Raw genomic sequence first — 111,324 nt, 5'->3', positions numbered from 1 at the left:
TGTCGCCGGCCAGCGGATCGACCAGGACAGCGGTGTCGTCATCCTCTCCCGGCAAGGCCAACTGCACCAGGCAGAGCTTGGAATAATAGGTCCGTTCACGCAGGAATTCGGTGTCGACCGTGACATAGGGCTGCTGGTGGGCCAGCGCGCAGAAATCGGCCAGCTCTTGGGTGGTGGTCAGGGTTTTCATATGGTGGAACGTTTTCCGGTCTTGCTGTGATCTGTGAAGTGGGTCGCTGGTGCCGTGAAAGACCGTCAGGCAGCCGCTTCACCCCATCGTCTTACGGCAAAGGAAAGCATTTGCAAACCATGCGGACGGCGCGGATGTCAGTTGAGCATGACCCGGCGGCGGTCTCCGGCCGCGAAGCGCCGCAGCACCGCAGGATAGAGCCGATGTTCTTCCCGAAGCACGCGCGCGGCGAGCGTTTCCGGCGTGTCACCGGCCACGACCGGCACCCGCGCCTGCCCGAGGATTGGCCCGTCATCGAGATCCGCGGTCACCTCGTGGACGGTGCAGCCATGCACGGTGTCGCCCGCAGCAAGCGCGCGTTCATGGGTGTGCAAGCCCTTGTACTTGGGCAGCAGTGACGGATGGATGTTGAGGGCGCGGCCGGCCCAATGGTCTACGAACCCGGCCGTCAGGATGCGCATGAACCCCGCGAAACAGATGATGTCGGGCTTGGCGTCGAGCAGCGGCTTCATGAGCTCCGCCTCGAAGGCGGGGCGGTCGCCCGCAAAGGGGCGGTGATCGACCACGGCGGTCGGCACGCCGCGTGCCGCGGCTTTTTCCAAGCCGCCAGCGCTCGCAATATTGGACAACACGAGGCACGGCCGCGCCGGATGGTCTCCCGTCATGCTGTCGAGCAGCGCCACCATGTTGGAGCCGCTGCCGGAAATCAGGATCGCGACGCGCTTTTCGCTCACGCCAGGCTGCCCGTATAGGTGACGCCGGGCCGATCAGTCACGGTGCCGATCCGATGCACGGTCTCGCCCGCCTGCGTCAGGGTCTCGCTCACCACATTGGCCATGTCGGGATCGCAAACGAGGATCATGCCGATGCCGCAGTTGAAGGTCTTGAGCATTTCGGCTTCGGTCATCTCGCCGACCTCGGACATCCAGCCGAACACGTCCGGCATGTCCCATGCGGCGAGGTCGATCGTCGCGCCCATGCCGTCGGGCAGCACACGCGGCAGGTTTTCAGTCAGTCCACCGCCAGTGATATGGGCCAGTGCATGCACGCCGCCCGCTCGGATCGCGGCCAGAGCCGGGCGCACGTAGAGCCGGGTCGGGGTCAACAGCGCGTCGCCCAGCGTCCCGCCGCTGAACGGGCTGTTGTCTTCCCAGGACAGGCCCGAGATCTCGACCAGCTTGCGTACAAGGGAATACCCGTTGGAATGCACGCCATCGCTGGCCAGCCCCAGCAGCACGTCGCCTGCCGCCACGCCGTCAGGCAGTGCCGCGCCGCGCTCCATCGCGCCGACGGCGAAGCCCGCCAGATCGAAATCACCCGCCGGATACATACCCGGCATTTCGGCGGTCTCGCCCCCGATCAGCGCGCAGCCCGAAGCTTCGCAGCCGGTGGCGATGCCTTCGATGATCTGCGCCGCCGCCTCGGTGTCGAGCTTGCCGGTAGCGAAATAATCGAGGAAGAACAGCGGCTCGGCCCCCTGGCAGACCAGATCGTTGACGCACATGGCGACGAGGTCGATCCCCACCCGATCGACACGTCCGGTGTCAATGGCGATGCGCAGCTTGGTGCCGACCCCATCCGTCGCGGCGACCAGAACCGGGTCGTCAAATCCCGCTGCCTTGAGATCGAACAGCGCTCCGAAGCCGCCGAGACCGCTCATCACTCCGGGCCGCGCGGTGCGTTTCGCGGCGGGTTTGATACGGTCCACCAGCGCGTTTCCCGCGTCGATGTCCACGCCGGCGTCGGCATAGGTGATTCCGGTCTTTCCCGTCGTCATGGCCATATCCCCTGAACTGATGCGCGCGGGGTAGAGCATTGCGCAGGCGCTTGCAACAGCCGGCACGGCATGGGCCATCTTGACGCGCCCGTCCACCGTGCTAGGCAGTCGGCAGGCGGGCCTGTAGCTCAATTGGTTAGAGCAGAGCGCTCATAACGCTTTGGTTGGGGGTTCGAGTCCCTCCGGGCCTACCATCCTCTCTTCGCGAAAGAGACGCCCCCGCGGTTACACATCCAAGGGAGACCGCCCCCGAGTTGCGCGACACAACCCGCACGACACAACCAGGGATTGTCCCACCCCATTCCACCGCCCGGTAAGGATGCCGTTCGCCTGATCACAAATCGATCAAAATTGTGTATATACAACAGCTTGCCGATCGGTTTTATTGAGTGTTAATCGAAGTTTCGATCCGTGTTACCATCTTCACGAGTGTTGTTCCGCATCGTTAGCGGAAAACGCGAACAACCTGGGAGGGTAGCATGAAGACTGTAACGATTGTCGGGGCTGGCGTCGCCGGAATGAGCGCGGCCCTTCGTTTGCTCGAACGCGGTTTCCACGTCACGCTGTATGAACAGGACGAATTCGTCGGCGGAATGCTGCATTCCTACTGGGACGAGGTGACCCGGACCCGGCGGGAACACTCCTATCACATGTTCCCGAACTTCTATTTCAACTTTTGGACCATCGCCGAGCAGATCGGAATCAAGAACAATTTCACGCCACGCGAAGCCTTCCGTTTCCTGCGCGGAGACGAGTTGGACCGCCTGCCCGCGATGTTCAATCCAAGCGGGCCACAGGATTTCCTGCGCAACATGGATTCCGAGGCCGCGCCGGCGCCGGACCTGTTCATCTACATGTACTCGATGATCGACATGCTGGCCGAGCCTGAACACCAGCACGACTTGCTGGACAAGTATTCTGTCAACGGGTTCCTGCACTCGCGCCCTTACATGACCCGAACCGCCGCCGACCTGCATCAGACCTTGTGGGAAACCGTCTGGGCGATCTCGTCCTATCAAGCTTCGGCAAAGAGCTATCGGACCTTCGTGAAGTACACCAACCGCTATTCGGTACCCGAGTTCTTCCTGCTGGCGGGAAACAAGTGGGAATACCTGATGGAGCCTTGGCTGAAAACGCTGGAAAGTTTCAACGAGCCCGGCAAGGAGAAGCGTTTCGAGCTGATGCCCCTGCATCGGTTGAGCAAGGTTCTGCCTAATGAAAAACGCACGAAGATCGCAAAGCTCGAATTCGACATCGTGAACCGGTCGCCCTCGGTGAACGACAGCTGGAAGACCACCGATACGAAAGAGGTGGACGTGTCGCATGACTCCGTCATCCTCGCCGTGACTCCCGGCGCCATCAAGCGGCTGCTCACGGACGAGTTCTATGACGCGGCACCGCATCTGGGCGAGGTGCAGTATCTCGAGGCCGAGCCGATGGGCGCGCTGCAGCTCTACCTGAACTGCCATATCGCCAAACTGCCCAAGGACGTGACCGATTTCGAGGGCGCCAAATACTATATGACGTTCCTCGACTACACCCAGCTGTGGCGCGACATCAGGCACGATACCCCCGCGGGTCAGAAGCCGAACACGTTCCTCTACGTGACCTGTTCGGATGTCGTGTCACTGCTGTCCGTGCCGGCAGAAAAACGCCATCCGAAGGGACACAAGCACGAATATGAACTGATCCTCGACCTCGATCATCCGACCACGGCGATTGAATACGTGCTGCGCGAGGTGATGCAGCACCTGCCGGTCGAACTCAAGGACATCGATCTGCGCAAGACGGCATTCGACATGAACACGGGCGAGGAACTATTCGCCAACATGGTCGGCAGCTGGGAGCGCCGACCAGATACCGAGACGCCGCTGGAAAATCTCTGGATGGCGGGCACTTACGTCAAGAACCTCATGGACGTTTCGACCATTGAGGGGGCCGTTATCTCGGGTCTGAACGCGGCCGAGGCGATCCGCGCGCGCCGTGCGCCGCGCGCGGAACCGATCGCGGTGCTGGAGCCGGAATCCTTTCCGCCGGAACTGTTCCAGGCCCTCAAGCTGGCCTGGGCGCCATTGGCCGCCAGCGCCAAGCTGTGGTCTGAGGCGAACACAACGATGGGCAGATACGGCAGCGGCTGGGAAGAGATGCAGCGCAAGTTCATCAAGGCCGCCGTAAAGGCACTGCAACCCTTCATGGGGCGCAAGCCCAACCCGCCGCAGTACCTCGGCCCGATCAACTGGACCAACTCGGTTCGGAACCTGCCCAAGGGACATCCGCTGGCGACCGGACCGATCTACTGGAACTACGACGACAAGGGATTTCGCAAGCACAAGGGCGACGGCAAGAAAGTGTATGGGGAGAAGAGCTGACGCGCCCTTCGGCGCGACGGCAACGGATAGACCCGGAGGGGAAGCCGGGGGAAAGACATGGGAAGAGCTATGGGAATATCGACCTGGCTGGCCGAGATCGGTTTGCCGCAATACGCGGAGAGTTTCGAAAGCCAACAGATAACGCCGGACCTCCTGAACGACCTCGACCACGAGGCGCTCAAACAGCTTGGGGTGGAAATCCTGGGCCACCGCCTGATGATCCTGCGGGCGATCAAGGAGGCCGCGCCCGAGCGCGAACAGGTCGCGCGACCGCGACGCGGCGCCACCGAATGGGAGGCCGAACGGCGGCAACTGACGATCCTGTTCTGCGACATGGTCGGCTCGACGCGGATATCCTCTCAACTCGACCCCGAGGAGTTCCGCGACCTCATCCGGCTCTACCACGAAACGGTATCCGACGCCGCGACCCGCGCCGGCGGCCACGTGGCGCAGTTCCTCGGCGACGGCTCGATGGTCTATTTCGGCTATCCGACGGCGCAGGAAGACGCGACGGAACGCGCGGTCAACATGGGTCTGGCGTTGATCGAGGCCCTGTCGCAGCTCAAGTCGCCGCAGGGCCTGCGCTTGCAGACACGGATCGGCATTGCCACTGGGCTGGTCGTCGTCGGCGACCTTGTCGGGCGTGGACTGTATGAAGGCGCGGTGGTTTCGGGCGATGCGCCGAACCTGGCCGCGCGTCTGCAGGCAGTGGCGGAACCCGATCAGATCGTGGTCGGTGAACGCACGCACCGGCTGCTGGGGCGCAGCTTCGACAGCGAGCCTCTGAAGCCGCTCGAACTCAAGGGCATACCCGGTCTCACGAGAGCCTGGCGGATCATCGGCCCGGCCCAGAGCGGCAATCGCTTCGAGGCGCGCAACACCCAGCAGATCACCCCGCTGGTCGGGCGCGACGTCGAAATCGGCCTGCTGATGGAGGGTTGGGCGCGCGCCAAGGCCGGCAAGGGCAACGTCATCATGCTGCGCGGCGAGGCCGGTCTGGGCAAGAGCCGGCTGCTGCGGGAACTGAAACAACGCTCAGGGATGGAAGGGCCATCGCTGGTGCAGTTGCATTGTTCGCCCTATTTTTCCAACACGGCGCTGCACCCGATCATTCGGGCGCTGGAATACGGCGCGGGGTTCGACCGCGAGGATTCGCCGGACACGAAGATCGACAAGATTCTCGGCTATTTCGGGCTGACCGAAAGCCAGGCCAAAGACCAGGGCGCGCTGATCGCGGGGCTCATGGGACTACCGACCGACCGCTTCCCGCCGCTGACGATCTCGGTCGGCCTGCAACGTGAACGCCTGTTCGATGCGATGCTCTCGCTGATCCTGCGGGCGGCGAAGGAAAGCCCGGTCATGCTGTTCTTCGAGGATTTGCATTGGGCCGACCCAACGACGCTGCAACTGTTGCATCGGATGACCGACGTGGTGGCCGAGGGGCGCGTGCTGGTGGTCGGCACCTTCCGGCCAGGGCTCGAGCCACCTTGGGGCGAATCCGAACGCGTCACGCTCTGCGATATCGAGAGGTTGGACCCGCGCGAGGTGCAGACGCTGATTTCCCATCTCGCCCCCGACCTGACGCTGAGCGAGGACGTGCGCGCGGCACTTGCGGCACGGGCGGATGGCATCCCTTTCTTTGCGGAAGAACTGACCAAGTCGCTGGTGCAGATGGATCACCAGACCATCACGGCGGTTCCGGCCTCGCTGCGCGACACGCTGATGGCTCGGCTCGACGAGTTGAGCGGTCCACGCCAGGTGGCGCAGATCGCCTCGGTGATCGGGCGGGAATTCGACCTCGAACTGCTGCTGGAGGTGTCGCGCAGAACACCCGAGGCGGTGGTGGCGGCGCTGCATGACCTGGCAGATGCCGACCTGATCTTTGCCGCCAAGGAGGCCGACACCTGGGTGTTCCGCCACGCGCTGATCCGCGACGCCGCCTATGAGTCATTGTTGAACCGAAGCCGTCAGGACATGCATCTGCGCATCGCCCGCGCCATCGAGGAGAGCTTTCCCGATCGGCTGAAGACCGCTCCGGAATTCGTCGCGCGCCACTATGCCGAAGCCGGCGCTCCGGCGGAGGCAGCCCGCTACTGGCTCGCCGCCGGGCAAGCCGCCCGCCAGCGCGGGGTCACCAGCGAGGCGCACGCCCATGTGCGCGCCGGGCTGGACCAGGTCGCGCGTATGGCAGAGACGGAAGACCGCGAGACGCTGGAACTGCAACTGCACGTGGCTCACGGCGCGGTGCTGAGCGGGATCAAGGGCCATGCCTCCCCCGAGGTCGGCGCCGCCTTCGCCCGGGCGCGCGCCCTGGATCCGTCCGGCACCAGCAAGGATTTCCAGATCGCCTTTCACAACGGATACGGTGCGCATCTTGCGATGCGCGGCGAAGTGTCGGCGGGTCATGTGGAACTGTCGCGTATCGCCGAGATCGCAGGCGACGATCCGCGACTTCTCGTCTCGGCCGGATCGGCCCTGTCCTGGTCGCACTACAGCTGCGGCAACTATGCCGAGTCGCGCCACTGGGCCGAACGGGCCGAGGAGCATTTCGCCAGCGGCGCGTGGGATTCGTCCGCGCCGCGTCACACCACGGGCGACCCGTTGGTGATCGCGCGATGCTGGCATGCCGCATCGCTCTGGGCGACCGGCCATTCCGAACGGGCGACGCTGATGGCGCAATCGGCGCTGGATCATGCCGAAACGCTGAATGACCCCTATTCGCAGATCTACGCCCAGGTGAACGGCATCTGCCGCCTCGCGGCCTTGCAGGGACGGTCCGACGCGGTGTTGCAGGTGGCGACCGACGCGGTCAGCTATGCCAAGCGGATGGGGTATGATTTCGCGGCCGGTTTCAGCCTGTTCTGGCAGGCCGAGGCGCTGGCGGCGACCGGCGAACTGGAGAAAGCGTTGCACATCGTCGGCGCGTCGCTCGATGTTTGTCGGGCGATGTCCTTCCGCCTGCACGAGCCGCATTTCCGCGGGATGCAGGCGATCATGCTGGCGAGAAAGGGCGACACCGACGCCGCGCTTGCGGTACTGGACGGCGTCGAAGATTTGGTCGCGACCTCGGGCGAAATCTCGCTGGCCGCCGATGTGCGCATCGCGCGCGCACGGGTCTGCGAGATGGCAGGCGACGGCGAGTCCGCCCTGTCAGCCTGGCGCGATGCGTTGGAATGGGGCGGCAAGCTCAAGGCCGTCGCCTGGCAGCTTCGCGCCGCGACGGGCCTTGCGGATCTGCTGGGCCGGCAAGGCGATCCCGAGACGGGCCGCACGCTGCTGAAGCCGCTGATCGAAGCCCTACCCGAAGGCCGCGACGATCCCGACCCGGTGCGAGCCGCGCGCTTGCTGAAACATCTGCAGCAAACCGAACGCCAGACCGCCAAGGCCTGAGCGGCCCTGGTCAGACCTTGTTGCCCAGCAATCGCGTGCGGTCGACCAGCGCCAGCAATGGCGCAGGATCGTCCGCGTTCTTGATCGCTTCATCGCGCGCCTGGTCGGCAAGGATGTCCAGTTCGGCCTCGGCCTCGGGCAACACGGCGCGGAAGGCCGCGGCCAACGCCGCATAGTTCGACGCGTCCGGTTTGCGAAACATCTCGCGCACGTCCTTGTCGAGAGTCGCGATGGCAGCCGGCAGGGTCAGGATCCCGTCGCGGATATCCTCGTCGCCACCACCCTCTCCGAGCGCATCGGTGCCACGCACGTCGGATACGTCGTCACAGGCGTGATAGAGCATCCCCAGATAGCGGCCATAGAGCCTGAGCGCCTCGCTGCGATCCGCGAGACAGGCTGCGACCTCGAACATCGAGCCGGTGTCCTCCTGCGCCAGCTTGCGCCAATCCGACACGCCAAGCGGCTGGCAGCGCAGCCGCCATTGCGCACATTCCGCCGCCCCAAGACGAGTCATCAATTCCGACAAGAGCCGCACCGCCTGCGCGTCGTCGGCCATCATGCGATAGGCTTCGGCGGTCATGTAGCCCGACGTCATCAGCGCGTTGAGCTGTCCAAACCTCGCGTGCATCGTCGCCTTGCCCCGACGCGTGTCGGACCGGTCGAGAATATCGTCAACCACCAGCGTCATGTTGTGAAACAGTTCCAGCGCGACCGCCGATCGGATCACCCGATCACTGACCTCGCCGGTCTGCGCGCGGGCGCAGCTGAACATGGTCAGCGGACGGAAATACTTGGAGCCTGCCAGGAACTGCCAGCCAAGCGCCTCGCTCATCTCGGGATCGGTGCCTTCGAGCCAGTCGGCAATGGCCTGGCGCAAGCGCTCGGTTTCGACCTCGAACCCGAGTTCCGGGATCACCCAGTCGGCCCGCCCTGCCCCATGATCGTTGTTCATCGCTTGGTCCGGACGTTGCGTTTGGGGTCCGGGTCGGATCCACCTGCCTGAAGCGCGCGCAACTCGCGCTCGATCTTGAGCAACTGGATACGCAGGGTTTCGGCCTCGGTCAGGGAAGCATCGGCCACCTGGGTCAGGAAATCGCGGGCCTTGTCGATCAGTTCGATCTGGCGGCGTGTCTCGTCCGGGGTGGCGTCGGCCGGCGGTTCGCGCACAAGGCTCGTCAGGCCCGCAAGGTCCATTCCGCGATCGGCCATCAACGCGCTGACCTGCTGGCCATACCGAAGACCGCTGGTCAGCCAGGCCGCCTGCGCACGCGCCAGAAGCAGCATGATCTCTCGGTTCGATCCGGGGGGCGGTTCGGATTCGTCGCGATGCCGCGGCAGTGCGTCGATCCAGGCCTGCACGGTATCGACATAGAGCGCCACGAGTTCATTCATGTCGCCGATTTCGCCGAAGCCCGGCTTTTTCGCGCTCATCGTCTGCCCCCGTCTTCACCCATCAAACAGTTTACGACCAATTGCCCGAGACGCAATGCTCACGGTCGTTCAACGGAATTCTGCCCGAGAATTCGCGGTTGAATCGGCACTGTTGGCGGCATGCATGTGCCCGTCACGTCCGCGAGCTGTGGCCGCGGCGATCAATCGGGCATTTGCCCGTGCGCCTCATAGTCGCGCCGCGACACGACGAATGTGTGGATCGCGAATACGACTGCCGAGCTGCGCGGCAAGCGCAGGATGGTCTGGCGTTCGCTGCGCAAAAACTCGGCCGCGCCGGATGTCTGGCGCGGGCGGGGATCGGAAACGCTGCGCGGCTGGTGCAGCGTCGGGTCGACATACCAGAGCGCGTTGAACCGCCAGAGAGGCTGGCCCACACGCACCCCATCAAACAGGCGCTGCACCCGCCTGGCCATGCCCTGGTCGTAGCTGTCGACCGGATCGTGGATCGTGGTGAGCGGGCGCATGAATTTCTCGCGTAGCGTCCAGCTCGCCGGAAAGCACAGGACCGCGCCGGTCAGGACATGTTCGTCGCCCTGCTTCTGGAGGATGCAGAAATCCTCCTGTGCGAGGCGCCCGAGTGTGTCCATCGGATCGGTCCGGTCCAGCGCCACCGTCACGCCATCGGGCCGGGTCACGTGATCGCCTGCGCCGGGAAAGGCCTGGGCCACCACCAGGTCAAGCAGTTCCAGCGCCGCCGTCCGTGCGGCAGGATCGAGAGCCAGCACCTCCTCTCGCCGAGCCGCCAGAAGCCGCTCGCGCTCGGCCATCTGTGCCGCGAAGGCCTCGTCCCGCAGCAGCCAGTCGGCCATGTCGAGCGGCCGGATCCCCGGCAGCGGACGCGCCGCGGCGACGTCGTAGGGCAGCTCTTGCTGCAGGATTTCACGCATCTTCAACGCTCCCAAAAAACGACACCGGCCCGGTCGCATTCCGGACGGACGCCCTGCCCCACCCGTCGCAGCATGACTGTCGAGGAGGCCTGCCCATGAACACCCATTACCGCGACAGGCGCAAGATCGACCCGACGCAAGGCGACATACTGGCCGACGGAACTCCAAACGATCAGGACCGCATCGAGATCGGGCCGACACAATTGGCGCTGGCGGAGTGGGCGGCAGCGGGGCTGACCTTGCCAAACCTGCCGCGGATGCGGACGTACCGCTGGCAAAGGCTGACCCAGCATATCGTCGCACGCGGCTATGGCGGTCTGTTGATGTTCGACCCGCTCAACATCCGCTATGCCACCGACAGCACCAACATGCAGTTGTGGAACACGCATAACCCGTTCCGCGCCGTGCTGCTCTGCGCGGATGGGTATATGGTGATCTGGGACTACAAGAATTCACCGTTCCTGAGCACGTTCAACCCGCTGGTGCGCGAGCAGCGATCGGGCGCATCGATGTTCTATTTCTCCTGCGGGGACAGGGGAGAGGACAGCAGCGCGGCCTTTGCCGCCGAAGTGGCCGACGTGCTGTACGACCATGCCGGCGACAACAAGCGGCTGGCGGTGGACAAGATCATGCTGAGCGGGGCGCGGGCGCTGGAGGCACAGGGACTTGTTCTCATGGAGGGTGAGGAAGTCACCGAGAAGGCGCGCGCCGTGAAGGGACCGGACGAGATCCTGGCGATGCGCTGCGCCAACCATGCCTGTGAAACCTCCGTGCGTGCGATGGAAGACTTCGCCCGCGCCAATGTGGGCGATGGGCACACTTGCGAAGACGACATCTGGGCCGTGTTGCATGCCGAAAACATCAAGCGCGGCGGAGAATGGATCGAAACCCGCCTGCTGGCGTCGGGACCACGCACCAACCCATGGTTCCAGGAATGCGGACCGCGGGTAGTGAACAAGAACGAGATCGTCGCCTTCGACACCGACCTGATCGGCTCCTACGGCATCTGCATCGACATCTCGCGCACCTGGTGGATCGGCGACCATGCGCCCCGTCCGGACATGGTCTACGCGATGCAGCACGCCCATGAGCACATCATGACCAACATGGACATGTTGAAACCCGGTGTGACCATCCCCGAGTTGACCGCCAATTGCCATCGGCTGGACAACAGGTTCCAGGCACAGAAATATGGTTGCCTGATGCACGGGGTCGGCCTTTGTGACGAATGGCCCCTGGTGGCCTATCCCGACAAGGCAGTTCCGGGCGCCTTCGACTATGCGCTCGCACCCGGCATGGTGCTTTGTGTTGAAGCCGCTGTGGGAGAGGTCGGCGGAGATTTCACGATCAAGCTCGAAGACCAGGTGCTGATCACCGAGGACGGCTACGAGAACCTGACGCGCTATCCGTTCGACGCAGCTTTGATGGGTGGCAGGTCATAGCGGCAAAAAAGGGGCGCACCCTCGAGGATGCGCCCTTGCTGACTTGGCGACTTTCAGAACAGGAAGTCCCCGCTGTCCAGATCGGCGATCAGAAGACCTTCGAGTGTGATGTTCAGGCCGGCGCCATCGCTGATACAGGTCTGCTCGATCGATCCGTCGGTGAAGTCCGTCATGTGGTTTGCAACCAGATCGGCGAAACTGGTGATCGAGAAGACCTTGTCGAGTCTGATTTTCTCACGAGTGTTCGCAGCGTTGATTTCCTCGATCACGGTGCCCCCGGGGCGCTGCGCGAAATGACCGGGTCATTTACAATGGAAACGCTGGCGTCATACCCAAGCGTGCGAACTTGAAGATCAAGGGATAGCCAGGGACAAGTTTGTTCGCGCCCCGTGTTCGAGAACGCGATCGATGGATCACGAGTCCGGCGTCGCAATCGAGACAAGCTGACCTCCATTTTCCCCGGCATCCGTCCTACTGACTCTCCGGCAGCGATTGCGCGATCGCGTATCTCAACGAACCCTGGACACCCTCACCCCTGCGTGAACCGACGATCAATCCCCTTGGCAATCCTCGCGCACCCCCTCAGGTTCGGAACATCACAGGAGGATCGAATGCCCACCGAACGTATAACCTTTGCCGGCCATGACGGGTCGACGCTGGCCGCGCGGCTTGACCTGCCCGAAGGGCCGCACCTGGCCACGGCGCTGTTCGCTCATTGCTTCACCTGCTCCAAGGACATTCCGGCGGCACGGCGGATCGCGGCGCGACTGGCGGGCATGGGGATCGCGGTCTTGCGGTTCGACTTCACCGGGCTGGGGCATTCCGAGGGGGAATTCGCGAACACTTCCTTCACGTCCAACGTCGACGACCTGCTGGCAGCCTGCCGGTATCTGAGCGGCCGCGACATGACGCCATCCCTGCTGATCGGGCATTCGCTGGGCGGGGCCGCGGTGCTGAAAGCGGCCGGAGAGATCGACGGGCTTGCGGCCGTCGTCACGATCGGCGCACCGTTCGACCCCGGCCATGTCACGCAGAATTTCGCCGGTGCGCTCGACACGATCCGGCGCGAAGGGTCGGCCGAGGTCGAACTTGGCGGGCGGCCGTTCACCATCGGGCGCGACTTCGTCGAGGACGTGTCGGCGAGCGAACTGGCGCCGGTGCTCGCACGGCTCAGGGCGGCGCTTCTGGTCATGCACGCGCCGTTAGACGACGTTGTCGGTATCGACAACGCCAGCCAGATCTTCCTTGCAGCGAAACACCCAAAGAGTTTCGTGACCCTGGACGATGCAGACCACCTGATAAGCCGTGCGCGCGATGCGGAATACGCCGCCGACGTGATCGCGGCGTGGCTGACGCGCTATGTCGACCTGACACCGCCTGCTCCGCCACCGGGCGCACCGGAAGGAATCGTGCGCGTGCGCGAAGCCGATCCCGACGGGTTCCTGCAGGATGTTCAGTCAGGCCCCGACCACCACATCTATGCGGATGAACCAACCTCCTATGGCGGCACGAACCGCGGACTCACCCCTTATGGACTGCTGGCAGCCGGGCTTGGCGCCTGCACGTCGATGACGATCCGCATGTATGCGCGGCGTAAGAAGTGGCCGCTGAAAGGTGTCAGCGTCGATATCTCCCATGCCAAGGTGCATGCAGAGGATGCCGATGCGGGCCAGCCCTCGCGGATCGATCGGTTCGAACGGGTTGTGAGCCTGACCGGCGACCTCGACCAAGAGCAGCGCGCCAGGCTGATGGAGATCGCCGACAAGTGTCCTGTGCACCGCACGCTGGAACAAGGCGCAGAGGTCGTGACACGCCTGAAGGACGAGTGAGCGCCTGTCCGCTACCGGAACCGTCCGCCACCGCCGGCCGGCCGGTGGATCGGTGGGCGCGCCACGGGCGGGCGGGTCACCGGTGGGCGGGCCGTGGGTGGTCGGAAGCCCGGCGGCACCGTGCCGATCGGGGGCGTCACCCCGACAGGCGGGCGCGCGGGCGGGACCGGTCGGTTTGGCGGCGGGCGATAGTAGGGCGGCCTTGGCCCCCCGTAATAGTAATCGTTCCAGAGCATGGAATCGTAGTAGACGCCGACGCCGCCGCTGACCCCAACCCCGTCCGGATCGCAAGCGGCCAAGCCAAGGCTCGAAAGGCCGAGCGCCAGTGCAAGAATGGAGCGTTTGATGCGCGTGCCGATCATGCTCACCTCCCCGCCCTGAAAGAGGCGAACATCCGGTTCACATCCGCAAGGCTGGCCTGGTCGAGTCCGGCCTCCATCACGACGACCGCCACGGCCATGCGGTTGGCGGGCAGATCAATGGCCACCGCGGTGAAATGGACCGTCTTGCCGTCGCGCCGCCCCTTGCCGGTGAGCGTGCGCGCGTCGCGACCAGCGATGGTCTTGCGGGTCAAATCTTCGACCACCGCATCCTTGACCAGGAACGGGCCGATTTCGGAAAGGTATTTCTGCACGCCTGCGAAATCGCGCACGCCGAAGGGCGAGACGAGCCCGACCCAGAGGCGCGGGTCGGTCTGCGGCTGAAGTCCGATCACCCGGCTGACGAACCTGCTTTCACCGGTCTCGGGATCGGCCAGGTCACGGGGTCCACCCACATGGACGGTCCAGAAATCCGGCACCGAGAGGGAGAACAGGGCCTTGCCGTTGTCGGTGTAGGTCAGCGGCGTGTCGGCCTGCGCCACGGGCGCCAGCAGGAGGGCCGCCGTCGCAAGGGCGCTCTTCAGGGATAGGCGCGAGTGTGGCATCGAGTCTCCGTTCACGTTTGCACGGAACTCTGCCCCGAGCGCGCGGGCTTGTCCACAGGACAGGCACTCCAAACGAAACGGGCCCGGAGGATGCCTCCGGGCCCGCATGTTCGGTTCAGAAAGCTTCGGCTCAGCCGCGCGCGGTTCCCACAAGGCGCCACAGCGCCGGCAGCAGAAGGGCTGCAAGCGTCAGCTTGATGGCGTCACCCAAAAGGAAAGGCGTCAGACCCCACTGCAAAATCGGCTTGTCCCAGCCATAGAGCTGGCCCAGCCAGGCGAGGCCCGGCAGGTAGATCAGCGCGTTGCCGATCAGCAGCGCCAGGGCCATCTTGCCGAATGAGCGGTCCCAGCCGCGGGCCGCGAGCGCACCGAGCGCGACGGTCGCCAGCACGTAGCCCAAAAGGTAGCCGCCCGTGCCGCCCATCATGTAGCTGAGTCCCGCCGCCTCGGACGAGGAGCCGGCGAAGACGTCGAAGCCGACGGCACCGACCAGCATGTAGCCGAGGATCGTAACGAAGCCGAGCCGCGCGCCATAAGCGGCCCCGATCGACAGTACGGCGAAGGTTCCCATGGTGATCGGCACCGGCCACATCGGCACCCGGATCTTGGCGGCCACCGCCAGAACGACGATCCCGGCCAGCACCAGGACCAGTTGCTTCAGGCGCAATGCGGCGCCGGATTGCGGGCCGATCGCCTCGGTCAGAACACGATTGGGAAGCGCGATTGTCATGGGCAATGCTCCTGTTGTCTTGCCGGTTTGAACGGGTTGATGCCGCAGACGCTGCGTTGCCGCAACAATTTTCTGCATTCGCAGCCTGGCGCGGGACGCCCCCGCACTTGATCGATATCAACACGCGGGGCGTGCGGGCGTGGCATGCTGATCGTCAGTTGCATTGTGCAACCTTACCGTAAGGGGAGTCCCCATGGGCCTGATCTCGAAACTGTCCCGCAGCACGGACCTGGTGAACGGCATGGCCGACAGGCTGGGCACTGATCTCGGCGCGATGCTGGCCGTGGATCCCGAGCTCGAAGCGCCGCGGCTGCGCCGCATGGTGCTGCGCTGTTCGACGTGCACGGACCAGGATGCCTGCACGCGATTGCAGTCTGCCAACGGCATGCTGAGCGAAGCGCCGGACTATTGCCGCAACAAGACCGTTCTGGACGCCGCACGCGGCGATCAGCCCTCCACGCGGCTGTAAGTGCTGCGCGATACGTAGTCTTTTCGTGGTCCACACACGCGCCAGGTAACCGAAAAACTTGGCCAGTTGCTAAAGTCGTAGTGCCCGTCATACCGATCGGGATCACACACGTGCGATGTCTCTCCGCCATCAGGCGGTACCGTGTGAAAGAACCGGCCATCGGAAAAGCTGACCGTCAGATCGGGATGCCAAGTATAGCGTTGGCGAGCCGAAACAGTCGCCTGCCCCTTGAGGCGCATCACACCTGTTTCCTCGTAGGCGAGATCAGCACCGTGCTGAGTCCAGACCGCCCGCCCCTCGAATCGCGCCGCCATCCCGTCCGCATGGCGGATCACGCGCTCGATCCGCCATGTGCCACGAAAATCGTCCAGCTGACGCATCTCTTTAGTCTTGCGGTCAATCGGAGTCATCTACCACCTCGCGCCTTGTGGCGCGTGATCGGTCAGTTTAAGACGCGGCGCAACCCCATCCCGCTCAGAACAAGGTGCCGCACCCGATGATCCCCCGCTATTCCCGCCCCGACATGGTCGCCATCTGGTCGCCGGAAACCAAGTTCCGCATCTGGTACGAGATCGAAGCCCATGCGTGTGACGCGATGGCGGATCTGGGCGTGATCCCGCGCGAAAACGCCGCTGCGGTGTGGAAGGCGAAAGACGTGGAATTCGACGTTGCCCGCATCGACGAGATCGAGGCCGTTACCAAGCACGACGTGATCGCATTCCTGACCCATCTGGCCGAGATCATCGGCAACGACGAGGCGCGCTTCGTCCACCAGGGCATGACCAGCTCGGACGTGCTCGACACCACGTTCAACGTGCAACTGGTTCGCGCCGCCGACATCCTGATCGAGGACATGAAGGGCTTGCTGGCAGCGCTCAAACGGCGCGCACTGGAGCACAAGGACACGGTGCGGATCGGGCGAAGCCACGGCATCCATGCAGAACCGACGACGATGGGCCTGACCTTCGCGCGGTTCTACGCGGAAATGGACCGCAACCTGAACCGGCTGAAGAAGGCCCGGATGGAGATCGCGACCGGTGCGATTTCGGGAGCGGTTGGTACCTTCGCCAATATCGAACCGGCAGTCGAAGAGCATGTCTGCGCGCAACTAGGGCTGGAACCCGAACCGATCAGCACGCAGGTGATCCCGCGCGACCGCCACGCGGCCTTCTTCGCGGCCCTCGGCGTGGTGGCCAGCAGCATCGAGAACGTCGCCATCGAAATCCGCCACATGCAGCGCACCGAGGTGCTCGAGGCCGAAGAGTTTTTCAGCGCCGGGCAGAAGGGCAGCAGCGCGATGCCCCACAAGCGCAACCCGGTCCTGACCGAGAACCTGACGGGCTTGGCTCGGCTGGTGCGTATGGCGGTGGTGCCGGCGATGGAGAACGTGGCCCTCTGGCACGAACGCGACATCAGCCACTCCAGCGTCGAGCGCAATATCGGACCGGACGCCACGATCACGCTCGATTTCGCATTGGCGCGGCTGACCCAGGTCATCGACAAGCTGGTGATCTACCCCGACAACATGCTGGCCAACATGAACAAGTTCCGAGGACTGGTGATGAGCCAGCGCGTTCTGCTGGCGCTCACCCAGGCCGGGGTCAGCCGCGAGGATGCCTATCGGCTGGTGCAGCGCAACGCCATGAAGGTCTGGGAAGAAGGCAAGGATTTCAAGACCGAGCTTCTGGGTGATACCGACGTTCTGGCGGCGTTGTCGCCCGAGGAAATCGAGGAAAAGTTCGATCTGGGCTATCACACCAAGCATGTGGACACGATCTTCAAGCGCGTTTTCGGCGACTGATACCTGCGCATCAACGTCGCGAGGTGCGCTCAAAACCTGACCGTTCACGCAAACGCTATCCAGCAGGTCCGGCGTTCACAGGCGCGGCGCTTTGATCGAATCCCGTTTCGGACTATGGTTCTCTGCACACTGGATCAGGAGGCACGACCATGACGTTCAAGACACTGACCTGCGCCGCCGCGCTTGCACTGCTCCCGGCAATGTCCTTTGCCTATTGCGCCGGCAAGGAGCACCAGGCGCAATCCTGCGCGCCGGGCTCGGTATGGGATTCGGTTTCGGAATCCTGCGTCGAACAGGCCAGCAGCTAAACCTGTCACCCCGCTCACGCGGTACGGTGATCCGGCGAGAGCCGGATCGCCTTTTCTTATTGGTTGTGCGGAATTCGTGGTGCGCGCTTGAACATGGCGCGGGAACTATTCGCGCGGCGGCACAGATCATTGGACAAGTTGGCGCTTACAGAACTGCGCTGAAGGACAACCCAAAGCAATAGACTTCAGCCTTTGTTTACGGCTGTCGGCCTAGATTGCCCCAAAGCCCGGCTCCGGGCCGGCAGTCAAGGTCACAGAGATGCAGGATAAGGCTTCGCTTCCACAATTGCCGATGGCTCAATCGAGCCGTGCGCCGCAGATTGGCGGCACGGTGGCTCCGCGCGCGCTGAACAGCCGTGCAAAGGCCGCCATCGTCGTGCGGCTGCTCCTGAGCGAGGGCGCGGATCTGCCCATCGAGGACCTGCCCGACGACCTGCAGGCCAAGCTGATTCAGCAGATGGGCAGCATGGGGCTCGTCGACCGTCATACTCTGGCCTCGGTGGTCGAGGAGTTCGCGGGCGCACTTGACGGCGTCGGACTGGCGTTTCCAAAAGGCCTGGCAGAGGCGCTGGCGCAAATGGATGGCAAGATCAGCCCCCAAACCGCCGCGCGGCTGCGTAAGGAGGCAGGCGTCCGGCAGGCGGGCGATCCCTGGTCGCGGCTCAAGGCGTTGCCGGTGTCCGATCTGGCCGCGATGGCGCAGGCAGAAAGCATCGAGGTCGCCGCCGTTCTCCTCTCCAAGCTCGACACCGCCAAAGCGGCGGCACTTCTGGGCGAGTTGCCGGGACAGCTGGCCCGCAAAATCACCTATGCGGTTTCGCGCACCGGCAAGGTGACCCCCGACGCGGTCGACCGTATCGGGCTGTCACTGGCCAGCCAGCTGGATCACAAGCCGATCCTTGCCTTTGACGAGGGTCCCGAGGCACGTGTCGGGGCGATCCTGAACCAGTCGGCGGCAGCGACGCGCAACGACATGCTGACAGGTCTCGACGAAACCGATGCGAGTTTCGCGACGATGGTCCGCAAGTCGATCTTTACCTTCGCACATATCCCTGCGCGGGTTCAGTCGCGCGACGTGCCAAAGATCATCCGTGCCGTGGAACCCGCGACGTTGCTCACGGCACTGGCCGCCGCGACCGACGAGGAGACAGCACCGGTGGCGGAGTTCCTCCTGAGCAACATGTCCACCCGCATGGCGGACAACTTGCGCGAGGAGATCACCGAAAAGGGAACAGTGAAGCCGCGAGATGGCGAGGCCGCGATGACCGAGGTGGTCGCGGCGATCCGCGCCCAGGAACAGGCCGGAGAACTGGAGTTGATCGTGCCCGAGGATGCGGACGGCGACGAATGACCTGCTAGGTCGACGAGAGGCTGATTGGACCGGGCGGCGTATGAACCAAGGCTCCTTTGGCAACAGTAGATCTGAACGGATGACAAGATACACAGCGTAGGCCGGTGAAATCGAGGTTGCAGTCCGCTCCTATGGTGAACTGCGGATCAAGATCATCGGACCGGACCAAACTCGGCCAAAGATAGAAACGACAACTTCCGCGTAACTCGGCATGGACGCGTCGCATGTGACAGTTGATAGCGTCAAGTTCAGTTCAAAAGGCATTGTCGCAGGACATGCCTCCACACGCAGCGAAGTCCGTTTCAAAGAGACTGCGTATCAGCCGGAGAAAGCACGGCGTCCGACACGCGAAACTCTTCACAAGTGAACTGTCGGCGATGGACAGTCACAGACAGCGCGCCTATCACCGTGGCATGCCAACGATTTCCAATCACCTGGGGCGATTTGTGGTGACCCCGACCGGTCGCCTCTGATGAGCGATATCGCAGTCGCCACCACAAGGACTCGCGCGATCCTGCTGATGATCACGGCGATCCTCTGTTTCACCCTCATGGATGCCACTGCCAAGGCGTTGTCTCCGCGTATCGGTGTCCTGCCGACGATCTGGGCGCGCTACGCAGGGCAGATGTTGCTGGTTCTTGTCCTGATCGCACCGCGCCTGCACAGCGTTGTCCGGACCGATCACCCAGGCCTTCAGTTCATGCGCTCCATACTTCTCATGAGCGCGACCGCCTTTTTCTTCACCGGGATCAGCCTGATCCCGCTGACAGAGGCCGCTGCGCTGATGGCACTCAACCCAGTCCTGATCACGCTCGGAGCGGCACTGTTCCTCGGCGAACCGATGGGACCGCGCCGGATCGGCGGTATCGCCGTCGCCTTGATCGGCGCGATGATCATCATTCGCCCGGGCAGCGCGGTCTTCTCGCCCGCGGCCCTGTTTCCATTGGCCGCCGCGGGCTGCTACTCTGCCTATTCGCTGCTGACGCGGCGCCTGGGGTCGGGCGAGGATGTCTGGACGTCGCTCTTTTACACCGGACTTGTCGGCACCGTCCTTCTGACCATGGCTGTGCCATTCGCCTGGCAGACACCCGACGCGGTGGCCTGGGGCATGATCGGCCTGATCACGGTATTCGGAACCTTCGGCCAACTCGCCCTGATCCGCGCTTTCAGCCTGGGCGAGGCCAGCATGCTGGCCCCGTATTCCTACACCGGGTTGGTTTTCGCCGCGCTCTGGGGCGCGCTGTTCTTTGCCGAACTGCCCGATTTCTGGACCGTTGTGGGCGCTCTTGTGATCGCAGGTGCCGGTCTGTATGTCTGGCACCGCGAAACCTATCGCCGCTGAAAGCTTGTGAATGCCGGCAGACTTCTCCGACCTCTCCCGTCTCGAGCGCGCGAAGTATTTCACCGCCAACCTGTTCCTGCGCGCGCTGATCGGCCTGATCGGGGTCATCCCGTATCGCTGGCGTATCCCGACCATGGGGTGGCTCGTGTCGCGGGTCTTCGGCCCCTTGGCCGGTTTCGATCGGCGGGTGCGTGAAAACCTGCAGCTGACCTGCCCGGATCTCCCCGAGGAGGAGGTAAAGCGCCTGTGCCGGGCCGTCGCGGACAATGCCGGGCGCACGGTGATCGAACTCTATGCAGGGCAGGATTTCATCGACCGCGCGCAAGCCGCCGCAATCAGCGGTCCTGGCTTGGCAGCGCTGGAGCAAGCCCGTGCCGAAGGCAAGCCGGTCTTGCTGATGACCGGACATTTCGGAAACTACGATGCCGCACGCGCCAAGCTGATCTCGCTTGGCCACAAGATGGGCGCTCTGTATCGTCGGATGGCCAACCCCTATTTCAACGCGCATTACGTGCGCACGATTTCAGCGATCGGCACCCCGATGTTCGAACAGGGCCGGCGCGGTATGGTCGAGATGGTGCGCCATCTCAAGAAGGGCGGCATCATCGCGATCGTCGGCGACCTGCATGTGCAGGAGGGTGTGCCGCTCAGCTTCTTCGGTCAGCCTGCGATCACCTCGACGGTGCCCGCCGAACTTGCCGTCAAGCAGAAGGCCGTGCTGATCCCGGTCTATGCAATCCGCAAGCCCAACGGTCTGGATTTCGAGATCGTCATGCACGAGCCGATCCCGCATGGCGACCCGGTCGCGATGACGCAGCAGATCAACGACGGGCTCGAGGCACTGGTGCGCTCGCATATGGACCAGTGGTTCTGGATCCACCGGCGCTGGAAAAGCTGAAGTCAGTCGACCCGCGCCGCTGCCACGATCACGCCGGGGCCCGGGTATTGCACCAGCACCGCGGCCGGTCGCGGGCCCTCGATCTCCGCGGTCAGGGTCAGAGGCGCTGCGCCGTCCCAATGGCCGAGCACCTGCCAACTATCGACCACATTTACATAGTCCAGAGTGTGGCCCGCGTTCTCGCCACGAGTGATCTCGACCGAGCGAGAGGCGACGTAGCGCACCAGCAGGACCGTCATGTCAGGCTTCACCGGTGTCAGCGCTTCGGCGAGAACCGACAATCGTGTGCCGTCGCGCTCTGCGCTCAAAGCCACCGCGGGCGGTTGCGCCTTGTATCGCGCGATGATTTCGGACAGCGGCAAGGCATGGGCCCCGACGACATCCGCTTCGCCGTTGACGATCATCTGTGGCGTGTAGATCATGTCTCGCCTGCCCTTATGGGCATAGCGACGCTGGCGCTCCGCATGCTCCGGCAAGGCAAAGGAATCCGCCCAGCCGATATAGTCCCAATAGTCCACATGCAAGGCAAGCGCGAGCACGTCGTCGCGCTGTGCAAGCTCCGACAACAGCTTGTCGGCAGGGGGGCAGGACGAACAGCCCTGAGAGGTGAACAACTCAACGACAACCGGTGTCGTCTGCCCCGCGACGGCATGGCCCATCATTGTGCAGAGCGCGAACGATGCGGCGGCGAGAAACTTCATGGAGGCTGGTATCCCTTGGTGCTTTCCCCGTCTAGACCCGGTGCCGGGAGAATGCCAATCAAGGATTGTTGAAGCCGGTTTCGCTCAATCCAGGGCGGGGATGCGGCGTCCTCTGCAATCCGGCATACAATGGTATACAAAATCGTCGCACCCCGCCGATCTCTATTGATATCACAGTGCGCCTGATGCAGACAGCGGCCAGCGAATTCCCAATTTCCACGACTCTTCAGAGGGAGGCCAAAGATGCCCATCACCGTTGGACAGGACACAGCCAAGACACGCAAAAGCCTGAGCGTGAACGGCGAGACCGTCTCCTACTATTCCATCCCCGCCGCGACCGAGGCTGGCCTCGGCGATTTCTCGAAGCTGCCGGCCGCGCTGAAGGTCGTGCTCGAGAACATGCTGCGGTTCGAAGACGGAAAGACCGTCAGTGTCGATGACATCAAGGCCTTCGCTGAATGGGGTGCCAAGGGCGGAAAGAACCCGCGCGAAATCGCCTACCGCCCAGCCCGCGTGCTGATGCAGGACTTCACCGGCGTTCCGGCCGTGGTGGACCTTGCCGCGATGCGCGACGGGATCGTGGCGCTCGGTGGCGATCCCGAGAAGATCAACCCGCTGAACCCCGTCGATCTGGTCATCGACCACTCTGTGATGATCGACGAGTTCGGCAATCCGCGCGCTTTCCAGATGAACGTCGACCGCGAATACGAGCGCAACATGGAGCGCTACCAGTTCCTGAAATGGGGCCAAGGCGCGTTCAACAACTTCCGCGTGGTGCCGCCGGGCACCGGCATCTGCCACCAGGTCAACCTAGAATATCTTGCCCAGACGGTCTGGACCGACACCGACCAGTCCGGCGAGGAAGTCGCCTATCCCGACACGCTGGTCGGCACGGACAGCCACACCACCATGGTGAACGGCGCGGCAGTCCTTGGATGGGGCGTCGGCGGCATCGAGGCCGAGGCCGCCATGCTGGGTCAGCCGATCTCGATGCTGATCCCAGAGGTCGTCGGGTTCGAACTGACCGGCCAGATGATCGAAGGCACCACCGGAACCGACCTGGTTCTGAAGGTGGTCGAAATGCTGCGCGCCAAGGGCGTGGTCGGAAAATTCGTCGAATTCTACGGCGCGGGTCTCGACAACCTGCCGCTGGCCGACCGTGCCACCATCGCCAACATGGCGCCGGAATATGGTGCGACCTGCGGCTTCTTCCCGATCGACGCCGAAACCTTGCGCTATCTGCGCAACACGGGCCGTGACGAGGACCGGGTCGCTCTGGTCGAAGCCTACGCCAAGGAGAACGGCTTCTGGCGCGATGCGGATTATGCGCCGATCTACACCGATACGCTGCATCTCGACATGGGCACCATTGTGCCGGCGATCTCGGGGCCGAAACGCCCGCAGGACTATACGACGCTGGACAAGGCCGCCTCGGCCTTCCTCGACGTTGTCAGCGAGTACCGCGGCATTGACACCCACGCCGAGGCCGCCGACATGGCCGCCGAGGGCCCTGCTCCGGTCTTGGCCCGCGACCCGCGCAAATCGATCAAGGTCAAGGGCGAGGATTACGAGTTGCGCGACGGCTCGGTCGTGATCGCCTCGATCACATCCTGCACCAACACGTCCAACCCCTATGTCATGATCGGCGCCGGCCTTGTCGCGCGCAAGGCGCATGCGCTGGGTCTGACCCGCAAGCCCTGGGTCAAGACCTCGCTGGCGCCGGGCAGCCAGGTGGTGTCGGCCTATCTCGAGGCCGCGGGACTGCAGGACGATCTGGACGCGATCGGCTTCAATCTGGTCGGTTATGGCTGCACCACCTGCATCGGCAACTCGGGCCCGATCCAGAAGGAGCTTTCCGAAGCCATCGCAGAGGGTGACCTTGTTGCGACATCGGTCCTGTCGGGCAACCGCAACTTCGAAGGCCGCATCAGTCCGGACGTGCGTGCGAACTACCTCGCCAGCCCGCCGCTGGTCGTGGCCTATGCGCTGGCCGGCGACATGAACGTGGACCTGGTGAACGACCCGCTGGGTCAGGACAAGGACGGCAACGACGTCTACCTCAAGGACATCTGGCCGACCTCCGCCGAAATCTCCGAGTTGGTCGAAAAGACCGTCACGCGCGAAGCGTTCCAGACCAAATACGCGGATGTCTTCAAGGGCGACGAGAAATGGCAGTCGGTCGAAACCACCGACAGCCAGACCTATGACTGGCCGCCGACATCGACTTATGTTCAGAACCCGCCCTACTTCCAGGGCATGGACAAGGAACCCGGCACGATCACCAATATCGAGGGTGCCAAGATCCTGGCGGTTCTGGGCGACATGATCACGACCGACCACATCAGCCCCGCCGGTTCGTTCAAGGATACCACACCTGCGGGTCAGTATCTGATCGACCGCCAGGTGCCGGTGCGCGAGTTCAACTCCTATGGCAGCCGGCGTGGCAACCACGAGGTGATGATGCGCGGCACTTTCGCCAACATCCGCATCAAGAACGAGATGCTGGACGGGGTTGAAGGCGGCTATACCAAGGGGCCCGACGGTCAGCAGACCTCGATCTTCGACGCGGCCATGGCCTATCAGGAGGCCGGCACACCGCTGGTGATCTTTGGCGGTGAACAGTATGGCGCGGGCTCCTCGCGCGACTGGGCGGCCAAGGGCACGGCGCTTCTGGGCGTCAAGGCGGTGATCGCCGAGAGCTTCGAGCGCATCCACCGCTCCAACCTGGTCGGCATGGGCGTCATCCCCTTCGAGTTCACCGGCGGCGATACCCGCAAGTCGCTGGGGTTGAGCGGCGATGAAACCGTATCGATCCACGGGCTCGACACGATCCAGCCGCTGCAGGAAGTGCCCTGCACGATCACCATGGCGGATGGCAGCGAGAAGACCATCACGCTCAAGTGTCGGATCGATACCGCGATCGAGATCGAGTACATCGAACATGGCGGCGTGCTGCACTACGTGCTGCGCAACCTCGCCAAGGCGGCTTGACACGATTCTCCACCGGCGGCCCAGGTCGCCGGTGGACCATCTCCTTCAAAACGGGAATGCGACAATCCCGTTGAGAACCTCGTCAGAAATTCACCTCGGTTTGAATTGACCAATTTCCATCGCACGTACAGCGACAGATGCACGCCCGTCCAATTGGTTCCCAAAAGAAACAATAAGTTCAGAAAGTTACCGCAAGGTAACGCATCAAACCCTCTTCGTTTGATTCAAATAGCGTGTTAATCGCGCGTCGCATATTCCGTGCAATCAAAGGGTACAGCTATGTTCAAGACCACTCTGGCCGCGACGGCGTTCGCGGTCCTCCCGCTTGTCGCCGTCGCGGCGACCGTGACCGACAGCCTTCTGCCGTCGAGCGACTATACCGAAGTCGCCGTTGCCGAGATCCGTGGTGGAAACTCGCAATTGAACGGCGACCGCGAACTCGGCATCAACGCACCGGGCGGCGCGCCCGTGGCTCAAGGTCAATTCGACATTCAAGATGGCGTCCAGTACGCCTTTTCGATCGCCTATAGTGCGGCGACCACGACCCTTGAGCTTGATTTCGGCGGCACGTCGATCTCGTCGAGCGATTTCGACCTGTCTGCGGCCGATACGCTGCTCGTAGGCGGCCGGTTCGCGAACGACAGCAGCAACGTTCAGAAGAACGGTACGCTGTCGCTGTCCGGTCTGACCCTGGGAGGGGAATCGCTACCTGATCTGAATGCCGGCAACACCTCCGGCTATGACGGCTACACGGTCACCGGTTTTGATTTCGGCTCCGACTTCACCTTGAGCGGTTTCGCCATCTTTGACTATGCTGCCGGCGGAAACGGGACGCAGGTCGCATCGAACCTGGCAACCCAGTTCAAGTTCGTCGACGGCCCCGCTCCCGTTCCACTGCCCGCAGCAGGCATCCTGCTGCTCGGCGCGCTTGGTGGTCTGGGCCTAGTCAAGCGTCGCTGCAAGGTCGCCTGACCGTTTTACACATATGAGAAAAGAAAGGCCCCGCAAAGCGGGGCCTTTCTTTGCGTTCAGGGCATATGGCTTCAATCGCCGCGGGCGGCCTCGATGGCGGGTCGCAGTGTCTGGTCCATCACCCTTTGGGTCACGGGACCGGCGACGCGCAGCAGGATCACACCCTCCCCGTCGACGACATAGGTTTCCGGCACACCGTAAACGCCCCAATCCAGCGCCATCCGGCCTTCGGGATCGGCACCCAGCGCCGCATAGGGATTGCCGAGTTCCTCGAGGAATCCGATCGCCTTTTCCGGATCATCCTTGTAGTTGACACCGTAGATCGTGACCCCTTCTTCGCGGAGCAGGTCGAGGTTGGGGTGTTCGACGCGGCAGGGCGCGCACCAACTGGCCCAGTAGTTCACAAGCTTGACCTCGCCGTCACGAAGGCTTGCGTCGTCAAACATCGGCTTGCCGCCCAAATCGGTCAGCACCACGGCGGGCGCCTGTTCACCGGCGCGGGCCGACGGCAAAGCTTCGGGGTCATCGCGAAACATGCCCACGGCAGCCAGTCCGACGAAAGCCGCGAAGACCAGCGGCGGCGCGACCATGAGCGGAGAAATCCTAGCCATCCGAGGAGAGTCTCCGTTCGATGCGTGCCATCTCTGCGCGGACTCGCCGCCCGCGCCAGATGCTCAGCGCGACAAGCACAACGAGCAACGCCAGAGAGGCGGCATAGGCGGAGAGCACGGCATCGGCGTATTTCCCGAGATCCGGCATCATGCCCCTACCCTTTCCCGTGCCAGCAGCGCCTTGATGCGGCGTGCGCGAATTTCCGTGCCGGTGCGGTAGAGAACCAAAGCGACGAACAACAGGACGAACCCCGCAATGCAGACCAGCAGCGGCACCCAGAACACATCGGCGACGTTCTCTTCCTTGTCCAGCGACAACGAGGCTCCCTGATGCAGGCCCTGGTTCCAGAAATTCACCGCATAGCGCGACAGGATCGCAAAAACCGAACCGACGAGGCACAGCACAGAGGTGAGGTCGGCGGCGGTGTCCGGGTTCTCGATCGCTTCCCACAGGGCGATATAGCCGAGATAGAACAGGAACAGGATCAGGAAGGAGGTCAGGCGCGGATCCCAGGCCCACCAGGTGCCCCACATCGGCTGTCCCCAGATCGCCCCGGTGACGAGCGCGATTAGGGTCATGGCGACGCCCACGGGCGCCGCGGCGCGGGCCGCAAGGGCGCTGACATGGTGGCGCCGCACGATCCAGATCAACGAAGCGACAAGCATCATGAACCAGGCGTTGATCGCCATCAGCGCCGAGGGGACGTGCAGGTAGATGATCTTGACCGTCGATCCCTGGCGGAAATCGTCCGGGGTAAAGAAGAATCCCCAGATCAGACCGACCACCAGGCACAGGCCCGAGGTGATCCAGAAGAAGGGCAGAACTCGTTCCGACGTTTGCAGGAACTTCTTGGGATTGGCGTAGGCCCAAAGGCTGTTGCGGTTCACTGAGGTTGTCATGCGCAGTATCTAGTCCGAGTCGGGTGCGTTCTCAATTGACAAAGATCAACGCAAATTGACGCGCAACACCGCTGCGCTGGCGAAGGGCAAAAGAGCGACGACACCGGCGGTGATCCCGCCCAGCATAAGGAGCGGGGTTGACGTCTCCATCCCGATGGCGCCCCGCCGGGCGACTTCGGCACCGAAGATCAGCGTCGGCACATAAAGCGGCAAGACCAGAAGCGACAGCAACAGCCCGCCCCGCTTGAGGCCCACGGTCAGCGCCGCCCCGAAAGTGCCGATCACGGACAGCGCCGGCGTGCCGACAAGGAGCGACACGACCAGCCAGATGAACCCCGCCTGCGGCAGGTTGAGCAGCACGCCGAGGACAGGCGCGGCGAGCACGAGAGGCAGACCGGTGGTGATCCAATGCGCCAGCGCCTTGATCGTGACGACAGCCTCCAGCGGCAGCGGTGCCGTGGCGAGCAGGTCGAGCGAGCCGTCCTCCCAGTCGAGCGCGAGAAGGCGGTCTAGAGACAATAGGCAGGCGAGCAACGCCCCGAGCCAAAGCACTCCCGGTGCGATCACCGCCAGCAGCGAGCTTTGCGGTCCGACACTGAAGGGCACGAGAACGGTCACGATCAGGAAGAAGGCAAGGCCCAATCCGAATCCGCCTCCGGCCCGGAAGGCGAGTTTCAGGTCGCGGGACAGAAGCGCGATCACAGGAAATCTCCGTCGAAATCCTCGACCGGCCGCGGGGCGGCACGAAACGGTCCGACGTCCAGCACATCGGCCTCAAGACCAAGGTCGATATGGGTCGCGATCAGGGCCGAGCCGCCGCGCGCCAGATGGGCCCGTACCGCGTCTGCGAACATGGCGACGGCCGAGACATCGAGCGAGACGGTCGGCTCGTCCAGCATCCAGATCGGCCGCCCGGTGACCAGAAGGCGCGACAGGCCCAGCCGGCGCTTCTGCCCGGCCGACAACGCGCCCGCGGCACGATCGGACAGTTCGTTCAAGGCGAAAGCGTCAAGCGCCCGGGCGATGTCCTGGGTGCCGAACACGTTGGCCCAGAACGACAGGTTCTCGGTCACGGTCAGGGTTGGTTTCAGTCCGTCGGAATGGCCGGCGTAGGCGATCCTGTCCTCGGCGCCCTCGATATGACCGGAGAGCGGCGGTTGCAGGCCCGCCAGCGTGCGCAGCAGCGTTGTCTTGCCGATGCCGTTGGGGCCGCGTACGACCAGCGCCTGCCCCGGCTCGAGCGAGAAGCCAAGGTTTTGCAGCACCGGCACGCCACCACGGGCGATCGACAAGTCAGCGACAGTCAGAGTCATGCGATGCGCATAACCGATTGCGGCACCGCGAAAAAGATCAAACCGGCAGCAATGCGAGCGCGACCCGCCGTCCCTCGGAGAGGAGCACGTTGTAGGTGCGGCAAGCCGAGGGCGAATTCATCACCTCGACCCCGACGCCCGCGTTCTCGAGCGCACCGCGCAGGCTGCTGGGAATGTGCGCGATCTCCGCCCCGGTCCCGACGAAAATCACGTCGACCTGCCCCGCCAGCGCCATCAACGGCGCCGCGTCGGTGACACCGTCCCAAGGGCCGGTTCCATTCGGACCGGTGATCAGCGCCCCCTCATGAACGGTCCCGCCGATGCGGAAGAATCCCGGTCCATAGCCCTCGACCGGGTTTGCGTCGGTATAGGTGACTTCGTTCAGGCGCATGATCGCTCCTTGTTCAATCCCACGGCGGCAGCCCGGCAAGGGCCGATGCCGCGACAATAGCATATGCGACGGCGCGATACAGCCCGGCCCTGGCCGGATCGAACAGCCGCGCACCAAGCAGGTTACCCAGCACGTTCGGCACCGCCAGGATCAGTCCCAGTACGATCGGCGAGAGCGACAGTTCGCCGCGCAAGCCGATCACCATGAGCAGCAGGAAATCGAACAGGAAAAGGTAGAGAAGTACATTGGCCCGCACCACCTGCACCGGCAGCGTGCTGGCCATGTAGAACAGGATGACCGGCGGCCCCGGAACGCCGACGAGTCCGCCAAGGAACCCGGCCGCGCATCCGATTGCGTAGACCATCGGTGGGCGCAGCGCACCCTGATACCGCAGCCCCAGCGCGAGGCAGGCCACAAGCGTCAGAGAGACCGTCGAGAGCGCATAGCGGTAGATGTCAGGAGAGACCGCGGCAAGTGTCGCAAGTCCGAGCGGCAGCAGGCAGAGAGTCGCCACGAGCAGGCGCGCGAGGTCGCCGCGATTGGCGTCCCGCGCCGCGCGCCGGACGATGGGCAAAGGTCCGAACACATCCATGACCACCAGCGTCACGATGGCCCAAAGCGGAGAGATCACCTGCGCTGCAACCGGCAGGTAGACCATCGCGGTTCCGAAGCCCGAGAACCCCCGCACCGTTCCCGCGAGGAAGGCCGCTGCGATCAACCAGCCCAGCCCCGGCAATGCCAGGACTTGGGCCAGCGTGTCAGGCATCTATGTTGGCGAACTGGTTTCCGGTGGTGTTGTCGGGCTTGGACCAATCGCGTTTCACGCCGAGATACAGCAGGATGGTCGAGGCCACGAAAACCGAGGAATAGGTGCCGACGATCACGCCCCAGATCATCGCGAAGACGAACCCTCGGATCACGTCGCCGCCGAGAACGAACAGCGAGATCAGCGCCAACAGCGTCGTGACCGAGGTCATGATCGTGCGCGACAAGGTCTCGTTGATCGAGATGTTCAGCACTTCGGCCAAGGGTTTCTTCTTGTATTTCCGCAGGTTCTCGCGTACCCGGTCGAACACGACGACGGTGTCGTTCAGCGAATAGCCGACAATGGTCAGAAGCGCCGCGATGATGGCGAGGTCGAACTTGATCTGCAGCTCCGAAAAGATGCCGATGGTCAGGATCACATCGTGCACCAGCGCGGCCACCGCGCCGAGCGCGAATTGCCACTCGAACCTGAGCCAGATATAGATCAGGACCGCGCCGATCGCGAGAGAGACGGCGATGATGGCCGTCTGGATCAACTCGCCCGACACCTTCGGGCCGACGGACTCCACTGAAAGGAACTGGATGTCGGGCGCCGCGATCTTGAGCGCCTCCTCGACGGCAGCAATTGTTTCGGGCGTCACGGATTCCGCGTCGTCCTGGGCCTGGATGCGAACCATGGCGACGTGCTGGTCCTCGTCGAATGTCGGGTCAAAAACTTCGCTGATGATCACATCGCCGAGGCCCAGTTCGGACAGGACGGTGCGATACTCGGCGACCTCGACCGGCATCGTGCTTTCGGTACGGATCGTCGTGCCGCCGCGAAAATCGATGCCGTAGTTCAGGCCTTGAATCAGGAAGGACGTGAAGGCCACCACCACCATCAGCGCCGAGATGCCCAGCCAGATGCGCCAGTGCTTGAAGAAGTCGAATGAGGTCTCCTGGGGAACCAGTTTCAGTCTCATGTCACACCTCGATCGTTTTCGGACGGCGACGTTCGAACCACATGACAATCATCAGGCGGGTCACGAAGATCGCGGTGAAGACCGAGGTCAGGATGCCCAGCCCCAGCGTGATGGCAAAGCCGCGCACCGGACCCGAGCCCATCGCGAACAGGATCACCGCCGTAATGAAGGTGGTGATGTTGGCGTCCAGGATCGCGCTGAGCGCCTTTTCATAGCCCAGTTCGATGGCCCGCGCCGGACCGCGCGACGTCTTCAGTTCTTCGCGGATCCGCTCAAAGACCAGCACGTTTGCGTCAACCGCCATACCGACAGTCAGCACGATCCCGGCGATGCCCGGCAAGGTCAGCGTTGCCCCGATCAGGGACAGGAGACCGAAAATCAGCGCGATGTTCAGGATCAGAGCGACATTGGCAAAAAGTCCGAACAGGCCATAGCTCAGCGCCATGAAGACCAGCACACCGGCAAAGGCGATCACGGTTGCGACCTTGCCGGCATCGATGCTGTCCTGGCCCAGTTCGGGACCGATGGTGCGCTCTTCGAGGAATTCGAGCCCAGCGGGCAAGGCCCCTGCCCGCAGCAGCACCGCGAGATTGGTGCTCTCCTCGACGGTGAAATTGCCGGTGATGATACCCGAGCCGCCCGGAATGTGGCTCTGGATCACCGGCGCGCTGATCACCTCGTCGTCCAGAACAATGGCAAAGGGGCTGCCGATGTTCTCGGCCGTGTAGTCGCCGAACTTGCGCGCGCCCGACGTGTTGAAGCGGAAATTCACTGCCGGGCGACCGTTCTGGTCATAAGCGGGTTGCGCATCGACCAGTTCCTCGCCGGTCACCACCGGAGCGGCTTCAAGCGTGTAGTAAACGCCCTGCTCGTCGAGCGCGGGCACGATCTTGTTGCCGACGCCCGGGTTCGCCTCCGGATCGCTGCCCCGCGAAACCACGGGGTTGAAGGTCAGTTGCGCGGTGGTGCCGATGATTTCCTTCAGCTCGGTGGCGCTGCCGATGCCGGGCACCTGGATCAGGATGCGGTCGGTGCCCTGCCGCTGTATCGTCGGCTCGCGGGTGCCGACCTCGTCGATGCGGCGGCGGATGATCTCGAGTGACTGGCGTACCGTACGGTCGTCGCTGGCGAGCTTCTCGGCTTCCGACAGGGTCACGATCAGGGTGTCACCCTCGCCGCGCACGTCGATATCTGTGCCACCGACTCCGGTCAGGGTCTGGATCGGGCGGGCCAGTTCACGCACCACTTCGAGCGCGCGCTGCATGCCTTCGGGCTGGCTGATCTTGACACGAATCTCTTGCGGATCAGAGGGTTGCAGACGGATCGTTCCAACGGTCGCACGTTCGGGGCGCAGCGCGTCGCGGATTTCGGGCCACATCGCCTGCATCCGGCTGGCATAGACGTCCGCGACTTGCACCTCGGCCAGAAGATGCGCGCCGCCGCGCAGATCGAGACCAAGGTTGACCAGCGCCGACGGCATCCACTCGGGCCATCCGGAGAGCTGCTGTTCCAGTTCCGGTGTCGCGCCGGACATCTCGATGGCGGCGGCGGCATCGTTGTGCCGCTCCACCTGCGTGTAGAACGCGTTGGGCAGCGCCAACCAGACACCGGCCGCGCAGGTCAGCCAGATCAGAACGCGTTTCCAGGGGTCGATTTGCAGCATTTTCCTGCCTTTCGAACGGCTTGAAAGGCAGAGTTAATTCGCCGGTTCGGTCTTGCTCATGACGTTCGCGATGGTCGACTTGACCACCCGCACCTTGACGCCTTCGGCCAGTTCGACCTCGACCTCGTTGTCGTCCTTGACCTTCACGACCTTGCCGATCAGTCCGCCTTGCGTCACCACCTGGTCACCGCGGCGCAGCGCCGCGACCATCGCCTGATGCTCCTTGAGCTTTTTCTGCTGCGGACGGATCAGCAGGAAATACATGATCGCGAAGATCAGGATCAGCGGGAGAAACTGGGCGAAAGCGCCACCATCCATGAGATGTTCCTTTTGGTTGACTGGCGGACCCCGGCCCGCGATTTTGGCGGAACCTATGCGCAGAGCGGGGGCTTTGCAAGGCGGCGCGAGCAGCAAAACCGCGTATGCAGAGCATGCATATTGCGTGCATACCGCGTACATACGCACTTGCAGCTCCATGCGGTGGCTCCGGAGCCGGGTGCGGGTCTTGGCAGCACCGCGAATGGGCGTCATTCTCGGGCCGTCGGAGGACGACACGGGGGCGCATGTCTTGAAGCGAAACAGATCCGATCTGATGGACTGGCTGGGGCTGCGGTCGCCGGGCGAGTTGCGTCGTGTGTCCTGGCTCGGTCCCCTGGTGTCGATCCTCTTCGGGGTCGCCGTCACGGTGTTGCTGGTGGTGGTCGTGGTCGAATTCTTCGCCGCATCGATGAGCGACGATCCGGACGCGACGGCGCTGCGCAACGCGGGGCTGGTGCTTGCGGCGGTGCTGGGCGTGCCGTTCCTGATCTGGCGCACGCTGGTGGCGCAGAAACAGGCCGACGTGGCGGAGCAGGCGCTGTTCAACGACAAGCTGAAGGCGGCTGCCGACGACCTGCATGCGCGGCGCGAGATCCGGCGCAAGAAGAAGTTGGGCGATGCCGAGGAACTGGGGTTCATCGAAGACGATATCGTGCGACGGGTCACGGCCATCGACCGGCTGGAGGCGCTTGCGCAGGAACGCCCGGACGAAGCGCCTCGGATCGCCCGGTTGCTCTGCGTGTATCTGCGTCACCTGTCGGCCGGGATCTATCCCGGTCACGAGGAGCATCCCCGCGCCGACATGAGGGCGGCAGCTCGGTCCATCGGGCAAATGCAACTGATCGACGGAGTGGACCCGGAGGCGGTGAAAATCGACCTGAAAGGGGCGAACCTCGTCGGGTGCGATCTGTCGCATCTGAGTTTCCGCGGCGCGGACCTGAATGCCGCCCGCGCCGATACCGCGACGCTCGACCAGACCGATCTGAGCGGCGCAATCCTGTTCAAGACAGGGTTGCGGGGCGCATTCATGATCGGCACGCGTTTGACCGGGGCAACCTATTTCGATACCGCCAAGCTGAAAGGCGCAGCCCTGCGCGAATTCCACGACGACATGCCGCCGATCAGCGAGGCACAGGCGAGCGAGGCGTTCTTCGATCAGACGGTGACGGTCCCAAAGTCTCTGCGGCCCAAGCAGAGCCTGCTGGAGGGGCGCAGTTTTGTCACCGAATGGCGGGCCTTCCAGAAACGGATCGGCTTTGATCCCGAGAACCAGAAGACTTGGTGAAAGCCATGTCCGGCACTGTGGCACGCTCCCCTACCCTTGCGGTTGCACATGAGGCATAACGCGCCAAACCGACTCGGATATCAAGGACGATCCCCATGCATGACATTCGCGCCATTCGTGACAACCCGGACGCATTCGACGCGGCACTGGCGCGGCGGGGCGATGCGCCGATGGCCGCACAGGTGCTGGCGCTGGATGCCGCGCGCCGGGAACGGATCGCCGCCAGCGAGGCGGCGCAGGCCGAGCAGAACAAGGCCAGCAAGGCCGTCGGCGCGGCCAAGGCCAAGGGCGATGACGCGGAATTCGAACGTCTGCGCACGCTCGTGTCCGAGAAGAAGGCCGAGGTCGCCGCGATGCAGGCGGAGGCCAAGGATCTGGACGCGAAGCTGATCGACATGCTGGCGCGGATCGCCAATGCGCCGGCGGAGAACGTGCCCGACGGGGCGGACGAGAACGACAATGTCGAGGTCAACCGCTGGGGCACGCCGCGCGATTTCGAGTTCAGCCCGAAAGAGCATTTCGAGATCGCCGGTGTCGCCAGCGCGATGGATTTCGAGATGGGAGCCAAGATCAGCGGCAGCCGCTTCGTGGTGCTGAAAGGGGCGGTCGCGCGCATCCACCGGGCGCTGGCGCAGTTCATGATCGACACCCACGTGGACGAGAACGGGCTGGTCGAGGTCAACCCGCCGGTGCTGGTGCGTGACGAGGCGATGTATGGCACCGACAAGCTGCCGAAATTCGGCGAGGACAGTTATCAGACCACCAATGACTGGTGGCTGGTGCCAACCTCGGAAGTGCCGCTGACCTATTCGGTGGCGGGCGAGATCCTCGACGCCGCCGACCTGCCGATCCGCCTGACCGCGCATACGCTGTGTTTCCGCAGCGAGGCGGGAAGTGCCGGCAAGGACACCTCGGGCATGTTGCGCCAGCATCAGTTCGAGAAGGTCGAGATGGTCAGCATCACCCACCCCGGCGAGAGCGACGCGGAACAGAAGCGGATGCTGCGCTGTGCCGAGGACCTGCTGGAGCGGCTGGGCGTGCCCTATCGCACGGTGATCCTCTGCACCGGCGACATGGGCTTCGGGGCGCGGCGCACCTATGACATCGAGGCCTGGCTGCCGGGGCAGAACGCCTATCGCGAAATTTCCTCGGTCAGCACGACGGGCGATTTCCAGGCCCGGCGGATGAACGCGCGCTTCCGTCCGGACGGCGGTGGCAAGCCCGAATTCGTGCACACGCTGAACGGGTCGGGACTCGCCGTGGGGCGCTGCCTGATCGCGGTGCTGGAGAACGGCCAGCAGGCGGATGGGTCGGTCACCCTGCCCGAGGTGCTGGCCCCCTACCTGGGCGGCAAGTTGACCCTGACATCAGACGGCGTGCTGTCATGAGGGGCCATCCTTCTCCGTTCATGGCGGTGGTGGTTCTGCTCGCGGCGCTGGCCTTCGTCGCATCGCCGTTTCTGGTGCCCGGTTTCGGCGGGTTCGAGCCAAACCAGTTCCCGGTGCCGCAGGACGATCCCCCCGTGCAGCCGGCGGGCTATGCCTTTGCGATCTGGGGCGTGATCTATGCCTGGTTGCTGGCCGGGGCGCTGTTCGGGCTGTTTTTGCGCGCGGACGCTGTCGACTGGCAGCCGATGCGCGGTCCGCTGGCCCTGTCGATGGGTCTGGGCGCCGCCTGGCTGCCGGTGGCGCTGATCAGCCCGCTGGGCGCGACGGTGCTGATCTGGGCGATGCTGGTCGCCGCGCTGATGGCGCTGCGCGCCGCCCCGGTGCTGGACCGCTGGTGGGGGCGCGCGCCGGTCGCGCTCTATGCCGGGTGGCTGACCGCGGCCAGTTCGGTGTCGATCGGGCTGGTGCTGGCGGGCTACGGGCTGAGCGGACAGGTGCCTGCGGCGGTGATCGCGCTGCTCATCGCGCTGGGGATCGGGCTGTTCGTGCTGCGCCGGGTGCCTGATATCGCCGAATACGCGGTTGCGCTGGTTTGGGCACTGGTGGCCGTGGTGGTGGCGAACCTGACGCAGTCGCTGACCGTGCTGGTGCTGGCCGGAGCGGCGGCGGCGATCATCGCGATCGCCGCGCTGGCACGGCGCTAGCCGGTCGCTTCGGCCTGCGCCCGCGTTGCGGACGCCTTCGGGAACGGCACCAGCCGGCCCGCATCCTCGTCCCAGAGCTTGAGGCTGAGCGCCGCCACTGCCTCGGGGAACTTGATGCGGCGCGGCGCGATGTCCTCGGGCAGGCTGTAGTGGCAGGCGCGCAGGCGGTAGGACGGAACCCGTGAATTCAGGTGGTGGATGTCGTGCAGCGTGATGCAGGCCACCGCATGATCGAACCAGGCGCCGAAATCGAGACAGGAGGCGCCCTGGATCGCGGCCAGTTGCGGGTCGAGATCGGGGCGGCGGTCCCAGTAGGTGTCTTCGAAATTGTGCTGCAGGTAGACAAGGAAGACACCGAGCATGCCGCCCATCATCGAGGCCGCGAAATAGATCAGCAGCCCGTGCCATCCGGCCAGACCAAAGATCAACCCGACCCAGGCCAGCACCGCGATATTGTGCAGCACCACCCCTTTCCAGCCGAACCGCAGCGTGTTCTTGGGCCAGCGGTAGCGGATGAAATAGGTGAAGAACGCGCCAAGAGGCACCAGAATGAAAGGATTACGGTAAAGCCTGTATTGCAGGCGCGTCCAGACCCCCGCCTCGTTCCATTCGCGCAGGGTCATGGTGTGGATCTCGCCGGTTTCGCGATGATCCAGGTTGCCGACGCCGGCATGGTGCAGGTTGTGGTTCTGCTTCATCACCTCGAAAGGAGCGAAGGTGAAGGGCGACAGCGCATGACCGGCCAGTTCGTTCTGGGTGCGGGTCTCGAACAGGGAATGGTGGCCGGTGTCATGCTGCAACACGTAGAGCCGCACCGCCGAGAACGCGTGCACGATCATCGCAGGCAGGACCAGCCACGGTTGGGACAGCGAAATCGCGAGCCAGAGCGAGGTGAAATACACCGCGAAGGTGCCGAAAAAGCTCAGGCTGGCCAGCCTGTTGTCCTTGTCGCAGAATTGTCGCGTATGATCCCGCACGTTCATCGCTATGCCTCGTCGGTGGAGTCAGGATATGCCCTGAGATAAGCCGTGATATGCCCAAGTCACTGACAAATAACACGGCGGATTTCAACTGTCGCCGCACAACCGTGCGTCATTGCGCGGCACTGCGCCGTCACGAGGCCTTTGGCGAGGCTGTTTCGACCCGCAGAGAGGCAGAGCAGCCACGAGGGCCGGCAGAAGCGACCGTCAGAACAGATCGGGCAGATGCGTGCGCAGGTTCTCGGGGCGATAGGACGGCACGCCGCGGATCCGTTCGCGAACCGTCGGCGAGATGTCCGCCTCGGCATAGAGCAGCGGACGGCGGCGCAGCAGGTCCGGGGCGAGTGAGCGGATCGCGTCGCGATCGTGCTGTTCGGCCCCGGGGCAGAGCGGATCGGGCGCGGCGTCCAGCAGCGGCCGGTCCTCGCGCAGACGCAGCCCGGCCTTCTGGGCGCCTTCCGCGATCCAGGCCAGCGTGATGGCGGTCAGCCCGCGCACGCGGCCGGTGCCCCCGACCATGGAATGATCGCCCGCGAACCAGACCTGTTGGTAGGGCCGGTCGGGCGACGTGTCGCCCCGGTTCAGCCCCGGACCGATCACCTTGCCCGAGGCATCGCGGGTGGCGTCGAGATTGCTCCAGGGCGTGACTTCGTACATCGCGCGCATCTCGTCGATCGCGACCGCGTGGCGGGCGCTCTGCACCAGGCTCGACAGTTCGGTATCATGAAAGGCGTGCCGGTGATTCCAAAGCTGCGCCACAGGCCCGAACAGCGCCACCGGCAATCCCAACGCACCGACGGTGTCCCAGATGCCCATGTAGGTGATCTTGACCAGGTCCGCCGGGCCGTCGCGGCTGTCGAGGTCCTTCTGCGAGGTCGCGAAGCGCGGCGACAACGCCGCGCGCTGCGCCATGATGTGCGGCGTGTCGGGAGCGTTCTCGGGACCGCCGAGGCGGTAGAGGCGGAAAGCCGCGTTCATCGCCTGCGGGGTCAGAACGTTGGGGAAGCCGCATTTGCGGATCATGCCCGCAAGCGAACGCGCGGTGTAGGCGCCGCGCGAGAAGCCGAAGATCATGATCTCGTCCCCCGGCGCATAGGCGCGGGCAAGCGCCGCGTAGGCCGCCTTGATCTTCTCGTTCAGCCCCCAACCGAAGGCGCCGCCCCCGATCTTGTTGAGCATCCCGCCGAAAAAGCCCGCGTTCTGCAAGGTGGTGCCGATACCGGGCAGGTAGAGCGCCAACTGGTCGGGGCCCTGGTCGACGGCCTCGGCCAGGTGACGCACATGGGTGGGTTGGGGAATCGTGGGAGAATTCCACGTCCCGTCGCAAAAGATCGCGATGCGCTTCATGATTGAAAGACCTTCCTGAAATGCCCGCAGGATAGCATGGCGCAGGAGTCCCGACAATCCGCAGAGCGCGTCAGTCCCGCCGCCCCTGCGTGTGCTTGCGCAGCTTGGAGGGACCGGATTTCTTGCGCCCCTTGTAGGGGTTGGCATCGTTCTGGCTGCGCAGGTGCAGGCGGATCGGGGTGCCGGGCATGTCGAAATCCTCGCGCAGGCCGTTCACGAGGTAGCGCGAATAGCTGGCTGGCATCTTGTCGGGGTGGCTGCACATCACGACAAAACCCGGCGGACGGGTCTTGGCCTGGGTCATGTAGCGCAGCTTGATCCGCTTGCCCTGTGGCGCCGGCGGCGGGTGCTGTTCCAGCATGCCCGACAGCCAGCGGTTCAGCGCCGCCGTGGGCACGCGGCGGTTCCAGACCGCGTGAGCGCGCATGATCGCGCCGTGCAGCCGGTCAAGCCCCCTGCCCGTCTTGGCGCTGACGGTGACCAGCGGCGCACCGCGCAATTGCGGCAGGAGCCGTTCGAAGCTTTCGCGCAGGTCGCGCAGCTTGGCCTGCTTGTCCTCTTCGATGTCCCATTTGTTGACCGCGACCACCACCGCGCGGCCTTCGCGTTCGGCCAGATCGGCGATGCGCAGATCCTGCTGTTCGAAGGGAATCGCCGCATCGAGCAGAACCACCACGACCTCGGCGAACTTGACCGCGCGCAGGCCGTCGCTGACCGAGAGTTTCTCGAGCTTTTCCTGCACCTTGGCCTTGCGGCGCATGCCGGCGGTGTCGAAGATCCGCATCGGCACCGCATCACCGTCAGGTCCGACCCAGTCGGTGGTGAGCGAAATCGCGTCGCGGGTGATGCCGGCCTCGGGGCCGGTCAGCAGCCGGTCTTCGCCGAGGATGCGGTTGATCAGGGTGGATTTGCCGGCGTTGGGGCGGCCGACCACGGCGACCTGAAGCGGCTTGTCGCGGGTCGGGACCGGAACGGCGTCGGTTTCGGCCTCGTCCTCGTCGAGGTCGACATCCACATCGGTTTCGGGCGCGTCCGACTCGGCACGGTCCGCGAATTCGTCGGCCAGCGGCATCAGTTGCGTGTAAAGGTCGTTCAGCCCCTCGTTGTGTTCCGCCGACATGCGGATCGGCTCGCCGAGGCCAAGCGCGTAGGCCTCGATCACCCCGGCGTCGGCGGCGGACCCTTCGGCCTTGTTCGCGGCAAGGATCACATGGGCGCTGCGCTTGCGCAGGATCTCGGCAAAGGTCTGGTCTGTCGGGGTGACGCCGGTGCGCGCATCGATCATGAAGAGGCAGATATCGGCCATGTCCACGGCGCGTTCCGTGAGGCGGCGCATCCTTCCCTGAAGGCTGTCATCGGTGGCCTCTTCGAGCCCTGCGGTGTCGATCACGGTGAAGCGCAGATCGCCCAGCCGCGCAGCACCCTCGCGCAGGTCGCGGGTGACGCCGGGGGTGTCGTCGACCAGCGCCAGGCGTTTGCCGACGAGCCGGTTGAACAGGGTGGATTTGCCCACGTTGGGGCGGCCCACGATGGCGAGCGTGAAGGACATGGGGTCAGCTTTCGATCTGTCAGATGCGCCCCTTAGCGCATCCGCGCGTCAACGGAAAGCGTGCAGTTCGCCGTCGCCGCCCAGCACGTAGAGCGTGCGCCCGGCCACCACGGGCAGGCTGCTGGCGCCGCCGGGCACCGGAATGCTGGCGGCAAGCGCGCCGTTTTCCGGGGCGAAGAAGCGCATCTGTCCGTCGCTTGAGGCAACGATGACGCGGCCACCGGCGAGGATCGGGCCATAATTGGCATAGGACGCACCGCGCTTGCGGGGCTTGTCCTTGATGAAATTCGGCAGGTCCACGGCCCAGATCACGCCGCCGGTCCGGGTGTCGATGCGCACCAGCTGGTTGCGGTCGGTCACCGAGAAGATGCTGTCGCCCGCGGGCCAGACCGGGCCCATCGCGCCTTCCTTGGCGGTCCAGATCCGTTCGCCGCTGGCCGCGTCGAGCGCGACGATCCGGCCGGAATGGTTGCCGGCGTAGATGCGGTTGCCGGAGGCGACCGGGCCACCGGTCACGTCGCCGATGCGCGAGATGGCGCGGCCGACGCGCTGGCCTGCGACGGTGGCGCTCCAGCGTCTGAGGCCGCCCTTGCGGAAGGTGGCGATGATGTCGCCCGATCCGAACGCGAAAACCGCCAGATCCCCGGCGATGATCGGCGACGGGGCGCCGAGCACGTTGGCGATGCTGGGCGTGGCTTCGATCTGCCAGGCGATGCGGCCGTTGTCGGTGCGAAGGGCCCAGCCGACATTGTCACCGGCGACGAGATAGACCAGCCCGCCATTGACGAGCGGCGTGCCGCTGCCGGTCGAGTCCAGCTCCTGTGTCCACCGCACGGCGCCACTGCGCGCATCCAGCGCGCTGAGCAGGCCGAAGCCGCTGGAGACATAGAGCACGCCGTTGTCATAGGCGAGTCCGCCGCCCGTGGCGTCTTTCTCGCTGTCCGCTGGCGGAGTCAGGTCGCGGCTCCAGACCACCGCACCGGCGGGGGTGACGGCGCTGACGCGCGCGCCGCTGTCGAGCGTGTAGATCAGGCCACCGGCGACGACGGGCGACGCGGTGATACGTTGCCGGCGGCTGTCACCCGCGCCGATCGACGTCGACCAGACACGCTGCGGCGTGGCGCGCAGGGCCGGATGCGCGGTGCGATAGGCCGGGGTGCCGAAGGATTGCGGCCAGCTGGCATTGGCGCTCTGCCCGGGCAGGCTGATCGCGCGGCTGCTGTTGGTCACCGTTTCGGCGGTGGGGACGGCGTCCTCGGGTGTCGGACGGATGTCTTCGCGCTGGCCGGGCAGGATCAGTTCCGGCTCGGCGCAGCCGGCGAGCGCCAGCGCGGCGGCCGTCAACAGGGCCAGCCCCTTGCGGGAGGAGTGAAACGCTGTCCTCATCATGGTCCTGCCTGTCGTTCCTCGGAGTCCGCGCCTAGCCCTGCGATCCGGGCTGCGGCTGGGGCGTTCCGCCGAGCGCCACAATCACCCGTGTGGCACGCTGTTGCAAGCCCGGGCCGACTTCGGCGTCCTGGAGTATGGCCTGAAGCTTGTCGAGCGCGGCATCGGTGTCGCCCTCGGAGATGTCGATCAGGGCCAGTTGCTCCTGCGCCAGCAGGCGCAGAGGCGCGCCCGGCTGGGCCAGCGCCTCGAACTGGACCCGGCGGTCGGCGGCGGGCAGCGTCTCGGCCTGCAGCGTCAGCGCCTTGAAGGTGGCGATCTGGCGATAGATCTCGGGCAGCTCGCCGGTGGTGGCGATCTCGTTCAACGCGGCGACCGCGTCCTCGGTCTGGCCGCTTTCGGCGCTGGTGGCCGCGGTCAGGAAGTTCACGATGGCCGCGCCGCCGGGGCTGTCGACCTCGATGTCCGTCAGGGCGTTGGCCCGTGCCGCCGCGTCGTTGGCCGCGAGCGCCGCGATGATGGAATCGCCCAGTTGCTCGGCCTCGGCGCGGGCCTGTGCCTTGCGGTACTCGTTCCAGGCCGCCCCGCCGACGATCAGGATGATCAGCGCGGCGGCGATCCAGGCGTAGCGCTTGAACAGCAGGAACAGGCGGTCGCGGCGTACCTCTTCCGTCACTTCGTCGATAAAACTGTCGGTGTCGCTCATCTGATCTGCCCCCGGTCTGGCCGTCCCCGAACCGGGTCCGGACGGCCGAATTTCCCCCTCTTATCGCGCAAGCCCCGACAAGCCAAGTGGCGCAGGCGTTGCAAATTCGCGTCGGCTTGCGCTGCACTGCAAAAAAAACTAATCTGAACCGGTTAGTTTAGCGTATTGACTGCATACATACGCCTGCATTCCGGCCCGTCCGCCCCAGGTCGTGGCCCGGCATCGGGATCCTTGGAAAGGCGCATCATGCGAATTGTTCCCCTGTTGACCGCTGTTCTGGTCACGCTCACCCTGTACGCGCTGGTGTTCGAACGCGACACCCTTTTCGCGTTCGCGCGCGGTGACGAAACCGCGGAGGCCGCGACCGAGGACGTGCAGACCGCAGGCGGCCTGGCCGATGAAGCTGCCCCGGCGATCAGGGTGGTCGTGTTGCGCAGCACGGCGCAGGAGATCGACAGCGCGGTGATTCTGCGCGGCCAGACCGCCGCGCTGCGCCAGGTCGAGGTGCGCTCGGAAACCTCCGCACGGGTGATCTCGGACCCGTTGCGCAAGGGCAGTTTCGTCGAGAAGGGCGACCTGCTGTGCAAGCTCGATCCCGGAACGCGCGAGGCGACCCTCGCCGAGGCGCGGGCGCGGCTGAGCGAAGCCAAGAGCCGCGTGCCCGAAAGCGAAGCGCGGCTGGAAGAGGCCCGCGCCCGACTGGCGGAAGCGAAGATCAACAACAACGCCGCCGACAAGCTGTCACAGGGCGGCTTTGCCAGTGAAACGCGGCTGGCCTCGACCGAAGCGGCCGTACGCTCCGCCGAAGCGGGGATCGCATCGGCCGAATCCGGACTCGAAACCGCCCGATCGGGGATCGAGGGGGCGGCGGCTGCCGTTGCCGCGGCGGAACGCGAGATCGAGCGGTTGAGCATTCATGCGCCCTTTGACGGGCTGCTGGAGAGCGACACCGCGGAACTGGGCAGCCTGATGCAGCCCGGAAGCCTCTGCGCCACGGTGATCCAGCTCGACCCGATCAAGCTGGTCGGCTACGTGCCGGAAACCGAGGTCAGCCGGGTCGAGATCGGCGCCATGGCGCGGGCCAACCTGGCGGATGGGCAGACGGTGCAAGGTGAAGTGACCTTCATCAGCCGCTCGGCCGACATGCAGACCCGGACCTTCGAAGTCGAGATCCACGTCCCGAATCCGGATCTGACGATCCGCGACGGGCAGACGGCCTCGATCATGATCTCGGCCGAAGGCACCACCGCGCATCGGCTGCCACAATCGGCGCTGACGCTGAACAACGACGGGCGGCTGGGCGTGCGCATCGTCGGCCCCGACAACGTGGTCGATTTCAGGCCGGTGCAACTGTTGCGCGATGATGTCAGCGGCGTCTGGGTCGGAGGGTTGGAGCCCGAGGCCGACGTGATCGTCGTCGGTCAGGATTTCGTGACCAGGGGCGTGACCGTCATACCCACCTATCGGGAGGCGGCGCAATGACGGGTATCGTCACTTGGGCCGCCGAGCGGGCCCGCATGGTCCTGGCCTTCATCGCGCTGTCGCTGATCATCGGCGGCTTTGCCTATGTCAGCCTGCCCAAGGAAGGCGAGCCCGACATCGAGATCCCCGCGCTGTTCGTTTCGGTGCAGTTCCCCGGCATTTCGGCCGAGGACAGCGAGAGCCTTCTGGTCAAGCCGATGGAGACCGAGCTGGCCGATCTCGACGGACTGAAGACCATGACCAGCACCGCCGCCGAAAACTACGCCGGCGTGGCGCTGGAGTTCGATTTCGGCTGGGACAAGACCGCGATCATGGCCGACGTGCGCGACGCCATGAACAAGGCACAGGCCGATTTCCCGGATGGTGCGGAACAGTATTCCATCAACGAGATCAACTTCTCGGAATTTCCCATCGTCATCGTCAACCTGACGGGCGACGTGCCCGAACGCACGATGGCCCGCATCGCCAAGGAGTTGCAGGACGATCTGGAAAGTCTTGACGCGGTTCTGGAAGCCGGGATCGCCGGCAACCGCGAAGAGATGCTGGAGGTCGTGATCGACCCGCTGCGGCTTGAGTCCTACAACCTCACCGCGCTGGAACTGATCAACGTGGTGCAGAACAACAACCAGCTGATCGCCGCCGGCGAGGTCGAGACGGAACAGGGGACGTTCAGCGTCAAGATCCCGTCGAGCTTCGACGAGCCCCGCGATGTCTACAACCTGCCGGTCAAGACCAACGGCGACCGCGTGGTGACGCTGGGCGAACTGGCGACGATCAATTTCACCTTCGAGGACCGTCGCGGCACGGCGCGTTTCAATGGCGAGCCGACCGTCGCCTTGCAGGTGGTCAAGCGCAAGGGTTTCAACCTGATCGACACCGTGGCGCTGGTCAAGGAAACGCTTGCGGCCAGCGAAGCGAAATGGCCCGAGGAACTGCAGGCCGCCGTGCTGGTCGGCACCAGCAACGACCAGAGCCGCGTGGTCGGCTCGATGGTGAGCCAGCTCGAAGGGTCAGTGCTGACCGCGGTGGCGCTGGTGATGATCGTGGTGCTCAGCGCTCTGGGCAGCCGCGCGGCGTTGCTGGTCGGCTTCGCGATCCCGACCTCGTTCCTGCTGTGCTTCATGTTCCTCGCAATCATGGGCGTCACGATTTCCAACATCGTGATGTTCGGTCTGATCCTCGCGGTGGGGATGCTGGTCGACGGCGCCATCGTGGTGGTGGAATACGCCGACAAGCGCATCAAGGAGGGCACCGGCCCGATGCACGCCTATGTCGAGGCGGCGCAGCGGATGTTCTGGCCGATCGTGAGTTCGACCGCGACGACGCTCTGCGCCTTCCTGCCGATGCTGTTCTGGCCCGGCGTGCCGGGCGAGTTCATGGGCATGCTGCCGGTCACGTTGATCTTCGTTCTGTCGGCCAGCCTGATCGTGGCGCTGGTTTACCTGCCGGTCATGGGCGGCGTCACCGGGCGGATGAGCCGGCTGTTCGGCAACGTGTCGGACACGCTGCGCGCCCGCCTGCCCTGGATCGCGCGCGCCGCGCTGGTGCCGGTCGCGCTCTACACCATGTTCCTCGGCGCGATGCAGGTGCTGAACCCGGCCTACCTGCTGCCGCAGCAAACGCCGGCGGTGGTCGGCAGCCTGTTCGGCGCGCTGGTCTTCCTGTTCGGATCCTTCGCCGCCTCAATCACGCTGGGTGCCGCCAGCCTGCGGAGAGCGCCCAAGCGGGTTCAGGCCGGCCATGCGCACACGCCGTTCGGACATGTCATCAAGTTCATCACCGGCAACCCGATCATGCCGCTGGTTGCGATCGCGGCGGTTTTCGCGGGCGTCTTCTATGTCGCGGCGGTGCTGTTCCCGGCCAATTCCCGTGGTGTCGAATTCTTCGTCGAGAGCGAGCCGGAACAGGCCACCGTGTACGTCCGCGCGCGCGGCAACCTGTCGCTGTCGGAATCCGACGAGATGGTGCGCCAGGTCGAAGAGGTGATCCAAGAGCATCCGGCGGTCATCAATGTCTTCTCCTTCGCCGGCGAAGGCGGGCTGGACACCGCCGGCCCCGGCTCGACCCAGCCGCAGGACACGGTCGGCCAGGTGCAGTTCGAGATCATTCCGTGGGAGGACCGTCCGACCACGCGGGAAAGCTGGTTCTTCGGCAAGCTCGAACGCGAGGTTACCGCGCCGGCCTATGACGGCGATTTCGTGATCGACCAGTTGAACGCCGAACTCGCCAAACTGCCCGGCTTCGAGGCCGAGATCCTGGCGCTGGAACAGGGGCCGGGACAGGGCAAGCCGATCCATCTGCGCCTGAAAGGCGACGACTGGGACGACCTGACCGAAGCGACCACCTTGGCGCGGGCGCATTTCGACGCGATGCCGGGACTGATCAAGGTCGAGGACACGCTGCCCCTGCCCGGCATCGACTGGCAGATCAACGTGGACGTCGAGAAGGCCGGCCGTTTCGGCGCCGATGTCGCCACCGTGGGCGGAATGGTGCAACTGGTCACGCGCGGCATTCTGCTCGACACGATGCGAGTGGACAGCAGCGACGAGGAAATCGAAATTCGCGTCCGCCTGCCCGAGGAAGACCGGGTTCTGTCGACGCTGGATTCAATGAAGGTACGCACCAGCGATGGTCTGGTGCCGCTGAGCAACTTTGTCACCCGCGAGCCGGTCAGCAAGCTGGCCGAGATCAACCGCGTCGACCAAGAACGCTATTACGACGTCAAGGCCGATGTCGGCGCGGCCCTGTCCAAGGTCGTGGTGAGCGAAGCGGGCAGCGACCGGACGCTGGGTATCGTGCACACGCTGGCTGACGACGTCGAAGCGAGCGGCGCGACGGTGCGGACCACGGCCGGCGAACGGGTGGAAGTGACCCATGTGGAGCCCGGCGCAACGCTAGACCAGCTGTTGAACGTGGTCGAACGCGGCGACGCGCGTCTGGTGCCGGTCAACGCGAACGAGCGCATCGCGCAGATCACCGAATGGCTGCAGACCAATCCCCTGCCCGGCAGCATCGCCTGGGAATGGACCGGGGATCAGGAGGAGCAGGAGGAATCCGGCGCCTTCCTGCAGAACGCCTTCATGGGCGCGTTGGGTTTGATGTTCATCATCCTGCTGGCGCAGTTCAACAGCTTCTACAACTCGGTCCTGGTCCTGCTGGCGGTCGTTCTCTCGACCACCGGCGTTCTGATCGGGATGATGGTGATGAACCAGCCTTTCTCGATCATCATGACCGGCACCGGCATCGTCGCGCTGGCGGGGATCGTGGTGAACAACAACATCGTGCTGATCGACACCTACCAGGATTATTCCCGCTACATGCCGCGCCTGGAGGCCATCGTGCGCACCGCCGAGGACCGTATCCGCCCGGTGCTTCTGACCACGATCACGACCATGGCGGGGCTTGCGCCGATGATGTTCGGCCTCAGCCTCGATTTCATCGGGGGCGGCTATTCGATCGACAGTCCGACTGCGCTGTGGTGGAAACAGCTGGCGACGGCGGTGGTGTTCGGGCTGGGCATCGCGACGGTCCTGACGCTGGTCGTGACCCCATCGATGCTGGCGCTGCGGGTGTGGTTCTCGACCTATGCCAGCTGGATCGGGCACCTGATCGTGCGCGTCACCGGCGGACGCGACACGCAGGTCGCGCGCGACATGCGGCTGGAGCGCGAGGCGCGCCGGGTGGAGGTCGACGAGATCATCTGGGAGACGGTGCCCGCACCCGATGCCGAAACGCCTTCGGAACCCTCACGGCCGCAGCCGGATGACGGCATCGACCCGGACGAGACGGCACGCGACCCCGACGCTCCGCAATCACCGTTGCGCGCGGCCGAATAACCGCAGGATCACGCGGCGTCCTGCGCGTCCGATTGCTGACGGTTCCAGAGGTTGGCGTAGCGCGCGCCGCGCGCCAGCAGCGCATCATGGGTGCCGCGTTCGACGATCTCGCCCTCGTGCAGCACGACGATCAGATCGGCATCGGAGATCGTGGACAAGCGATGCGCGATGGTGATCACAGTGCGCCCCTCGCCCGCCCGCGCCAGCGCGTCCTGAATCTCGTGTTCCGTATCGCTGTCGAGCGCGCTCGTCGCCTCGTCCAGCAGCAGGATCGGCGGATCCTTGAGCAGGGTTCGCGCGATGCCGACGCGCTGTTTCTCGCCGCCTGACAGTTTCAGCCCGCGCTCGCCCACGGCGGTGTCGTAGCCCTCGGGCAGGCTGGCGATGAAATCGTGGATCTGGGCGTCGCGGGCGGCCTGTTCGATCTCGTCCTGGGTGGCCCCGTCGCGGCCATAGGCGATGTTGTAGCGGATCGAGTCATTGAACAGCACCGTGTCCTGGGGCACGACGCCGATGGCCGCATGCAGGCTGTCCTGGGTCACGTCGCGCACGTCCTGACCGTCGATCCGGAGTGCCCCGCCGGTCACGTCGTAAAACCGGAAAAGCAGCCGCCCGATGGTGGACTTGCCCGAGCCGGTGGCACCGACGATGGCGACGGTCTGGCCAGCCGGCACGGTGAGGCTGATGCCCTTGAGGATCTCGCGGTTCGGGTCATAGCCGAAGCGCAGATCATCCAGTTCGATCTCGCCGCCCGAGACCTTGAGCGCAGACGCACCGGGTTTGTCGGTGATTTCGGCGGGCTGTTCGAGCAGGTCGAACATCTCGCCCATGTCGACCAGCGCCTGACGGATTTCGCGATAGACCGTGCCGAGGAAGTTCAACGGCACGGTGATCTGGATCATGTAGGCATTGACCATCACGAAATCGCCCACCGTCAGCGCGCCCGACTGCACGCCAAGCGCGGCCAAAACCATCACGCCGACCAGGCCCGCCGTGATGAAGAGCGACTGGCCGAAATTGAGGAAGGCGAGCGAGTAGGCCGTCTTGAGCGCGGCTGCCTCGTAACCCTTCATCGCCTCGTCATAGCGCGCCGCCTCGCGCTTTTCGGCGCCGAAATACTTGACCGTCTCGAAGTTCAGCAGGCTGTCGATGGCCTTCTGGTTGGCGTCCGTGTCCTGGTCGTTCATCTGGCGGCGCAGCTGCACGCGCCATTCGGTCACCTTGAAGGTGAACCAGACATAGAACCCGATGGTGACGGCCACGATCACAAGGTACCAGGCGTCGAACATCCAGGTCAGGATGATCCCCACCAGCAGCAGTTCGAGGATCAGCGGGCCAATCGAAAAGAGCAGAAAGCGCAGCAGGAAGTCGACGCCCTTGACGCCGCGCTCGATGATGCGGCTCAGCCCGCCGGTCTTGCGGGTGATGTGATAGCGCATCGAGAGGCGGTGGATATGGCCGAAGGTTTCCAGCGCCAGCCGCCGGAGGGCGCGCTGCCCGACCGGGGCGAAGATCGCGTCGCGCAGCTGCTGGAACCCCACGGTCATCAACCGCGCCATCCCATAAGCCACTGTCAGCCCGATCGCGCCGAGCGCCAGCATCGGAACACCCTCCTCGGCCAGCGCATCGACCGCGCCCTTGTAGAGGATTGGCGTCACGACCGCGATCAGCTTGGCCAGCACCAGCATCGCGAGGGCGAACACCACCCGGCGTTTCACCCATGGCTGGTCTTCCGGCCAGAGATAGGGCGCCACGCGGCGGATCGTGCGCAATCCCGAGGCGCGTGCTTCGTTCACGGTGTGCTGGTCGGTCGCTGTCATGCAGGTGTTTCCTCGTCAGAGGACACAGTTAGAGCGCGCTGCCCGGAATGGCCAGAGCCCGCCCGTCGGGGGGGCGGATCAGTCCGGCACCGTGAACACCTGGCCCGGATAGATCAGGTCCGGGTTGCGAATGTTGTCCCGGTTGGCCTGAAACAGTCGCACATAAAGAAACCCGTCGCCGTAACGCTCTTGCGAAATCGCCCAGAGCGTATCGCCGGCCTGCACGGTCACGGCGCGCACCGGTTGGGCGGCTGCTGGGCTGTCGGGATCCGGTACGGCCAGCGTTTCGGGAGCTTCGCGCTGGAACGGCGTTTCCAACCTGCCGATCACCTTGCCCGCGTCGTCGAGCTCATCGAGCCGCAGGGTGTAGACGCCCGGATCGATGCCGGTCAGGTTGCCGCTCCATCGGCCCGCCTCATCGGTTCCGAGATCCGCGATCGCGGTGTTGTCGAGATAGACGCGCACCACGGATTCGCCCCGCGCGCGCCCGCTGAGCAGCACGTCGCCAGCGGATGAATAGCTGATCGTGTCGAGCGCGATACGGGCGGCCGGTTCGGGTGTGGGGGGCTGGATCACCTCGACCCCGTCCGGGCCGGCCCGCAGCACCGCGACCTGGTTGGGCGCGGCTTCCGGGGGCGTGGCGCCGCCCGCGGTGTCGGCCGGCGGGGTCGGCTGCGGTGCGGCGACCGTCGGCGCCACGACGGGTTGCGGTGCCGCCGGGGCCGGTGCCGCTGCGGGCCGGGTGTCCGGCGTCGTCGTTTCGGTCATGTCGATCGGTACGGGGTCCGACGACCCTTCGGGGTGCCGGGGTGTCGGGGCCACGGTCGGCTGCGGGCTGTCGAGCTTGGCCGCTGTTTCTTCCCCGGTGGCTGCCGGTACCGTGGCCTCGGCGGTCGCCTGGGGCACGACCGGCGCGCTGGCCACATCCTCGGGGGTCACCGTCGGCTCGGGGTCAGACGTGGTTGCGACGCGGTCCATGGCGGTGTCCGACGGCTCGGAAGGCGCAAGGATGATGTGGTCGACCGAGACCGCTTCGCGACCATCGGCGCGCGACAGCAGCCGCACCACGCTCGGGGCGTTCAAGGGCGGCAGGGTCATCAGGTTCACGAACTTTCCGTCCGCGTCGGCCTCGACCTCGGCGTGTTCGCGGTCATCCAGCAGAATCACCACGCGGCTGCCCGGCGCGGCGGTGCCCGCGATCACCGTTTCGCCGCCCGGTTCGACCCGGACCACGTCGAAGCTGGGGCGTTGCATGTCGCTCTGCCCGGAGCGTTCGCCGGTCTGCGCGGCAACGGCCGCAGCGGTCTCGCCGGTGCCGGGCTCGGGCAGCTGCGCCACGGGGTCGACAGGGTCGGGTGACACGACGCCCGCGTCCGGCTCGGGTATGGCGACGCGCTGGTCTGACGGCGACACGGGCGGCGTTGGCGGGAACAGCAGACCGGCCAGGACAAGCGCCGCCGCAGCGGTGACAACGCCCGCCGATACGCCGAGCGCCCAGCCGTTCCGGCGCGGGCCGTTACCGTCGTTCTGCTGCGCCATGTCATCCCCCACGCGCGAGCGCGCCCCAAGGCCGGGACGCATGGTTGAGCCGGTCTTTCGATCGGGATATGACGGACCGATACCCGCCGCTGACCCGGCCTGAGAGAACGAAAGGCGACAGCTCATGACCGAAAAATCCGTCTGTGTGTATTGCGGATCACGCGCCGGGGCAATGCCCGCCTATACCGAGGACGCACGCGCGATGGGATGGGAGATCGCGCGGCAAGGCTGGCGACTGGTCTATGGGGCCGGCGATATCGGGCTGATGGGCGAAGTCGCGCGCGCGGCACAGAGCGCGAACGGAGACACGTTCGGCGTGATCCCGCGCCACCTGGTCGACCGGGAAGTCGGAAAGACCGACCTGACCCGCTACATCGTCACCGAGACCATGCACGAGCGCAAGAAGGTGATGATCATGAACGCCGACGCGGTGGTGGTGTTGCCGGGCGGCGCAGGCTCTCTGGACGAGCTGTTCGAGGCGCTGACCTGGCGGCAGCTGGGTTTGCACGACAAGCCGATCATCGTGCTCAACACGGGCGGCTTCTGGGAGCCCCTGCGTGCCCTGATCGACCACGTGATCGACCAGGAGTTCGCCGATCAGTCGCTCGCCGGGTTCCTGACCTGGGCCGATGACCCGACCACGGCCATGGCGGCCCTGCGCGACGCCCTGTCCTGACGCAGCGAGGCGATCGAATAGATCGCCAGCGCCACCCAGATCAGCGGAAAGGCGATCTGGTGCCATGGTGTGAAGATTTCACCAAACAGCACCACGGCGCAGAGGAATTGCAGCGTCGGGTTGATGTATTGCAGCAGTCCTACCGTGGACATGGTGACGCGCCGCGCCGCCGCGCTGAACAGGATCAACGGCAGCGCCGTGATCGGCCCCGAGGCCAGCAGCAGGGCCGTGTCGCGCGTCGACTGACCGAAGGCGCTCTGCCCCTGCAGGGCAAACCAGACCAGCACCCCCAGCGACAGCGGCGCGATCAGCAGCACCTCGGCCGTGACCGACACCATCGGGCCGATCGGCAACATCTTCTTGAGGACACCGTAGAAGCCGAAGGTGATCGCGAGGGTCAGCGATATCCACGGCACGACACCGAGTCCGAGCGTCAGGATCGTGACCGCCAGCGCGGCCAGCGCGACCGCGACCCACTGCGCGCGGCCCAGCCGTTCGGCAAACAGAACCCGGCCCAGCAGCACGGCGACCAGCGGGTAGATGTAATAGCCGAGGCTGGTTTCGGTGTTGCGGTCGATCTGGGTCGCGTAGATGAACAGGAACCAGTTGACCGACACCATCAGCGCCGCCAGCGCGATCAGCCCGATGCGTCTGGTGCCGGTCATCGCGCTACGCAGGGCATGCAGCCGCCCCTGCAGCGCCAGGAGCCCGGCAAAGAACACCAGCGACCAGAAGGTGCGATGCGCCAGAACCTCGACCGGCGGCACATGTGACAGGAACTTGTAGTAGATCGGCGACAGGCCCCAGATCACCGCGGCGCCGATCATGGCAAGGATGCCCTTGTGGGTTTCCGTCATCACGCGCCTCTCCTGCTCCGCACAGGCGTTGCACGGGTGGCGCGGGCGGTCAAGCCAGCGCCGCGACCGGCGGGGCCGAGGCCAGCATCGGGCGTCGGGTGGCGAGACTGCGCCGGGCCTCGTCCGTCTGGCCCAGTTTCAGCAGCACGTTGGCATAGGTCAGTTCCAGAAGGTCGCGCTGCGCCCGGCTGCCGCCCAACCGTTCGGTCGCCGCCATGACCGGGACGAGGTCTTGGAGCGCCTCGGCCCAGTCGCCGCGCGCGATCGCGCCCCAGGCCCGCGCTACCGGACGCACGAGATCGCCCGCGAAGCCCTGTGCCGTCTCGGCGATATGCGCCAGCCGGTCGCCCTGCCCCGCCATCGCGTGGCTGAGAGCTGCGTGCAGGTCGGCAAAGCTCTGCCCCGTTTCCGGAAAGACCCGCGTCGCGTAATCGCTGAGCGCCGCCCAGCGGGCCGGATCGACAGACACGCCAGCCAATTCGGCGCGGTAGAGGATCGCGGCGGTATCGGTCAGCACGTTGATCGGCAGGCCCTGTGACGCCGTGGGGGCCACCCCCGCGTCGATGGCGGCCCACATTTCCGCCTCGTCCCCCGCGTGGAGCGCCCAGAGCGCCTGATGCCAAGACAGATGCCCATGCAACACCGCGCGCGGGTCATAGTCCTGCATCCACGCCGCAAGATAGGCACGACCGGCAGCACTCTGCCCCGCCTCGTAATGCGCATGGGCCTTGAAATGCGCCCCGTTCGCATTGCGCGGATTGATCGCCAAGGCGCGCTCCATCAGCTGTTGCGAGGCGTCGATCTTCCCGGTCTCGCACAGCGCCAGCGCGTGCATCGACATCATCCACCAATCCTCGCCGTAATGCGGCAGCAAGGCGGATGTGTAGGCCAGCAGCTCGGCCTCGCGCCCCACTTCGCCGGAAAAGCCGATGAGCCCGAAGACGTTGGAACATAGCTGCGCCGCGAGCGCATCCCGCGGGTGGTCCTGCACATGGGCCAGCGTCGCCGCCCGCGCCTGCGCCGCCTGCCCCGACAGAAGCAACGCCAACGCATCGATGTGCTGGCGTTCGCGGACGGTAAGATATTCGGACAGGTCCTGCGCCCGGGCGATCGAGGCTTTGGCCGCCGCCATGTCCGAGGCCATCATCGACGCGCGCGCATGCGCCGCATGGGCCAGTGCGAAGTCGGGATCAGCCGCGATGGCCTGGGCGAAGGCTTCGGTCGCGCCGAATTCACCGCCCAGAAAGAGATGCAGCCCGAGGTCATAGTGGTCACGCGCCGCGGCCGAGGTGGTGGTGACTTCGTTTCCGTAGCTGTCCGTCAATGCCATGAGCCAGGCCCTCGCCGCTGTGCCGGTGCAGCCTAGCGCGGGCATCAGCGATTGTCAGCAGGGAGGCGAGACATGAAAAAGCCCGGTGCACCGGCACCGGGCTTTCGAATTTCGCTGTAACGCGCTGTGATTACATGCGGCTGGCGACGTTTTCCCAGTTCACGAGGTTGTCCAGGAAATTGGTCAGGTAGGCCGGGCGCTTGTTGCGGAAATCGATGTAGTAGGAATGCTCCCACACGTCGCAGCCCAGCAGAGCGGTCTGGCCGAAGCAGAGCGGGTTCACACCGTTTTCGGTCTTGGTGACCTTCAGGCTGCCGTCCTTGTCCTTGACGAGCCAAGCCCATCCCGAACCGAACTGGCCCGCGCCAGCGGCGGCGAAGTCTTCCTTGAACTTGTCGACGTTGCCGAAGCTTTCGGTCAAGGCCTTTTCGAGCTCGCCGGGCATGGCGGACTGGCCCGGTCCCATCATCTCCCAGAACTGGTTGTGGTTCCACAACTGGCTGATGTTGTTGAAGATGCCGCTTTGGGCCACGGCGTCGGGGTTGTAGGTGCCGGTGATGATCTCTTCCAGCGACTTGCCGTCCCACTCGGTGCCGGCAATCGCCTTGTTGCCGTTGTCCACATAGGCCTTGTGGTGCAGATCGTGGTGATATTCCAACGTTTCCTTGGACATGCCCTTGGACGCGAGCGCATCATGTGCATAAGGAAGATCGGGAAGTTCAAAAGCCATTTTGGCCCCCTGTCTGAAAGTTGAGTGTTTCGGTTCCCTCGTTACATGCGGCGGGGCCGCCTGCAGGTCAAGGGCGGACAGTAGTCCAACGCATGGAGGCGTCAAATGTTCACCCGAGCGCGAAAAATGTTCTACCGCGCCCGCGGCCACTATTCCGGGCGGCTTGGGGACGAGCCGTTTCTGCTCGATCCTTATCACAGCAAGTTCTGGCGCAAGGCCAGCGCCGGCGCCTGGGAGCCGGAAACGCTGGCGCTTCTGGACGCCCATCTGGACCGCGATCACGACTATCTGGACATCGGCGCATGGATCGGGCCGACGGTGCTGTTCGGCGCGCGCAAGGCGCGCCGTGTCTGGTGTTTCGAACCCGATCCCGAAGCCTTTCGCGCGCTGGCCTGGAACATCGAGTTGAACGGGTTGGAAAATGTCAGCGCCTTCGCCGCCGCTTTGTCGCAAGGCGTCGGGATCGCGCGCATGGCCGGGATGCGGGGCGAAAGAGGTGACAGCACCACCAGCCTGCTGAATCCGGACGGATCGGCCGGATCGGACGTTCTGACCATCGGGTTCGACGATGTCGCCCGCTCGGTGGATTTGTCGGGTGTTTCGCTGGTCAAGATCGACGTGGAAGGCGCCGAGTTCGACCTGCTGCCGACCATGACGGATTGGCTGAAACATCAGAAACCCGCGTTGCTGCTGTCGACCCATGGTCCGTTTCTGGATCCCGAGCTTCGCGCCGAGAAACTGGACGCGCTGGCCGAGTCGCTGAGCTTCTATCCGCGCTGCACGGACGAGACGGGGCGCACGATGACACGGGCCGATTTCAGCGGAAATGACGCGCAGACACGGTTTCGAAGCTACGTCTTTTCGGCCTAGCGGTCTCGCCACGCCATCTGCTTGCAGGTGCCGCTGCCCTTGGGCGGCAGCATGTCAAATCCCTTGAGATAGACCTGCATCGTCACGCGCCCGGTGTCCGGCCAGAAATTGACGCTGTAATCGGCGGACACCTTGCGGTTGGCGTTGGACAACTCGATGCCATCCACCGTCCAGTCCAGTTGCAGGGACTTCGCATCGCGACGCTTCAAATCGGCTGCGATCGGCTTGCCCACATAGGTCTTGATCGCGTTGTCAAACACCGTCGCCGTGTTGGTGGTTTCGTCATATCGCATTCCGAGATTTTCCGGAATCCAGCCGAACCGGGACTCTGCCGTGAGGGTGCAATAGAAACTTGTTTCGGCCTGCGCGGCAGTCGAAACGACGATGGCGAGGCTGGCAAAAACGTGTCGCATAGGGGCAATCTCCTCGAACAAATGACAAGGAGATTGCCGCGCATCCGGACCAAGCGCAAGCTTGGGTTGTGCGCGCGATCAGAAGGCGCCGACGGCGGAACCAGGCTGTGCCGCCACCTTGAGCAGCGCGAAGGCATAGTCCGCCACGGACCGGAAACAGATCACGGTGAACTGGTCGCTTTCCGTCATCCACAACGCAGCCGGGATCTGCGCCATCCGGGTGCGGCGGAAATCCCCCTTGCCGAAGGCTGCCGGGGACAGGTCCACCGGGCAGAGCTTTGCCATCACTTCCCGCGCGTCGGAACCGGTGACCGTCAGGACCGCGCGTGCGTCGGAGACATCCACCACCATCGCGTGTTCCCCCGCGAGCGCGGTTTCGGCCTTGGCCACGCGTTGCGCGACCTCGGCATAGGGCACGATCAGCAACAGTTCGTCTGGCGACATCCACGCGGTGGCGGTCTCTCCCGAGCCCAGCACTTCGCCCACCGCCGGCACCGCGGTTCCGGTGACGGCCTTGACCGCCTTCTTCGCCTTCGCCGCTCCAAGGTTGCCGCGCAGGGTGATCATGCCGGTCAGGCCGGCATCGGCGACATCGATTAGCCCGTGAAACTCTGCCCCGTTCAGGGCGCTGACCGGATCAGACATTCTGCTTCTCCCCTTCCTTGTCATAGAAGACCGGATCGACGATCCGCGCCTTGAAGGTCTTGTCGTCGGTGCCAAGGAATTCGAGCACCTCGCCCATCCTGTCCGGTCCGTTCAGCACGAGGCCCATGGCGATCCCCTTGCCCAGCGTTGGCGAATGGTAGGTCGAGGTCACCCGCCCCTGCGTGTTGCGCTGCCCGTTCGCGTTGCGCCCCGGCGCAACGGCATAGGCGCCATCGGGCAGGACCGATCCGTCGAGCGTTTCCAGGCCAACCAGCTTCCATCGGTTGGGGTCGGTCATGTGCGGTCGTTCCTGCGCCCGCTTGCCAAGATAGTCGTCCTTCTTCTTGCTGATCGCCCAATCAAGGCCAAGGTCCTGCGGAATGACGGTGCCGTCGGTTTCGTCGCCGATCATGATGAAACCCTTCTCGGCGCGCATGATGTGCAGCGCTTCAGTGCCGTACGGCATGACACCGAAAGTCTCTCCCGCCTGCATCAACGCCTCCCAGAAGGCCAACCCCTGCCCCGCGCGCACGGCGATTTCGAAACTGAGTTCGCCGGAGAACGAAATCCGGTAGACGCGGCAGTCGAACCCACCGATCTGCCCATCGGCCCAGGCCATGAAGGGCAGCGCCTCTGCCGACAGGTCCATGCCGCCGAGACTGTTCAGAAGCTCTCGCGCCTTGGGTCCGACAACGGCGACCTGCGCGAACTGCTCGGTCAGGTTGGCGACGTACACCTTCCAGTCCCACCACTCTGTCTGCAGCCATTCCTCCATCATCGCGTGGATACGATCGGCACCGCCCGTGGTTGTGTGGCAGAGGAACGTATCCTCGTCGATCCGCGCGACCACGCCGTCGTCGATCAGGAAACCGTTCTCGCTGCACATCAGCCCATAGCGGCAGCGACCGGGCTTCAGGGTGGACATCATGTTGGTGTAGAGCATGTCGAGGAACCGGCCCGCGTGGGGCCCCTTGACCAGTATTTTCCCGAGCGTCGAAGCATCCAGCAAACCAACGGCTTGGCGTGTGTTCTTCACCTCGCGCTCGACAGCGTCATGAACCCGTTCGCCAGCGCGCGGGAAGGCATAGGGCCGCCGCCAGTGGCCCACCGGCTCCCAATCGGCGCCTTGTTGCTCGTGCCACTCGTGCATCGGCGTCTTGCGCAGCGGTTGGAACACGTCACCGCGGGCTTCCCCGGCGATCGCCCCCATCGAGATCGGCGTATAGGGCGGACGGAAGGTGGTCGTCCCGGTCGCCGGGATCGGTTGCCCCAGCGCATCCGAGAGGATTGCCAGCCCGTTGATGTTGCTGAGCTTGCCCTGGTCCGTGGCCATGCCGAGCGTGGTGTAGCGCTTGGTGTGTTCGACGCTTTCAAAGCCTTCGCGGGCGGCCAGTTGCACGTCCGAGACCTTCACGTCGTTCTGGAAATCCAGCCAGGACTTGGCGCGCAGATGCGGTTCGGCCTCGCGCGGCATGAGCCAGACCGGCTCGAGCGGTTGCTCCTCGGTCGACTCCCCCCTTGGTGCCGCGGTCCGCTTGGGCTTGAACCCCGCGGCCTTCGCCGCCGCGCGCCCGGCTGCGGTGGCATCGGACAGGATCGCGTCGAGACCCGCATGGCCGTTCGCCGCACCTGCCGCACGCACGAAGCCCGCGCCGTCCGCACCGGTCGGCGGGCGGTCGGGATCGGGTCGGAACAGGGCCTGCTGGTCGTCCCAAAGCAGCTTGCCGCCGCAGTGGGACCAGAGGTGCACGACCGGCGACCAGCCGCCGGACATGGCCACCGCGTCGCACGCGACCTCCTCGAGCGCGCCGCCTGCACCGTCCTGGGCGCAGATCATCACCTTCGCGACGCGCTTGCCGCCCGAGACCTTGCCGATGGCGCGGCCGCAATCGATGCGGATGCCGAGCGCACGCGCCTCCTCCATCAGCGCGCCGCCCCCGCGACTGCGGGCGTCGAGGATTCGCGCAACCTCGACCCCCGCCTCCTTGAGGCAGATCGCGGTGCGATAGGCGTCGTCGTTGTTGGTGGCGACCACGATCCGCTTGCCTGCGGCAACGCCGTAGTTCACCGCATAATCGCGCATGGCAGAGGCCAGCATCACGCCGGGCACGTCATTGCCGGCGAAGGAGAGCGGACGTTCGATGGCACCGGTCGCCGTCACGATCTGGGCCGCGCGGATCCGCCAGAGCCGGTGGCGCGGCCCTTTCGCCAGCGGCAGGTGATCTGTCAGTCTTTCGTATCCGAGGACGTAGCCGTGATCATAGACGCCAGCGCCCATGGTACGGCTGCGCAAGGTCACGTTGTCCATCTGCCGGAGCTCTTCCAGCAACTGCTCGACCGCCTCTTCCGCCGGTGCACCGCCGAAGGAGCCGCCATCGACCGGCGCCCGACCGCCCCAATGGGCGGTCTGTTCCAGCACCAGCACCCGTGCGCCGCTCTGGGCCGCGGAATGGGCGGCCTGAAGGCCGGCGACGCCGCCGCCGATCACCAGCACGTCGGTGAAGGCATAGAAATGCTCGTAGGTGTCGCGATCGCGGTCCTTCGGCGCCTGCCCCAGTCCGGCGGATTGCCGGATGAAGGGTTCATACACATGCTTCCAGAAGGCGCGCGGATACATGAACATCTTGTAGTAGAAGCCCGCCGGCAGAAAGCGCGAGAGGTAGGTGTTGACCGCGCCGACATCGAACTCGAGAGAGGGCCAGTGGTTCTGGCTGCGCGCGGTGAGACCATCGAAGAGTTCGGTCGTGGTGGCGCGCTGGTTCGGCTCGAATCCCGGGCCCTCGCCCATATTCACGAGCGCATTCGGTTCCTCGGCGCCCGAGGCCACCACGCCGCGCGGGCGGTGGTACTTGAACGAGCGGCCGACCATCATCCTGTCGTTGGCCAGCAGCGCCGAAGCGAGCGTGTCGCCGGGATGACCGGCGAGTGGTGCGCCGTTGAACCGGAACCCGATGCGCTTGCTGCGGTCTATCAGGCGACCGAGGTCGGGAAGACGATGGCTCATGAAAAATCCCTCCAGTTCCAGCCCGGATGCCGGGCCGTGATCGCGTCGCATATGTCCCTAGGCGGCTCGGTCGTCTGGGCCGGATAGGTGCCGAAGACCTCGAGCGTCATGGTATCGCGTGCCGCGTGGAACCACTTGCCGCAGCCATAGGCATGGCGCCACCGCTCGAAATGCACCCCGCGCGGATTCTCTCGGGTGAAGAGGTAGCCGTGGAAGTCGTCATCCGACGATCCGGGCCCATGGCGCGTCAGATGCGCCTCGCCACCGGGCGAAAGTTCGGTTTCATCGGCTCTGACGCCACAATAGGGACAGGTGAGAATCAACATCGGGTCATCCTTCTTTCGGCGGCAGGCTGGCGACGAAAGCCAGCGCGATCTCGGTCAGTTTGCGGCGGGTGGTCGCGTCGGCGAAGCCGTCGTCGTCAAGGCGGACAAATCCGCCCATCCGCCGTGTTCCCATCTGCATCGGCGTGACCCCGTCAAGGCGCGGTGCAGTGGCTTCGTTGGGCTTGCCGGGGCGGTAAAGCGCGCCGTCCTTGCCGATGCCGCCGATCATGTTGCCGTGCAGCAGAAAGCACGGACCGCCGAACATCTTCTTTTCGGACAGCCCCGGCTCCACTCCCAGATCGGCGCGCATGGTTTCGGCCATGTCTTCGCGATAGGCCATCAGCAAAGCCCCCGAACCGGCTGGTCATGCGTTGCGCGCACGTCAAGGGCGGGCGCCACATGGCGCCCGCCCTGCAATCGGTTGATGGGTCGGTCAGCGCGCCGGCGCCGGGACGGGTGTGCTCTCTCCTGCGGATCCGGCATCGGGTGCGACTGCTGCGGGAGCCGCGGCATCACCCGGATCGATCTCAACCGAATTCGAGCCGAAGACGCCGCCGAAAAAGACCAGCGCGAGGATGAGACCCAGAGCCACGGCGGCAGCGATGATGCCGCCCCAACCGGTTCCGCGGTCCATGTTGCCGTGCAGTTCGTAGCCGCGCCGGCGTTGAAGGTCGTGATGCATATAGTCTGACATGGCAGTTCCTCCTCTTTGTATCTCAAAGATAAGGACAGCGCCCATGCCCGCACAGACCGGGGGCCTCTGCGCCCCGATTTCGCGCCAAAAGCCGCGTTTTTCTGCGCTGCGAATAGGCCAAGCCGTGCCGACCTCCCGAAAACGTGAGCATCGGGCCGGGAACCCGACGGGCGCGCGGCACCCGTTTGGACTTCAGGACTGACTTCCTGACGCATCAATGGGCCACCCCTGCCGCGACGCTTTCGTCGATGAAGCGGCCTTGCCGGAAACGGTCGAGCGAGAACGCATCGGTCAGCGGCGAGTGGCCCTTCGCCATCAGTTCCGCCATGCCCCAGCCTGATCCGGGGATTGCCTTGAAGCCGCCAGTGCCCCAGCCGCAGTTGATGAAGATGCCCTCGACCGGGGTCTTGGACAGGATCGGCGAGCGGTCACCGGTCATGTCGACGATCCCGCCCCACTGGCGCAGCATCTTGAGGCGGCTGACCATCGGGAAGGTTTCGATCAGGGCGCGCACGGTTTCCTCGATGTGATGGAAGCTGCCGCGCTGGGTGTAGTTGTTGTAGCCATCCGCGCCACCGCCGATCACCATCTCGCCCTTGTCGGACTGGCTCATGTAGCCATGGACGGTGTTGGCCATCACCACCACGTCCATGCAGGGCTTGATCGGCTCGGAGACCAGCGCCTGCAGCGCGACGGATTCGATCGGCAGGCGGAAGCCCGCCATGTCGGCCAGAACGCCGGAATGACCGGCCACGACGATGCCCAGTTTGCGGCAGTCGATCGGTCCCTTGGAGGTGTCGACACCGACGACCTTGCCACCCTCGCGCCGGATCGCGGTGACCTCGCATTTCTGGATGATGTCCATGCCCATATCCGAACAGGCCCGCGCATAGCCCCAGGCCACCGCGTCGTGGCGCGCGGTGCCGCCGCGTTCCTGCCAGAGCCCGCCCAGCACCGGGTAACGCGGCCCGGACAGGTTGATGATCGGCACCAGCTCCTTGACCTTGGCGGGGCTGATGAATTCGGTCGTCACACCCTGCAAGGCGTTGGCGTGGGCCGTGCGCTGATAGCCGCGCACCTCGTGCTGGGTCTGGGCCAGCATGATGACACCGCGCGGGCTGAACATCAGGTTGTAGTTCAGATCCTGGCTGAGTGTTTCGTAGAGCGCGCGCGATTTCTCGTAGATCGCGGCCGAAGGGTCCTGAAGATAGTTGCTGCGAATGATCGTCGTGTTGCGCCCGGTATTGCCGCCGCCCAGCCAGCCCTTTTCCAGTACAGCCACGTTGGTGATACCGAAATTCTTGCCGAGATAGTAGGCGGTGGCCAGACCGTGCCCACCTGCACCCACGATGATCACGTCATAGGAGCGCTTGGGATCCGCCGCGCGCCATGCCCGGGTCCAGCCGGTGTGATTGCGGAGGGCCTCTCGGGCGATGGCGAAGGCGGAATATCGTTTCATCATGGGCTCCGGGCGGTCAGCGGCAGTGGATTCGACGCGATGACACCATACCGCCAGCTTCTGGGCAACAGCAGCATTAAGAGGACAACCCGGCGCGGCACTTTGCACCCGGTTTGCGACATGGGTCCGGCATCAGACGGAAATGCGACCCAAAGGCGCGTGGTTGCGCCGCTTTGTCCCTTTTTTCCGGACCGCCGGACCGCTACATGACAGGTCAAAGGCAGGAGACCGCATGATATTCTGGATCACCACATCGGCGATCGCGCTCGTGATCGCGGCAACCTTGGCCCTGGTCCTGCTGCGCAGCCGCCCCGCGGCGGAACCGGCAGCGGCCTATGACCTGCGGGTCTATCGCACCCAGTTGAAGGACCTCGAAGCGGATCTCGAGCGCGGCGTGATCGCCGAAGCGGATGCCGAACGCATCCGCGCAGAGGTGTCGCGCCGAATCCTGCAGGCCGACGCGCAACTGCAGGCCGCCCGCGCGGACCGCGGCGCCTCCGGACGCGGCACGCTGGTCGCAGCGGTCCTGCTGGGCGTGGCGCTGATCGGGGGCAGCCTGATGCTTTACCGTGAACTCGGTGCGCCGGGTTATGGCGATCTGGGTCTGGCGCATCGCATCGAACTGGCCGAACAGGCACGGACCGAACGCCCGGGACAGGCCGAGGCGGAAGAGAGCCTGCCTGCCTCGGCCCCGGTTCAGGGGTTAAGCGAGGAGTATCTGGCCCTGGTCGAGCGGCTGCGCGAAACCGTCGCCAACCGTCCCGACGACATACAGGGACACATGCTGCTGGCGCGCAACGAGGCCGCCAGCGGCAATTTCACGGCCGCCTATGCCGCGCAGCGCGAGGTGATCCGCCTGAAAGGCGACAATGCCACTGCCGCCGATTACGCGGATATGGCGGACATGATGATCCTGGCCGCGGGCGGCTATGTCTCGCCCGAGGCCGAGACCGTGCTGCGGCAGGCGCTGGCGCGCGATCCGAACAACGGGCCTGCGCGCTACTACTGGGGCCTGATGATGGCGCAGACAGGCCGTCCCGACCTGTCCTTCCGGATCTGGAACGCGTTGCTGCGCGACAGTCCGCCGGACGCGCGCTGGATCGTGCCCGTACGGGCTCAGATCGAGGACATGGCCCGGCGTGCGGGCGTCGAATACACCCTGCCCCCGGTCGAGGCCACACCCGGCCCCAGCGCGGCAGACATCGCCGCCGCCGAGGAGATGAACCCCGAGGATCGACAGCAGATGATCCGCGGCATGGTTCAGGGCCTGTCAGACAGGCTGGCGACCCAGGGCGGACCGCCGGCAGATTGGGCGCGCCTGATCGGAGCCCTCGGCGTTTTGGGAGAAACGGAGCAGGCCCGCGCGATCCACGCAAACGCATTGCAAGTGTTTGACGGCAATGCCGACGCGTTGGCCGCGATCAACGACGCCGCGCGCGACGCCGGCCTTTTGCAATGATCTGCGATCCGTTCGACGTCTTCGCCGCAGCCTGCCCTCGAATGAGCGCGCTGGTCGGGCTGGACCTCGGAGACAAGACCATCGGCGTCGCGGTTTCGGACCGGCTGGGTGCGTCGGCGACGCCGGTGGAAACCATCAGGCGGCGCAAGTTCACGTTGGATGCCGAGCGAGTGTTGGCCATCGCCGCCGACCGCGAAGCCGGTGGCATCCTTCTGGGTCTGCCGCGCAACATGGACGGCAGCGAAGGGCCGCGTTGCCAGTCGACCCGTGCCTTCGCGCGCAACCTCGAACGTCTGACCGACTTGCCCATCGGGTTCTGGGACGAACGTCTCAGCACGGTGGCCGCCGAAAAGGCGCTGCTCGAGGCGGATACGACGCGGAAACGTCGCGCCGAGGTGATCGACCATGTCGCGGCGAGCTATATCCTGCAGGGGGCGCTGGACCGGATGCGCCATATCAGGGCGGAGGTCACGCGATGAGCAGCAAGGATGTCTGGAAACGCGACGAAATCGACTCGCCCTGCATCAATGTCTGCGTGGTTCACCCGGTCGAACGTATCTGCACCGGGTGCCTGCGCAGCATCGACGAGATCAGCCGCTGGTCGCGGATGACACCGGAAGAACGCGCCGAGATCACCGCTTCCCTGCCCGAGCGGGCCCCGCGTCTCGCCAAGCGGCGCGGCGGGCGAGCAGCGCGGTTGCTGCGTTGATCAGTTCGCCGCGATCCAATCGGTGATCCCGCCCGGCAGTTCCGGTCTGAAATAGGCGATCATCCGACCGTCGCGACCGGCATCCGCCCCCGCCGCCCACGGCGCGACCCCGTGTAAGCACAGACGGTGCAACAGGATCGCCTGCCCGGGTTGTGCCGCCAGTGTCACCCGGCGGCAGGTGTCAAAGACCCGTTTGCGGGCGGAAGCGTAGATGTCCGTCACGTCGACCTGTGACCAACCCTTCGGGTCATGCCCGGCGAAGGCGCGCATGAACGCCGCACGCATGATGCGATGACTGCCCTCCCATACAACCAGAGGCGCGGCGTCGGCAGATGCAAGGGTGAGCGGCAGGCCGAGGATGAAGGCATGCGGTTCCTCGACATGACGCCCCCTTGCGGCACCAGACGCCCGCACACCATCGACATGCGCCGCATCGCGTTTGACGCGATATCGGAAGGCCGCCTCGCTTTCGCCCTCACGTGGCCTTGGATAGCCCTTGTAGGTGACAGACACTTGCGCCGGGTGGAGCGGAGGAACCGGACCGATCTCCCGCGCGATGAAGTCGACCGCTTTGCCGGATAGTGGCCCTGATCCCGCGATCCGGCCCGTTGTATCGTTCGCCAAGGCATCGACACCGACGAACCAAGTCCCCTCGCAGACAAGCCAATGCGCGTGAGTAGGATCGGCAACCGCCGCGCGCGCAGGGCAACGCATGGGGTACCCATGAAAGCACCGCCGGATCACTGTCAAACACCAGAAAGCCACGGTCGCGAAACAGCGCCGGATCGCCCCACGACGGCATCGCGTCAGACCGCGGCCTGCGCCGCAGCAGCAGGTTCGATCACATCGAGGGCCGCAAGCAGCAATTCCGGTCCCGCATCGGGGCGATGGGCGCGCTCCGAGAGCATCCGTCGCCAAGCGCGCGCACCAGGCCGCCCGGCGAACAGGCCGAGCATGTGACGCGTCACCTGGTGCAGCTTGCCGCCAGCCGAGAGATGCGCCTCGATATAGGGCAGCATGTCCCTGACAGCCTGAACCGGATCGGTGTCGGGGCCTTCTCCGTGGATCAGCCGATCGGCCGCACAGAGGATATCAGCCGGTGCTTGGTAAGCCGCGCGCCCGATCATCACCCCATCCAGCCCCGCATCCAGAAAGCCTTGCGCCTGATCAAGCGAGGTGATTCCGCCGTTGATGGACAGATGCAGGTCGGGAAACGCCTCTTTCATCCTCACGACCAACTCGTAGTCGAGCGGAGGAATGTCCCGGTTTTCCTTCGGGCTGAGCCCTTGCAGCCAGGCCTTGCGCGCATGGATGATCACCCTCCGGCATCCCGCGGCGCGGATCCTTTCCAAGAACTCCGGCAGGCTGCGCTCGGGGTCCTGATCGTCAACGCCGATACGGCACTTGACCGTCACGTCCACGTCAACGGAGTCAAGCATCGCCGCCACGCAGTCGGACACGAGGTCAGGCTGCAGCATCAACACCGCGCCAAAAGTGCCCGATTGGACCCGGTCGGACGGGCAGCCCACGTTCAAATTGATCTCGTCATAGCCCCGTTCCGCCCCCAACCGCGCCGCCGCCGCCAGTTCCGACGGGTCCGACCCGCCCAATTGCAACGCCACGGGATGCTCTTCAGGATTGAACTCCAGCAAATGGACCGCACCACCCCGCACCAAGGCCGGCGCGGTTACCATTTCGGTGTAGAGCAGAGCATGACGGCTCAGCAGCCGGTGAAAATACCGGCAGTGTCTATCGGTCCAGTCCATCATAGGCGCGCAAGACATGCGCCAAGGTACGACAAAGTACGATGTTTTACCCATTCAAGACCGCATCCTCCTACTTTTCATAAACAAGCCGTCCCGCTTAGTGTTTGACGTAGCCCCTTTTTTCAGGGCCATTCGTAAGTCGAGCTTGTTCAGTTTTTGTGTGCCATCATTCGGCGGCTTGAACAATGGGCGCTGGTACGACGACAGGCGAAGGTTCCGCCCCTGTCACGGTAGCGAAACAGCGGCTCCGGGACCGGCGTTCAAAGACTACTGGCCAATTGCGAGCAGGTCTGCGGCGTTTCTTGCGCGCAGTCCGAAGACCATATCAAGGCTGACCCCATTGCAGGTCTTCGCGGACTCACCGTCCCATTGCAAAGGGATTATGACATCCGCAGGATCTTCGTTGGCAGGTTCAAACGGGGTCAGGCTTGGATAGGCGCGGATCTCTGCATCCGGTGCCGCTTTGGCCAGCCTGGTCGGCGCCCAGACGCCTCGGCATTGATACGGAATACCGCCGTCGCGGATTTGGACGATGGCAAAGTCCGAGCCGAATTGATCCCGGCAAATCGCCTCGCTGTCGATCTGCACGATGGTGCCATCGGGTTTTGCGCATGCTTGAGAATAGAAGATGTATCCATCGAGAGTCGTCTCCCGGCTGACCGTGCCTGCCGCGCCTGGGCCATATGTTGCCTTGCACCATGCATCTGAATCGCTGGTGAATTCCACCTCTCTGGCGCAAAGCGTCATGCCTTTGAGTTCTTTGTAGATTGGTACACTTTCATTGCCGAATTGCGTGCTGCAGGCGCGCTTGAAGTCCAGCACCTGCTGGCCGTTGGAGATGACGCAGGACACGTTTGGCGGTGCCCCTTGCGGCGCCGCGCCATCTTGCATCTGGTCCACACACGCCTTTTGCAAATCAGGCACTTGAGGATAATAATAATCGATCGTCAGCGCATCGATCCCGTTGCCGCGCTGCATCGGGACAGCGTCGGGCTGGATGGCTGACAACCCTTCATATTCGACCTGGACCCCGGTGATAAAGTTGCCGGCCTTTGTCAGCAGAGCGCCATCCGGATCGGTCAGGTTCATCTGGCCCTCAGGCATGGACGAGATCATTGCGCCATAAGTCGTCTGTTGCGGAGGCGGATCGCCCTCTTGAGGCGCCAAAGCTGCTACGACAGGTTTCCCTGTCTGGCAGCATGACCCGGCCGCAAAGGATTGGGGTGAGGCTGGGCTCAATACGCTGTCCGGGCCGCACAGCAATGTTGGGCCCTGACCCGCCTGCGTCTGGGCGAATTCGGCAAAGCGAAAAACTTCGGTATCTGCCCCGTCTTGCCGCGTGAACGCCCGGTTGAAGACCTCTTGACTGGCCCGCTCACGCAGCGCGGTGAAGGCGACCGGGTCGGTGCGGAACAGGTCCGAGAAAAACGGCGGCGCAAAAAGATCGGATAGCGGTCTGAGATCGGACAAGATGGGCTTTTCGCCGACGCCTGACGGCACACCCTCGTTGCAGCCGCCCCCGCCAAAGCACTTGAAATCGGTTGTCGACAGGATGTTGTTCTTACTGATCTTGTCAGCCATGTGTTGATCGTTGGCGACATTTGCACAGGCCTTGATCTTGGCTACGGCGCCCTTGTAGCCCGCGCAGACGCCGACGGCGACATTCAGCTTTTGCGAGTGTGCCGCGCGGACCTGATCCTCGGTCAGATAGTAATGCCGGTATCCGCGCGCACCATACGTGATCGCATTTGTGTAATGCGTCCCCCAATCGTTAAAGAATTTCTGGAAGAGCTTTTGGTAGATCTCGCTGGTCTCATCCTCGCGATACGCCTCGAAGAGGTCGATGACATCATCGGTGAAGCGCTCGGACATGATGACATATTGTCTGTTCATGACCAGGCTGAAATTCATGCTGGTGTAATGCGCTTCGAGCCGGATCGACTTTTTTCCGGTCATTTGCTCAAATGCCCGTTGCGTCACGACGTCAACATCGACCGATGCTGTGAACCCGGCGATATTTGCGCTGGCCTTTGCGCCGATATCCAGTTTGGTCGCCTGTTCGACATCGCGCATAGATTCTGTCGTTCTAAGCTTTTCGTTGCCGTCGAAATCATCGCGCGCGCGAAATTTCCATCCAAACGGAATGGCGTGACCGTTTTTCTGCTCAAACGCATAAGAGCCGATATCCGGCTCAACAAACAGGCGCAGCCCGCATCCCGAAGTCGCCTGCAGGTCGGTCGGGTCCAGATCCTTGAGGCGATAGCATTTCAGCAACTCGTCGAAATTGGCGCTCATCGGCAGGAAAGTGTCGTCCCAGCCCTGCGGTCTCGGCAAAGCGGTCTTGGCGTCGTAGACCTCCATCGGCACGTAGCGGACGATGCTGTCCGGATCGACCGGAAACAGATCGCCCACCGTCTTGTCGACCTCAAGCTGAAAGCACGCGGGCTTGTTGGCGCAGATATCGGTGCCATAGCGCAAGCGTGCAAGGTGCGTTCCTTTCGACGCCTCGCGCAGGTCGATGATGTCAAATTGTCCCTCTTCGCCCTCAACCGGCATGACACTGGCGAACACACTCCCGATGTCCGAGCGGAAAAACAGTTGGTGAACGCCGTCAACCTGTGCCCGGGCGATCTCGAAATATGGCTCGGAGTCGAAGGTACCGTGCGGTCGTCCATCCGCAAAGGCAACTGTAGACAGTTGCGGCTCTGTCTTGTCGCGCTCATACGCGTTTTCATCGCGCCAGACGCCTGACAGATCCTGTGACAATGCTGGAAGTGCAAAGAGCGAAAGCCACACCAGACTTAGAACAGACATACATATCGGGAGGCGCGCGCCATCGTTCGATCCGCTGTCGCGCCGGCGCAATTCCAAAGAATACTCCATATCAACCCAATCCTATGCCTATTTCGGTGGATGCTCGTTAAGTTCTTCTTTGCCCTTGTCGTTGGGGTCTTTGCCAGTCTCTGCTGGTTTGTTACCGCCATTGTGGTGCTGCTCTTGGGATTCGTTCGGATCCTGCTCAAGCCAATGTCGCCGGAGATACCGTTGGAGCTCTTCCGGAGTCCTGTTTTTTTTCGTGCCCGCCAGGCTTTGCTGGCTGATCCAACGCGCCGTCTCTTGATTGATCTCGACACTGTCACGGCTCGGCCCCGGTGGATTCGGGCTGAAGTAACGCGCGACCAGATCCTCTGCCGCAATACGCCGTCTTTCTTCTTCGCGCTTGCGCTTGTCTTCGTCAGGCCAATTCTTTGGCAGGTCAACTTCGGACAACGATCCCCGTCTGGCATGGGTGAATAGCTCCGCCGGGTTTTCCGTATCTCTGCTGAAGGGCCACCTTCCTTTCCTGAAGGGCCACCTTCTTTTCGCAACAAGCGAGCCTGCCGTTTCCCTGGGCGCAATTTCAAACCCAAGACGGTTGACGGCGACCGATGTTGCCGCATCGCTGATCATTTGCCGGCCGTTCTTTTCCTCCGTCCGGACCGAGGCAAAACCTCGCACGCTCCCGCCTTGCGTTACAAACCAATGCCGCAACCCGTCTTCTTTTTGCTCGGCGCGAAAGCCCAGCCCTTGATCGGCTGCCGCATTGCGCATGTTGCGTTCTACGTCTTCAAGGTCATGGGCGATTGCAAACGGAGAGTTCAGCTCCAACGGGATTTCCAGCGTTGCGATGCAATTGGTAACAGCTTGCAACAAAGCCCCGGATGCCCGATTTCCCTGACTCGGCAGGCTGTCGAACGGGAATACAAAGATCTTGCGGTCGCGCATGACCCGCAGGCCCCTGTCCGGTCCAACCGTAATATCGGCATTTATGCCGATTCCGTCCGTCACGAGGCTTTTGAGCGCGGCCACCAGATCATCTACCGTTCCAGCAGGCTTATCCAGCAACGGATGCGACGCAATCCCCATCGAATCGCAGATATTCTGCGCGACGCTTTGATCAATCAGGTCTTCGGAGACACGAAAGATATGCACTAGCTCCCGACCCTTCGCATCCGTCCAGACGCAGCGGTGAACCCATTCGGAGCCCGCGTCCTGCTCGATGTAGAGGTCTATCTTGGGCTGGCCGTCAATCGGCGCGCCATAGATGCCTTCGACGCCTTCGACGCCTTCGACGCCTTCGACGAAACGCGTTGGGTTTGTGAATTCGACAATCCAGTCAAAGAGCGCACGATCAGGAATATCCAAGGGCTTGGTCTCCAATCCGGGGATAACGGCATTACGGCGATACGCAAGATTTACCTCAGGTAGATTTACCTCTACCCTATGGTCAGGAAACGTAAGAAGGCAACACTCTCATGAACGTGCAGGAGTCCTTGCTGGACGGGTTAAGCAGGCAGGCAGCCAACCAGATCAAGAGCGATACGGTTCAGGCAGGGGCCGAATTGCGCAAGGCGCTGGCTGCGACGCATGGCGATCTGTCCAAGGCCTTTCAGGTGACGCGCAAGCTCAACATTCTGTTGTCCGGACTGGGCGATACGGGTCAGGACCTGTCCGGCCATGGTCCGGTTGTCGGCGAAGCGGACGCGGCCTTGAACGGCGAAGTCTTCCACGTGGACGCCTTAGGACGCACCACATCGCCAAAGATCGGCCAGTCCATCATCGACCACGCATCGCATAACAAACCGTTTGTCATTGCCGGTGCCGGCGCCCCGTTCGCCGACGTTCTGGTCTCCGCGCGCGCCTGGCATGCCTCTATGGCGACAGACGGGATGTTTGTTCACTACGTTGGGCTTGATCCTGCCCATTGGGATCCGTCTGTCGCGGTACCCTATCTGGAAAAGAACATACTCTGCACGGCGGCCCTTTTGGTATGCAGCGCTTGCGCGAATGAAGCAGGGCAAAACGCCAATATCATCGGCCATGGTTTTGGGTGTTGGATATTGAACCGGGCCCTGCGAATTTTGCCAAATGATCTGACCTACTACGCCAATGTGATGCAAATGGACCCGATCGGACCACAGGGCGCGCTAGACGAGATGATCGCTGCCAAAGCCGAAGAAACCGCCGCCATCTGTCACGTTCAATCTGCTACAGCGCGTGCTACGTTATCCGACACCTATCAATTGTCGGAAGATTACCTGAACAAGCTCCCGGTCGATGTCAGGATCGCATAGTTTTTTATCGGTCGTTGAACGGCATTATCAGGTTGTTGTAACCGACTTGCCGTTGTAGCGCGATGCGATGTTGACTCTGTCTGATCTCACCGCCTCAGTGGGTTCCGTTTCCCGCCATTGGTCATCGGCTACGCGGTTTTTGCGTACCATAGCTTTGCTCTCAGTCTTCGTGACGTTGAAGATCGGCTGGCGGCGCGGGGTATCACGGTTACTTGCGAAACGGTCCGTGATTGGATAGCGCATTTCGGTATCCAATTTGCCGCGAAGGTCCGACGAGATTTGCCACGGGCGGCCGACAAATGGCGTCTAGACGAGGTCGTAGTGCCAATCAAAGGTCGTAAGCATTGGCTTTAGCGAGCTGTCGGAAGAGTGGCTTCCGGCTGGCCTGTCGCGGAGATATCCCATGAGCCCCATGCAACAGAAGATCACCTTCAGCGCCTCGCGCGAAATCCCGTTCAACAAGCTGATGCTTAGCCAGTCGAACATGCGCCACATCAAGTGGTGTACCCCAACGCACAAAACCAAACGCCTTTTTCAACGAAAGCGGCTCAGAGTCCGCGATCGCTGCGGGCCGAACGAATGGCATGTACAAGGAAATCGATTTTTCTTTTCGAACAGAAATGTTCCCGAAGACGCGGCACGGTGGGTCCCAACACCTGTCAAAGATTGCCGCCACGATGGCCTGGTTGGCGACCAGAAAATCAGAGTCAATGTTGGCGCAAGCAGTAGCATGTTTGAGTAGGGTTCAGACCCGAATGGTAGCGCCCAAAAGTTACAACATTTTTTACAACATAACTCGATTTGCACCTGCAAAGCACTAGGAAACATAAGGAAATCGCAAACTACCTGTCCATCCATCATGGGGGCAACGGACAATCGCGCTGCCGAAGTAACAAGATGGTTGGACATTCTCGGATCTCCCATGGTCAGCGATCCGGTTCTCGCGGACCAAATGCACGCATACTGCATAGGAAACAGCGTGGTCCAGTCCCCCTCAAAGGGGAACCGGAGTACAGAAACACGTCGAGGAAAACACCCAGGAAACCAAGGTCGACTCAGACGAGGATATCATTCACCGCGTCGCGACAATCTTGATACGCTTCCAAAGGGACGCATAAAATCACTGCGACACGACACAGGTATCAACACTCGGCCCGAAGTGTGAAATCAGGTGATCTCGCGTTTTCAAACATGTGTTCGGCGTTCTTCATGTCATTTCCAAGGGCGCGCGCGCGGGCTTCGGCCGCAGGCAGACCATGGCTGAGCCAGCGCGTGACCAGCCGATCCTCAAGCTCTTCGCGGCTGACGTCGAGACGAACGGTCAGGTCGAATAGGGCGTCAAGGCTGGACCATGGCGGGGATGTCAGCAAAAGGTAGTTGCCTTCGACCAGCACGATGCGGGTGTCCTGGCCGATATGGCCCGCGCCCGGAACGGTCCGGTCCGCGTCCCGGTCGAAGGTCGGGTAGGAGACGCGGGGTGTGGTGCGCACCTCGCGCAGCAGGTCGACAAAACCTTGAGCATCAAACGTCTCGGGCGCGCCCTTTCGGTGCAAGAGCCCCAATTGCCGCAACCGGTCATTGTCGAGATGAAACCCGTCCATCGGCAACGTGGCCGCCGTTGGGCCCAGACGCGCGGCCAGATCGGCCGCGAGGGTCGATTTCCCTGAACCGGGCGGTCCCGCGATGGCGACGACGTAGCGATCCTGCCCCGCAGCGCGGGTTTTGATGAGCTCGACGAGGTCCGTTGCGGTGATCTCGGTCAAGGCGGGTTCCTATCCGGTTATTGCCGCGTGTTGGCTCAGCTTGTCACCCGCAGCGTATCTTTTCAGGGCGGTTTCGCAACCTTCGGCCCAGATCAGCTGCAGCCAAGCGGCAAATGCTTCCGAGAACTGCCGGTCGTGTGCCAGATCGCCGTAGAAGCGGTGTTGCTCCAGCCACGCGGCGGGGCGGGTTCTGGCCTCTCGCGCGGCCCTGGTCAGATCCGCCCAAAGAGGATCGTTGGGGTCGATCTCTGTAGCGTCTTCGCGGGTGCCTTCGCACATGCGCGCCCACAGGGCTTCGACAAGCGCGAGTCCCTTGACGGACCGGCCGGCGGCCAGCTGATCGCGCAGAATGGGCAGTACGAAACCGGTGTGACGGGCGGAGCCGTCAAAGGCCACGCGGCGCGTGGTGTCGACGATCCGCGGGTTGGAAAACCGGGTTTCGATCAGGTCGAGATAGGCAAGCGGGGTCATCCCCGGGACTGGATCGACCGTCGCGGTGATCTCGTCCGCCTGCACCTTGCGAAACATCGCGGCGATCTGCGGATGGGCCATGCAGGCAGAGATGGTTTCGATCCCGATCACCTCGCCGACATTGGCCAGAACCTGGTGGCCGGCGTTGAGGATACGGATCTTCATCGTCTCATAGGCATGCACATCGCCAGAGAAGGTCGCCCCGACCTCGTCCCAGTTCGGGCGTCCGGCGCAGAACGAGTCTTCGATGACCCATTGCCGATAGGCCTCGTGGGTCACGGGCGCGGCGTCGTCGATGCCGAAGTCGTGCACCAGGGCCATCTCGGTCGGGCCGGTTGCGGGTGCGATGCAGTCGACCATCGAGTTGGGGAATGTCGTGTTCCGCTCGATCCAGTCGGCCAGTTCTGGGTCGGACAGCCGGGCCAGGGAGACCACGGTCTGACGCAGGATCGCGCCATTGCCCTGCAGGTTGTCGCAGCTGAGCCCGGCAAAGGGGTCAAGGCCCGCGTCGCGCCGCCGGCGGAGTGCCGCGACCATGGCGCCAAAGGCTGTGCGCGGCGTGTCCGGGTTGGCGGCGTCGTGCCGGATGTCGGGGTGGGACGCGTCAAAGCCCTTGGTGACCGCATCGAGATAATACCCGCTTTCAGTGACGGTCAGCGAAACAATGCGAACGGCCGGATCGGCCATCGCCGCGATCAGGGGGCCGTTGCCGTCCACAATGGGAAGGTAGCCGATCATCGACCCGACGACCTCGGCAGAGGTATCTTCGTGGTCAAGTTCGATCAGCGTGGTCAGGCAGTTCTGGGCCAGGAGTTTTTCTCGCATCGCCGCATCATAGGGGCGGACGCCTGCCCCGAGGATCGCCCAGTCCTGTGCCTTGCCGGCCTGCATCAGCCGGTGCAGGTACCAGGCCTGGTGGGCGCGATGGAAATTTCCCACGCCGATATGCACGATACCCGGGGTCAAGGCCGAACGGTCATAGCGCGGGTGTTCGATGCGCAACTGACCGAGCGTTGAGTTTGACAGTTTTATCAGCTCATCCATTGTCCACCATCCACGTTGTAGGTCTGTGAGACGACGTAGTCGCTGTCTTCGCTGGCAAGGTATATCGCCATGCCGGTCAGATCATCGGCCGTTCCCATCCGTCCATACGGAACCGCCGCGCCCACTTCGGATTTCTTCTGGCCGGGTGACTTGTTCTCGTATTTCGCGAAGAAGGCATCGACGCCGTCCCAATGTTCGCCATCCACCACGCCCGGCGCGATGGCGTTGACGTTGATGCCGTAGGAAATCAGGTTCAGGCCCGCCGATTGGGTCAGGCTGATCACCGCGGCCTTGCTGGCACAATAGACCGCGACCAGAGGCTCGCCACGCCGCCCGGCCTGGCTCGCCATGTTGATGATCTTGCCCTTGATGCCGCGTTCGATCATGTGGCGCGCGACGGCCTGCATCGTGAACAGCGTGCCGGCGACATTGATGTCGAACGCGCGGTCAAAGTCGGCGCGGTCGATCTCGACAAGCGGGGCCGCGGTAAACACGGCGGCATTGTTGATTAGGATGTCGATCTGACCCAGTTGCGTCACGGTCTCGGCCACGGCGCTTTCGATGCTGGCCTGGTCGGTTACATCCATTTCGACGGCAAAGGCAGCATCGCCCAGTTCGGCGGCGGCCTTGCGGGCGCCGTCGATATCAATATCGGCGATCGCCACCCGTGCGCCTTCGGCGACATAGGCCGCCGCAAAGGCCCGTCCGATGCCGCGGGCCGCGCCGGTGATGAGGGCGGACTTGCCGGACAATCGCATCAGTCGATCCTCAGGCCCTGCGCATCGAACTTGTGCAGTTTGTCCAACTGCGGCGTCAGGTAGATCGTGTCACCGTGACGGACGGGCAGTTCACCGTCCACCCGCACGGTCATCGGATCGCATCCCGGAACGCCATGGACATGCAGGAACGTATCGGACCCCAGATGCTCGGCCACGCCGACGACGCCTTTCCAGGTGCCTTCGGTCTGGCTGACATCGGTATGCTCGGGGCGGATGCCGATTGTGGCCGCGTCGTGCTTTTCTGCCTCGGCGCCCTTGAGCAGGTTCATCGTGGGCGAGCCGATGAAGCCGGCCACGAACTCGTTGCAAGGGGTGTGATAGAGCTCGAGCGGGCTGCCGACCTGCTCGATCACCCCGGCGCGCAACACCACGATCTTGTCGGCCATGGTCATGGCTTCGACCTGGTCGTGGGTGACGTAGATCATGGTCGTGTTCAGCTTCTTGTGGAGTTCGGAAATCTCCATCCGCATCCCCACGCGCAGCGCCGCATCGAGGTTCGAAAGCGGTTCATCGAACAGGAACGCCTGAGGTTCGCGAACGATCGCGCGGCCGATCGCGACCCGCTGACGCTGCCCGCCCGACAGCTGGCCCGGGCGGCGGTCAAGGTAGTCGGTGAGGTTCAGCGCCTCCGCAGCGGCCTTGATGCGGCGGTCCTGTTCGTCTTGCGGGACGCCCGCCATCTTCATCGGAAAGGCGATGTTCTTGCGCACGGACATATGCGGATAGAGCGCGTAGGATTGAAACACCATGGCCAATCCACGCTTGGCCGGGGGCACGTTGGTGGCGTCCGAACCGTCGATCTCGATATGGCCCGAGCTGATGTCCTCGAGCCCCGCGATCAGCCGCAGGAGAGTGGACTTGCCGCAGCCCGAGGGGCCGACAAAGACCGTGAATTCGCCATCGTCGATGGTCAGGTCCAATGGCGGTATGACTTCGGTTTCGCCAAAGCTCTTGGACACCTGGTTGAGTTTGATCTGTCCCATAGGTCAGTTCCTTCCTATTTGACAGCGCCGAAGGTCAGGCCGCTGACAAGTTGTTTCTGGCTGAACCAGCCGAGGATGAGGATCGGTGCGATGGCCATGGTCGAGGCCGCACTGAGTTTGGCGTAAAAGAGGCCTTCGGGGCTGGAGTAGCTGGCGATGAAAGCCGTCAGCGGGGCCGCTTTTGCCGCGGTCAGGTTGAGCGTCCAGAAGGCCTCGTTCCAAGCCAGGATGACATTGAGCAGAAGTGTCGACGCAATGCCGGGAATGGCCATCGGAGTCAGCACATACAGCACCTCGTCCTTCAAGCTCGCACCATCCATCCGCGCCGCTTCGAGGATCTCGCCCGGGATTTCCTTGAAGTAGGTGTAGAGCATCCAGACGATGATCGGCAGGTTGATCAGCATCAGCACGATGACGAGGCCGACCTTGGTGTCCAGAATGCCCAGTTGGATGAACAACAGGTAGATCGGATAGAGCACACCCACCGCCGGAAGCATCTTGGTGCTCAGCATCCACAGCAGGATGTCCTTGGTCCGCTTTGAGGGCACGAAGGCCATCGACCAGGCAGCGGGAATCGCGATGATGATCCCGAGGATGGTCGACCCGCCCGCGATGATGACGGAATTCCACAGGAACCGGCCATAGTTCGAGCGCTCCATCACGGCCGAATAGTTCTCGAGCGTCCAGTCGAACCCCAGGAAGATGGGCGGATCTGCAATCGCCTGCGCTTCGGTCTTGAAGCTGGTCAGGATCGTCCAGAGGATCGGGAAGAAGATCAGCAGACCCACGGCCCATGCGGCGGCGGTGTTGATGATCTTGCGTTGTTGTGTGACTGCGCGTGCCATGATGCCCTCCTCACGCGTCCAGGTTCTTGCCGACGATGCGCATCAGGAAGATGGCAACGATATTGGCAAGAATGATTGCATAGACGCCGCCCGCCGAGCCGAGCCCGACGTTCTGGCTTTCCAGCACGCGCTGGTAGATCAGGTAGGTTAGCGTCTTGGTGCCGAACGCGCCGCCGGTGGTGACGAAAATCTCGGCAAAGATCGACAGCAGGAAAATCGTCTGGATCAGGATCACGACGGTGATCGCGCGGCCCAGATGTGGCAGGGTGATGTAGGCAAAGCGTTTGGTGGCCGGCGCGCCGTCCATCTCGGCAGCTTCGAGCTGTTCGCTGTCCAGCGACTGGATCGCGGTCAGCAGGATCAGGGTGGCGAAGGGCAACCATTGCCAGGACACGATCATCACGATCGAGGTCAGCGAAGCCTGGCTGAGCCATTGCACCGGTTCAGCGCCGAAGAACTCCCACAGATGCGCCAGCAAGCCATAGTTCGGATCCATGAACATGTTCTTCCACACCAGCGCCGACACGGTCGGCATGACGAAGAACGGGGCGATCACCAGGATACGAACCACGCCCTGGCCCCACATCGGCTGGTTCAGCAGGATTGCAAGAAGGATACCGAACAACACGGTGATGGCCAGAACGCCGCCAACGATGATCAGGGTGGTCATGACCGACGGCCAGAACGCGCTGGAGGTCACGAAGCGGACATAGTTTTCAAAGCCGACCCAACCAAGATCGCCACCGCGCAGCGGCAGGTATTTCTTGAACGAGAAGTAGAGCGTCATGGTCAGGGGGATGAGCATCCACCCCAGAAGCAGAACCACCGCCGGTGCCATCATCAGGCGCGCTGCGGATCGGGAGTGTTGAGTAGCCATTGGGCATACCTCCTCTGTTTACGGCCAAGCGCCGTCGCAGATGAAAGATAACATGGTAAGGCGGTGGTCTTGATGAGGGCGGCGCGAAGGCCGCCCCCGGACGTTCAGGGGACTAGCGGTAACCGGCCGCTTCCATTGCGTCGTTGGTCAGGGCCTGCGCCTTGGCCAGGGCTTCTTCGACGGTCTGCTGACCGGCATAGGCAGCCGAGAATTCTTGGCTCACCTCGGTGGCGATGCCTGCGAATTCGGGGATGGCGACGAACTGGATGCCGACATAGGGAACCGGCTCAACGGTCGGGTTCTGCGGATCGGCCGCCTTGATCGAGTCGAGCGTCATCTGTGCGAATGGCACCTTCTGATACTCGGGGTTCTCGTAAAGCGAGCTGCGCGCGCCCGGGGGAACGTTGGCCCAGCCTTCTTTTTCCGCAACCAGTTCGATGTAGTCTTTCGAAGTGGCCCATTCGATGAACTGCATGGCCGCGTCTTCCTTCTGAGTGCCGGCGGGAATCGCCAGCGCCCAGGCCCAGAGCCAGTTGGCGCGCTTCTCGACACCTTCGCTGTTCGGTGCCAGCGCGAAACCAACCTTGTCGGCCACGGTCGAGTCCTCGGGGTCGGTCACGAAGGACGCGGCAACGGTGGCGTCGATCCACATGCCGCACTTGCCCTGCTGGAACAGCGACAGGTTTTCGTTGAACCCGTTTGTGGCAAAGCCCGCCGGGCCGGACTCGTTCATCATGTCGACGTAGAAGTTGAGCGCTTCGGCCCATTCCGGCTGATCGAACTGGGCGTTCCAGTCTTCGTCGAACCAGCGGGCGCCGAACGAGTTGCCGGTCACCGTGATGAAAGCGCCGCCTTCTCCCCAACCGGCCTTGCCACGCAGGCAGATGCCGTTGATGTCGTTGTCGCGGTCCGTCATGGCCGCCGCGGCTTCCCGGATGAATTGCCAGGTCGGCGCCTTTGGCATTTCCAGCCCGGCCTTCTCCATCAGGTCGGTGCGGTACATGATCATCGAGCTTTCGCCATAGAACGGCGCAGCATACAGCGTGCCTTCGTGGCTCAGGCCACTGCGCATGGCCGGTAGCAGATCGTCGACGTCATATTCGGCGCTCAGATCGTCCAGCGGAACCAGCCAGCCATTGGCACCCCAGATCGGGGTTTCGTACATGCCGATGGTCATGATGTCGAAGGCGCCGCCCTTGGTCGAGATGTCGGTGGTCACGCGCTGCCGCAGCACGTTTTCCTCCAGCGTGACCCATTCGACTTCGTGGCCGGTCTTGGCCGTGAAGTCGTCAGTCAGACCCTGCATGCGGATCATGTCACCGTTGTTCACGGTGGCGATTGTGATGATTTCTGCGAACGCGCCGCCCGCGGTGACGAGCGACATCGCGGTCGCAGCGTAGACCGAATTTCTGAAAGACACCCAGAGTTCCTCCTCTTGATCGGGATGATGTAACAGTATTAACGAATAGCATGACGCGCAGTCAATCTATTTTTTACGCGCGTAAACTTCATGGATCATGCAAATCCGATCAAGGTCTTACGCCGACTCGCGCATCACTAGGCTGCCGTTGAAAAGGGTTTCCTCGCGCTTTTCGGGGCGTTCATCGGTGTCGATGATCCGAAAAAGCGTGCTGGCCGCACGATTCGCGATGGCTGCGTAATCCTGCGCGATCGTGGTCAGCGATGGGCAGGTAAAGCGCGAGAAAGGGTGGTCATCATGCCCGGCAATGCGCAACGTGCAGGCCGGCCCATGCCCAACCCGCTTGCCCAGCCGATAGGCGGCCGACAACATGCCGATGGCGAGACGGTCGTTGCTGCACAAAACGGTATTGGTGTTGAACGCGTTCTCGGAGATGAGCCGCCCCCCTTCGGCACTGCCGATTTCCTCGAAGTTCCAGCCCTCGCCCTCGGCCTGGAAGATATGCGGCGTGTACCCATGGCGCTGCATGCTCTCCAGATAGGCCTGCCGGCGCTTGTTCGCATTCGGGTTGGAGGGCGACTTCATTTCGAACAGGCACGGCGGCTCGCCGCTGCGGCACAAATATTCCACCATGAGATCAATGCTTTGAAAATTGTCTGTGCCAACGAATGCCTCGCAGGCCGTTTCGACATTGGCATCGAACAGGACCACCGGAATATGCTTGTTGAAACTCTCGATATCCGCCCGGTCCGAGACTCGCCCGAACGGGGCCAGCAGCACGCCCGCGGGCTTCAACGAACGAAGCGATTCCAGGTTGTCTCGTTCCTGCGCCGGGTTGCCATGTGAACTGAGAAGGATCGGAGTGTAGCCCGCCCCGATACAGGCCAACTCGACCTCGCGGCCGATCTCCGAAAAGAATGGATCGGCCAGGTTGGGAACGACGATGCCGATATTCCTGGTCTTGCGCCGGTTCTGATTCATCGCATAGACGTTCGGACGATAGTCGAATTGCGTCAGCGCAAGTTCGATTCGTTCCCGTGTCGAGCGACGCACGCTGTCCGGATCGTTGAAGTACTTGGACAGGGTCGGGCGCGAGATGCGGCTGACAGCGGCGAGCTCTTCCATATTGCGGATTTTCTTTTGCGCCATCCCACCCCATCTCTTTCCGTAAATATTACGCGAGTAAAGTTTTGTGAAGATAGGACCGCAATCGGGCAAAGATCAAGCCTTTATGAAACCGGGGGCTCGCACGTAGGTCGGCGCCCCCCTGTCAAAGGCCCGTCATGCCGACAATTTGTGCAGAAGTCCCCGGGTCGAGCCGTCCTTGCCAGCGGGATCGGCGCCCTGCACCATCGGCAACAGGCCATTGGCCAGTTCCTTGCCAAGCTCGACCCCCCATTGATCGAAGGAATTGATGCCCCAGATCACGCCTTCAACGAAAACCCGATGTTCGTAGAGCGCGATGATCTGCCCTAGCACGAAGGGTGTGAGCTTTGGATAGGCCAGCGTGATCGACGGACGGTTGCCGGGAAAGCTGCGGTGCGCGGCCTGACGCTTGCGCGCCTCTCCGCCAAAGCCGAGCTGTTCAGCGATCTGCAGCGCCTGCTTGAAGGACCGGCCGAGCATCAACGCCTCGGATTGCGCCAGGCAATTGGCCTTGAGCAGATCGTGATGCGCCTGCAGCCCCGGCTCGTGGCTTTCCGCCGCGATCAGGAATTCCGCGGGGACGACATCGGTGCCCTGGTGCAGGAGCTGGTAGAACGCATGTTGCCCGTTGGTGCCGGGCTCGCCCCAGACCACGGGACCGGCGCTGCGCTCAAGACGGCTGCCGTCCATGGCGACGCTCTTGCCGTTGCTCTCCATATCCAGCTGTTGCAGGTAGGCGGGAAGGCGCGACAGACGCTGGTCGTAGGGCAGCACGGCGCGGCTGCCATAGCCACAGATGTTGCGGTGCCAGATGCCGACCAGGGCCATCAGAACCGGAAGGTTCTGCCGAGCCTCGGCGGTCTGGAAGTGGCGATCCATGGCGTGGCCACCGGCCAGCAGCGCGCGGAAATTCTCCGGTCCAATGGCGAGCATGATTGGCAGGCCCACCGGCCCCCAAAGCGAATAGCGGCCACCAACCCAGTCGGCGAAGCCGAACACCCGCTCTTCGGCAATGCCCATCGCGGCCGTCCGATCGCGCGCGGTCGATACCGCGGCCAAGTGCGCGCCGATATCGGTGCCAATGCCCGCGCGCAGCCAATCCAGCACGGTGCCTGCATTGGTCATCGTCTCGATCGTGGTGAAGGTTTTCGAGGCCACGATAACCAGCGTCGTTTCCGGGTTCAGCCGCTTGAGAATGTCATGCGCGTGGGCCCCGTCGACATTGGACAGGAAATGAACGTTCGGCCCGTCATGATAGGGCGCCAGCGCCAGCGTCGCCATGACCGGGCCCAGATCCGACCCGCCGATCCCGATGTTGATCACATCTGTGAAAATCGCCCCGTTCTGAGCCGTGACATCGCCTGACCGAACCGCACGAGCAAACCGTTCCATCCGGTCCAGGGTTTCGGTCACCGCCGGCCGAACATCCACGCCGTCCACGACCAGCGGCGCGGTCTCGGGAGACCTCAGTGCGGTATGCAGCACGGCCCGGTTTTCGGCCATGTTGATCTTGTCACCGCGGAACATGGCATCGCGCCTGTCGGCCAGGCCAGCGCTGTCCGCGAGAGAGATCAGCAATGCCAGCGCCTCATCGTCGATATTGGTCTTTGAGATATCGAGCAGCAAATCGTCGGTTTCTGTCGAAAAACGGTCAAACCGGTCGGGGTCGTCGAAGAGAGATGCGATCCTGCGCGCCGACGTGGCGCGGTGCCGCTCTTCCAGCTCCGTCCAGATGGCGCTCATGCGGACGCCCCCAGTTTGGCCGCGTCACGGGCAAGTGTTTCAATTCCGGCCCAGTCCCGCGTCTCGATCAAGCCCTTCGGGGCGACCCAGCTGCCTCCGGCGCAGATCACGTTGGGCAGGCCGAGATAGGATCGCGCATTGTCCGGCGTTACGCCGCCCGTCGGGCAAAAGGCGATCTGCGGCAACGGCGCACCGATGGCCTTCAACGCCGGCGCACCACCCGAAGCCTCGGCGGGAAAGAACTTGAGCATGTCATAGCCGCGTACGAGAAGCCGCATCGCTTCTGTCGCGGTAGCGGCCCCCGCAAGCAGCGGCAGGTCCGCCTCTTCGCATGCGGCCAGCAGGGCGTCCGTGGCCCCGGGCGAGACGCCGAACGTGGCACCCACCTCCTTTGCGGCCCACACATCCTGGGGTGTGATGAGCGTACCCGCCCCGACATGGCCGCCGGGAACCTGTGCCATTTCCCGGATCACGTCCAGCGCGGCCGGGGTGCGCAGCGTCACCTCAAGGGCGGGCAAGCCACCGGCGACGAGCGCCTCGGCCAAAGGGCGGGCCACGGCGGCGTCCTCGACGACCAGAACCGGGACGATCGGAGCCAGGGCACAAAGCTCGCGGGTCAGCACGCTGGCGTCTTTCGGCGAAAGGGTCATGTGTCAGCCTCCAAAAATGGTTGCGCCGGACGTGGCCGGGCCAACCGTGTTGCGGAACGCAGCGAACAGCTCGCGCCCGGTACCTGCCTGCCCCGCCGACAGATCGGCAGTGGCGCTAGGGCGGGTGTCGAGATCCTCGACCAGGACGTCGAGCGTCCCGGTGGTGGCATCGACGCGGACCATGTCGCCGTCGCGCACCCGCGCGATCGGGCCACCATCCAGCGCCTCGGGCGAGACATGGATCGCGGCAGGCACCTTGCCCGACGCTCCTGACATGCGACCGTCGGTCACCAACGCCACCTTGTGTCCCCGGCCCTGCAGGATCGACAGCAGCGGCGTCAGGCTGTGCAATTCAGGCATACCATTCGCCTTTGGCCCCTGAAAGCGTACGACGACGACAGTGTCACCGGTGAATTCCCCCGCCTTGAAGGCGGCCTTGACCGCGTCCTGGTCGGAAAACACCCGGGCCGGGGCTTCGACCACGTGATGTTCCGGCGCGACGGCCGAGATTTTCATGACGGCGGCCCCCATCGAGCCGGTCATGCGCTTCAACCCTCCGGTGGACTGGAACGCATCGCTTGCCGGGCGCAGGATCTTGTCGTTCAGGCTGTCCTTGGGTCCCGGGCGCCACGATAGGCGACCATCGGTCAGGATCGGATCCTGTGTGTAGTTTTCCAACCCCTGCCCGGCCACGGTCTGCGTGTCGGGATGCAACAGACCTGACGCAAGCAACTGGCCGATCATGTAGCCAAGGCCACCTGCGGCATGGAAATGGTTCACATCCGCAAGCCCGTTCGGATAGACCCGCGCCATCAAGGGAGTCACCTCGGAAATGTCCGAGAAATCCTGCCAATCCAGGATGATGCCGCCCGCCCGCGCCATGGCAACGAGGTGGATCAGCAGATTGGTCGATCCGCCCGTCGCGTTCAGCCCGACAATCCCGTTCACGAAGGCGCGTTCATCAAGAATGGCACTGACCGGCGTATAGCTGTTTCCCAGCGCGCTGAGCGACAAGGCGCGTTTTGCTCCCTCCTGCGTCAAGGCATCGCGCAGTGCCCCATTCGGAGGCACGAAGCTGGCGCCGGGCAGGTGCAGCCCCATGAATTCCATCAACATCTGGTTGGTATTGGCGGTGCCGTAAAAAGTGCAGGTTCCCGGGCCGTGATAGGCGGCCATCTCGGCGGCCATCAACGCGTCACGCCCGACCTCTCCGGCGGCGAACTGCTGGCGCACCTTGGCCTTCTCGTCATTGGCCAATCCGCTTTCCATCGGGCCGGCGGGCAGGAACACGGCCGGCAGATGGCCGAAGGCCTGGGCCGCGATCACCAGTCCCGGCACGATCTTGTCACAAACCCCGAGGAATACGGCAGCATCAAAGACGTTGTGGCTGAGCGCCACCGAAGCCGCAAGCGCGATGACATCGCGCGAAAACAGCGACAATTCCATCCCCGCCTCGCCCTGGGTGACCCCGTCGCACATGGCCGGCACGCCGCCCGCAACCTGTGCGGTGCCGCCCACCTGGCGAGCGGCGTCACGGATCAGGTCGGGAAACCGCTCGAAGGGCTGATGCGCCGACAGCATGTCGTTGTAGGTGGTGACGATGCCGAGATTGCCCGCACTGCCGGTGGCCAGCGCGTCCTTGTCCGTGTCGCTTGCGGCATAGGCATGGGCTTGGCCGCTGCAGGACAGATGCGCGCGGGCCGGGCCCTTGATGCGCGCCGCATCCATCCGGTCGAGATAGGGTTTGCGGGTCTCTTCGCTGCGTCGGATGATGCGTTCGGTGACGCTCTGAATGGTAGGATGAACAGTCATGGGGTTGCCTTTCAAACTATTTCGCGCCAGCGGCGACCGTAGCGGTGCAACAGCATCAGCGCATCTTCCGGGCCGGAACTGCCGGCGTCATAGGCCTCGGGCGTCAGGTTGGCCTCTTCCCAGCCCGCGATGATCGGATCGGCCCAGGCCCAGGCCGCTTCGACCTCGTCCCCCCGCATGAACAGCGTCTGATCGCCGCGGATAACGTCCATGATCAGGCGTTCGTAGGCGTCCTGGGGGTCGGACTGATTGTCCAGCGCATCAGCAAAGGTCATGTCCAGCGTCACCTCGGCGAGCCGGAACCCGCCGGGGCCGGGTTCCTTGATCGTGTTGCGCAGGATGATGCCCTCGTCCGGTTGCAGCCGGATGATCAGCGCGTTGCCGCGCCGGCCTTCCATCTTGGGAAAGATCATATGCGGCGGATCGCGGAAGACCACCGCGATTTCCGAACTCCGCCCACGCAACTTCTTGCCAGTGCGCAGGTAGAACGGCGTGCCCGCCCACCGCCAGTTGCCGATATTGACCTTCATCGCCACGAAACTCTCGGTGCGGCTCTTCGGGTCACCGGCATCTTCGCGGTAGCTGCCTTCGCCGCCGCGCGCACGGTATTGCCCACGCACGATATCGGTTTGGGCGACCGGCTCCAGCGCCTCGATCACCTTGACCTTCTCGTCGCGGACCGAGTTCGGCTCGAATTTCGAGGGCGGTTCCATCGCGGTCAGGCACAAGAGCTGCATCAGATGGTTCTGCACCATGTCCCGCATCGCACCAACGTGATCGTAGTATTCGCCGCGCCCTTCGACGCCGAGGCTCTCGGCCACGGTGATCTGCACATGGTCGATATGGGTCGCATTCCAGAGCGGCTCCCACAGCGAATTGGCAAAGCGCAGCGCCATCAGGTTCTGCACCGTCTCTTTTCCAAGGTAATGGTCGATGCGATAGATCTGTCGCTCGTCGAAACTCTGGCGCAGGTCGGCGTTCAGCGCGCACGCGCTTTCCCTGTCGCGCCCAAAGGGTTTTTCCACGACGATCCGGCTGTCCGGCGTGGCAATCCCATGGGCGTGCAGGTTGGCCGCGATGGCACCGAACAGCGCGGGCGCGACAGACAGGTAGAAAGCCCGCACCACGTCGTCGCGCAGCACGTCTCGAAGCGCGCTCCATCCCGAATCGCCGGTGGCATCGGCGCGAACGTATGTGATCTTGTCCAGGAATTGAGCCAGCCGATCGGCCTGCTGCACGGACCGCGGCGCGAACTCGGCAAGGCGGCCCTGCACCTCGGCGCGGAACATGGTCTCGTCCATGTCGCTCCGCGCGACACCGATGATCCGGGCGTTGTCGGGCACCTGCCCCACCGCGTAACGGTGGAACAGTCCCGGCAGGATCTTGCGCAAGGCCAGATCACCCGTGGCGCCGAAAATCACGAGGTCGAACGGGTCGACCGGAATGACGCGCGATACCATCGGGTCAGCTCGCCAATTTCAGGGGGGCTGTGTGCATCATCGCGCCGATCTGGCGCCCGGTGTCGAGCATCCGGTTGGAAAAGCCCCATTCGTTGTCATACCAGCTGACCACCCGCACCATGCCGTCCCGTGTCACCGTGGTCTGGGCGGCAGCAAAGCACGACGAATGAGGATCGTGGTTGAAATCGATCGAAACCATCGGATCCTCCTCGTAGGACAGAATCCCGGCCAATTCCTCCCGGGCCGCTTCGGCGATGGCGGCGTTGATCGCATCACGCGTGGTGACGGTTTCCGGCACAAAGCAAAGATCCACCATCGATACGTTGGGCGTCGGAACCCGCACGGCAGAGCCCTCCAGCTTGCCCTCAAGACGCGGCAACACAAGCGAGATCGCCTTGGCCGCGCCGGTCGAGGTCGGCACCATCGACATAGACGCCGCACGCGCACGGTAGAGATCCTTGTGGTTGGTGTCATGGCTCGGCTGATCACCGGTGAAGGCATGGATGGTGGTCATGTAGCCGGTCTTGATGCCGAAAGCACGATCCAGAACCATCGCCATCGGGGCAAGGCAGTTGGTCGTGCAAGACGCGTTCGACACGATCAGATCGCCTGCGATCAGATCCGCATGGTTGACACCGAACACCACGGTTCTGTCGGCATTCTTGCCGGGGGCCGAGATCAGCACCCGTTTGGAACCGTTGCGCAAATGCCGGGCCGCCGCGTCGCGGTCGGTGAAGAGGCCGGTGCATTCGTAGGCGATATCCACGTCCCGCCACGGAAGCTCTTCCGGGTTTCGGATCGCGGTCAAGCGAATGCTGCGCGCCCCCACGCGCAGCGAGTCCTCTTCGACCGAAACCGGCAAACCGATCCGGCCATGTACGCTGTCATACTTCAGCAGGTGAGCGATGTGCTCGGCCGGAGCCAGGTCGTTGATGGCAACGATATCGATGTCATTGTCACCGCGTTCGACAAGGGCGCGCAAGACACCGCGGCCAATGCGACCGAAACCGTTGATTGCAATCTTAAGGGTCATTGTCAGGTCCTTTGCGTGATTGATGCGTTCAAGTTAGCGCTAACATAATTGGCCGAAGAAATGAATGGCCCGTACGATTTCAAAGCTCTCCGGCCCAAGGCGGGTTCGCGCCCGCACGCGAAACGGTGATCGCGGCGACGCGCGCGCCGTGCGCAAGCGTTTCGCTCAATATTTCGGGTGACAGGGCGGCCAGACCGGATTTGTGCAACTGCCCGAGCTCAGACAACTTGGCCAGCACGCCGGCATTGAAGGTGTCGCCAGCGCCGACCGTGTCGGTAATCTCGGCTTTCAGGGCGGGCACCTGCACCTCGTCGCCGCTGACAAGATACCCTGTGGCCCCTTCGCCGCCCCGCGTCAGGATCACCAGTGACGGGCCCTTGGCCAGAAGCCGATCCACCTTCTCGCGCAGCGACAACGGCTCGGGCGTGATCCAGTTGAGATCCTCATCCGATACCTTGACGATATCCGCCAGCGCGATCATCCGGTCCAGCCGTCGGCGGTAGCGGTCGATGTCCCGAATGAATGCAGGACGAATGTTCGGGTCGAGCATTACCGCACGCTCACTGGCACCATGTTCCAACAGGGCGGTATAAGCGTCCGCGCCCGGCTCGCAGGCCAGACTGATCCCACCGAAGTAGAGCGCCGTCACCTCGCCGGTCAGCGCCGGCATGTCCTCTGGCGTTACCATGCGCCCGGCGGAATTCTCGTCGAAGAATTCGTAAGTGGCATGACCATCCACCAGCCGTACGAAGGCCAGCGTCGTCGGCCGGTCAGATAGGATCACATGCGACGCGTCCACATGGCTGGATTTCAGGCCGGAAGCCAATTGCTGACCGAACATGTCGCTGGACAGGCCCGTCAGCATGCCGGTCCGCACGCCCAGCCGCCCAAGCGCGATGGCGGTGTTATAGACCGCACCGCCACAATGCGGCACGAACCCGTCCGGTCCGGCCTTGGTGGCAGTCGGGATCATGTCGATCAGGGCTTCTCCGCAACACAGGATCATCGATCAGCCTTTCAGGAACGCATCGCGATCGACGAGAAATCGGTCGGACAAGGGCAGACTGGCGGCCCCCAGAGTTTTTGCGTCATAGCCGATCACCCCCTCCGTCACGTCAGGAAACGAAATGCCCGGAACGATGAGGTCGCGTAGCGCCTTGGCCGTGCGCGCGACCAGCGCCGCCCGGACGCTCGGCGGCATCGATCCGTCGATGAGAACGGTTTCGAAATCGATGAGACAGGTCGAGGAAGCAATCGCCTGCGCCAGACCGCTCGCCGCCTGGTCGAGCCATTCGTCCAGCACCCCTTGCGGCACTTGCCAATCCCCCGATCGGTTCCAGAGCGACGATGCGTCTTCGCCCGCTTTCACCAACGCCTGTTCCAGCGTCACCAACGACGCCACCTCGACCAATTGGCACCCGTCGCCGTCTCTTGCCGTGACCAAGACAGATCCAAGGGCCGCCGCATTCCCGGTTCTGCCGGTATAGAGCGCGTTGTCCAGAACCAGACCACCACCGACGAAATAGCCGATGTAGAAATACAGGAAATCCCGAGGCTTGTTTTGATCGCCGAAAACCAGCTCGGCCCCGCAGGCCGCGGAAGCGTCGTTGCAGATGTAAACCGGGAAGTCCCAGGACTTCCCGATCTCGGCGGCGAGATCGCAGGTGCGCCAGGCGTCAAGCCTGATGCTATCCTTCTCCGTGGCGTCGGCCCAATCCCAGAGCCGGAACGGCAGGGCGACACCGAGACCTGCCACGCGGCTATGCTGTTCGTCGGGAAGCCCATCCAGAGCTTCGCGGATAGCTTCGCTGGCGAATGCCACGACGTCGTCCGGCGCAGGCACCCGATGAGTTTCCCGGCGCTGGAACTTCACATCCCCCAGAAAGTCGGTCAGCAGCAGCTCCGAGCCGCGGCGACCGATCTTGAGACCCAGAAAGAATGCCCCCTCGCTCCTGAGTCCCATCGGCACCGAAGGTTGTCCAACCTTGCCTCGCACAGGCTCGCCCTTGGTGAGAAAACCGTCCTGTTCCAGGGCGCGCATGATGACGGAAACCGTCTGTGCGGAAAGGCCGGTCACGCGGGCGATTTCAGCTTTGGACATCGGACCGGACTGGCGGATGAGCGACAGCACGAGGCGTTCGTTGTATGCGCGCATGGCGGTCTGGTTCGTTCCAAGCCCCGCTCCGCCGACAACATGGCGTTCGTCCTGGCGATCCGTGTCTGTTCGGCTTTCAACTAACATGACTGTTCTATGCGCGTCCGTAGGCAGGTTAGGCCGCAAACTCGTCGGTTCGCGTGATTCTGTCAATAAATAAATCTTCCTGATTTATTTATTGACCTATAAGTTTGCTGCTCCGTTGGCCAAGCTGCCTGAACCGTGGAAATAGCTGCCAGTTTCCAATACTCTCCACGCAGATCGGGCACCGCCATGAGACGCTGCCTTAAGAATTGCAGCGGATGGACTCGTCTGGTCAAAGGCAATCCGCCAGGGAGTTCGCGAGGTTCTTCAACAGCGACGGATAGAGCGACACGCCCTGCTCGAGGTCCGAGCCCAAAGGATCGAGAACGCCGGCGTTCGCAGAAGACCCATCCATGACTGCGGCGACGATACCGGCGGAAAACTGGGGCTCCGACAGGACGCAGGTGACATTCCGATCGGCGACGCGGGACTGGATTTCGGCGATGCGCGCCGGGCTGGGATCGACCGCATCCGAAAGCGAAATCGCGCCGGATGCCGGAAAGTCGAATGCGACCTCGAAGTATTGGTAGGCGTCGTGGAAAACGATGAAACTGCCGCCTCTCATGGGTTGCAGAACACCGTTGATCTCGGACTTCAGGTCCTCGAGTTCGGCGCGTCCGGCGGCCGCGTTTGCGAAATAGGCTCCGGCATTCTCGGGATCGGCTGCCGAAAGAGTTGCCGCGATCGTGTTCAGCCAAACCGCCCCGTTGTCGGGGGACAGCCATGCATGCGGGTCGCGATCGCTATGTGCATGATCATCGTGGTCATGATCCGCGGCATGGTCGTCGTGCTTCTTGTCCGCTTCATGATCGTCCGAATGGTCGTGATCATCATGTGCATGCGCTTCGAAAAGGGCGCCTTCGCGCATCTCAAGAACCACCGTGCCATCGGTTTCGAGCAGCTCTACGACGGTGGCCTGACTGGCCAGCGTCTCGACGGCATCGTCCAGCCAAGGCGTCAGATCGGCGCCCACCCAGAACACGACGTCCGCGTCCTGTAGTGCGGTCGCTTCGGACGGTCGCAGGCTGTATTCGTGCGGGCTTGCACCCGGAGTCACGATGAGCGCGGGCGTGCCGACACCTAGCATCACGCGCGCTACGAGCGAGTGAACAGGTGCGATATCGACGGCAACGCGCGGCCCGTCGGCGACCGCGACTCCGGCTACGAGCGAGGCTGCAAGCGACAGCGGAACGAGGTTTCTGGACATGTCCGGCTCCATGTGATCTTATAACGTTACCCACCAGATACAGGTACTGTAATAACATGACAACCGGCGATCAGACAGAAAGCGATCGGCTCCCCGATACTGTCGGGTTTGAACAGCATGATCACGCGGACTGTATCAAGACGGCGGTAGCGGCGGCAGAGTCGCACTGCGAAAGCAATGGGCTGCGCTTCACCCCGGTCCGCCGCAAGGCGCTTGAAGTCCTGCTGCAGGAACATCGCGCGCTTGGCGCCTACGAGATGCTCGACCGTCTGCGCGATGCCGGGTTTGGCTCGCAGCCGCCTGTCGCCTACCGCGCGCTGGAATTCCTCGTGGCCAATGGCTTCGCCCACAAGATCGAGCGCCTCAATGCCTTCATCGCCTGCGCCCACCCTGGAGCCACTCACTCCCCGGCATTCATGATCTGCAGGTCCTGTGCGTCCGTGGCGGAAACGCATTCCGCCCCGGCACCCGGCGACCTTGGCGATGCGGCGCGTGCGGCCGGCTTTCAGATCGAACGGACCACGGTCGAAGCCGTGGGTCTCTGCCCCGCCTGCGCGGAACAGGCCGAAGAATGAACCTCGTCTCGGTAGAAGGCATAAGCGTCGGTTACGGCCCCCATACAGTTCTGCAGAACGTATCGCTGACCGTTCAGCCCGGCGAAATCGTCACCATTGTCGGTCCCAACGGATCGGGTAAGACCACGCTGCTCCGCGCATTGATCGGCGCGGCCCGGCCGACATCCGGACGGATCATTCGCAAGCCGGGGCTGCGCATCGGATACGTGCCGCAGAAGCTGCATATCGACCCGACGCTGCCGATGACGGTGGAACGCTTCCTGCGCCTGCCCGGCGGCACGCCCCGCGCGGCCTGCCTGCCCGCGCTGGAACGCGCGGGCGTGCCGGACTTGTCCCAACGCCAGATGTCGGCCCTGTCCGGCGGACAGATGCAGCGGGTCCTGCTGGCCCGCGCCTTGATCCACGCTCCCGACCTCCTGCTTCTGGACGAGGCGACGCAGGGTCTGGATCAACCTGGCTCCGCAGCCTTCTATCGCCGGATTGAAGAGGTGCGCAAAGACACCGGGTGCGCCGTCCTGATGATCAGCCACGAATTGCACGTGGTGATGAGCGCGTCCGACAGGGTCATTTGCCTGAACGGGCATGTCTGCTGCGAAGGCACGCCCGAAATCGTCTCGGCGGCTCCGGAATACCGCGCCCTGTTCGGCACCGGCACCGGCGGTGCGCTTGCACTGTATCGCCATGACCATGACCACGCGCATGACGAGACCTGTGGGCATGACCACGCCCATTCCAAAACAGAGGCCGCCGAATGATGCTGGACGATTTCATGACCCGCGCGATGCTGGCCGGTGTCGGTGTCGCCTGTGCAGCGGCTCCTCTGGGCAGCTTCGTCGTCTGGCGGCGCATGGCCTATTTCGGAGATGCCACCGCCCACGCAGCGATCCTGGGCATAGCCCTGTCGCTCGCCCTGCAAGTGTCGATTTTCGCCGGCGCGGTAGCCGTGGCGCTGGCGATGGCCCTGACCGTCACGCTTCTGACCGGACGGGGCTATGCGATGGACACACTTCTGGGAGTTCTCGCGCATTCCGCCCTCGCCTTCGGCTTGGTCGCGGTATCATTTCTCTCGGGGATCCGGATCGACCTCATGGCCTATCTCTTTGGCGACATTCTGGCCGTGTCACGCGCGGATCTGGCGGTCATCTGGGGAGGCGCCGCCGCGGTCGTCGGGCTGATCGGCTGGCGTTGGTCCGCGCTTTTGACTTCGACTCTGAGCGAGGAAATCGCCTATGCAAGCGGTATCAATCCGCGCCGCGAACAACTTGTCCTGACGCTGGCCCTGGCGATCACCGTCGCCGTTGCCATCAAGGTGGTCGGTGTCCTGCTGATCGCCGCGATGCTGATCATTCCGGCCGCAGCGGCGCGCCCGTTGTCGCGCACGCCCGAGCAGATGGCCCTGATCGCTTCGATGATCGGCAGCGCTTCGGCTGTCGTCGGACTGCGCGCGGCCTATGCATTGGACACGCCTGCCGGCCCCTCGATCGTCTGTATCGCAGCCCTGACATTTCTTGCGACGAGCGTGCTGAAAAACCTGCAAGCATGAGCGCATGTGCCATGCGCCACGATCGGTCACAAACACGAAAGATCACGTCAATACCGGCCTAGAGACAGATGCAGTCGCAAGACGCCTGAGATCAGGAAATCTTTTTTGCTCAAATCGTTGGGGCGAACTTCGAAGGCGAAGTGTGAAGTGGCGCACCCAGTAGGATTCGAACCTACGACCTTCGCCTTCGGAGGGCGACACTCTATCCAGCTGAGCTATGGGTGCAAACTGCTTGCGCAGTGTTACTTCATTTCACTGCGGGAGGAAAGCAAAGATCGGCGGTCCCGCAAGCCACTGATCACAATCTTCAATTTACACTCACCGACGCAATCACCGAAGTCGGTTCATAGTTTCGACAAACAAGTCTGCAACCATCAGAACATGGGATGCCATAACGGGTCTATACAAGCGTCATAAATGGCTCGCAATCTCGAATTCCGGCTGTCACTGCAATTCGCCGTCAGGCGAAGAGTTCATGCGCCAGTTCGAGGGCGTCAACCAACGTATCGACTTCCTCTTTGGTGTTGTAGAGCCCGAAGGACGCACGGCAGGTTGCGGTCACGCCCAGGTGGTCCATCAGCGGACCGGCGCAATGGTGCCCTGCCCGCACGGCGACACCGCGCTTGTCGAGGATCGTCGAAATGTCATGCGCATGGGCCGCGCCTTCGAGCGTGAACGAGAAGATCGCGGCCTTGTCAGGCGTTGTGCCTTGGAGGTTGAGCCAGTTCAGCCCGGCAAGGCGCTCGCTGGTATAATCGCGCAAGCTGTCCTCGTGGGCAGCGATTTTGTCGAGTCCGAGGCCCATCATGTAGTCGAGCGCAACGCCCAGACCGATCGTCTGCACGATTCCCGGAGTGCCCGCCTCGAACATCATCGGCGGATCGTTGTAGATCACCTCGTCCTTGCCGACCTCCTTGATCATATCGCCGCCACCCATGAAGGGACGCATTTCCGCCATGCGTTCGGACTTGATATAGATCGCGCCTGAGCCGGACGGCCCATAGAGCTTGTGTCCGGTGATCGCATAGAAATCGCAGCCGATCTCGGCCACGTTCACGGGCATGTGCACCGCCGCCTGGCTGCCATCGACCAAAACGGCAACGCCCTTGGCGTGGGCGGCTTCGGTGATCGCTTTGACGTCGACCTTGGTCCCCAGAACGTTCGAAACCTGCGTAATGGCGATCAGCTTGGTCCGTGGCGTGATTGCATCGATCACCGCTTGCGGGTCGAGCGCGCCGGTCGCATCCACGTCGACCCATTTCAGCACCACCCCTTGACGTTCGCGCAGGAAGTGCCACGGCACGATATTGGCGTGGTGTTCCATCACGCTGAGAATGATCTCGTCGCCCGCCTCCATCCGCGGCATCGCCCAGCCATAGGCCACAAGGTTGATGCCCTCGGTGGTGCCCGAGTTCAGCACGATCTCGTCCTCGGACGCCGCGCCGAGAAAACGCGCGACAGTGCCGCGCACCGCCTCGTACTTGTCGGTCGCGAGGTTGGACAGGAAATGCAGGCCCCTGTGAACGTTCGAGTACTCCTGTGAATAGGCCTGCGCGACCGCATCGATCACCACCTGCGGCTTTTGCGCCGAAGCGCCGTTGTCCAGATAGGTCAGCGGCTTGCCGTTCACCTGCCGCGACAGGATCGGAAAGTCGGACCGAATGGCTTGAACGTCATACATAGGGAGAAGATCCAATGAGCGTCCCTCCGAAGAGGGAAATGAGCAGCGACAGTCCCAGCACGATGGCCAGGAGCGCGGCGATCAGTACCCCGGCCGAGCGCCCGAGCGATTTGAACTTGTGCGCCTGGTCGATGAAATGAAGAAGCATGTAGAGCCCATAGAGCGACACCGCGAAGACCAGTAGGACCGACAGGGACGGCACCGTGACCAGTAACAGCAGGACGCCCATCTGCGCCACGACGCGCAGGGCCTGCAGCCAGACGATGACGATCATCACCGACTCCAGAGTCCCCTGCCCGCCCATCGCACGCCCGGCCCAGAACAGCGCATAGATCGTCAGGACCAGTCCGCCCGCGACGAGGACGCAATAGACGAGCGGCACCGAGAACATGCCCGGCATCGGCGTCGGCGCGGGTACAAGAATGTTCGACAACGTGAAGAGCAGCGCATTCAGGACCGCGACCAGCGCAAGCGCGGTCCAGAGCGCCTCGCGCGGGATGGGAACGGACAGCAGGATCCTTGCCGCCGTTGCCGGGTCCTTGATGGACAGGAACGCCAGCTGGCGCAGATCGAGTGCGGTCATGATGCGGGTCTTTCGACTTGTCTGAGACTGGATATCCAGAACCAGCCAAAGACCACAAGCCACAAAACCCCCACGATCTGCAACTCCAACCCCGGCCCCATGAACCCCGCGACCAGACCATGCAGCAACAGCAGCGGTGTGGAGGCGAGCAGCGACCAGAACAGGGCCAGCCGCGCGCCGTACCAACTGCCCTGCCCGCCGATCGCCTTGGCGATCAGGTGCGTGAGGCCCGCCAACGCATAGAGCAGCAGCGGCGCAATGAAGATCCACGCCAGAAGCGTGCCGCCCAACATCATGTTCAGGTCCTGCCCCGTCAGATGCGCCTCGCGCGACAGCCGGGGCAGCTGCGCAAAGAACATGATGACGCAGAACGCCATGAGAAACGCCAAGGCCCGATCTTCGCGCTGACCCATCTCCAGAAGGCGTTTCATAACTCGCCCCGGACCGCGATACGTCGCGGTGATGTCGGAGGTGACCTGCATCAGCGGCGGCGCGCCAACCAGTTTTGCAGCCTTCCGACGATATCCTCGGAGAGCGTTTCGTTCTCGATCTCCTCCACCGCCTCGGCAAGAAACGCGAGCGTCAAAAGGTCGGTCGCCTCGCCCTTGGGCAGGCCACGCGAGCGCAGGTAGAACAGCGCCGTCTCGTCGATCGCCCCGCTGGTCGAGCCGTGTGAACAGGCCACGTCATCGGCATAGATCTCGAGTTCGGGCTTGGCGAGGAACTGGCTGTCGTCATCCAGCAGGAGCGACTGGCTGATCTGGTAGCCGTCGGTCTTCTGCGCGCCCTCCTTGACCAGGATCTTGCCTTGGAACACGCCGGTCGCGCCGTTGCGCAGAACCTTCTTGAACACTTGCCGGCTTTCGCAATTCACCGCGTCATGGGTGACGAATACCGTGTCGTCATGGTGGAAATTGCCGTCGCCCACGCAGGCGCCGGCAACATGAGCGACCGCATCGTCGCCGGTCAGTTCGATGACGCACTCATTGCGCGTCATCACGCCGTTCACCGTCAAGGTGAAGGATTTGAAGACCGATTCCCGGCCGAGCCGTGCGAACATATGCGTGACGGCCAACCGTTCATGGTCGCGCCCCTGCGAGCGGACGTGATGCAGCACGCCGCCATCGGCGACGTCGATCTCCATGCACTTGTTGAACCGGGCCGCGGCGGGGCCGTTCTCGAGGATCGTGGCTTCGGCACCGGGTTCGACCCGCACGACGTGATGCAGGATCGCGTCCGAGCTTTCGGACTGATGCATGTAGATCAGGCTGATCGGCTTGCTGGGCTTGCCGGTCACGTGCAGCAGCACGCCGTCTGTTGCAAAGGCGGTATTCATCGTCGCGAAAGGACGCCGAACCGGAGTCTGGCCCCGTTCTTCCAGAACACCATAAATGTCCTGCGCCCAATGGATGTCGGCGGCCGAGCTGTCTGCCAGACGCGCGATGGTCACGCCCTCCATCGACAGGTCATCTGAGGCGTCGGGATCGAACACGCCATCCACGAAGACGATCTTCAGCCGGTCGATCTCACCAAAGACCATGCCTTCTTCGTTCTCCAGCAACGCGGCATGGGGCTCGCTCGGATCGAGGAAGAGGTCGGGTTTCGTGTACTTCCAGTATTCATCGCGCCGCTGCGGCAGGCCCATCGCAGTCAACCGCGACAACGCATCGCGGCGGGCGGCCTCGGACCAACCGCCTTCGGGCAGTGTCAGGCCTGCGAGCCGCGCTTCGGTCGCGGTCTGTTTGAGTTCCGGCAATCCCATCACGCCACCTCGGAGAGAATGTCGGTATAGCCGTTGTGCTCGACTTCGAGCGCCAGCTCCGGCCCGCCCGACTTAACGATGCGTCCATCCGCCATGATATGCACAACGTCGGGTTTGATATGATCCAGAAGGCGTTGATAGTGCGTGATGACCAGGAAGCCGCGTCCTTCGCTGCGCAGGGCGTTCACGCCATCCGCCACCAGCTTCATCGCGTCGACATCCAGCCCGGAATCCGTCTCGTCGAGGATGCACATCTTCGGTTCAAGCATCGCCATCTGCAGGATCTCGTTGCGCTTCTTCTCACCGCCCGAAAAGCCCACGTTGACCGGGCGTTTCAGCATGTCCGCGTCGATCTTGAGCTCCTTGGCACGGGCCCGGATCACCTTGAGGAACTCGGCGGCGCTCATTTCCTCCTCGCCGCGGGCCTTGCGCTGCGCATTCACCGCCGTACGCAGGAAGGTCATGTTCCCGACACCGGGAATCTCGACCGGGTATTGAAAGGCCAGAAACAGGCCCGCCGCGGCGCGCTCTTCCGGCTCCATTTCCAGCAGGTCGAGACCGTCCATCACGGCGCTGCCACCCGTCACCTTGTAGCCATCCTTGCCGGACAGCACATAGGACAAGGTAGATTTTCCCGATCCGTTCGGGCCCATGATCGCATGCACCTTTCCGGGTTCGACCGTCAGGTCGACGCCTTTCAGGATCTGCTTGTCTTCTTCTTCAAGATCGACCGTCAGGTTTTTGATTTCCAGCATTTCTTACCTCATTCTTTCCTCTTGGCCGGCCATCACGGGCGCGACATGAATTTTACGATTTGCAACAGCCGGTCCGCCGGGATTGCGGCAGGTTCGACCCGAAAACGCGCCATTCGCCCCGTCATCTCGGGCACACCGATGAACCCCTCGACCTGCCGATAGCCGTTGTGCCGGGTGTAGTCGTCAAACAACAGCGTCACCGGCCGGGTGATGTTGAAAGCGGTGGCCAGGGCGCAGCCGACCCGGAAACGACCATCCACCAGCACCACGTCAGGATGCGGCAAACCCTTGCGCTTCCATATGCCGAGCGGATAATCGGCAAAACGACGCCACGCCGTGTCATCCGACGGATGTCCCCAATCCGAGGTCGCACCGATATTCGCCCAGACCAACTCGACCGAACTGCCTTGCGCCGGAGGTGTGAGGGCAAACCAGCGCCGCATTCTGCGCACCCACCGCCGGTCGCTTTCAACGCTGGTGATGTGCTTTCCGGACAGTTCCGCTGCCAAAACCGTCGACCCACCGGCGCCATATTCCAGGATGTTATCCGCGTCGCGATAACACGCCTCCAAGAGCGCAGCCTCGCGCTCGGGCATCGTCAGCGGCGGACGCTCGATATCCTGGGTCTCGGCGATCATTTCAGCTCACAACGACGGCAGTGCCAGAAACGGACACCATCAGCATACTGTCCCCGACCACCTCGTAGTCCAGATCGATGCCGACAACCGCGTTCGCTCCCAGCGTTGCCGCGCGTTCCTCGATCTCTGCCATGGCCTCGGCGCGGGCATCCCGCAGCTTCTGCTCATACGCGCCCGACCGGCCACCAACCACGTCCGTGACCGAGGCGAAGAAGTCGCGCACGATATTGGCGCCCATGATTGCTTCGCCCACCACGATACCCTTGTAGGCGGAGATGGTTTGACCTTGAATCGTGTTCGTCGTGGTCAGTATCATGGTCTCATTTCCACTTCTTTCCGTCACTGCCGCGCAGCAGAAGGCGTGACAGAACCGCCGCAACGATCCAGCCTGCAACGGCACCGCCCGCGACCCCCAGAAGCGGCGAACCGCCCGAGGTCGCGTTGATCCAGAAGATCCCGATGGTCCCGCCCAGCACTGGAAGTACGTAAGACAGGATCACCGCGATGCGTTCGGCCCGGTTCGTCAAACGATCAGCCAACGGAGCCCTCCAGCGAGATCGCGACGAGCTGTTGCGCTTCCATGGCAAATTCCATCGGCAACGCCTGCAGCACGTCCTTGCAGAACCCGTTCACGACGAGCGCGACCGCTTCTTCTTCATCCATGCCACGGCTGCGACAGTAAAACAGCTGATCGTCATCGACCTTGGACGTCGTCGCCTCGTGTTCGACCCGCGCCGAGTTGTTGCGCACCTCGATGTAGGGCACGGTATGTGCCCCGCATTTGTCGCCGATCAGCAAGCTGTCGCATTGCGTGTAGTTGCGCGCGTTCTTGGCCTTGGGATGCATCGACACGAGGCCGCGATAGGTGTTCTGTGCCAGTCCAGCGCTGATTCCCTTTGAGACGATCCGGCTCTTGGTGTTCTTGCCCAGATGGATCATCTTGGTGCCGGTGTCGGCTTGCTGGTAATTGTTGGTGATGGCGATCGAGTAGAACTCACCCTGGCTGTCGTCACCGCGCAGGATGCAGGACGGGTACTTCCAGGTCACGGCGCTGCCGGTTTCGACCTGGGTCCACATCACCTTGGCACGATCGCCACGACAATCAGCACGCTTGGTGACGAAGTTGTAGATTCCACCCTTGCCGTTCTCGTCGCCAGGGTACCAGTTCTGCACCGTCGAATACTTCACCTCGGCATCTTCTTCGACGATGATCTCGACCACGGCGGCGTGCAACTGCGCAATGTCCCGCGCTGGCGCTGTGCAGCCTTCAAGATAGGACACATAGCTGCCCTTGTCCGCGATGATCAGCGTGCGTTCGAACTGTCCGGTGTTCTCGGCGTTGATGCGGAAGTAGGTCGACAGTTCCATCGGGCAGCGCACGCCCGGCGGCACGTAGACGAAAGAGCCGTCCGAAAACACCGCGCTGTTGAGCGTGGCGTAGAAATTGTCGCTGACCGGCACGACGGAACCGAGATACTTTTTCACCAGTTCTGGATGTTCGCGGATCGCTTCGGAAATCGAACAGAAGATGACCCCTGCCCTCTTCAGTTCGGCCTGAAATGTCGTGCCGACGGACACCGAGTCAAACACCGCGTCAACGGCCACCTTGCGGCCTTCCGCGGGGATGCTCTCGGCCCCTTCGACACCGGCCAGGATCATCTGTTCCTTGAGCGGAATGCCCAGTTTTTCATAGGTCGCCAACAGCTTGGGATCGACCTCGTCCAGAGACTTCGGCTTCACCTCCATACTCTTGGGGCGGGCATAGTAGTACTGATCCTGGAAGTCGATTTCCGGATAGTCCACCATCGCCCAGGCCGGCTCTTCCTTTTGAAGCCAGCGCTCATACGCCGCCAGACGCCAATCGGTCATCCACTGCGGCTCTTCGTTCTTCTCCGAGATCAGGCGCACGATATCCGGGGTCAGCCCTTTAGGGGCGTATTCCATCTCGATATCCGTTTCCCAGCCATACTTGTAGGTCCCGCCAACTTCGCGGACGGCGTCGACGGTTTCCTGGTCGACCCCTTCCTTCACCTGTGTCTGGTCCAATGCGGCCATGTCTCTCTCCTGCGGTTACGCCGCGCGGGCGCGGTGTTTCTGTTCCTTGGACAGCCACGCCTCGGCAAAGCGCAGTACGTCCTGTTTCGTCGTGTTCAGCCCCAGAGAGACGCGGATCGCGCTCGCGGCTGTCGTGTCATCGTATCCCATGGCCTGCAACACGCGGCTGGCCCGGACCTTTCCACTGGAACAGGCAGATCCCGCGCTGATCGCGAAGCCTGCCAGATCCATCTGGACCACCTGAGTCTCCCCCTTCCACCCTGGCGTGGCCAGACACAAGGTGTTGGGCAAACGGTCCACCTGATTCCCGACAAAAATAGTATTCTTTGTTTCGGCCTCAAGAGCCTTTTCTAGAATATTTCTAAGTTCCCTCACGCGCTCCCACCGACCGGCCGCCACGTCCGCCGCCGCCGCCTGCGCCGCCGCCGCGAATCCCGCGATACCGATGACGTTCTCGGTACCGGACCTGCGTCCCATCTCCTGCCCCCCGCCGCGCAACCGGGCAACGATGTCGGTTCCGCGCCGCAGCACCAGCGCCCCGATCCCCTTGGGACCACCCAGCTTGTGCGCCGACAGCATCGCCATACGCGCGCCGCTTCCGGTGAAGGACAGGTTCAACTTGCCAAATGCCTGGGTCGCATCCATCAAGCCGAGCCCGGCAGGGATTCGCTGAACAACGCCGGTTTCCGAATTGGCGACCTGCAGGGCCGCTCTTGCCGGCTCTGCCACCGAAACGATCCCATGCGCGTCGCAGGGCAGCCGCGCCTCACACCAGGCAAGAACCGCGTCATGCTCAATCCCGCAGGCGAGAAATCCGCGTCCTTCGCTGGCCAACGCCGCGGCTTCGGTCGCGCTCGACACGAAGACGATGTCGGCATCCTCGGCCCCGAAAGCCTCGGCAATCTGCGCCCGCGCGCGCTCGATCAACGCCTTGGCAGCGCGCCCCTCCGCGTGCACACTCGAAGGGTTGCCGACCACGTCCATCGCCGCGATCATCGACTCGCGGGCCTCGCTCCGCAACGGCATGGTCGCATTGTAGTCCAGATAGACCCGGCTCATCTCGCCCGCTCCTTCATCTTCGCGCAAATACTCCGGGGGGTACGGGGGGCTGGCCCCCCGCTTGACCGGGCGCCAGACCACGGATCCACGATATACACGAAATGCTTCACTCGGCGTCGACCACGTCGAACAGGTGCGGCACCGCGGGACAGGGCGCCAATTCGTTCTCGATCACGTCAGACAGGCGCGTCTGATGCAAAAAGACGTAGACATGGGCGCTCAAGCCCTCCCACAGACGGTTGGTCAGGGATTGCGCCCGGCTTCCCGACGACCCGCCCGAGGCCCCCGCGCCCTTGCGCATGGCATCGACGGACTCATCCACCGCCGACAGGACATCGACAACCCTGATGTCGGAGGCCGCCCGCGCAAGTCGGTATCCGCCACCGGGTCCGCGCACCGAGGTTACCAGATCGGCCCGGCGCAGCTTGACGAACAGTTGTTCGAGGTAGGGCAGCGAGATGTTCTGCCGCTGCGCGATGTCGCCCAGCGTGACCAGGCCATCGTCCTTCTGAAGCGCGATGTCGGCAAGCGCGACCATTGCATAGCGGCCCTTGGTCGATAGCTTCATGATCCTGTCCTCTTCAAGGCGCCCAGTCGCGCGAAAACATTGACGTTTCGGGTGTCAATGCGTATGTGCGCATTCGACATGGCGCGCGGCGCGCATCTCGATTAGAACCGTTCTAAGGAGCCCTAGCGATTTCGTCAAGAATATCGCGGCTCCAGACTCAAAAAGACAGGATCAACCGCTCAATGCCCGAGGTCATCTTTCCCGGACCCGAAGGCCGCCTCGAAGGCCGCTATCACCCCCAGAAGGAAAAAGACGCTCCGATTGCCATCGTCCTGCATCCGCATCCGCAATTCGGCGGAACGATGAACAACAAGGTCGTCTACAACCTGCACTACGCCTTCTATAACATGGGCTTCACGGTCCTGCGGTTCAATTTCCGCGGTGTCGGTCGCAGCCAGGGCGAATACGATCAGGGGATCGGCGAATTGTCCGATGCCGCGTCGGCACTCGACTATCTTCAGTCGATGAACAACAATTCCAAGCACTGCTGGGTGGCCGGGTTCTCCTTCGGAGCGTGGATCGGCATGCAGTTGCTGATGCGCCGGCCCGAAATCACCGGGTTCATCAGCGTGTCGCCCCCGGCCAACATGTACGACTTCTCCTTCCTCGCCCCCTGCCCCTCGTCCGGACTGATCATCAACGGCACCGCCGACCGTGTCGCACCGCCCGCTGACACCGTCTCGCTTGTCAACAAGTTGCACGAGCAGAAGGGGATCACGATCACACACAAGCAGATCGAGGGCGCGGATCACTTCTTCCAGGAACCGCATATGGAGACCATGATCGGCAGCGTCAGCGACTACGTGAAACGCCGCCTGACAGAGACCTCGCGCTGAGACCGCACGATGAGCACGCTCGAAACCCTCGCCTCCAAGCTCGCGGAAGACACGATGGAGGCCATGGCCCTCACTGGCGATGATCGCCTCTACGTTCAGATCGGCGACATGCTCGCTGCCTCCTCGCAATCGCTCGAGGAAGCCTACCTGACCGAGGTGCGCGTGCGCCTGGCCGAGCGCGGGGCGCGCAAGTTTCTCGAAGCCCGGATCGCGGCTGTGGCGGGCCCAAGCTCAGACACCCCATGAGCGACAGGCTCGCTGCACAGATCGACTTCCTGCGCGAGGCCGACCGTCTGAAATCGGTCTTGCGGGCCTCACGTCTCATTCACGACGACAGGCGCGAGAACTCCGCCGAACACAGCTGGCATGTCATGCTCTATGCGTTCGTGCTGTCCGAACAGGCCGGCCCGGACGTGCAAATAGACCGGGTTCTGAAGATGCTGCTGTTGCATGACATCGTCGAGATCGACGCCGGTGACGCCCCGATTCACGGCGCAATCGACCACGCGGCGATGGCCGCCAAGGAAGAAGTCGCCGCCGATCGCCTCTTCGGCTTGCTGCCGCGTGATCAGGCCCAAGCATTCCGTGACCTTTGGGTAGAATTCGAGGCCGGCGAGACGCCTGATGCCCGCTTCGCCAAGTCGATCGACCGCTTCCAGACTCCGATCGCGAACCTTGGCAACGGCGGTGGTACCTGGACCGAATACGACGTGACGCTCGATCAGATGGACACCCGGGTCGGCGTTCCGGTTGCACGTGGCGCTCCGGGCCTGTGGTCGTGGCTGCGCCCGCAGCTGGCGGCTTTTTTCTCCGCGCGATGACCGCTTGCGCGCGGCACCGTCGATGGTGCCGCACAGCTCCTGCGACAAAACGGTATACAACGGCATACAGGGGTTTCGGAGCAACATACGTTGGGCTATACGGCCCGTGAAAACTGACCCAGGTGCGAAAGGTTCAACACATGGCAAGCCTCACTGAGACCGATATCGTATATACCACTGTCGACGAAGCACCGGAATTGGCCAGCGCCTCGCTGTTGCCCATCATCCGCTTTTTCGCCGATGCCGCGGGCATAACGGTCGATACGCGTGACATCTCTCTGGCCGGGCGCATCATCGCGGCGTTTCCCGATCATCTGACCGACGAGCAGCGCCAATCCGACGACCTTGCGGAGCTTGGCGAATGGGTCAAGACCCCGCAGGCCAACGTCATCAAGCTGCCCAACATCTCGGCCTCTGTGCCGCAGCTGGTCGCCGCGATCACCGAGCTTCAGACCAAGGGCTATGCCCTGCCCGACTATCCCGAGGTGCCCGCCAGCGACGCCGAGCGCGACGTTCGTGCGCGCTATGACGCGATCAAGGGTTCGGCGGTGAACCCGGTCCTGCGGGAAGGCAACTCGGACCGGCGCGCCGCCAAGGCCGTCAAGAACTATGCCATGGCCAACCCGCACCGCATGGGCAAGTGGAGCGCAGACAGCAAGACGCATGTCGCTTCGATGCCCGGCAACGACTTTTACGCCAACGAAACCTCTGCCTCGGTGACGGCAGCGCAGGCCGGCGGCGTCAGGATCGTGCTGACCGCGGAGGCCGGCACCGAAACCGTGCTGAAGGACGGCGTCAAGCTCGACGAGGGCACCGTGGTGGACGCGACCTTCATGTCCGCCAAAGCGCTCCGCAGCTTTCTGAAGGACGAGATCACCAGCATGGAAGCGGGTGTGCTTTTCTCACTGCACCTGAAGGCCACGATGATGAAGGTCTCCGATCCGATCATCTTCGGCCACGCCGTATCGGTCTATCTCGCGGACTTTTTCGCCAAGCACGGACCGGCGCTCGAAGCTTTGGGCGTCGATCCGAATTCCGGCATCGGCGACCTGCAAACGCGCATTTCCGGCAACGCCGAACTCGAAGCCGATCTGAAGGCGGCGATGGACGCGCAACCGCCGATGTACATGGTCAATTCCGACAAGGGCATCACCAACCTGCACGTGCCGTCCGACGTCATCATCGACGCCTCCATGCCGGCCGTCATCAAGGCCGGCGGCAAGGGCTGGGGTCCCGATGGCAACGAAGCCGACACCAAGTGCGTGATCCCCGACAATTGCTATGCGCCCGTCTATGACGAGACGATCAAGTATTTCAAGGAAACCGGTGCGCTGGACGTCGCCAGCTCGGGCACCGTCCAGAACGTCGGCCTGATGGCGCAGAAGGCCGAGGAATACGGCTCGCACCCCACCACCTTCGAAATCCCGGTGGCGGGCACCGTTCGCATGATCGCCGCCAACGGCGACGTCCTGCATGAGCACAAGGTCGACGCCGGCGACATCTGGCGGTCCTCCACCGCCAAGCAGGCGCCGATCGAGGACTGGGTCAAGCTTGCCATCGACCGGCAGGCCGCAACGGGCGCCGAAGCGATCTTCTGGCTGGACGCGAACCGCGCTCATGACGCCCAACTGATCGCGCGGGTCAAGCCGATCCTCGAGAAAGCCGGCGTGGCCGACAAGTTCCAGATCCTCGCACCGCGCGAGGCAACCCGCCGGACGTTGGAAACAATCCGCAAGGGCGAAGACTCGATCGCGATCACCGGCAACGTGCTGCGTGACTACCTGACCGACCTGTTCCCGATCCTGGAACTCGGCACCTCGGCCAAGATGCTGTCGATCGTCAAACTGATGAATGGCGGCGGCCTGTTCGAAACCGGGGCTGGCGGCTCGGCCCCCAAGCACGTGCAGCAGCTTGTCGAGGAGAATCACCTGCGCTGGGACAGCCTGGGCGAGTTCTGCGCCCTCGGTGAAAGCCTCTCGTTCCTCGCGGCGGCCAAGGGCAATGACAAGGCCGGCGTTCTGGGACGTGCCGTCGATCTGGCGACGCAGGGCGTTCTCGACCATGACCGCAGCCCGGGCCGCAAGGTCGGACAGCCGGACAACCGCGACAGCCACTACTGGTTCGCTCGCTACTGGGCCGAAGCGCTCGCAGCGCAGACCGAAGACGCCGATCTGGCAACGCGTTTCACCCCGGTGGCGCAGGCATTGGCCGAAAACGAAGCCGCAATCACGGCAGAACTGGCCGCGGCCCAGGGCAAACCGGCCGATATCGGAGGGTACTATAAGGCCGATCCGGAAAAACTGGCCGCGGTCATGCGCCCGAGCGCAACAATGAACGGCATCTTCGCCTGATGTTCCATACACGCGCCCGGATCATCGGTCCGGGCGCGACATCCCTATCGGACAAGCGAAACTCGCCGCGACGCGGGCCCGATTGGTCCTCATCGATACGTCGAACACGGCAATCCGCTTCGTGCGATTTCCGCACACGATCCTGGTGAGGGTCGTGACGACGTCCTCTGCATCACAAGCAGACGATCTCGCCTTCCGCCCCCTGTTGGCAGCCGGACTTCAGCGGCGAGTCGCCTGACATCTCACGCTCGATTCGGATCCGGTTGATCTCTTCCGCCCGCTCCGCTTGCGCGCAGGCTTGTGCTGAACCGGCCGAACACGCCGCCTGGAGCTCCGACAAGGAGAGTTGTTGCGCTCCGCAGCCCACGAGCGTCAAACTCACGAGCACAAAGCAGATCGGGGTTCTTGGCACGGGCGCCCTCCTGATGCGACGGCTTCGGTCACTCTCGATCATGGCGCAGCGACAGGACGAATGCAAAGCTGCTGTCAGACGAACTGAAATACGATGTCTGCCTCGCCCAGCACCACGCCGGAGAGCTCAACATCCACTGTCCCGATCCCGATGAAGGTGCTTCCCGCTGCGCTCGTGACTTGCAGATCGGCCGCATTCCCGGCTCGCAGACTGATCCGGATGGTGTCCGCACTGTGGTCGAAATCCGTGATCCGATCCTGGCCCGCATGGCCGTTCACGAAGATGAACGTATCGCGCCCAACGCCACCGGTCAGAACGTCGCTCCCTTCGCCCCCCTTCAGCACATCTCGTCCAGATTGCCCGTTGAGGATGTCATCGCCCTGCCCACCGCCCAGTACGTCGTTGCCGACCCCACCATTGATCCTGTCGTTGCCGGCATGACCGGCCAATCCATCCGCGTCGGAACCGCCATTCAGAACATCATCGCCATCGCCACCGCGCAGGCTGTCACGTCCTGCCCCGCCCTCGATCGCGTCGTTGCCCGCGCCGCCTCGCAAAAGGTCGTCGCCCTTACGTCCCGAGATGATGTCGTTGCCATCATGGCCGAAGATCGTGTCGTGTCCGGCGGTACCGGTCAGATCGTCCGCAACAGAGCTGCCCACCAGTTTGTTCGCGATATCAGTGCGCTCGAAAAACGCAACCTGGAGCGGGTTTTCATCCGCCACTGTTCCATCCGTATAGGTCAGCACCAGCGTTCCGTCCGCCCGTTCGGCCAGCGTGGGAAAGGACCGGCTGCCCCCCGCCCCCGCTCCAATGCTCTGGACCGGCCCCTGTCGGACACCGTCCTCTCCCAGGAACAACAAATCGATGCCGCGATGTCCGGAAGCCGGGTCGAGCGTTGCCATCGCCACCGCCACCCCGCCGTTCGACAGTGCGAGCATGTCGAACTCGCCGGCTTGCGCATCATAGGAAAAGTTGCGAACGACAGGCCTCGCGCTGTGGTCCAGCGCCGCGTGATCGGACAGGAACTCGACTCGCAGCCGGGAGCTGCCATCGGCCCGCTCCTCCATGAAACCGAGCGCGGCTCCACCGTTGTTCAGCGCGACCAATTCGAGGTTGTTCGCGTCCTTCTTGGCCGACCAATTTCCATCGACAAGAAAGCTGAGTTCATTGTGGATGCCCGCGATCCCTTTCGGTGCACCGAACTTGTCGTCAGTGAGAGTGAGCTTGATCGCATGGCCAGGCTTGTCATGCGCGGAATCGCTCACCACCACGGCCCGCAGGATATTGCCGTTCGCAAGCTGAACCATGTCGTCCGCGACGCCCGGCAGTGCGACCAGCGTGCCAGATGCGTTGTAGACATGCGCAGTCCCATTCTCGAGCAACACCGCGAACCGTTTCTCGCTGAGAGAAACGATCTCCTGCAGGATTTGCTGTTCGGAGCCTTGCTCGACAGATGAATAGGGTGTGTCCGGCCGGATATCCGTCAAAGTACTCGCGATCGGACTACCGGAGGCGTTGAAATGCCTCAGGAAGGTATCCGTGTCGGTCGTGTGCGATCCGAAACGCGAAACATTTACCCATCCGACGATGAAACTGCCATCAGGCTGTGCGGTCACTTGCGGCTTGTGCTGCAAAAAGGTCTGCGACTCGTTGACCTGGAATATCTCTCCGATCGGAATGCCGTCCGGCGACAGGATTTGCCCGAAGATCGCCCCGTCCATGTCGTCGAACGCATCGGTCGGACGATCCAGGTATTCGCACCAGACAACGACGAGGTTGCCGTTTGCCAGAACCGCGATGTCGGGATCGACCGCACCACCGTCATACCCAGCAGATTCGATCGTCACCCGCGTGCCCAAGTCCCTCAGTGCCATGTTTCATCGCCCTTGCGCCAATTTCCGAACTTCGAGGCCTGAGAATGGGTGATGTCCGTGACCATCCGGTTATCCGGCAGAAAGAAACTGCCTAAAACACAAGCCATCGCGGGCCACGTCGGCCTCTTCGCCGCGTGCCGGACTTGCCAGCGCAGTCCAAAAAGGGGATGAGCGAGGCAAATCATGACCCGGAGCCGCCATGCCCGTCCACTACGTCTATCTTGTCTTTGCCGTTCTGGCGGAAACCATCGGCACGACGGCCTTGCAGGCCAGCCAGCAATTCAGCCGGTTCTGGCCAAGCTGCCTCGTTGTCGTCTCCTACGGCATCGCCTTCTACCTGCTCGGGCTTGCCTTGCGCTTCATGCCGGTCGGCGTCGCTTACGCGATCTGGTCGGGGCTCGGAATCGTCCTGATCGCCTGTATCGGATTCCTCGCATTCGGGCAGAAGCTGGACCTGCCGGCCCTGATCGGACTGGTTCTGATCATCGCGGGCATCCTGATCATCCACCTATACTCCAGCACGGCGGGACACTGACGCAGCGGCTTGTCGAATTTCTCTGGTCTTTGCAGGCAGGCCGGGGTATGCGCGCGGCAACTCCCGCACAAAGGCTGATTTCATGGACCTGCGCAACATCGCAATTATCGCACACGTGGACCACGGCAAGACCACGCTGGTTGACGAACTGCTGAAGCAATCCGGCACGTATCGTGAAAACCAGGCGACCACCGAACGCGCGATGGACAGCAACGACCTCGAGCGCGAACGCGGTATCACCATCCTCGCCAAGGCGACCTCGGTCGAATGGAAGGGCACGCGCATCAATATCGTGGACACCCCCGGCCACGCCGATTTCGGCGGCGAGGTGGAACGCATCCTTTCGATGGTCGACGGCGTCGTTCTGCTGGTCGATGCGGCCGAAGGACCGATGCCGCAGACCAAGTTCGTGACCTCCAAGGCGCTGGCACTGGGCCTGCGGCCGATCGTGGTTCTGAACAAGGTCGACAAACCCGATGCCGAACCCGACCGGGCGCTTGACGAGTGTTTCGATCTGTTCGCCAATCTGGGCGCCGATGACGATCAACTCGACTTTCCGGCGATGTATGCATCGGGCCGTTCGGGCTGGGCCGACATGGAACTGGACGGACCGCGCAAGGATCTGGGCGCGCTCTTTGACCTGATCGTATCGCATGTTCCCGCCCCCGCACAGATCGCGCAGAAGGACGAACCGTTCCGCATGCTGGCGACGACGCTGGGCAACGATCCGTTCATCGGCCGCATCCTGACCGGACGGGTGGAAAGCGGCACGCTGAAGGCGGGCGAGACCGTCAAGGCGCTGACCCGTGATGGTGCTCTGATCGAGAATTTCCGCTGCACCAAGATTCTCGCCTTCCGCGGTCTGGGTCAACAGGCGATCGACGTGGCCGAGGCCGGCGACATCGTCTCGCTGGCCGGCATGTCGAAAGCGACCGTGGCAGACAGCATCGTCGCGCCGCAGGTGACCGAGGCCCTGCCCGCGCAGCCGATCGATCCGCCGACCATTACCGTCACCTTCGGTATCAACGACAGCCCGCTGGCCGGGCGCGACGGCAAGAAAGTGCAATCACGTGTGATCCGCGACCGGCTCATGAAAGAAGCCGAAAGCAACGTCGCGATCAAGATCAGCGATACACCGGGCGGAGAGGCCTTCGAGGTCGCGGGCCGGGGCGAATTGCAGATGGGCGTCCTGATCGAGAACATGCGTCGCGAGGGATTCGAACTGTCGATCTCGCGCCCGCAGGTGCTGTTCCGCGACGTCGACGGAGAGCGGATGGAGCCGATCGAGGAAGCCACGATCGACGTCGACGATGAATATGCCGGTGCGGTGATCGAAAAGATCACCGGTGCGCGCAAGGGCGAGTTGGTGGAGATGAAGCCGGCCGGTGCCGGAAAGACTCGGATCGTCGCCCATGTGCCCTCCCGTGGCCTGATCGGCTATCACGGCGAGTTCCTCACCGACACCCGCGGAACCGGAGTGCTGAACCGCGTGTTCCACGGCTGGGCCCCGCACAAGGGCTCGATCCCGGGCCGCCGCGCGGGCGTGCTGATCTCGATGGAGAACGGCCAGTCCGTCGCCTACGCTCTCTGGAACCTCGAAGAGCGTGGCCGCATGTTCATCGGCGCGCAAGCCGATGTCTACCAGGGCATGATCATCGGCGAGCATAGCCGCGAGAACGATCTCGAAGTGAACCCGCTCAAGGGCAAGAAGCTGACCAACGTACGGGCCAGCGGCACCGACGAAGCCGTGCGCCTGACCACGCCGATCACGATGTCGCTGGAAGAGGCGATCGCCTATATCGACGACGACGAACTCGTCGAGGTCACGCCCAATGCGATCCGTCTGCGCAAGCGTCATCTGGATCCGCACGAACGCAAGCGCGCCGCCCGCGCGGCCTCCTGAAAAAAGCGCGGCGCCGAGGCGCCGCGTTTCTATGCATAGATCCTGAGCCGCAGCGGCCTGCGTCAGTCCGTCGTTTCCACGATCAGCAACTCGCGTTCAGAGGCATCGCGGGCATGGCTGAGCGCGCGCTGATACACATCCGAATTATAGCATTCTTCCGCCGCTTCGACCGAGGGGAAGCGGGCCACCACGTTGCGCGGCCGCGCTTGCCCTTCGAGCTGAACAAAGCGACCGCCCCGCGCGACGAAGACACCGCCGTGCGCCGCGATGGCCTCTGTTGCCAGTGCCGCGTATTTGGCATAGGCGTCCTCGTCGGTCACCGTCACATGGGCAATCCAAAGCGCGCTCATCTCATCCCTCCAGAACCGATTTCACTGCCGCGATCGCGGCCTCCGCATGGGCTGTATCCGGACCACCTCCCTGCGCCATGTCGGGCCGGCCTCCGCCGCCCTTGCCACCAAGCGCGGCCACCGCGGCGCGCACCATGTCGACGGCCGAAACTCGATCGGTCAGGTCAGCGGTGACACCGGCCGCGACAGCAGCCTTGCCGCCCGCGTCGGCAATCAAGACCACCGCCCCGCTGCCGAGTTTTGCCTTGTGCTCGTCGATCAGAGCGGGCAAGTCGCGCCCGGTCACGCCGTTCAATACCTGCACGACGAGCGGAACTCCATTCACCGTCTCGGCCTCGGGCGCTGCCGCGCCACCGCCGGCCATCGCCAGCTCGCGCCGCAATTGCGCGACCTCGTTGCTCAGTGCCTTGCGCTCGTCCAGCAACGCACGCACCCGGTCCGGCACTTCGGTCGCCTGCGCCTTGAGCGCAAGCGCTACCTCGGCCAACCTATGATCCTGTTCGCTGAGATAGCGGAACGCATCCGCTCCGGTCAGCGCTTCGATCCGTCGGACACCGGCGCTGGACGCGGATTCCCCCACCGTCACGAAGACCCCGATATCTCCGGTCTGACGCACATGGGTGCCGCCGCAAAGCTCGAGCGAATAGGTCTGCCCATCCGCGCCCTTGCCCGATCCGGCCTGCATGCCCATCGACACGACCCGCACCTCATCACCATACTTCTCACC

Annotated in this window: 107 protein-coding genes, 2 tRNA genes and 1 pseudogene (2 of these 110 cut by a window edge); 35 read left to right on the top strand and 75 right to left on the bottom strand. The window is 63.5% G+C overall.

What is annotated here, in order from left to right; translation table 11 throughout:
• From rnd to purM, 3 genes are all read right to left on the bottom strand, one after another.
• A protein-coding gene (gene rnd / locus JF290_RS04170) for a ribonuclease D (RefSeq protein ID WP_199023485.1) crosses the window boundary here: on the bottom strand, positions 1 to 190 show its 5' portion. The gene continues 968 nt to the left of window position 1, outside the view; 190 of the gene's 1,158 nt are visible here — the first part of the coding sequence; it begins with the start codon at positions 188 to 190; its stop codon lies beyond the left edge, outside the window.
• 137 nt (positions 191 to 327) lie between these two features.
• A complete protein-coding gene (purN, locus tag JF290_RS04165) occupies positions 328 to 924 on the bottom strand; it encodes a phosphoribosylglycinamide formyltransferase (protein ID WP_199023484.1) in 597 nt (198 codons plus the stop codon).
• Positions 921 to 1,967 carry a phosphoribosylformylglycinamidine cyclo-ligase gene (purM, locus tag JF290_RS04160; RefSeq protein ID WP_199023483.1) on the bottom strand — a complete coding sequence of 349 codons (1,047 nt, stop codon included), beginning with the start codon at positions 1,965 to 1,967 and terminating at the stop codon, positions 921 to 923. Before purM ends, purN begins: the two co-directional genes overlap by 4 nt.
• A 117-nt stretch (positions 1,968 to 2,084) precedes the next feature.
• Between purM and JF290_RS04155 the strand changes: the two genes are divergently transcribed.
• The 3 genes from JF290_RS04155 (at position 2,085) to JF290_RS04145 (ending at position 7,726) form a co-directional block, all read left to right on the top strand.
• Positions 2,085 to 2,161 (top strand) — tRNA-Ile (locus JF290_RS04155).
• A 285-nt stretch (positions 2,162 to 2,446) separates the two neighbouring features.
• Positions 2,447 to 4,336, top strand: a complete 1,890-nt coding sequence (locus JF290_RS04150; protein ID WP_199023482.1) for an FAD-dependent oxidoreductase — start codon at positions 2,447 to 2,449, stop codon at positions 4,334 to 4,336.
• A 57-nt stretch (positions 4,337 to 4,393) separates the two neighbouring features.
• Positions 4,394 to 7,726 (top strand): adenylate/guanylate cyclase domain-containing protein, encoded by a 3,333-nt coding sequence (locus tag JF290_RS04145; protein ID WP_199023481.1) that lies wholly within the window; start codon positions 4,394 to 4,396, stop codon positions 7,724 to 7,726.
• Positions 7,727 to 7,736: 10 nt separating this feature from the next.
• Here JF290_RS04145 and JF290_RS04140 read toward each other — a convergent pair whose 3' ends face one another.
• From JF290_RS04140 to JF290_RS04130, 3 genes are all read right to left on the bottom strand, one after another.
• On the bottom strand, positions 7,737 to 8,678 hold the full coding sequence (locus tag JF290_RS04140) for a polyprenyl synthetase family protein (RefSeq protein WP_199023480.1): 942 nt from the start codon (positions 8,676 to 8,678) through the stop codon (positions 7,737 to 7,739).
• A complete protein-coding gene (locus JF290_RS04135) occupies positions 8,675 to 9,157 on the bottom strand; it encodes a hypothetical protein (RefSeq protein ID WP_199023479.1) in 483 nt (160 codons plus the stop codon). Before JF290_RS04135 ends, JF290_RS04140 begins: the two co-directional genes overlap by 4 nt.
• A 161-nt stretch (positions 9,158 to 9,318) precedes the next feature.
• Positions 9,319 to 10,065 (bottom strand): heme-dependent oxidative N-demethylase family protein, encoded by a 747-nt coding sequence (locus JF290_RS04130; protein ID WP_199023478.1) that lies wholly within the window; start codon positions 10,063 to 10,065, stop codon positions 9,319 to 9,321.
• 95 nt (positions 10,066 to 10,160) lie between these two features.
• On the opposite strand from JF290_RS04130, the gene dddP reads away from it, so the two are divergent.
• Positions 10,161 to 11,507: a dimethylsulfonioproprionate lyase DddP gene (dddP, locus tag JF290_RS04125; RefSeq protein ID WP_199023477.1), complete on the top strand. Its 1,347-nt coding sequence runs from the start codon at positions 10,161 to 10,163 to the stop codon at positions 11,505 to 11,507.
• 53 nt (positions 11,508 to 11,560) lie between these two features.
• Here dddP and JF290_RS04120 read toward each other — a convergent pair whose 3' ends face one another.
• Entirely contained in the window at positions 11,561 to 11,776 is a 216-nt protein-coding gene (locus tag JF290_RS04120; RefSeq protein ID WP_199023476.1) for a hypothetical protein, read from the bottom strand.
• A gap of 342 nt (positions 11,777 to 12,118) precedes the next feature.
• On the opposite strand from JF290_RS04120, the gene JF290_RS04115 reads away from it, so the two are divergent.
• Entirely contained in the window at positions 12,119 to 13,336 is a 1,218-nt protein-coding gene (locus tag JF290_RS04115; RefSeq protein ID WP_199023475.1) for a bifunctional alpha/beta hydrolase/OsmC family protein, read from the top strand.
• A gap of 11 nt (positions 13,337 to 13,347) precedes the next feature.
• Here the strand turns inward: JF290_RS04115 and JF290_RS04110 are convergent, their stop codons facing one another.
• The 3 genes from JF290_RS04110 to JF290_RS04100 form a co-directional block, all read right to left on the bottom strand.
• Positions 13,348 to 13,698, bottom strand: coding sequence for a hypothetical protein (locus tag JF290_RS04110; RefSeq protein ID WP_199023474.1), 351 nt, complete (start codon positions 13,696 to 13,698; stop codon positions 13,348 to 13,350).
• A gap of 2 nt (positions 13,699 to 13,700) precedes the next feature.
• Positions 13,701 to 14,261, bottom strand: coding sequence for a hypothetical protein (locus tag JF290_RS04105; protein ID WP_199023473.1), 561 nt, complete (start codon positions 14,259 to 14,261; stop codon positions 13,701 to 13,703).
• Between the two features lie 130 nt (positions 14,262 to 14,391).
• On the bottom strand, positions 14,392 to 14,991 hold the full coding sequence (locus JF290_RS04100) for a biotin transporter BioY (RefSeq protein ID WP_199023472.1): 600 nt from the start codon (positions 14,989 to 14,991) through the stop codon (positions 14,392 to 14,394).
• Positions 14,992 to 15,184: 193 nt separating this feature from the next.
• Between JF290_RS04100 and JF290_RS04095 the strand changes: the two genes are divergently transcribed.
• On the top strand, positions 15,185 to 15,460 hold the full coding sequence (locus tag JF290_RS04095; RefSeq protein ID WP_199023471.1) for a DUF6455 family protein: 276 nt from the start codon (positions 15,185 to 15,187) through the stop codon (positions 15,458 to 15,460).
• Here the strand turns inward: JF290_RS04095 and JF290_RS04090 are convergent.
• On the bottom strand, positions 15,439 to 15,870 hold the full coding sequence (locus tag JF290_RS04090) for a DUF6314 family protein (protein ID WP_233155126.1): 432 nt from the start codon (positions 15,868 to 15,870) through the stop codon (positions 15,439 to 15,441). The two genes, JF290_RS04095 and JF290_RS04090, sit on opposite strands and share 22 nt — an antisense overlap.
• An 86-nt stretch (positions 15,871 to 15,956) precedes the next feature.
• On the opposite strand from JF290_RS04090, the gene purB reads away from it, so the two are divergent.
• From purB to JF290_RS04065, 5 genes are all read left to right on the top strand, one after another.
• A complete protein-coding gene (gene purB, locus JF290_RS04085) occupies positions 15,957 to 17,261 on the top strand; it encodes an adenylosuccinate lyase (RefSeq protein WP_199023470.1) in 1,305 nt (434 codons plus the stop codon).
• Positions 17,262 to 17,410: 149 nt separating this feature from the next.
• Positions 17,411 to 17,569 carry a chitin-binding domain-containing protein gene (locus JF290_RS04080; RefSeq protein WP_199023469.1) on the top strand — a complete coding sequence of 53 codons (159 nt, stop codon included), beginning with the start codon at positions 17,411 to 17,413 and terminating at the stop codon, positions 17,567 to 17,569.
• Positions 17,570 to 17,828: 259 nt separating this feature from the next.
• Entirely contained in the window at positions 17,829 to 18,920 is a 1,092-nt protein-coding gene (locus JF290_RS04075) for a flagellar motor switch protein FliG (protein ID WP_199023468.1), read from the top strand.
• A 472-nt stretch (positions 18,921 to 19,392) separates the two neighbouring features.
• The gene (locus tag JF290_RS04070) at positions 19,393 to 20,262 is read left to right on the top strand and encodes a DMT family transporter (RefSeq protein WP_199023467.1); all 870 of its coding nucleotides are present in this window, start codon (positions 19,393 to 19,395) and stop codon (positions 20,260 to 20,262) included.
• 10 nt (positions 20,263 to 20,272) lie between these two features.
• Positions 20,273 to 21,160 carry a lysophospholipid acyltransferase family protein gene (locus JF290_RS04065; protein ID WP_199023466.1) on the top strand — a complete coding sequence of 296 codons (888 nt, stop codon included), beginning with the start codon at positions 20,273 to 20,275 and terminating at the stop codon, positions 21,158 to 21,160.
• Between the two features lie 2 nt (positions 21,161 to 21,162).
• Here JF290_RS04065 and JF290_RS04060 read toward each other — a convergent pair whose 3' ends face one another.
• Positions 21,163 to 21,861 carry a DUF1223 domain-containing protein gene (locus JF290_RS04060; protein ID WP_199023465.1) on the bottom strand — a complete coding sequence of 233 codons (699 nt, stop codon included), beginning with the start codon at positions 21,859 to 21,861 and terminating at the stop codon, positions 21,163 to 21,165.
• Positions 21,862 to 22,104: 243 nt separating this feature from the next.
• Here JF290_RS04060 and acnA point away from each other — a divergent pair, with 243 nt between their 5' ends.
• Together acnA and JF290_RS19440 are read left to right on the top strand one after the other, a co-directional pair.
• Entirely contained in the window at positions 22,105 to 24,852 is a 2,748-nt protein-coding gene (gene acnA, locus JF290_RS04055) for an aconitate hydratase AcnA (RefSeq protein ID WP_199023464.1), read from the top strand.
• Between the two features lie 279 nt (positions 24,853 to 25,131).
• Complete coding sequence (locus JF290_RS19440; protein WP_328701196.1) at positions 25,132 to 25,824, top strand: choice-of-anchor W domain-containing protein; 693 nt, start codon at positions 25,132 to 25,134, stop codon at positions 25,822 to 25,824.
• Positions 25,825 to 25,895: 71 nt separating this feature from the next.
• Here the strand turns inward: JF290_RS19440 and JF290_RS04045 are convergent, their stop codons facing one another.
• Genes JF290_RS04045 through yajC form a run of 10 tightly spaced genes read right to left on the bottom strand, consistent with a single transcriptional unit; the run spans position 25,896 to position 32,747 of the window.
• A complete protein-coding gene (locus JF290_RS04045) occupies positions 25,896 to 26,435 on the bottom strand; it encodes a DsbE family thiol:disulfide interchange protein (RefSeq protein WP_199023463.1) in 540 nt (179 codons plus the stop codon).
• Positions 26,428 to 26,586, bottom strand: coding sequence for a heme exporter protein CcmD (ccmD, locus tag JF290_RS04040; RefSeq protein WP_199023462.1), 159 nt, complete (start codon positions 26,584 to 26,586; stop codon positions 26,428 to 26,430). Before ccmD ends, JF290_RS04045 begins: the two co-directional genes overlap by 8 nt.
• Entirely contained in the window at positions 26,583 to 27,335 is a 753-nt protein-coding gene (locus JF290_RS04035; RefSeq protein ID WP_199023461.1) for a heme ABC transporter permease, read from the bottom strand. Before JF290_RS04035 ends, ccmD begins: the two co-directional genes overlap by 4 nt.
• 45 nt (positions 27,336 to 27,380) lie before the next feature.
• On the bottom strand, positions 27,381 to 28,037 hold the full coding sequence (gene ccmB / locus JF290_RS04030) for a heme exporter protein CcmB (protein ID WP_199023460.1): 657 nt from the start codon (positions 28,035 to 28,037) through the stop codon (positions 27,381 to 27,383).
• The gene (gene ccmA / locus JF290_RS04025; protein ID WP_199023459.1) at positions 28,034 to 28,648 is read right to left on the bottom strand and encodes a heme ABC exporter ATP-binding protein CcmA; all 615 of its coding nucleotides are present in this window, start codon (positions 28,646 to 28,648) and stop codon (positions 28,034 to 28,036) included. Before ccmA ends, ccmB begins: the two co-directional genes overlap by 4 nt.
• 37 nt (positions 28,649 to 28,685) lie before the next feature.
• A complete protein-coding gene (locus tag JF290_RS04020; RefSeq protein WP_199023458.1) occupies positions 28,686 to 29,039 on the bottom strand; it encodes an Mth938-like domain-containing protein in 354 nt (117 codons plus the stop codon).
• 13 nt (positions 29,040 to 29,052) lie between these two features.
• Positions 29,053 to 29,805, bottom strand: coding sequence for a sulfite exporter TauE/SafE family protein (locus tag JF290_RS04015; RefSeq protein ID WP_199023457.1), 753 nt, complete (start codon positions 29,803 to 29,805; stop codon positions 29,053 to 29,055).
• Complete coding sequence (secF, locus tag JF290_RS04010; protein WP_199023456.1) at positions 29,798 to 30,766, bottom strand: protein translocase subunit SecF; 969 nt, start codon at positions 30,764 to 30,766, stop codon at positions 29,798 to 29,800. The genes JF290_RS04015 and secF overlap by 8 nt, the downstream gene beginning before the upstream one ends.
• A gap of 1 nt (position 30,767) precedes the next feature.
• Positions 30,768 to 32,429 (bottom strand): protein translocase subunit SecD, encoded by a 1,662-nt coding sequence (gene secD, locus JF290_RS04005; protein ID WP_199023455.1) that lies wholly within the window; start codon positions 32,427 to 32,429, stop codon positions 30,768 to 30,770.
• Positions 32,430 to 32,462: 33 nt separating this feature from the next.
• Positions 32,463 to 32,747, bottom strand: a complete 285-nt coding sequence (gene yajC, locus JF290_RS04000; protein ID WP_199023454.1) for a preprotein translocase subunit YajC — start codon at positions 32,745 to 32,747, stop codon at positions 32,463 to 32,465.
• Positions 32,748 to 32,949: 202 nt separating this feature from the next.
• Here yajC and JF290_RS03995 point away from each other — a divergent pair, with 202 nt between their 5' ends.
• The 3 genes from JF290_RS03995 (at position 32,950) to JF290_RS03985 (ending at position 36,124) form a co-directional block, all read left to right on the top strand.
• Positions 32,950 to 34,032: a pentapeptide repeat-containing protein gene (locus JF290_RS03995; RefSeq protein ID WP_199023453.1), complete on the top strand. Its 1,083-nt coding sequence runs from the start codon at positions 32,950 to 32,952 to the stop codon at positions 34,030 to 34,032.
• Positions 34,033 to 34,127: 95 nt separating this feature from the next.
• The gene (serS, locus tag JF290_RS03990; RefSeq protein WP_199023452.1) at positions 34,128 to 35,420 is read left to right on the top strand and encodes a serine--tRNA ligase; all 1,293 of its coding nucleotides are present in this window, start codon (positions 34,128 to 34,130) and stop codon (positions 35,418 to 35,420) included.
• Positions 35,417 to 36,124: a hypothetical protein gene (locus JF290_RS03985; protein ID WP_233155125.1), complete on the top strand. Its 708-nt coding sequence runs from the start codon at positions 35,417 to 35,419 to the stop codon at positions 36,122 to 36,124. Before serS ends, JF290_RS03985 begins: the two co-directional genes overlap by 4 nt.
• Here JF290_RS03985 and JF290_RS03980 read toward each other — a convergent pair.
• From JF290_RS03980 to JF290_RS03960, 5 genes are all read right to left on the bottom strand, one after another.
• Positions 36,121 to 37,107 carry a fatty acid desaturase gene (locus tag JF290_RS03980; protein ID WP_199023451.1) on the bottom strand — a complete coding sequence of 329 codons (987 nt, stop codon included), beginning with the start codon at positions 37,105 to 37,107 and terminating at the stop codon, positions 36,121 to 36,123. The genes JF290_RS03985 and JF290_RS03980 overlap by 4 nt on opposite strands.
• Before the next feature lie 204 nt (positions 37,108 to 37,311).
• Positions 37,312 to 38,451, bottom strand: a complete 1,140-nt coding sequence (locus tag JF290_RS03975) for a DUF2235 domain-containing protein (RefSeq protein ID WP_199023450.1) — start codon at positions 38,449 to 38,451, stop codon at positions 37,312 to 37,314.
• Positions 38,452 to 38,521: 70 nt separating this feature from the next.
• Positions 38,522 to 40,000, bottom strand: coding sequence for a ribosome biogenesis GTPase Der (gene der, locus JF290_RS03970; protein ID WP_199023449.1), 1,479 nt, complete (start codon positions 39,998 to 40,000; stop codon positions 38,522 to 38,524).
• A 48-nt stretch (positions 40,001 to 40,048) separates the two neighbouring features.
• A complete protein-coding gene (locus JF290_RS03965; RefSeq protein ID WP_199023448.1) occupies positions 40,049 to 41,389 on the bottom strand; it encodes a PQQ-like beta-propeller repeat protein in 1,341 nt (446 codons plus the stop codon).
• A 31-nt stretch (positions 41,390 to 41,420) separates the two neighbouring features.
• A complete protein-coding gene (locus tag JF290_RS03960; RefSeq protein WP_199023447.1) occupies positions 41,421 to 42,092 on the bottom strand; it encodes a tetratricopeptide repeat protein in 672 nt (223 codons plus the stop codon).
• 246 nt (positions 42,093 to 42,338) lie between these two features.
• Between JF290_RS03960 and JF290_RS03955 the strand changes: the two genes are divergently transcribed.
• Together JF290_RS03955 and JF290_RS03950 are read left to right on the top strand one after the other, a co-directional pair.
• Positions 42,339 to 43,574 (top strand): efflux RND transporter periplasmic adaptor subunit, encoded by a 1,236-nt coding sequence (locus JF290_RS03955; RefSeq protein WP_199023446.1) that lies wholly within the window; start codon positions 42,339 to 42,341, stop codon positions 43,572 to 43,574.
• On the top strand, positions 43,571 to 47,410 hold the full coding sequence (locus JF290_RS03950; RefSeq protein WP_199023445.1) for an efflux RND transporter permease subunit: 3,840 nt from the start codon (positions 43,571 to 43,573) through the stop codon (positions 47,408 to 47,410). Before JF290_RS03955 ends, JF290_RS03950 begins: the two co-directional genes overlap by 4 nt.
• 8 nt (positions 47,411 to 47,418) lie before the next feature.
• Here the strand turns inward: JF290_RS03950 and JF290_RS03945 are convergent, their stop codons facing one another.
• Entirely contained in the window at positions 47,419 to 49,230 is a 1,812-nt protein-coding gene (locus tag JF290_RS03945; RefSeq protein WP_199023444.1) for an ABCB family ABC transporter ATP-binding protein/permease, read from the bottom strand.
• 78 nt (positions 49,231 to 49,308) lie between these two features.
• A complete protein-coding gene (locus tag JF290_RS03940) occupies positions 49,309 to 50,811 on the bottom strand; it encodes a LysM peptidoglycan-binding domain-containing protein (protein ID WP_199023443.1) in 1,503 nt (500 codons plus the stop codon).
• Positions 50,812 to 50,893: 82 nt separating this feature from the next.
• On the opposite strand from JF290_RS03940, the gene JF290_RS03935 reads away from it, so the two are divergent.
• Positions 50,894 to 51,445, top strand: a complete 552-nt coding sequence (locus JF290_RS03935; protein ID WP_199023442.1) for an LOG family protein — start codon at positions 50,894 to 50,896, stop codon at positions 51,443 to 51,445.
• On the opposite strand, the gene rarD is transcribed toward JF290_RS03935, so the two are convergent.
• The 3 genes from rarD to JF290_RS03920 all read right to left on the bottom strand — a co-directional run bounded on the left by rarD (position 51,367) and on the right by JF290_RS03920 (position 54,362).
• The gene (gene rarD, locus JF290_RS03930) at positions 51,367 to 52,302 is read right to left on the bottom strand and encodes an EamA family transporter RarD (RefSeq protein ID WP_199023441.1); all 936 of its coding nucleotides are present in this window, start codon (positions 52,300 to 52,302) and stop codon (positions 51,367 to 51,369) included. The two genes, JF290_RS03935 and rarD, sit on opposite strands and share 79 nt — an antisense overlap.
• Before the next feature lie 49 nt (positions 52,303 to 52,351).
• The gene (locus JF290_RS03925; protein ID WP_199023440.1) at positions 52,352 to 53,632 is read right to left on the bottom strand and encodes a tetratricopeptide repeat protein; all 1,281 of its coding nucleotides are present in this window, start codon (positions 53,630 to 53,632) and stop codon (positions 52,352 to 52,354) included.
• A gap of 130 nt (positions 53,633 to 53,762) precedes the next feature.
• Entirely contained in the window at positions 53,763 to 54,362 is a 600-nt protein-coding gene (locus tag JF290_RS03920; RefSeq protein ID WP_199023439.1) for a superoxide dismutase, read from the bottom strand.
• 105 nt (positions 54,363 to 54,467) lie between these two features.
• Here JF290_RS03920 and JF290_RS03915 point away from each other — a divergent pair, with 105 nt between their 5' ends.
• Complete coding sequence (locus JF290_RS03915; RefSeq protein ID WP_199023438.1) at positions 54,468 to 55,232, top strand: FkbM family methyltransferase; 765 nt, start codon at positions 54,468 to 54,470, stop codon at positions 55,230 to 55,232.
• Here JF290_RS03915 and JF290_RS03910 read toward each other — a convergent pair.
• From JF290_RS03910 to JF290_RS03880, 7 genes are all read right to left on the bottom strand, one after another.
• Entirely contained in the window at positions 55,229 to 55,645 is a 417-nt protein-coding gene (locus tag JF290_RS03910; protein WP_199023437.1) for a hypothetical protein, read from the bottom strand. The two genes, JF290_RS03915 and JF290_RS03910, sit on opposite strands and share 4 nt — an antisense overlap.
• 78 nt (positions 55,646 to 55,723) lie before the next feature.
• A complete protein-coding gene (locus tag JF290_RS03905; RefSeq protein ID WP_199023436.1) occupies positions 55,724 to 56,290 on the bottom strand; it encodes a sarcosine oxidase subunit gamma in 567 nt (188 codons plus the stop codon).
• The gene (locus JF290_RS03900; protein ID WP_199023435.1) at positions 56,283 to 59,294 is read right to left on the bottom strand and encodes a sarcosine oxidase subunit alpha family protein; all 3,012 of its coding nucleotides are present in this window, start codon (positions 59,292 to 59,294) and stop codon (positions 56,283 to 56,285) included. Before JF290_RS03900 ends, JF290_RS03905 begins: the two co-directional genes overlap by 8 nt.
• Positions 59,291 to 59,620, bottom strand: a complete 330-nt coding sequence (locus JF290_RS03895) for a sarcosine oxidase subunit delta (RefSeq protein WP_199023434.1) — start codon at positions 59,618 to 59,620, stop codon at positions 59,291 to 59,293. The genes JF290_RS03900 and JF290_RS03895 overlap by 4 nt, the downstream gene beginning before the upstream one ends.
• Positions 59,621 to 59,624: 4 nt before the next feature.
• Positions 59,625 to 59,960, bottom strand: a complete 336-nt coding sequence (locus JF290_RS03890) for a TfoX/Sxy family protein (RefSeq protein ID WP_199023433.1) — start codon at positions 59,958 to 59,960, stop codon at positions 59,625 to 59,627.
• Positions 59,961 to 60,053: 93 nt separating this feature from the next.
• A complete protein-coding gene (locus JF290_RS03885) occupies positions 60,054 to 60,314 on the bottom strand; it encodes a hypothetical protein (RefSeq protein WP_199023432.1) in 261 nt (86 codons plus the stop codon).
• 214 nt (positions 60,315 to 60,528) lie between these two features.
• Entirely contained in the window at positions 60,529 to 61,773 is a 1,245-nt protein-coding gene (locus JF290_RS03880; RefSeq protein WP_199023431.1) for a sarcosine oxidase subunit beta family protein, read from the bottom strand.
• Positions 61,774 to 62,005: 232 nt separating this feature from the next.
• Between JF290_RS03880 and ccmI the strand changes: the two genes are divergently transcribed.
• The 3 genes from ccmI to JF290_RS03865 are packed head-to-tail and all read left to right on the top strand — an operon-like array spanning position 62,006 to position 63,941.
• Complete coding sequence (ccmI, locus tag JF290_RS03875) at positions 62,006 to 63,232, top strand: c-type cytochrome biogenesis protein CcmI (RefSeq protein ID WP_199023430.1); 1,227 nt, start codon at positions 62,006 to 62,008, stop codon at positions 63,230 to 63,232.
• Positions 63,229 to 63,711: a Holliday junction resolvase RuvX gene (gene ruvX, locus JF290_RS03870; RefSeq protein ID WP_199023429.1), complete on the top strand. Its 483-nt coding sequence runs from the start codon at positions 63,229 to 63,231 to the stop codon at positions 63,709 to 63,711. The genes ccmI and ruvX overlap by 4 nt, the downstream gene beginning before the upstream one ends.
• A complete protein-coding gene (locus JF290_RS03865) occupies positions 63,708 to 63,941 on the top strand; it encodes a DUF1289 domain-containing protein (RefSeq protein ID WP_199023428.1) in 234 nt (77 codons plus the stop codon). The genes ruvX and JF290_RS03865 overlap by 4 nt, the downstream gene beginning before the upstream one ends.
• Here the strand turns inward: JF290_RS03865 and JF290_RS03860 are convergent, their stop codons facing one another.
• The 4 genes from JF290_RS03860 to JF290_RS03845 all read right to left on the bottom strand — a co-directional run bounded on the left by JF290_RS03860 (position 63,942) and on the right by JF290_RS03845 (position 69,892).
• Positions 63,942 to 64,565 carry a phytanoyl-CoA dioxygenase family protein gene (locus JF290_RS03860; RefSeq protein ID WP_328701195.1) on the bottom strand — a complete coding sequence of 208 codons (624 nt, stop codon included), beginning with the start codon at positions 64,563 to 64,565 and terminating at the stop codon, positions 63,942 to 63,944.
• A 182-nt stretch (positions 64,566 to 64,747) separates the two neighbouring features.
• Positions 64,748 to 65,761, bottom strand: coding sequence for a tRNA dihydrouridine(20/20a) synthase DusA (gene dusA, locus JF290_RS03855; protein ID WP_199023427.1), 1,014 nt, complete (start codon positions 65,759 to 65,761; stop codon positions 64,748 to 64,750).
• Between the two features lie 213 nt (positions 65,762 to 65,974).
• Positions 65,975 to 68,590: an MAC/perforin domain-containing protein gene (locus tag JF290_RS03850; protein ID WP_199023426.1), complete on the bottom strand. Its 2,616-nt coding sequence runs from the start codon at positions 68,588 to 68,590 to the stop codon at positions 65,975 to 65,977.
• Positions 68,591 to 68,608: 18 nt separating this feature from the next.
• Complete coding sequence (locus JF290_RS03845; RefSeq protein ID WP_199023425.1) at positions 68,609 to 69,892, bottom strand: hypothetical protein; 1,284 nt, start codon at positions 69,890 to 69,892, stop codon at positions 68,609 to 68,611.
• Between the two features lie 110 nt (positions 69,893 to 70,002).
• On the opposite strand from JF290_RS03845, the gene JF290_RS03840 reads away from it, so the two are divergent.
• The 3 genes and pseudogenes from JF290_RS03840 to JF290_RS03835 all read left to right on the top strand — a co-directional run bounded on the left by JF290_RS03840 (position 70,003) and on the right by JF290_RS03835 (position 71,563).
• Positions 70,003 to 70,821 (top strand): hypothetical protein, encoded by an 819-nt coding sequence (locus JF290_RS03840; protein ID WP_199023424.1) that lies wholly within the window; start codon positions 70,003 to 70,005, stop codon positions 70,819 to 70,821.
• Positions 70,822 to 70,938: 117 nt separating this feature from the next.
• A pseudogene (locus tag JF290_RS19435) lies at positions 70,939 to 71,172 on the top strand (IS6 family transposase); the annotation flags it as partial.
• A gap of 52 nt (positions 71,173 to 71,224) precedes the next feature.
• Entirely contained in the window at positions 71,225 to 71,563 is a 339-nt protein-coding gene (locus JF290_RS03835) for a hypothetical protein (protein ID WP_199023423.1), read from the top strand.
• A 400-nt stretch (positions 71,564 to 71,963) separates the two neighbouring features.
• Here the strand turns inward: JF290_RS03835 and JF290_RS03830 are convergent, their stop codons facing one another.
• The 16 genes from JF290_RS03830 to JF290_RS03755 form a co-directional block, all read right to left on the bottom strand.
• Complete coding sequence (locus tag JF290_RS03830; RefSeq protein ID WP_199023422.1) at positions 71,964 to 72,584, bottom strand: nucleoside/nucleotide kinase family protein; 621 nt, start codon at positions 72,582 to 72,584, stop codon at positions 71,964 to 71,966.
• Between the two features lie 9 nt (positions 72,585 to 72,593).
• Complete coding sequence (locus tag JF290_RS03825) at positions 72,594 to 74,099, bottom strand: mannitol dehydrogenase family protein (RefSeq protein ID WP_199023421.1); 1,506 nt, start codon at positions 74,097 to 74,099, stop codon at positions 72,594 to 72,596.
• Entirely contained in the window at positions 74,087 to 74,860 is a 774-nt protein-coding gene (locus JF290_RS03820) for an L-iditol 2-dehydrogenase (protein WP_328701199.1), read from the bottom strand. The genes JF290_RS03825 and JF290_RS03820 overlap by 13 nt, the downstream gene beginning before the upstream one ends.
• Entirely contained in the window at positions 74,857 to 75,861 is a 1,005-nt protein-coding gene (locus tag JF290_RS03815; RefSeq protein WP_199023419.1) for an ABC transporter ATP-binding protein, read from the bottom strand. Before JF290_RS03815 ends, JF290_RS03820 begins: the two co-directional genes overlap by 4 nt.
• 14 nt (positions 75,862 to 75,875) lie before the next feature.
• Positions 75,876 to 76,706 (bottom strand): carbohydrate ABC transporter permease, encoded by an 831-nt coding sequence (locus JF290_RS03810; protein WP_199023418.1) that lies wholly within the window; start codon positions 76,704 to 76,706, stop codon positions 75,876 to 75,878.
• Positions 76,707 to 76,716: 10 nt separating this feature from the next.
• Positions 76,717 to 77,583, bottom strand: a complete 867-nt coding sequence (locus JF290_RS03805) for a carbohydrate ABC transporter permease (RefSeq protein WP_199023417.1) — start codon at positions 77,581 to 77,583, stop codon at positions 76,717 to 76,719.
• 112 nt (positions 77,584 to 77,695) lie between these two features.
• Positions 77,696 to 78,967 (bottom strand): ABC transporter substrate-binding protein, encoded by a 1,272-nt coding sequence (locus JF290_RS03800; RefSeq protein ID WP_233155142.1) that lies wholly within the window; start codon positions 78,965 to 78,967, stop codon positions 77,696 to 77,698.
• Positions 78,968 to 79,120: 153 nt separating this feature from the next.
• A complete protein-coding gene (locus JF290_RS03795) occupies positions 79,121 to 80,152 on the bottom strand; it encodes a LacI family DNA-binding transcriptional regulator (RefSeq protein WP_199023415.1) in 1,032 nt (343 codons plus the stop codon).
• Between the two features lie 132 nt (positions 80,153 to 80,284).
• Positions 80,285 to 81,892 (bottom strand): glucose-6-phosphate isomerase, encoded by a 1,608-nt coding sequence (gene pgi / locus JF290_RS03790; RefSeq protein WP_199023414.1) that lies wholly within the window; start codon positions 81,890 to 81,892, stop codon positions 80,285 to 80,287.
• On the bottom strand, positions 81,889 to 82,542 hold the full coding sequence (gene eda, locus JF290_RS03785; RefSeq protein WP_199023413.1) for a bifunctional 4-hydroxy-2-oxoglutarate aldolase/2-dehydro-3-deoxy-phosphogluconate aldolase: 654 nt from the start codon (positions 82,540 to 82,542) through the stop codon (positions 81,889 to 81,891). The genes pgi and eda overlap by 4 nt, the downstream gene beginning before the upstream one ends.
• A 3-nt stretch (positions 82,543 to 82,545) precedes the next feature.
• Positions 82,546 to 84,354 (bottom strand): phosphogluconate dehydratase, encoded by a 1,809-nt coding sequence (gene edd, locus JF290_RS03780; protein WP_199023412.1) that lies wholly within the window; start codon positions 84,352 to 84,354, stop codon positions 82,546 to 82,548.
• A gap of 11 nt (positions 84,355 to 84,365) precedes the next feature.
• Complete coding sequence (gene zwf / locus JF290_RS03775) at positions 84,366 to 85,814, bottom strand: glucose-6-phosphate dehydrogenase (protein WP_199023411.1); 1,449 nt, start codon at positions 85,812 to 85,814, stop codon at positions 84,366 to 84,368.
• A gap of 4 nt (positions 85,815 to 85,818) precedes the next feature.
• The gene (gene gap, locus JF290_RS03770; protein ID WP_199023410.1) at positions 85,819 to 86,847 is read right to left on the bottom strand and encodes a type I glyceraldehyde-3-phosphate dehydrogenase; all 1,029 of its coding nucleotides are present in this window, start codon (positions 86,845 to 86,847) and stop codon (positions 85,819 to 85,821) included.
• 79 nt (positions 86,848 to 86,926) lie between these two features.
• Positions 86,927 to 87,853 (bottom strand): carbohydrate kinase family protein, encoded by a 927-nt coding sequence (locus tag JF290_RS03765; protein ID WP_199023409.1) that lies wholly within the window; start codon positions 87,851 to 87,853, stop codon positions 86,927 to 86,929.
• A gap of 3 nt (positions 87,854 to 87,856) precedes the next feature.
• Entirely contained in the window at positions 87,857 to 89,002 is a 1,146-nt protein-coding gene (locus tag JF290_RS03760) for an ROK family transcriptional regulator (protein WP_199023408.1), read from the bottom strand.
• 316 nt (positions 89,003 to 89,318) lie between these two features.
• Complete coding sequence (locus JF290_RS03755) at positions 89,319 to 90,293, bottom strand: zinc ABC transporter substrate-binding protein (protein WP_199023407.1); 975 nt, start codon at positions 90,291 to 90,293, stop codon at positions 89,319 to 89,321.
• Between the two features lie 56 nt (positions 90,294 to 90,349).
• On the opposite strand from JF290_RS03755, the gene JF290_RS03750 reads away from it, so the two are divergent.
• The 3 genes from JF290_RS03750 to JF290_RS03740 are packed head-to-tail and all read left to right on the top strand — an operon-like array spanning position 90,350 to position 92,411.
• The gene (locus tag JF290_RS03750; RefSeq protein ID WP_199023406.1) at positions 90,350 to 90,868 is read left to right on the top strand and encodes a Fur family transcriptional regulator; all 519 of its coding nucleotides are present in this window, start codon (positions 90,350 to 90,352) and stop codon (positions 90,866 to 90,868) included.
• Positions 90,865 to 91,623 carry an ATP-binding cassette domain-containing protein gene (locus tag JF290_RS03745; RefSeq protein ID WP_199023405.1) on the top strand — a complete coding sequence of 253 codons (759 nt, stop codon included), beginning with the start codon at positions 90,865 to 90,867 and terminating at the stop codon, positions 91,621 to 91,623. Before JF290_RS03750 ends, JF290_RS03745 begins: the two co-directional genes overlap by 4 nt.
• The gene (locus JF290_RS03740; protein ID WP_199023404.1) at positions 91,623 to 92,411 is read left to right on the top strand and encodes a metal ABC transporter permease; all 789 of its coding nucleotides are present in this window, start codon (positions 91,623 to 91,625) and stop codon (positions 92,409 to 92,411) included. The genes JF290_RS03745 and JF290_RS03740 overlap by 1 nt, the downstream gene beginning before the upstream one ends.
• A gap of 148 nt (positions 92,412 to 92,559) precedes the next feature.
• On the opposite strand, the gene JF290_RS03735 is transcribed toward JF290_RS03740, so the two are convergent.
• The 12 genes from JF290_RS03735 to iscR form a co-directional block, all read right to left on the bottom strand.
• Positions 92,560 to 92,636: transfer RNA gene (locus JF290_RS03735), tRNA-Arg, on the bottom strand.
• Between the two features lie 235 nt (positions 92,637 to 92,871).
• Positions 92,872 to 94,092: a cysteine desulfurase gene (locus JF290_RS03730; protein WP_199023403.1), complete on the bottom strand. Its 1,221-nt coding sequence runs from the start codon at positions 94,090 to 94,092 to the stop codon at positions 92,872 to 92,874.
• A complete protein-coding gene (locus JF290_RS03725; RefSeq protein ID WP_199023402.1) occupies positions 94,085 to 94,675 on the bottom strand; it encodes a Yip1 family protein in 591 nt (196 codons plus the stop codon). The genes JF290_RS03730 and JF290_RS03725 overlap by 8 nt, the downstream gene beginning before the upstream one ends.
• Entirely contained in the window at positions 94,672 to 95,157 is a 486-nt protein-coding gene (locus JF290_RS03720; protein ID WP_199023401.1) for a YIP1 family protein, read from the bottom strand. The genes JF290_RS03725 and JF290_RS03720 overlap by 4 nt, the downstream gene beginning before the upstream one ends.
• Positions 95,157 to 96,437 carry a Fe-S cluster assembly protein SufD gene (gene sufD, locus JF290_RS03715; protein WP_199023400.1) on the bottom strand — a complete coding sequence of 427 codons (1,281 nt, stop codon included), beginning with the start codon at positions 96,435 to 96,437 and terminating at the stop codon, positions 95,157 to 95,159. Before sufD ends, JF290_RS03720 begins: the two co-directional genes overlap by 1 nt.
• Positions 96,437 to 97,192, bottom strand: a complete 756-nt coding sequence (sufC, locus tag JF290_RS03710; RefSeq protein WP_199023399.1) for a Fe-S cluster assembly ATPase SufC — start codon at positions 97,190 to 97,192, stop codon at positions 96,437 to 96,439. The genes sufD and sufC overlap by 1 nt, the downstream gene beginning before the upstream one ends.
• Before the next feature lie 32 nt (positions 97,193 to 97,224).
• Positions 97,225 to 97,830, bottom strand: coding sequence for a hypothetical protein (locus JF290_RS03705; protein WP_199023398.1), 606 nt, complete (start codon positions 97,828 to 97,830; stop codon positions 97,225 to 97,227).
• 1 nt (position 97,831) lies between these two features.
• Positions 97,832 to 98,146 (bottom strand): heavy metal-binding domain-containing protein, encoded by a 315-nt coding sequence (locus JF290_RS03700; protein WP_199023397.1) that lies wholly within the window; start codon positions 98,144 to 98,146, stop codon positions 97,832 to 97,834.
• Between the two features lie 4 nt (positions 98,147 to 98,150).
• The gene (locus JF290_RS03695; protein ID WP_199023396.1) at positions 98,151 to 98,369 is read right to left on the bottom strand and encodes a hypothetical protein; all 219 of its coding nucleotides are present in this window, start codon (positions 98,367 to 98,369) and stop codon (positions 98,151 to 98,153) included.
• Positions 98,362 to 99,885 (bottom strand): Fe-S cluster assembly protein SufB, encoded by a 1,524-nt coding sequence (sufB, locus tag JF290_RS03690; RefSeq protein ID WP_199023395.1) that lies wholly within the window; start codon positions 99,883 to 99,885, stop codon positions 98,362 to 98,364. Before sufB ends, JF290_RS03695 begins: the two co-directional genes overlap by 8 nt.
• Positions 99,886 to 99,900: 15 nt before the next feature.
• Positions 99,901 to 100,944, bottom strand: a complete 1,044-nt coding sequence (locus JF290_RS03685; RefSeq protein ID WP_199023394.1) for a cysteine desulfurase family protein — start codon at positions 100,942 to 100,944, stop codon at positions 99,901 to 99,903.
• Between the two features lie 106 nt (positions 100,945 to 101,050).
• Positions 101,051 to 101,512 (bottom strand): Fe-S cluster assembly transcriptional regulator IscR, encoded by a 462-nt coding sequence (gene iscR, locus JF290_RS03680; protein ID WP_199023393.1) that lies wholly within the window; start codon positions 101,510 to 101,512, stop codon positions 101,051 to 101,053.
• A gap of 182 nt (positions 101,513 to 101,694) precedes the next feature.
• On the opposite strand from iscR, the gene JF290_RS03675 reads away from it, so the two are divergent.
• The 4 genes from JF290_RS03675 to JF290_RS03660 all read left to right on the top strand — a co-directional run bounded on the left by JF290_RS03675 (position 101,695) and on the right by JF290_RS03660 (position 105,520).
• A complete protein-coding gene (locus JF290_RS03675) occupies positions 101,695 to 102,348 on the top strand; it encodes an alpha/beta hydrolase (protein WP_199023392.1) in 654 nt (217 codons plus the stop codon).
• 9 nt (positions 102,349 to 102,357) lie between these two features.
• Complete coding sequence (locus JF290_RS03670; protein ID WP_199023391.1) at positions 102,358 to 102,594, top strand: hypothetical protein; 237 nt, start codon at positions 102,358 to 102,360, stop codon at positions 102,592 to 102,594.
• The gene (locus JF290_RS03665) at positions 102,591 to 103,169 is read left to right on the top strand and encodes an HD domain-containing protein (RefSeq protein WP_199023390.1); all 579 of its coding nucleotides are present in this window, start codon (positions 102,591 to 102,593) and stop codon (positions 103,167 to 103,169) included. The genes JF290_RS03670 and JF290_RS03665 overlap by 4 nt, the downstream gene beginning before the upstream one ends.
• A gap of 140 nt (positions 103,170 to 103,309) precedes the next feature.
• On the top strand, positions 103,310 to 105,520 hold the full coding sequence (locus JF290_RS03660) for an NADP-dependent isocitrate dehydrogenase (protein ID WP_199023389.1): 2,211 nt from the start codon (positions 103,310 to 103,312) through the stop codon (positions 105,518 to 105,520).
• Positions 105,521 to 105,692: 172 nt separating this feature from the next.
• Here JF290_RS03660 and JF290_RS03655 read toward each other — a convergent pair whose 3' ends face one another.
• Both JF290_RS03655 and JF290_RS19430 read right to left on the bottom strand, forming a co-directional pair.
• Positions 105,693 to 105,974, bottom strand: a complete 282-nt coding sequence (locus tag JF290_RS03655; protein WP_199023388.1) for a hypothetical protein — start codon at positions 105,972 to 105,974, stop codon at positions 105,693 to 105,695.
• Positions 105,975 to 106,006: 32 nt separating this feature from the next.
• On the bottom strand, positions 106,007 to 107,809 hold the full coding sequence (locus tag JF290_RS19430; RefSeq protein WP_233155123.1) for a calcium-binding protein: 1,803 nt from the start codon (positions 107,807 to 107,809) through the stop codon (positions 106,007 to 106,009).
• A 199-nt stretch (positions 107,810 to 108,008) separates the two neighbouring features.
• Here JF290_RS19430 and JF290_RS03645 point away from each other — a divergent pair, with 199 nt between their 5' ends.
• Complete coding sequence (locus JF290_RS03645) at positions 108,009 to 108,344, top strand: DMT family transporter (protein ID WP_199023387.1); 336 nt, start codon at positions 108,009 to 108,011, stop codon at positions 108,342 to 108,344.
• Between the two features lie 82 nt (positions 108,345 to 108,426).
• A complete protein-coding gene (gene typA / locus JF290_RS03640) occupies positions 108,427 to 110,247 on the top strand; it encodes a translational GTPase TypA (RefSeq protein ID WP_199023386.1) in 1,821 nt (606 codons plus the stop codon).
• 62 nt (positions 110,248 to 110,309) lie between these two features.
• Here typA and JF290_RS03635 read toward each other — a convergent pair whose 3' ends face one another.
• Together JF290_RS03635 and alaS are read right to left on the bottom strand one after the other, a co-directional pair.
• Positions 110,310 to 110,597, bottom strand: a complete 288-nt coding sequence (locus tag JF290_RS03635; protein ID WP_199023385.1) for a DUF1330 domain-containing protein — start codon at positions 110,595 to 110,597, stop codon at positions 110,310 to 110,312.
• 1 nt (position 110,598) lies between these two features.
• Positions 110,599 to 111,324, bottom strand: partial view of an alanine--tRNA ligase gene (gene alaS / locus JF290_RS03630; protein WP_199023384.1) — the final stretch only. Its footprint extends 1,932 nt past the window's final position; 726 of the gene's 2,658 nt are visible here — the last part of the coding sequence; its start codon lies off the right edge, out of view; the stop codon is at positions 110,599 to 110,601.

Source organism: Sedimentitalea arenosa, from assembly GCF_016428585.1.
Lineage (GTDB): Bacteria > Pseudomonadota > Alphaproteobacteria > Rhodobacterales > Rhodobacteraceae > Sedimentitalea > Sedimentitalea arenosa.
The sequence above is the reverse complement of the archived record's forward strand: the minus strand, read 5'-3'. Positions and strand labels throughout refer to the sequence as shown.

What these genes read in the sequence shown, in the direction of transcription:
- purM (WP_199023483.1), bottom strand. Translation starts at nt 1,967, where the DNA reads ATGACGACGGGAAAGACCGGAATCACCTATGCCGACGCCGGCGTGGAC.
- JF290_RS04150 (WP_199023482.1), top strand. Translation starts at nt 2,447, where the DNA reads ATGAAGACTGTAACGATTGTCGGGGCTGGCGTCGCCGGAATGAGCGCG.
- JF290_RS04145 (WP_199023481.1), top strand. Translation starts at nt 4,394, where the DNA reads ATGGGAAGAGCTATGGGAATATCGACCTGGCTGGCCGAGATCGGTTTG.
- JF290_RS04140 (WP_199023480.1), bottom strand. Translation starts at nt 8,678, where the DNA reads ATGAACAACGATCATGGGGCAGGGCGGGCCGACTGGGTGATCCCGGAA.
- JF290_RS04135 (WP_199023479.1), bottom strand. Translation starts at nt 9,157, where the DNA reads ATGAGCGCGAAAAAGCCGGGCTTCGGCGAAATCGGCGACATGAATGAA.
- JF290_RS04130 (WP_199023478.1), bottom strand. Translation starts at nt 10,065, where the DNA reads ATGCGTGAAATCCTGCAGCAAGAGCTGCCCTACGACGTCGCCGCGGCG.
- dddP (WP_199023477.1), top strand. Translation starts at nt 10,161, where the DNA reads ATGAACACCCATTACCGCGACAGGCGCAAGATCGACCCGACGCAAGGC.
- JF290_RS04115 (WP_199023475.1), top strand. Translation starts at nt 12,119, where the DNA reads ATGCCCACCGAACGTATAACCTTTGCCGGCCATGACGGGTCGACGCTG.
- JF290_RS04110 (WP_199023474.1), bottom strand. Translation starts at nt 13,698, where the DNA reads ATGATCGGCACGCGCATCAAACGCTCCATTCTTGCACTGGCGCTCGGC.
- JF290_RS04105 (WP_199023473.1), bottom strand. Translation starts at nt 14,261, where the DNA reads ATGCCACACTCGCGCCTATCCCTGAAGAGCGCCCTTGCGACGGCGGCC.
- JF290_RS04100 (WP_199023472.1), bottom strand. Translation starts at nt 14,991, where the DNA reads ATGACAATCGCGCTTCCCAATCGTGTTCTGACCGAGGCGATCGGCCCG.
- JF290_RS04095 (WP_199023471.1), top strand. Translation starts at nt 15,185, where the DNA reads ATGGGCCTGATCTCGAAACTGTCCCGCAGCACGGACCTGGTGAACGGC.
- JF290_RS04090 (WP_233155126.1), bottom strand. Translation starts at nt 15,870, where the DNA reads ATGACTCCGATTGACCGCAAGACTAAAGAGATGCGTCAGCTGGACGAT.
- purB (WP_199023470.1), top strand. Translation starts at nt 15,957, where the DNA reads ATGATCCCCCGCTATTCCCGCCCCGACATGGTCGCCATCTGGTCGCCG.
- JF290_RS04080 (WP_199023469.1), top strand. Translation starts at nt 17,411, where the DNA reads ATGACGTTCAAGACACTGACCTGCGCCGCCGCGCTTGCACTGCTCCCG.
- JF290_RS04075 (WP_199023468.1), top strand. Translation starts at nt 17,829, where the DNA reads ATGCAGGATAAGGCTTCGCTTCCACAATTGCCGATGGCTCAATCGAGC.
- JF290_RS04070 (WP_199023467.1), top strand. Translation starts at nt 19,393, where the DNA reads ATGAGCGATATCGCAGTCGCCACCACAAGGACTCGCGCGATCCTGCTG.
- JF290_RS04065 (WP_199023466.1), top strand. Translation starts at nt 20,273, where the DNA reads ATGCCGGCAGACTTCTCCGACCTCTCCCGTCTCGAGCGCGCGAAGTAT.
- JF290_RS04060 (WP_199023465.1), bottom strand. Translation starts at nt 21,861, where the DNA reads ATGAAGTTTCTCGCCGCCGCATCGTTCGCGCTCTGCACAATGATGGGC.
- acnA (WP_199023464.1), top strand. Translation starts at nt 22,105, where the DNA reads ATGCCCATCACCGTTGGACAGGACACAGCCAAGACACGCAAAAGCCTG.
- JF290_RS19440 (WP_328701196.1), top strand. Translation starts at nt 25,132, where the DNA reads ATGTTCAAGACCACTCTGGCCGCGACGGCGTTCGCGGTCCTCCCGCTT.
- JF290_RS04045 (WP_199023463.1), bottom strand. Translation starts at nt 26,435, where the DNA reads ATGGCTAGGATTTCTCCGCTCATGGTCGCGCCGCCGCTGGTCTTCGCG.
- ccmD (WP_199023462.1), bottom strand. Translation starts at nt 26,586, where the DNA reads ATGATGCCGGATCTCGGGAAATACGCCGATGCCGTGCTCTCCGCCTAT.
- JF290_RS04035 (WP_199023461.1), bottom strand. Translation starts at nt 27,335, where the DNA reads ATGACAACCTCAGTGAACCGCAACAGCCTTTGGGCCTACGCCAATCCC.
- ccmA (WP_199023459.1), bottom strand. Translation starts at nt 28,648, where the DNA reads ATGACTCTGACTGTCGCTGACTTGTCGATCGCCCGTGGTGGCGTGCCG.
- JF290_RS04020 (WP_199023458.1), bottom strand. Translation starts at nt 29,039, where the DNA reads ATGCGCCTGAACGAAGTCACCTATACCGACGCAAACCCGGTCGAGGGC.
- JF290_RS04015 (WP_199023457.1), bottom strand. Translation starts at nt 29,805, where the DNA reads ATGCCTGACACGCTGGCCCAAGTCCTGGCATTGCCGGGGCTGGGCTGG.
- secF (WP_199023456.1), bottom strand. Translation starts at nt 30,766, where the DNA reads ATGAGACTGAAACTGGTTCCCCAGGAGACCTCATTCGACTTCTTCAAG.
- secD (WP_199023455.1), bottom strand. Translation starts at nt 32,429, where the DNA reads ATGCTGCAAATCGACCCCTGGAAACGCGTTCTGATCTGGCTGACCTGC.
- yajC (WP_199023454.1), bottom strand. Translation starts at nt 32,747, where the DNA reads ATGGATGGTGGCGCTTTCGCCCAGTTTCTCCCGCTGATCCTGATCTTC.
- JF290_RS03995 (WP_199023453.1), top strand. Translation starts at nt 32,950, where the DNA reads ATGGGCGTCATTCTCGGGCCGTCGGAGGACGACACGGGGGCGCATGTC.
- serS (WP_199023452.1), top strand. Translation starts at nt 34,128, where the DNA reads ATGCATGACATTCGCGCCATTCGTGACAACCCGGACGCATTCGACGCG.
- JF290_RS03985 (WP_233155125.1), top strand. Translation starts at nt 35,417, where the DNA reads ATGAGGGGCCATCCTTCTCCGTTCATGGCGGTGGTGGTTCTGCTCGCG.
- JF290_RS03980 (WP_199023451.1), bottom strand. Translation starts at nt 37,107, where the DNA reads ATGAACGTGCGGGATCATACGCGACAATTCTGCGACAAGGACAACAGG.
- JF290_RS03975 (WP_199023450.1), bottom strand. Translation starts at nt 38,451, where the DNA reads ATGAAGCGCATCGCGATCTTTTGCGACGGGACGTGGAATTCTCCCACG.
- der (WP_199023449.1), bottom strand. Translation starts at nt 40,000, where the DNA reads ATGTCCTTCACGCTCGCCATCGTGGGCCGCCCCAACGTGGGCAAATCC.
- JF290_RS03965 (WP_199023448.1), bottom strand. Translation starts at nt 41,389, where the DNA reads ATGATGAGGACAGCGTTTCACTCCTCCCGCAAGGGGCTGGCCCTGTTG.
- JF290_RS03960 (WP_199023447.1), bottom strand. Translation starts at nt 42,092, where the DNA reads ATGAGCGACACCGACAGTTTTATCGACGAAGTGACGGAAGAGGTACGC.
- JF290_RS03955 (WP_199023446.1), top strand. Translation starts at nt 42,339, where the DNA reads ATGCGAATTGTTCCCCTGTTGACCGCTGTTCTGGTCACGCTCACCCTG.
- JF290_RS03950 (WP_199023445.1), top strand. Translation starts at nt 43,571, where the DNA reads ATGACGGGTATCGTCACTTGGGCCGCCGAGCGGGCCCGCATGGTCCTG.
- JF290_RS03945 (WP_199023444.1), bottom strand. Translation starts at nt 49,230, where the DNA reads ATGACAGCGACCGACCAGCACACCGTGAACGAAGCACGCGCCTCGGGA.
- JF290_RS03940 (WP_199023443.1), bottom strand. Translation starts at nt 50,811, where the DNA reads ATGCGTCCCGGCCTTGGGGCGCGCTCGCGCGTGGGGGATGACATGGCG.
- JF290_RS03935 (WP_199023442.1), top strand. Translation starts at nt 50,894, where the DNA reads ATGACCGAAAAATCCGTCTGTGTGTATTGCGGATCACGCGCCGGGGCA.
- rarD (WP_199023441.1), bottom strand. Translation starts at nt 52,302, where the DNA reads ATGACGGAAACCCACAAGGGCATCCTTGCCATGATCGGCGCCGCGGTG.
- JF290_RS03925 (WP_199023440.1), bottom strand. Translation starts at nt 53,632, where the DNA reads ATGGCATTGACGGACAGCTACGGAAACGAAGTCACCACCACCTCGGCC.
- JF290_RS03920 (WP_199023439.1), bottom strand. Translation starts at nt 54,362, where the DNA reads ATGGCTTTTGAACTTCCCGATCTTCCTTATGCACATGATGCGCTCGCG.
- JF290_RS03915 (WP_199023438.1), top strand. Translation starts at nt 54,468, where the DNA reads ATGTTCACCCGAGCGCGAAAAATGTTCTACCGCGCCCGCGGCCACTAT.
- JF290_RS03910 (WP_199023437.1), bottom strand. Translation starts at nt 55,645, where the DNA reads ATGCGACACGTTTTTGCCAGCCTCGCCATCGTCGTTTCGACTGCCGCG.
- JF290_RS03905 (WP_199023436.1), bottom strand. Translation starts at nt 56,290, where the DNA reads ATGTCTGATCCGGTCAGCGCCCTGAACGGGGCAGAGTTTCACGGGCTA.
- JF290_RS03900 (WP_199023435.1), bottom strand. Translation starts at nt 59,294, where the DNA reads ATGAGCCATCGTCTTCCCGACCTCGGTCGCCTGATAGACCGCAGCAAG.
- JF290_RS03895 (WP_199023434.1), bottom strand. Translation starts at nt 59,620, where the DNA reads ATGTTGATTCTCACCTGTCCCTATTGTGGCGTCAGAGCCGATGAAACC.
- JF290_RS03890 (WP_199023433.1), bottom strand. Translation starts at nt 59,960, where the DNA reads ATGGCCTATCGCGAAGACATGGCCGAAACCATGCGCGCCGATCTGGGA.
- JF290_RS03885 (WP_199023432.1), bottom strand. Translation starts at nt 60,314, where the DNA reads ATGTCAGACTATATGCATCACGACCTTCAACGCCGGCGCGGCTACGAA.
- JF290_RS03880 (WP_199023431.1), bottom strand. Translation starts at nt 61,773, where the DNA reads ATGAAACGATATTCCGCCTTCGCCATCGCCCGAGAGGCCCTCCGCAAT.
- ccmI (WP_199023430.1), top strand. Translation starts at nt 62,006, where the DNA reads ATGATATTCTGGATCACCACATCGGCGATCGCGCTCGTGATCGCGGCA.
- ruvX (WP_199023429.1), top strand. Translation starts at nt 63,229, where the DNA reads ATGATCTGCGATCCGTTCGACGTCTTCGCCGCAGCCTGCCCTCGAATG.
- JF290_RS03865 (WP_199023428.1), top strand. Translation starts at nt 63,708, where the DNA reads ATGAGCAGCAAGGATGTCTGGAAACGCGACGAAATCGACTCGCCCTGC.
- dusA (WP_199023427.1), bottom strand. Translation starts at nt 65,761, where the DNA reads ATGGGTAAAACATCGTACTTTGTCGTACCTTGGCGCATGTCTTGCGCG.
- JF290_RS03850 (WP_199023426.1), bottom strand. Translation starts at nt 68,590, where the DNA reads ATGGAGTATTCTTTGGAATTGCGCCGGCGCGACAGCGGATCGAACGAT.
- JF290_RS03840 (WP_199023424.1), top strand. Translation starts at nt 70,003, where the DNA reads ATGAACGTGCAGGAGTCCTTGCTGGACGGGTTAAGCAGGCAGGCAGCC.
- JF290_RS03835 (WP_199023423.1), top strand. Translation starts at nt 71,225, where the DNA reads ATGAGCCCCATGCAACAGAAGATCACCTTCAGCGCCTCGCGCGAAATC.
- JF290_RS03825 (WP_199023421.1), bottom strand. Translation starts at nt 74,099, where the DNA reads ATGGATGAGCTGATAAAACTGTCAAACTCAACGCTCGGTCAGTTGCGC.
- JF290_RS03815 (WP_199023419.1), bottom strand. Translation starts at nt 75,861, where the DNA reads ATGGGACAGATCAAACTCAACCAGGTGTCCAAGAGCTTTGGCGAAACC.
- JF290_RS03810 (WP_199023418.1), bottom strand. Translation starts at nt 76,706, where the DNA reads ATGGCACGCGCAGTCACACAACAACGCAAGATCATCAACACCGCCGCC.
- JF290_RS03805 (WP_199023417.1), bottom strand. Translation starts at nt 77,583, where the DNA reads ATGGCTACTCAACACTCCCGATCCGCAGCGCGCCTGATGATGGCACCG.
- JF290_RS03800 (WP_233155142.1), bottom strand. Translation starts at nt 78,967, where the DNA reads ATGTCGCTCGTCACCGCGGGCGGCGCGTTCGCAGAAATCATCACAATC.
- JF290_RS03795 (WP_199023415.1), bottom strand. Translation starts at nt 80,152, where the DNA reads ATGGCGCAAAAGAAAATCCGCAATATGGAAGAGCTCGCCGCTGTCAGC.
- pgi (WP_199023414.1), bottom strand. Translation starts at nt 81,892, where the DNA reads ATGAGCGCCATCTGGACGGAGCTGGAAGAGCGGCACCGCGCCACGTCG.
- eda (WP_199023413.1), bottom strand. Translation starts at nt 82,542, where the DNA reads ATGACCCTTTCGCCGAAAGACGCCAGCGTGCTGACCCGCGAGCTTTGT.
- edd (WP_199023412.1), bottom strand. Translation starts at nt 84,354, where the DNA reads ATGACTGTTCATCCTACCATTCAGAGCGTCACCGAACGCATCATCCGA.
- zwf (WP_199023411.1), bottom strand. Translation starts at nt 85,814, where the DNA reads ATGGTATCGCGCGTCATTCCGGTCGACCCGTTCGACCTCGTGATTTTC.
- gap (WP_199023410.1), bottom strand. Translation starts at nt 86,847, where the DNA reads ATGACCCTTAAGATTGCAATCAACGGTTTCGGTCGCATTGGCCGCGGT.
- JF290_RS03765 (WP_199023409.1), bottom strand. Translation starts at nt 87,853, where the DNA reads ATGATCCTGTGTTGCGGAGAAGCCCTGATCGACATGATCCCGACTGCC.
- JF290_RS03760 (WP_199023408.1), bottom strand. Translation starts at nt 89,002, where the DNA reads ATGCGCGCATACAACGAACGCCTCGTGCTGTCGCTCATCCGCCAGTCC.
- JF290_RS03755 (WP_199023407.1), bottom strand. Translation starts at nt 90,293, where the DNA reads ATGTCCAGAAACCTCGTTCCGCTGTCGCTTGCAGCCTCGCTCGTAGCC.
- JF290_RS03750 (WP_199023406.1), top strand. Translation starts at nt 90,350, where the DNA reads ATGACAACCGGCGATCAGACAGAAAGCGATCGGCTCCCCGATACTGTC.
- JF290_RS03745 (WP_199023405.1), top strand. Translation starts at nt 90,865, where the DNA reads ATGAACCTCGTCTCGGTAGAAGGCATAAGCGTCGGTTACGGCCCCCAT.
- JF290_RS03740 (WP_199023404.1), top strand. Translation starts at nt 91,623, where the DNA reads ATGCTGGACGATTTCATGACCCGCGCGATGCTGGCCGGTGTCGGTGTC.
- JF290_RS03730 (WP_199023403.1), bottom strand. Translation starts at nt 94,092, where the DNA reads ATGTATGACGTTCAAGCCATTCGGTCCGACTTTCCGATCCTGTCGCGG.
- JF290_RS03725 (WP_199023402.1), bottom strand. Translation starts at nt 94,675, where the DNA reads ATGACCGCACTCGATCTGCGCCAGCTGGCGTTCCTGTCCATCAAGGAC.
- JF290_RS03720 (WP_199023401.1), bottom strand. Translation starts at nt 95,157, where the DNA reads ATGCAGGTCACCTCCGACATCACCGCGACGTATCGCGGTCCGGGGCGA.
- sufD (WP_199023400.1), bottom strand. Translation starts at nt 96,437, where the DNA reads ATGGGATTGCCGGAACTCAAACAGACCGCGACCGAAGCGCGGCTCGCA.
- sufC (WP_199023399.1), bottom strand. Translation starts at nt 97,192, where the DNA reads ATGCTGGAAATCAAAAACCTGACGGTCGATCTTGAAGAAGAAGACAAG.
- JF290_RS03705 (WP_199023398.1), bottom strand. Translation starts at nt 97,830, where the DNA reads ATGATCGCCGAGACCCAGGATATCGAGCGTCCGCCGCTGACGATGCCC.
- JF290_RS03700 (WP_199023397.1), bottom strand. Translation starts at nt 98,146, where the DNA reads ATGATACTGACCACGACGAACACGATTCAAGGTCAAACCATCTCCGCC.
- sufB (WP_199023395.1), bottom strand. Translation starts at nt 99,885, where the DNA reads ATGGCCGCATTGGACCAGACACAGGTGAAGGAAGGGGTCGACCAGGAA.
- JF290_RS03685 (WP_199023394.1), bottom strand. Translation starts at nt 100,944, where the DNA reads ATGAGCCGGGTCTATCTGGACTACAATGCGACCATGCCGTTGCGGAGC.
- iscR (WP_199023393.1), bottom strand. Translation starts at nt 101,512, where the DNA reads ATGAAGCTATCGACCAAGGGCCGCTATGCAATGGTCGCGCTTGCCGAC.
- JF290_RS03675 (WP_199023392.1), top strand. Translation starts at nt 101,695, where the DNA reads ATGCCCGAGGTCATCTTTCCCGGACCCGAAGGCCGCCTCGAAGGCCGC.
- JF290_RS03670 (WP_199023391.1), top strand. Translation starts at nt 102,358, where the DNA reads ATGAGCACGCTCGAAACCCTCGCCTCCAAGCTCGCGGAAGACACGATG.
- JF290_RS03665 (WP_199023390.1), top strand. Translation starts at nt 102,591, where the DNA reads ATGAGCGACAGGCTCGCTGCACAGATCGACTTCCTGCGCGAGGCCGAC.
- JF290_RS03660 (WP_199023389.1), top strand. Translation starts at nt 103,310, where the DNA reads ATGGCAAGCCTCACTGAGACCGATATCGTATATACCACTGTCGACGAA.
- JF290_RS03655 (WP_199023388.1), bottom strand. Translation starts at nt 105,974, where the DNA reads ATGATCGAGAGTGACCGAAGCCGTCGCATCAGGAGGGCGCCCGTGCCA.
- JF290_RS19430 (WP_233155123.1), bottom strand. Translation starts at nt 107,809, where the DNA reads ATGGCACTGAGGGACTTGGGCACGCGGGTGACGATCGAATCTGCTGGG.
- JF290_RS03645 (WP_199023387.1), top strand. Translation starts at nt 108,009, where the DNA reads ATGCCCGTCCACTACGTCTATCTTGTCTTTGCCGTTCTGGCGGAAACC.
- typA (WP_199023386.1), top strand. Translation starts at nt 108,427, where the DNA reads ATGGACCTGCGCAACATCGCAATTATCGCACACGTGGACCACGGCAAG.
- JF290_RS03635 (WP_199023385.1), bottom strand. Translation starts at nt 110,597, where the DNA reads ATGAGCGCGCTTTGGATTGCCCATGTGACGGTGACCGACGAGGACGCC.